This is a genomic window from Rhizobium azibense, from assembly GCF_004342325.1.
Taxonomy (GTDB): domain Bacteria; phylum Pseudomonadota; class Alphaproteobacteria; order Rhizobiales; family Rhizobiaceae; genus Rhizobium; species Rhizobium etli_B.
In genome coordinates, this window is the sequence record NZ_SMBJ01000004.1 from 1 (window position 1) to 112104 (window position 112104).

Genomic DNA, 112104 nt, shown 5'->3' on the forward strand with positions numbered 1-112104 from the left:
GATCGTGCTGTCTGGGAAGGTGTCGGCATAAAAGCGGGCGGCTTCCTCAGCATCCTTGTTGTACCATAGACAAATAGTGTTCTTAGACATCGCGCGTTCTCCTGATCGTTGTCCCTCAGATCGAGAGCCCGACCTGATGATACGATGACGCACCAGCCGCCCCCGATCCGACATCATGATCAAAGTCGCTGCTCTTTTTTAACGCCTCTCGTCTTGCGGGCCAAATGCCGCCTTGCGCCAAGAGCATGTGTAGGCGGGCAGTCTTCAAAAGGGGCGAGCTCTCATTACTATCTCGGGGTAGCCGAGATGAAGGGCGTTGACGGTGTTTCATGCTGTTTGGACGTGTCGCTTACACGCAGTGGCAATCTGCATCATGATCATGACGGAAAGGTTCGGCTTGATCGATCGGATCCTTCGGACGTGTCGCCTTTACGAATTTGGCGAACCGATCCACCAGAAGGGGCTTGCGAGCTGGCCCCTCACTCGGCCCCTGACCTATGGGCTGAAAGAAGCAGGCTTCGTTGTGTGCAGGGCAATCAGGTTGACGCCGCTCTCCCCAGTCATGGGTAATAACACGGACAAGCACGATGCCCGAGGCATGGCTCATATCCTGCGATCGGGTTGCTACAGTCAGGTCCGGGCGCATGTTTGAACAGTCGATCTGAGACCCAAGGCCCTTCGAAGAGTGGGCGACCTCCAAATCGCTTCAGGTAGTAATCGAACCATGGGCCATCGAGCGACACTGGATGGGCCGCAAATATCGGCTCTCCCCCAAAGGAGGCTACCCACGCGCAAAAGGCCGAGATCGCGAGCGCTGGGGGCTGGGAGCTTTCAGTTGCGGCGGCCCAAGCCTCCGGATGATCGCGCCAAAATGCCATAGTGAAAGGATCGCGCTTCGCGCCATCCAAGCCATCCATTACGGCCTCAAACTCATCAAGGATTTCACCAGCTTCGGAAACGGCGACCGAACCGAAAGACAGCATGAATGCGTGCCGGCCCGTCAATTTCACAATCAGTGACAATGTACAGGTAGGACATGCGTCTCTCGGTGGCTGATGATGCGGTCAGGTTAGCGCATTACCTGTCCCGTGCATATCAATCTGGCCCGGAGGCGGCCATACCAGTCAGGTCAAAGCAGCCCTGGAGAACGGTCAACCTCACAGGCTGACGAAAGCATCCCGAACAGCCAGCTCAGGCCGGCGTCCATCATCGCTGCGCGCGGCGCCACCGCGCTCAGCTTGAAACGCGGCAGTGGCAAAGGAGCGTTGACTGTCGTTAGGCCAAAGCGTGAGGCGAAAATTGTCGCGAAGCGGCGGGGGATTGCGACCAGCATGTCGCTCTCGCCGGCGATGGCGAGCGCGAACATGAAGTTCGGCACCGTGAGGACGGTCCGCCTTCTGTGCCCGTGCTGTTCGAGCACCGTGTCGACGAAGCCGTGTGGATCGCCGCTCAACGAAACCACTATATGGCGCATTTCGACATAGCGGTCGAGCTTCGCGTCCTGCGCGAAGGGATGACCCGCGCGCATGGCAATGACGAAATCCTCTTCGTAGAGGGTAAGGCAATGAAAGCGCGCCGGAATTTCATCGGCGGGGATGACCGCGATATCCATGCCGCGGGACTCCAGATGGGCAAAGGCGTTGCGCCAGGCCCGCGCCGGTGAGCTCTCGCCCTCCTCCGGCAGCAACTGGCGTATGCTGATTTCGATGTGCGGCGCCGATCTTTTCAATCCGGCAAGGAGCGGAGACAGGAAGACGGCGGAAACACCGTCCGGCGCGCCGAGGGTAAAACGGCGGCTCGACGTTGCCGGCTCAAATGGCTCGGCCGTCGTAATCACACTTCGAACCCTGGCAAGTATCTCGGCAATCGGCGCTGCCAGCTCCATTGCGCGGGCCGTCGCCACCACGCCTTTAGGCGTCTTGACGAAAAGCGGATCGTTGAGCATTCGCCGTAGCCGTCCAAGCCCGTGGCTGACCGCTGATGGCGAAATGTTCAACCGGGCGGCAGCGCGGCCGACATGCCTCTCCTCGATGACCGCTTCGAAAAGCACGAGGAGATTGAGGTCCGCGCGCGATAGATCAATTTCATTCAGCATGTTGCTGAAATCATATCATTGGATTCAGCGGCGGCAAACTGGCATCTCCGAAGCACAGAGGCGCCATCGGCGCTTTTCAGAATTCAGATTCGGAAAGGAAATGTCATGTCACCTTCACGACGGTCCCTTCTCACTGCCGGAGCTGGTTCCCTTACCGCACGTGTACGTGACAGCCAGGCGGATGCGGCTGTAGCCGCTCTCGCCCGGATATCGGAGAAGGCCAATGCCGCGTTGATGCGCGGCGATGTCGCCACCTACCGGGCGCTTGTACCGCGTACGCGGGACTTCACGCTGATGTCGCCGTTCGGCGGCACGCCATCGCGGGAGGCTGACATCACCGAAAAAACCTGGGATGACATGAGCCGGTTCTTCCGGAATGGGACGCTGAAACAGGAGATCGTTCAAACCTATGTCGGCACCGACATGATCGTGCTGGCCGTCATCGAGCGCGCTCATGTCGAAGTCGGCGGTCTGCCCGCACAGGATTGGGCGCTGCGCGTGACCCTCGTCTATCGGCGGGCAGGCAGGCAGTGGTTGCTTGCCCATCGCCATGCCGATCCGCTTGGCCATGCCGTTACCTTGCAGCAATCGGCGGCGCTTGCGCGCGGCGTGTAGGGATGCGGCTCCGGAGTGGCCTGGCCGCAACGCATCCCGATGACCGCTCTGCGCCTCTCATCCTCCAAGGAAAACCTACGCCGAGATCTGACGGCGGTCATTGGGTATCGCACGGATTTTTCCTGTTCGCTATCCGTCAGGATCGGATCACCACATTGGAGGCAGCTTCGGACGATTGCGGTCTAGCGCCTCGGCAGCTTCGCGCCTCAAGACGGTCGTCAAGGCACCGGGTTTGTCGTTCTGAAAGCTGCCGGTCGGCTACGAAAGCGACAATGCCGCACGTTCCGGCGGCCAGCGTCTTTCCCGCAATAATCGAGTGCTTCCCATCCCATTCACAATACTTTCAGGGCCTCAGGGGAGTTGAGCGAGGATATCGTCGACGACACTCGGGACGGTAGCGGCCGTGTCGATATTGATGCCTACGGGAAGATATTCCCGAGTGTGATGGTAGCGGATTACCAGCGCCCGCTCGGGCGGCTCGTAGCCCGGCTCATTCGGCCGCCCATCTAATCGTCGGTTCAACGTCTCAACGTCGATGTCGAGCACGAAAACCTTATCGAACAGGTCGAGGAATTTGTGGAAATTGCGCGAACCGCCACAAAAGAACGTGGCAGGATGGGTGGTGTCGGCAGCAATAGCTCGGACCTTGTCGACAGGCCAGATCCAGTGCGCGTATCCCCAAGCGATGCGGTCTGCGCCTTCGGGTGGTCCTGCGAGCGCCTGGCCTGTCTCGGGGTCGCCGACATAGGCCAAAACGCGGTCACCATGGACGACATGGTAGCCCCGCCGCTCCAGTTCGGTAGCGACAGACGTTTTTCCAGTGCCGGAACCGCCTTCGATCAGATAGTTCTTGATGCCCATGGGCCCCTTTTATCACAGCCTTCAATCCGGTGAGAAGACACTCTACCTGGGTGTGCTCAGCCAACGAGCTCACCTGATCAAGGTTAGCATTCGGTACATTTCGATTAAGGGTGAATGTCTGGCGGGAACGCGCCCTACAAGCATTGTTCGAGATTCGACCCCGGGTCTCGAAGTGGCCATTGGCTGCAATGGTATCGAAGACTGGGGAAGCAGCTTTGCCCCGAACGCAGGCTGCGAAGCGGCTTCGATTGATCAGCCATCATTATGTGGTTTCGTGGATATTTGTGGCCATCTGCAAGGCGTCCCGCATGGCTTCACGTCCGATAACCTAGAAGAAACGCCGGCGCTGGATGATTTGAGTGCTGCCGTTACGTCCTCTGACCAGCGGTATCTCGACTACCTTCGCACGGAGGCCGCGGCCCTCACCTTCACCGATAGCGACAAGGGCTATATGACCCGCGAGGAAATGTTGACCCATGTTGTCTTGAGGCCGATCTGTCGCAAATGTTAGGAAATGTGCGATAGCTCGGCTGGAATTCGCCAACCTCATTTGGATTGTCTCGAGGCTTTCACGGCCGATAAATCCTTCTGCTTTCGACCGCGCATGCTGGGCCTTGCCGGAATAGTGCTGCCATACTCCCCCCACCACGCCGCCAAGGCCTCCATGGTCGGGCCGAGGCCACGCGCCTTTTCCGTCATCTCGTATTCGACACGAGGCGGGACTTCCGCGAACACCGTGCGCAGGAGAAGTCCGTCCGCTTCCAGCTCCCGAAGCTGCGCCGATAGCATGTGCTGTGTAATTCCAGGAATCGCCTTGCGGAGTTCCCCGAAACGATGAATCCGCTGGTGGAGCAGCCACATAATCTCCAGCTTCCACTTCCCCGAGAGCATCGCGAAGGCGCGGCGCATCTCGTCCTGCATGCTGAAGTCGTGTCCCTCGTTGGTATGCTTTTTCATACTGACTGTCTCTAATTCATCCTACTTGCGCCATTTCATCTTAACGTTCAAGTTCCCTACAAGCTGCTCCAAGCGGACGCAACGCGCCTTCCGGAAGCACAGTATCAACGCTCGATTTCGCCGGCACCTCCGGCGAGAGGGATGTCCTATGTCTATGACCTACACTTATTGGATCAGCACCGTGCTTCTGTCAGCGCTGTACCTGTCCTCAGCAGCCCTTTACCTGACCAGAAGGGAATTCGTGGCGAAGGCCCAGGCCGATCTGGGCTATCACGTCGCGCACCTTGTCCCATTCATGATCATCGTGAAGATACTTGGGCCGCTTGCGATCCTGACCCGCGTCGGTGTGCCGTTGAGCGATCTCGCCTATGCAGGCATTTTCTACCACTTGATCCTCTCTGGCTTGGCCCATCTCGGCGTGCGTAGCATCAAGGGTGCCATGCCCGCTGCCATCGGCCTCATCTTGGTGGCCACATCCTTCGCGACACAGAACTACGCTCGCGATCTCCCGTCGTCGTACGCGCTTCAAGCTACGGCGCACCAATAAACCTGAAGAATGGAGACTGTCATGAAACGATTGGAAGGCAAAGTTGCGGTTGTCACCGGGGCCGGCCGCGGGATCGGCCGTGCGACTGCCAAGCTCTTTGCCGCCGAAGGCGCCAAAGTGGCCGTGCTGTCGCTCACGCCTGCGAATATCGAAGCTGTCGTGGCGGACATAGAAGCCGCGGGTGGGACCGCGCTGGGTATTGCCACCGATGTCAGTGATGCCGAGGCGATCAAGGCCGCCATCGAGACGGTTGTCGTGACCTGGGGCGGCATCGATATTCTGGTGAACAACGCCTTCGACCCCTCCGCAGTGCAATCATCCGTTCTCGACTTGTCGGTCGAGCAACTCCAGCGCAATTTCGATACAGGCCCGATCGCTTTCTTACGCACGATGCAGGCCGCGTATCCTCATCTCAAAGCCAGCGGCGAGGGTCGCGTCATCAACCTCGGCTCCATGGCTGGCGTTACCGGCTTGGTGCCATACGCGCCCTACAACATGGCGAAGGAGGCCGTCCGTGCCCTAACGCGCGTCGCAGCGCGTGAGTGGGGTGCCGACAAGATCACGGTCAACAACGTTCTGCCAGTTGCTGACACCTGGGGCGCGGCTGCCGCCAACATTCCGGCGCCGGCCAACGCGCTTGCTAGATACGGCTCGCCGCAAGACGACATTGCTCCCGTGGTGTTGTTCCTTGCGAGCAAGGATGCGCAGTTCATCACGGGGTACAGTCTTACCCCTGACGGCGGAATGATCATCGACGCGGGACGCTGAGAAAGCGGAAAAGCTTGGCGCTCTTGCGTGAGGAGCAGTCTCTTCAAAGTCGGCGGGGCCTCCAGAACCCCGCCAGCTTCTCCTCTCAAAACACGGGCACGGCTCACAATCTAAGCGGCAGCTTCGCGCCACAACGGTCACGGCTTGATCGCGCAACCTGCTCACTCACTCCGCCTTGATGCCTTCTTCGCAACTTCGGCACTAGGAATCAGATTGCGAAGTGCGGCGGCGGTTAGAGCCCGTTGTGGAGCCGTAGGCCCGATTTGATCAAGGTCGGAATTGAGAGGCTCGGCCGCAGCTTGCCAGATGCGTGCAACGGGCTGGCGGGGTTGCTCTGAGTTTTTCGAGTTCTGAATGCGGTTTTCCTCGCGCATTTAGAAATCCCGTTTCTAGGCTCATGCAAATATTAGCTCCTAACCCTCGGTCAGTTCGCGAGTTATCGTCATCCGTGAACGTCAACGATATCGACGCCAATATTGGCGCATCGGTGGATCGTATGGCCTCGTGCACGAGCAACGCCGGCAGCAACGATGCGGAAGTGCGGAAGCCCGCCGTCCATTCGGGGCCTTTGACAGCCTGCTCAACTGGGAAGAACACGCATGACTAAATTGATGGTTTCTGTAGCCGGCTATTCTCTGGTCCTTCTGTCAACAACAGTCTCCGCCGCTGCAGAGGGAGACGCAGCCCTGGGGCAGAAAGCGTTTCAGCGCTGTTCCGCCTGTCATTCGACCACCGACCTGAAGAAGGTGGGACCTGGCCTCGGCGGCATAGTTGGGCGTACCGCAGGCACTGTGGAGGGCGTTCGCTATTCGGCGGCCATGAAGGCATCTGGACTGGTGTGGGACGAGGGGACATTGGATCGATTCCTCGCAGCGCCTCGCGATGTCGTGCCGAAGACCACGATGACTGTGAGCGTGCCCAAGCCTGAGGATCGGCAGAATATCATCGCCTACCTGAAGTCCCTGTCCCAGTAGGGGCGAACGGCCGGCCAGGCATGGCATTGGTTGACCGGAATCTCGCCGTGCGGGTGACGCGCCCCGATGGTGATTGTCCGTACGTTCGCCTCGCATTCAGAAGCCGCATTTCTAACCACATGCAGTTTGCGCAATCTAATCCGCTGCCGCGGGCCGGGGTATCTTCGCCCCGAGGACCGTACATTTGACCAGGACACCATGTTCATCTCTGAGGCTCGCTTCGGCAATTGCTGCCCACGCTTTCCTTGGTGACGACTGGTTCCACCGACCACGAGACAAGCCTCCGGCGGAGTAGAGCCGTAGAAACCACAGGAGCATCGACCAGCCATGATTACACTCAATATCAACGGCAGCCAGCACGAGGTCGATGCCGACCCGGAGATGCCCATCCTTTGGGTCCTTCGCGACACGCTCGGCATGACCGGCACCAAATTCGGTTGCGGCGCAGCGCTCTGCGGCGCATGCACGGTGCATCTCGACGGTGAGGCGGTCCGCTCCTGCAGCACACCCCTTTCCGCGGCCGAGGGGGCGAATATCACCACCATCGAAAAGGTGTCCGACGGCACGGACCGCGTTGGTGCCGCCGTCCACGCGGCTTGGGTGAAGAACGACGTGGCCCAATGCGGCTACTGTCAGAGCGGTCAGATCATGAGCGCCACGGCGTTCCTCTCGTCCCTGCCAAAGGGCAAGCAGCCGACGGCTGACGAGATCGACGCTGCAATGGAAGGCAATATCTGCCGTTGCGGAACTTACGTCCGTATCCGCGCAGCCATAGCCGAAGCTGCCAGCACTCTCGTCTAAAGGAGACGCTCCGTATGTTGCCGAACCCGAACATGGACTACAGCCAACTGCCGCATGCCCTGCAGCACCTGCTGGAAAGAGGACGCGCCACGATTGTCCCGGCGTTGCCGCGCCGGAGCTTCCTCAAGATGACCGGAGCCCTCGGTTTGGCCGTCGGCGTTTTCCCCCATCTGGCGGCCGCGCAGTCCACAGACCCCGCTGAAGCCGGTTTGAAGCCTACCGAGCAACCCTCTGCATTCGTTCAGATCGCACCGAATGGCGAAGTGACGGTCACGATCAATCGATTGGAGTTCGGCCAGGGCGTGCAGACAGCGTTGCCGATGATACTGGCCGAAGAGCTCGATGCCGACTGGAGCTTGGTGCGCAGCCAGCTCGGCACCAATGACGCCGCCTACGTCGATCCGCTCTTCGGCATGCATCTCACCGGCGGCTCGAACACGATCAAGAACAGCTTTACGCAGTATCGCGAACTCGGTGCCCGCGTCCGCGCCATGCTCCTTGCTGCTGCCGCGGCCCGCTGGAACGTGGAGGCTGCCACACTGCGGACCGAGACGGGCTCGGTGCTCGCCTCCGATGGCCGCAAGCTCGGTTACGGAGAGCTCGCCGAGGCAGCCATGTCCCTGCCGGTGCCCCAAAAGATTGCTCTCAAAGATCCAAAGGATTTCCGCATTATCGGCAAGCCAACTCAGCGTCTCGACGCGAAAGCCAAGAGCAGCGGCCAGCAAAGTTTTGGCATCGATTTCAAGCTGCCGGGACAATTGACGGCGGTTGTCGCTCGCCCACCGGTGTTCGGCGCGAAGATCGCCTCCCTGGATGACAGTGCAGCACGTTCGATAAAGGGCGTGAGAGCTGTCTTGCGTATTCCGTTGGACCGTGGTGCAGAGGGCGTGACCGTTATCGCCGACGGATACTGGCAGGCCAGCCAGGGTCGTGATGCACTGAAGGTAGAATGGGACACATCGGTCGTTGAGAAGGTCGATAGCGAAAAGCAGCTTGCCCAGTTTCGCGAAATGGCCACCAAACCCGGCCCCCTCCATTTCGACGCGGATATGGCACCGCTGGAGACAGCACCGCTCACCTTGGATGCCGAGTTCGTATTCCCGTACCTCGCTCATGCGGCAATGGAGCCGCTGAACTGTACGGTGCGGCTTTCCGACAATCGTGCCGAAATATGGATGGGAAGCCAAAGTGCCGGGCTCGATGCAGGTGTTGCCGCGAACGTGCTCGACCTCAAGCCGGATCAGGTCGTGGTAAACGTGCTGACATCCGGTGGGGGCTTTGGCCGACGCTTCTCGAGCAGCAGCGACACGGCGATGGAAGCCTGTCAGATAGCCAAGGCCGCCAGAGCGGCAGGGATCGACGCACCGGTGCGCATGCTCTGGAGCCGCGAGGACGATATGAAGGGTGGCTACTATCGCCCAACGCACCTTCATCGTGCGCGCATCGGATTTGACAAGCAGGGCAACGTGCTCGCCTGGGATCATACCATCGTCGGCCAGTCCATATTGACGGGAACGGTGTTCGAGCAATTCCAGGTGAAGAACGGCATCGATGCCGCCACGACCGAGGGGATGCGCAACCCTTACCCTCTTCCCATGCGTCTGACCGTACATCATCCCGTTGCCAACGTGCCCGTTCTCTGGTGGCGCAGCGTTGGCTCCACCCATACGGCTTTCGTGATGGAGACCTTGCTTGACGATATAGCGCGAGCCACCGACCAGGACCCGGTCGCTTACCGCATGAACATGTTTGGCGAGGAGCACGTTCGTCATCGCGATGCGCTTCAGCTCGCCGTGGACAAAAGCGGCTACGGAACCAAGACCTTGGCGGAAGGCAGGGCCCGGGGCGTGGCCGTGCATGAATCCTTTTCGTCCGTGGTGGCCTACGTGGTGGAAGCCTCCGTCGTCGATGGACAGCCGAAGCTGCATCGGGTTACCGCCGGAGTTCACTGCAATCTGGCTATCAACCCCCGGTCAGTGGAAGCACAGGTGCAGGGGGCGGCCATCATGGGCCTTTCAGCCTGCCTTGCGGGCTCTGAAATCACGCTCAAGGATGGTGTTGTGGAGCAAAGCAACTTCAGCGAATACACGGTGGCAAGGATCACTGACGTGCCGGAGTTCGACGTCCACATTGTACCAAGCGCCGAAGCCCCGACAGGCATGGGCGAACCGGGCCTGCCGCCTTTGGCCCCGGCATTCGCCAATGCCATCTCGCGCCTGACAGGCAAGCCGGTGCGGCAGATGCCTTTTAGTCTTGCCTAGACCAACACATGATGAGCTGATCTGGTCCCCCGCGCCGCAAAGCGAACAGCGCGCGCACGGGACCAGACGCATCGCACCACGCCTGCCTTAGGCTTTAAAACGAAGCGCTTCGACGAACAGAGCAAACGCTGCCGTATGCTGACGTCTGCTCGGATAGTAGAGGTGATAGCCAGGGAACGGCGGGCACCATTCTTCCAGGACTCGAATCAGTCGGCCGTCTGCGATATGTTTCGAGACCTGATCTTCGAAAGTGTAGGCAAGCGCGAGCCCGTCCAAGGCGGCGGCTTCCAGCATGAGACCATCATTCAGAATGAGTGGTCCATTCATTCTGACTTGGAGTTCTTCTCCGTCGCGATCGAACTCCCAAGCGTACAATCCGCCTCCGGTCATCTGTCGGTAGCTGACACCCCGGTGTTCCCCGAGTTCGCGCGGCGTTTGCGGGATGTTATGATTGGCGAAGTAGGATGGCGACCCGACGACGGCCATGCGCAGGTCCGGACCGATCCTGACGGCCACCATGTCTTTCTGGACCTGCTCGCCAACGCGGATGCCCGCGTCGAACCGGTCAGCCACAATATCGGTGAGGCCCTCATCGAGGATGATTTCCATTTCGATATCCGGATATTCCGCCAGGAACTTGGTGACGACGGGCCAGAGCACGCTTGTGGCGGCATATCGAAACGTCGTGACGCGGATCCTACCCGCCGGCTTATCCCGAAGTGCGGTGACGGCTGCGATCTCGCTTTCGATGTGATCGAACGCTGGACGGAGGTTTCGCAGCATGCGTTGCCCGGCATCCGTCAGCGATAGACTTCGGGTGGTGCGGGAGATCAGCCGCACCCCCAGCTTCTGCTCCAGCATTCTGACCGAGTAGCTGACAGCGGATTGGGAAAGCCCGAGCTTGGCAGCGGCGCGCGTGAAACTGCCAGCCTCGGCAACGGCAATAAAGGCTGCAAGTTCGCTGAAATCACCATGACGCATTTATCAATTCCATTTCTGACTTCATGCAGATTGTAGCGCCTAATCAATGTTTGTCATCAACTCCACGGGGCTCATGGCATCTTGATCCAGAAATTCTTCTCGCCTCCAATCAACGTGACGACGCATGGGGCGTCACGTTCGAAAACCGGATACGGTTCCGCTCGCCGTGGTCCGCGAAGTAAACCGGGTGATCGCAGCGCATGCGGAGCGACCGTTCCTTTTCTGGGCTATCGGGTTTCGACCGCCTGCATGCTTGAGGTGTCTGAAGATGCGGCCCAAGGCATTGATCCCAGCGCCAGGGTTGCTCCAGCTATGGCCGCCCCCACCACAAAACCGCCTCCGATGTTTGGCAGGACGATCGTGCGGCCGCAGACTCTCGGTAGGGAACCTTCCGGCGAAATAGGCATCAAATGAATCCCGAAAGGAGCAAACCGATGCCAGCTTTACAGAATGTTTCTCTTCCTGCCGTCGCCGAAGAGGAAGCACGCCTCGTTCGCCGTGCGGCCGGCGGCGAGGTGGAAGCCATCCGGCAGATCATCAGGGCCAACAACCAGCGCCTCTACCGGCTCGTGCGCGCGGTGGTGCGCAGTAATTCGGATGCCGAAGATGTGTTGCAGGAGGCTTATCTGCGCGCGTTCGCCAGCCTCGACACTTTTCAAGGAGATTCCTTGCTGTCGACCTGGCTGTCACGCATTGCGCTCAATTCAGCCTTGATGAGGCTTCGGGCACAGAAGCGGTTGAAACGCGCCGCCAGCGAGATCGGGCGATCGGAAGCGGAGATCGTCCAGTTTCCGCTTGCCTCTCCGGCCGCCGATCCGGAGCGCGTCACTGCACAGTGACAGCTTCTTCACCTCGTCGAGGAGGCGACCGATGCGCTTCCTGAAACCTTTCGCCTTGTCTTCGTCGCCCGCGCCATCGAGGGCCTGAGCGTCGAGGAGACAGCCGCGCTGCTGGAGATACCCGCGGCAACGGTGAAGACGCGGCTCCACCGCGCTCGCAAGCTCATCCGCACCCAACTCGAGGCAAAAATCGGACCCGTGCTCATCGACGCCTTCCCCTTTGCCGGCGCGCGCTGCGACCGGTTGACGGGCGCCGTTGTCGCGAGACTTGGATTACCACAATAACGGGAACCTCCGCGGCGGGCCGGCATCTAATGCTGCGTCAACCGTAACAGGCGCCGGCCAACCGCGGCGCCAAGGAGACTCCGATGAAAACCCTGATTGCCGCGCTCGGCGCAGCCTGCCTCGCCCTCACCGCCCCTCTTGCGACAGCGGCCGACAAGCCGACTGATCCGCAGATCGCCCATATCGCCTACAGTGCCGGCGTCATCGACGTGAAAGCCGCCAAGCTCGCCCTCTCGAAGACGACGAATCCGGACGTTAAATCCTTCGCCGAGTCGATGCAGAAGGACCACGAGACCGTCAACGAGATGGCACTGGCACTCGTTAAGAAGCTGAACGTGACACCGGAGGATAACGCCACCAGCCAGACGCTTGCCAAAGTGGCTGAGGGGAAGCGCGCCGAACTCAGCAAGCTCGATGGCGGCGCCTTCGACAGGGCCTATATCGAGAGCGAAGTTGCCTACCATAAGCAGGTCAATGGCGCGCTCGAAACCCTGCTCATCCCCTCGACACAGAATGCTGAACTGAAAAGTCTGCTGGAAACCGGACTGAAACTTTTCCAGGGCCATCAGCAGCATGCCGAGCATGTCGCCGCAGGCCTGAAATGACGGCTGGCCTTCTCAACCGCCGGCAGCTTCTCGTGACGGGCGCCGCGGTGCTCACGGGCAGCGCGCTTGCCCGCGCCCACAACGGCACGGTCCATGTCGTGATCGAGAAACTTGCCTTCCTGCCCGCCGACATCGAGGTCAATGCCGGCGAGATCATCGAATGGATCAATAAGGATCCCTTCGCCCACACTGCTACCGTCGAGGGCGGCTGGGAGGTCCTTATCCCGCCCGGTAAAGTGGCAAGCCATCTCGTCGCTGCAAGTGACACTGTCGACTACTACTGCCGATTTCATCCGAATATGAAGGGGCGAATAAAAATCGTACAATGAATCGAGGCCGTTGGGGCCGATAGCTATCCTGCGGTCTGATGCCACCAGCGGCGGACCACTCAGGACCGCCCCTCAAATTGGTCAATGAGGTCGCCCCGATCGCGGTGAAACGCCTAAAGCAGCATGAAACATTCTTTCTCCAGCCAATCGAACCAGCGACACGCGGATTTTCAAACTACCACTGTGCATGCCGAGCGGCTTACCCCCCGCTGGAGCAGAGCCTTCCAATGGTCTTTTGGGAGGGCACGCGTTGATGCGTCTGGTCAGGCGCGGTCTCCGTGCGGGCTATGGCCAAATTAGACAAGCGGATTATGACGTCAAGCGTTGGAAGTTGATAGGGATTGGGGCGCTTGCCGTCATCGGAATCGGCTCAATGGCGATGGGCTGACCATTGCGGATGCTATGGAAGGATCGAGGCGATCATTTGGGGCGCTAGGAATGGCGCTCCGCGCAGCCGTGCAACGGTTTTTGCACATTACAGGAGGCTGCGTCGCGCGATCCGGGCGAGGCTGGTGCTATCAAGAGGCATTGAAGACTTGATCCGACTGCCGTTCAGTGCAGCGCTAGGGGACCGTTAAGATCAACCAAAAGAAGTATGAAGGAAACCTAGAAGCAACCAAGAGTGAACTAAAGGGGATAGTTTATTAGTCTCTGCTAACTGACATAATGTCACAAAATGGCGAATCAGCTAGAATGCGGCTTTAATGTCGGCTGAAGCTCAAGATAGGCGCGGCGATGAGATACGAAATTGAACGGGAAAACAACGGAACCTACCGTATCATAGATCATCGAAGAAGCGATCAGGTCGCGGTCTGGGAGGACGCAGTTCAAGTTCGCTTATCGATTGGCCTTGCAAGTGCCATGGCTGGATATATGAACGCGAAGGACCGGCACGACACGGCTTACGGTCCCAAATCCTGAACGCGCTTCGGCTCCCATAGGCAAGCTCTCACTGACATAGTGTCAAAAATGACGCGGCGATTGGCTGGCGATTGCCCGCTAGATGTTCCGTCGGCGTCATTCTGGCGCGTTCATTAGGTGCAGCTGACCATCTATCTTAGCGCCATGGGAGGGAAGGCCAAGGGGTTAAGGAATGACAGACATAGCCGACACTCAAAGGGCAAGCGCTGGCGTAACGCTCCGGGCGGATTGGATCGGCGTCCTATCCATTCTATTCGTCGTGGCATTCATCGGCCTAGCGATCGCTGGATATGGCAAGAGCGAGCCGGGTGACGGTAACGCGCTCCTATCGGTCGCACCGAAGGCGCACATAATGGCTCCCTAATATGGATTGGGAATTGCCAATTGAGAGGCTGATAGGGCTGGCTTGGCTTACCCTATGTGGCACTTGCATATTCATAGCGGCAAAGAAGCACGCTCAAGGCCATACGCTTGAGATGTGGGGAATGATCTTTGTCGCGCTCGTCATGGCTATTATGTTCGCCGAAGTGATCGGTCGGAATTAGCACACCGGTCAGCGATACACACTTTTTGCGCCGTGACGTCTGCCCGTTGCGGTGGGTGTTAGGGTTTAGTACTGCTCATCCATGTATAAGAATTTTGTCGCCATATCGCTAGGGTAATGCGGAGGAGCATGCTTGGGAAGGCAAAGCGGAAGACGACTTCCGGGCGAAGGAACGGAGGCCGACCCCGGCGATTTCGCCAACAAACCCAATGAGCGGCAGGCAGGGACAGCGATCCTCCGCCCGCTATGACTGTGAATAGGACCTAAAGCACCAAGGAGAGAGCGTTTTTTAAGGCCGAGAATGATAAGGGCCTTCGCCTCATCCAGAGACATTCCTGCATACGGTGCAGTTGTCTTGTTTTGCCGAAAATGTTGCGCTTGGTTTCTGATTCTTTCGGCTTGGCTTCTCTGAATACCGTATTTTGCCAAGCCGGAGACCTTGCCCAGCGCTTCATATGCTTTGTAGAGGTCATGCCAATTATCGAGCTTTGCCCTGTGTCCCACGCCAACATCGATGACTGGCATGGAACTAAAATGCTCAATCGCGTCGATCACCGATCGCGGAGCTGTTGATGCTTTTGCCAAAGCCGCCTGAACAGCAGAAGGAGATTCCTGGTCGGGATAAGTCTCTATGAACGGCAGTCGCTTACCGCGATGCATCATGAAATCTCGCCCTCGTCATTGCGCTCCTGGACGAATTCACCAATTGTGAGTGGCTCAATGCCTTGAAAGTGCATGTCCATGAAGGCGCTCAGCAGACGTACGAACGGGATAGCAATTTGGAGCACCTGACCTGCATCAATGCACCCGTCGAATTCTTTTGAATGCAGGATATACTTTTGTTCACCGTTGCAGTTGACGGTTTCGATGTAGGGGTCATGGGGCGGATAAAGGACTTGGCACCACGCGCTTGCGGCGAAACCCTGGAGCTCAATTGCAAAAGTCGACACGAATCTCTCCTGACCGAATAACTCTGCCCTTCCGACCATAGCGGCAGGTCACCGAAAAGGCATATAGGAGCGCAGGAACGCAAGGGGGCGGGTGAAACTTGAGAGGCAGCGTGATCACGGGACCCGCGCCCCCCTCACGCGCGGAATTTTTTTGCCCAGGAAAAACAGCGGCTCTAACGCTTATCTGCGCCGTCCCTCGTCGGCCAATCATGATCAAGGATTTTCTCGTTTGCCATGTCCTGCAATACCTTTGGGTAGATGGACAGAGTGGCAATGGCCCAGATGGTCAGAGAAAATCCGGCGTTAAGGCCGAACCCGTACAGACCGCCCGTAACGACGCCACTGCTCGCAGCTGACAGGAGCAAAGCCTTTGTTGAACCCTTCATCTCAAACCCCCTCCATTGAGAATTCGAATGATAAAGACGGCCCCCCTTGAAGTCGAATAGCGATATCGGATTACAACTTTCCAGCGGGGGAAGCGGCCGAGAGGAAAATGCGCTGTAGCCTGGGCCTCTGGCCGAAAAGCGATTATTTTTCCACTGTGATGAGAAAATCAACACGATCAAAAGGCCGACCGGCGCGTGAGCCCTCCACAATGGCGCGGCGCTTCGTCGAAGCGATGGCCCGCTCTGGCGTATCCGGCACACAAGCCAATAGCCTTGGTCACCGAGGACGCGGTGAGCGCGGCGCAACTCATCGGCGGCATTCATCTGCCGCTCGGCGATCGGACCGCGGGCCTTGCCTCCGTCGACATGCTCCCGGCCGTAATCAATGGCGGAGGCGCCTTTCCCTCCCATGGCTTCCCACAACGCGCGGAACTTGCTGGCGGCGGCGACTTGCGCGGCATCGATCTTATTGCGGGAGGCGAGCATGGTGATCGCGCTTTCCCGGATGTTCACGACCGCCGGGATGTGCTTCGGGTTGGTCGCATCACCGGCATGGGCGCGGCTAAAGAAGGGATTGTCAACGGTGACGGCTCGCAGGGTGCGGTGCGGATCGGCTCGGGCTTTCTTTTGGAGGGCGCGGGCATGTCGCGGAGAATGCCAGAAAGCCTATTGCCGGAAAAGAGAGGTAACGGTTGGGTTTAGGTGAGTTTATATGTCGCGCGCATGTCGCATGCATGTCGCGTGGAGCTGCCGGGAGCGTATGACAATCGTTGAAAATAAAGGGAAATTTATTGCAACATATGCAACATGAAATCAGCGACCAAGGGGAACAGGGAGGCCGATAAAGCACTGTTTTCTTTAGATTATTAATGGTGCCCAGAGCCGGAATCGAACCAGCGACACGCGGATTTTCAATCCGCTGCTCTACCAACTGAGCTATCTGGGCATCCATGCTTCGCAGAACATTCTTCTGTGCAAGAAGTGCAGGGCCTTGGTTCGCCCCGGAAGCGAGCGGGGTTATAGCATCTTGTCCGGCCATGGCAAGCATCAAATGGCAGTTTTTTGCCAGCCGGGGATATTTTGCGGATTCACAAGCAAATTGAAGGGGTTCGCTGTGGATCTCGCACTACTCTTCGTCGTCGTAGTCCGCCTTCTTCTCGTCTTCGGCAACCGGAATGGCATAGGCGCCGTTCAGCCAGCGGGAGAGGTCGGCCTCGCGACAGCGGTTCGAACAGAAAGGGTAGTGGTCGCGGTGGGAGGGCTTGCCGCATTCCGGACAAGGGCGCGTCTTGCGCAGCGGTGCGACCTTGGCGTTGCTTTTCTCTTCGGGCATGGTGATCCTCCTCCGGGCTCAGCCCTCAGGCCACCGGCTATGCACGTCGAAGCCTTCGCCGGTCAGCAGCAGGATTGTTTCATAAAGCGGCAGGCCGACGACATTGGTGTAGGAGCCCACCATCTTCTGCACGAAGCTGCCGGCCAGCCCCTGGATGCCATAGGCACCCGCCTTGCCGCGCCACTGGCCAGAAGCGAGATAGTTCTCGATCTCGAAACCGGAAAGGCGTTTGAACCGCACCTTCGTCTCGGAAATCTTCTGGCGGATCTTGCGGTCGGGCGTTACCAGGCAGACGCCGGTATAGACCCAGTGGCTGCGGCCGGAAAGCAGATGCAGCGAGGCGGAAGCCTCGTCGGCGAATTCGGCCTTGCCGAGAATGCGGCGGCCGACGGCAACGACAGTGTCGGCAGCAAGGATATAGCTGCCCTTCCAGGCCATGTCGCCCTTGATCGCGGCTAATGCCGCTTCGGCCTTTTCCGTCGACAGGCGCCGGGCGAGCGAACGCGGATGCTCTGATTTTCTCGGCGTCTCGTCGATATCCATCGGCATCAGGCGCGAGGGCTCGATGCCTGCCTGGTTGAGCAGGTCCACACGGCGCGGCGAGCCGGAAGCCAGAATGAGCTTGTATGTGAGCGCCATGGACCCTCGACCGGAAACGGAAGCCCTTGAGGCTTCCGGGCCAAACCTATTTGAAACGATAGGTGATGCGGCCCTTCGTGAGATCGTAAGGCGTCATTTCCACAAGGACCTTGTCGCCGGCGAGAACGCGGATGCGGTTCTTGCGCATGCGGCCTGCCGTGTGGGCGATGATTTCGTGCTCGTTTTCGAGCTTCACGCGAAAGGTCGCGTTCGGCAGAAGTTCGGTCACAATACCCGGGAATTCGAGGACTTCTTCTTTAGGCATATAAAGGTTTTCTTCCTGTCGGTTGAGATGGCGGCGTGGGCCGCCCCAAAATTTTCGCGGAAACTACACAATCAGGGGTCATTTGTGAACCTTGTTGATCGGGCTTTCTTCCTTTTGTTTCATGCCGATTGCGCCGCAATGCCATTTCTCCTGACGAGCCGGGTTTCGATGAGCATCTCAAGGTGATCACGCACCTCACGGTAGGCGTCCAGAATCTGCTCGCGGGTACCGGTTGTAACCGTCGGATCCATGGTCGGCCAATAGATTACGTCGACGGCGCTCGACCGCGTCAGTTCCAGTGCGGCGTGATGGGCCTGCGGAGAGAGCGTGATGATGAGATCGAAATAATCATCCTCGAGTTCGTCAAGCGTCTGTGGCTGGCGACGCCCGAGCGACAGGCCGATTTCATCAAGCACGACGTCGACAAAGGGATCGCGCTCGCCGGCGCGAACGCCTGCCGAACGTATATAGGTATTCCTGGGCAGGATGCTACGGGCGATCGCTTCGGCTATCGGCGAGCGGATGGCGTTAAGTCCGCACATGAAGAGAATCGCACCAGGCGCCTTTCCTTCTGCCGTGGTCGGGGCCGGCGCCATCGCCGTCATCCGCGCCAGTAGAGCACGCAGACGAGCGTGAAGATGCGGCGAGCCGTGTCGAAATCGACCTCTATCTTGCCGGCAAGCCTGTCCTTCAATGTCTGCGACCCCTCGTTGTGGATGCCGCGCCGGCCCATGTCGATCGCCTCGATGCGGCTCGGCGAGGCAGAACGGATCGCCTCGTAATAGCTTTCGCAGATCATGAAATAGTCCTTCACGAGGCGGCGGAAGGGGGTCAGCGACAGGATATGGGTCGCAACATCAAGTCCCTCTTCTGTAGCGATCGCAAAGACGAGCTTGGAATCGACCAGAGAAATCTTCAGCCGGTAGGGCCCGCCGCTGTGGCCGACTGGCTCGAAGCTGTTTTCTTCGATGAGATCGAAGATCGCGACGGCGCGCTCGTGCTCGACATCGGGCGTCGAACGGCCGATCGTATCGTCAAGGACGATATCTGAGAGCCGGAAGTCGCCCTTCGCCATGCCTCACCTTTCGAGATTGAGACGGATCGCCACCGATCGCGCATGGGCGTCGAGGCCCTCGCAGACCGCGAGTGCGATCGCTGCCGGACCGAGATCGCGAAGTTGCTGTGGACCGAGCCGGAGGATCGATGTGCGCTTGACGAAGTCGAGGACGGAAAGGCCGGAGGAGAAGCGGGCAGAGCGCGCAGTCGGCAGCACATGGTTCGAGCCACCGACATAATCGCCGATCACTTCCGGCGTATGGGCGCCGATGAAGATCGCGCCGGCATTGCGGATCCCGTCGAGCAGTGCGTCCGGATCGGCAACCACAAGCTCCAGATGCTCTGCGGCGATGCGGTTAGCAAGCGGTATCGCATCCTTCAGGTCCTTCACCAGGATGACAGCACCGAAATCCCGCCAGCTGCGGGCGGCGGTTTCCGCACGGTTCAAAGTCTTCAGCTGCCGCTCGACCGCGACTTCGACGGCCTTGCCGAGTTCGGCGTCATCGGTGACCAGGATCGCCTGGGCGCTTGCATCATGTTCGGCCTGGGCCAGAAGGTCGGCGGCGATCCAGTCGGGGTTGTTATCCCTGTCTGCGATCACCAGCACTTCAGACGGGCCGGCGATCATATCGATGCCGACCGTGCCGAAGACCTGGCGTTTGGCGGCGGCAACATAGGCATTGCCCGGGCCGGTGATCTTTGCGACCGGTGCGATCGTCTCCGTGCCGTAAGCAAGCGCAGCAATAGCCTGCGCACCGCTGATACGGTAGATCTCTGAAACACCGGCAAGCTTGGCTGCAGCAAGTACGGCCGGATTGACCGCACCGCCCGTTGCCGGCACTGCAATGACGATGCGCTCGACGCCTGCGACCTTTGCCGGCACCGCATTCATCAGCACCGAGCTCGGATAGCTTGCCGTGCCGCCCGGCACGTAGAGGCCGACCGCCTCGATCGCCGTCCAGCGCGAGCCGAGCCCGACGCCCATGGCGTCCTCGTAGATATCGTCCTTTGGCAGCTGGCGGCGATGGTGGGATTCGATGCGGACGGCTGCAACCTTCAGCGCGCCGAGTACTTCGGAAGGCACTGCCTTTACCGCGGCATCGATTTCCGCTTCGCTCACGCGCATCGGCACGTCGGCAAAATCGATGCCGTCGAACTTCTTGCAATATTCGGCAAGCGCCGCGTCGCCGCGGGCGCGCACGTCGTCGATGATCGCCCGCACGGCCGCGTTCACGTCTTCCGAAGCTTCACGCTTGGTTGTCAAAAACGCGGCAAAGCGCTGCTCGAAATCGTCCGATGCCTGATCCAGCCATATCGCCAACGCAGATGTTCCTTCTCAATTCGACACGGGGAAGTCTTTACGCACCCGGGTGACGGGGCTTGGAGGCGGTTTCCCATGCCCCACCAATATCGGCAAGCTGCACTTCAATGCATTCGACGTCGAGGACGATCTCGGCCGCCCCGGCAAGCGTCAGCTCGATCGTGCCATCCGGGCCCTCGCCCTTCTGTTCGAAACCGACCGACAGCAGGGACAGTACATCGTCCCGCCGCTTGCGGTCGATCCCGGTGGAGCGGACTGCCAGGACGCGCTTGAAGATCAGCGCTGCCCGGTGGCGCTCGAAACCCTTGCGCTTGTTCAGGGCATCTTCCCAGACAAAGCGGTTGGCGGCTATCGAAAACTGCCCGTCCCGTGGCGACCAGGCCATGTCCCCGACCTTGAAGACGCTGTCCTGCATATGTGCGGAGACCACGGCAAGGTCTTCACTATCGAGCGCAAGAAGCTTCAAATCGGTCATGCAGGCAAAACCCCCGGCTGTCGCTCACCGCCGGAATGGCGATGCGTTTGACAAGGGAAATAGGATGCCGCGGCTAAATGCGCAACCGGAATAAAGGGCGCAAAGCCGCCCTTCCCTACTCGCTGACGCGCTCGACGATCGCACCACAGCGGGTGAGCTTTTCTTCCAGCCTCTCGAAGCCGCGATCGAGGTGATAGACGCGCGACACCACGGTCTCGCCTTCGGCGGCAAGACCGGCGATCACCAGCGAAACGGAAGCACGCAGGTCCGTTGCCATCACCGGAGCGCCCTTCAGCCGCGGCACGCCCTCAATCTTCGCCGTCTGGCCGGAAAGCGAGATTTTCGCGCCGAGGCGGGCAAGCTCCTGCACATGCATGAAGCGGTTTTCGAAGATGGTTTCCGTCACATGCGAAATGCCGGAGGAGCGCGTCATCAGCGCCATGAACTGCGCCTGCAGGTCCGTCGGAAAGCCGGGGAACGGATCGGTCACGACATCGACCGGCCTGATGCCGGCACCATTGCGCCTGACGCGCACGCCGTTGTTGGTCGGCGAGATTTCCGCCCCGGCACGGCGAAGCGTCTCGAATGCGGTTTCGAGCAGAGCTGCATCGGTGTTTTCCAGAACCACGTCGCCACCGGTCATCGCGACGGCCATGGCATAGGTGCCAGTCTCGATACGATCCGGCAGGACACGGTGGCGCGCGCCCGAAAGCGACTGCACGCCTTCGATGGTGATCGTCGAGGTGCCGTGGCCGGAAATCTTCGCGCCCATGGCGTTCAGGCAGTTGGCGAGGTCAGCGACTTCCGGTTCGCGGGCGGCATTGCCGATGACCGTGGTGCCGCGCGCGAGCGTTGCCGCCATCATCATTACATGGGTCGCACCGACGGAAACTTTCGGGAAAGTGTAGCGCGTGCCGATCAGACCTCCGTTCGGTGCCGTCGCGTTGATGTAGCCGCCGTCGATTTCAAGGTTTGCCCCGAGCGCTGCAAGTCCTTCGAGAAACAGATCCACCGGACGGGTGCCGATGGCGCAGCCGCCCGGCAAAGAAACGCGGCAATGGCCTTCGCGCGCCAGCAGCGGTCCGATGACCCAGAAGGAAGCGCGCATCTTGGAGACCAGCTCATAGGGCGCGGTCGTATCGACGATGGTGCGGCAGGTGAAATGGATCGTGCGTGCGTAGGAGTCTTCCTGGCGCTCGCGGCGGCCGTTGACGGCAACGTCGACACCATGATTGCCGAGGATGCGCATCAAAAGCTCGACATCTGCAAGATGAGGGACGTTTTCAAGCGTCAAGGTGTCGCTGGTCAAAAGCGAGGCGATCATCAGCGGCAAGGCAGCATTCTTGGCGCCGGAAATCGGAATGATGCCATTGAGCTCATTACCGCCGACAATTCTGATACGATCCATATGGGTTTACGGGCTGTGCCCGCCTTTCTGAAAGTTCTGCCTTTAAAAGGGATGGGGGTCTTTAGACGAATTCAGGGCATGCTTCAATTCGCCGTGAACCGAACATTACGATTCGTCCATTTTTGCGGCAGGAAGCCCACTTGTCTCGTCCGCCTGGCCGGAGCGGCGCGCCCGTGTCTGCTGCTTGCGGCGCGCGAGATTTTCGCGAAGCTTTTCGGCAGCGCGTTCGCGGCGCAGTTTCGCTTGCTCTTCGATCACCGCCTTGCGGCCCTTTGCAGCATTTTCCAACTTGTCGTCCATGCTTGACATTTAGCGGATTCCGCGCCGCGCAAAAAGGGCCCTGGCCTTAATACATGCGAAGTTGGAATTTGCGGCTTGCGCTTGTCGAGAAGCTGTGGCAATAGGCCCCCCGTTCACGCATTGCAGCCGTCCGGCTCATGCGTCCTGGTCCTGCTGCCGTAGCTCAGTGGTAGAGCACACCCTTGGTAAGGGTGAGGTCGGTGGTTCAATCCCACTCGGCAGCACCAGATTTCCCCAAAGAAATAAGGCTTTTCGGAATAGGGGTGATAGGAGCAAGGTCGGGACCTTCGCCTTTCTTGTTGCTTATGGATCTCGAGATACCCAATTTAGGGATAGGCAATGGGAAGCCGAGGCTGAAGCCGCTCGTCGCGCTGCAACGAACTCTACCCACATCGCCCGATCATGCAGATCGGCGACACGTTCATGGAACACCTCTATCGGATGGTCAGATCGCAAAGGTGGAGGCGATGACGCCTGAGGGCTGCTTTTCTTGAACAGAGGCTGGTGGGCGGCTTGCTCCCCTGTCAAATCGGCCCCTCCTTTGAATCCAGACGGTCCCTCTCGCTGTTGACCACGGATGTACTAGCAGCGGTGACGACGAGAGGTCGGGTTGCCCGGCCTTTTGTTTGTTAGCCGGTCGATCTCGGCGACCAGCCGCCCTACTCCCTTTGAACAGATTTGATTTCCGCGTGTATTCTGCCACTCTGCAGCTCTGGAGAGTGTTCTGACCACGGGGGAACCATGAATCTTTCTAAGGGCGCGAAATTAGTTTGCTTCTTTGCCTCTTTGACGCTGCTTTCGGTCAACGAAGCATTCGCGCGTGGCCGTCTTCACATAAGGGTCCCTGATTGGATGGAGCCTTACATGGCCATGTTTCTGGTTTTCACGTTTTTCGGCTGGCTGGGACTGCTGGTGACAAAGCCGCGCGGAGTGCCTGTCAATCAGCTTTCTCGGATCAAAACTTCTCCCCTCGTAAACTTCCTTCGCGTATTCACTTTGACCATGTTTATGATGTTCATGGTTATGCTGTTTGCAGGCATGGTACTTGAATAAGTACAATTGAACGCAGATGACCCCAGACGCGCGCTAGGCGTTGGCCGGCACCCCCCGCGAACACCGGAAAACAGCCGGATGGAGCGAGCGAGCATGTGGGCCGGAATATGGGCCATTCGAACCGCTTCGGCGTAACCGTCGAGCAGGGGGCCTGCGCGAACAACCCCTTGCGAGCGGCCGGCCTCATAAACCCCTCGTCGAATAGAGCTCTGAAGGCGGCGTCGGCGCTGGGGATCAAACTCAGTTGGCGTCGTTTGCTATTCCCCTGCGATAGAGTGACGCCTGGCCATTGGCCCTGCTCAACTCCTTGTGATCGAACCATCTCCTGCGGACTGCGGTTCTTTCAACAGAAAATGGAGGATGCTCTCATGTTTATTCGCTTCATCGCGAGTTCGATCGTCGTGGTGGCGGTCGCGACCAGTGCTTTCGCACAAACAACCGGCAGCCAGGGAGGGTCCGGCGGCGGCACGACCATTGCCCCCAATCTGAACAGTACCGGCGCAGGCACGACCCGCACGGATCCCGGCATCACCAACAGCACCGTCAATCCCGGTACCGTCGATCTAAACAGGAGCGGCAGCACGATCAACCCAAGCGGCATCAATCCTGCGATCCCGTCATCGCCTGCTTGCACGAATGCCACTGGGCAGCAGGATGACGCGGCAAGCGGAACCTCCGGGCTCGGCTGCCCGCCGCTTCCTCGATAGGATCGTGAGACGCCAATCTGGCTTCATGCGCGCCATTGGAAAAGTGGCCGCCTTACAAGCTTGACCTGCCCGGCGGCATCGTTTTTGCCAGAAATCCAATCCTCCGTCGCGTCTGACGCGAGCAAACCCGATTGCCGACGACAAATATCCCGCTAATATACCCATGTGCACGGTCCCAGCGAGGGGAACGCAAGGGGCTGGATGCGCGTTTTGGCGTAAACATCGGAGGAATACGCCTATGGCGACAGAAAGATGGGGCAATCCGGTCAAGGTCGGTTTCGAAAACGCCGACGCGCGAACCGTGAACGGCCCGTTTGACGCACTGAAATGCCTCACCGATCTTTGGCCCGCAAATCGCGGGCTTCGTTACCTCAAGGCCCGCAGCGCGTGCCGCGCGGCGCTCGATGGACGCAAGACCGCCGAAGAGGCGCGCTGCGAGTTTCTTGCGGCGGCGGAAGAAGCCAAGCTGAAGCTGCACTGACGGGTGCGCCACGGCTGACTGTAATTGGAATGATTGTCCTGTGCCGTTCAGAGACGGCGGTTCAGTTCGTTTAACTGTTGAAGCAAGACAGGCGGGAAAATTCGTTTCAAGGCGTTGCTCGCCGATGCTGAGGACCCATAAAAACCCCACAGCCGTCATGATGATGGTCAGAGGCTCGTTCGCTCGGTCATGCGCAGGCGAGCCACGTCCGGGCAAATCTTCCTGATCTTGCTCCTCAGCAACTGCTGTCGCTTTCTATCTCGAGATAGCCAACGCCGATAATAGTGCCGTCCGGCGTACGGATGAAGGATGGCAGATATTGCGCCTCGACCGGCTCACAGGCAGGCGCGCGGCTATATTCATTGAGGGCAATCTGGTCCTGCGGCAACGCCGAATAATAATCGATATCCGTTTCGAGTGATGCGGATGCAGGTGTGGCAAACGCGGCGGATGCAACAAGAAGGGCGGCAGCGCCCAGATGGAATGTCGTCCTCATAACAGTCTCCGGCGTTGAATTCAGACGACCAAAACACGCGAGATGCAGTTTTTGTTCCCGTTTTTTCTTGTTCGTTCTCGCGAGAATCTTCTGTAACTTTTCTTTCACTCGAAGAAGTTTAATTGAATTGTACCAAACCGCGTGAGCTTAAGTAGAAATTGTCATGAGAATACTGATGCTTGTCATTATCGCAGCGATGGTCGCCTCCATTCTCAGTATCCTGGTCGTCAAACCTTTCAACCAGGGCGGGGGAAAAGACGACACGGTACCAGAGACGATCCAACGGCCAGAACCAAAATGACCACGCGCCACCGCAGCAGTGGCTTCACCCCCCAAGACCGTCTTCCGTTGCATGCCGGCACGCCCAGTTCAGGGGGAATCATAGATTGTCTTTCAACCCCCTTGGCGTGCGGCAGAGGTTGCCCATCCGGATCGACGGCCGGGGGCGTCCGATGAAAGTGATTGTTTCGGCAGTTCTCGCGGCCTTTCTGCTCTCCGCTTGTTCGTCCTCGCTGAGCCCACGCCCATTGCCGGCATCTTGACCTATGGCGGGCGGCCGTGAACCAAACCGACGAAATCACCCCGTCGGCAGCCCTTTGCAACAGCTTCTCCAATTCAAGCGGCAACCGGGTGCGGGAAACCGACATTCGCCAGCCGGATCGGAGCTTGAGACTCATCAGCAACGAAGCGGTGTCTGCCCTTCATTAAAGCTTGCGCTTGACAGGAATCATTATCGAGAACATTCAAGGAACGCCTAATCTGCCCGCGCCGTGTTGCGCGCGGGCCAAACGGATGGCTAGATGTATCTCGAAAAGCTCAATCCACAGCAGCGCATGGCGGTCGAACACGGCACGCTTGCCGCCGGCAGCCATGTTGCAGGTCCGCTTCTGGTGATCGCCGGCGCGGGTTCGGGCAAGACCAATACGCTCGCGCACCGCGTCGCGCATCTCATCGTCAAGGGCGCCGATCCGCGCCGCATCCTGCTGATGACCTTCTCCCGTCGGGCGGCCTCCGAGATGGCACGCCGCGTCGAGCGGATTTGCGCGGAAGTCATTGGCAGCAGTTCCGGCATCATGGCCGATGCACTGGCCTGGAGCGGTACCTTCCATGGGATCGGCGCGCGGCTGCTTCGCGATTATGCCGAGCAGATCGGAGTTGACCCCGCCTTCACCATCCATGACCGGGAAGACAGCGCCGACCTGATGAACATCATTCGTCACGAGCTCGGCTTCTCGAAAATGGAGAGCCGCTTCCCGACCAAGGGCACCTGCCTTGCGATCTATTCCCGGGCCGTGAATTCGGAGACGGAACTGCCTCTGGTCCTGCGTGACGCCTTCCCCTGGTGTGCTGCTTGGGAAAAGCAGCTCCGCGAACTCTTTGCCGCCTATGTCGAGGCAAAGCAGGCCCAGAACCTCCTCGATTATGACGACCTGCTCCTCTACTGGGCGCAGATGGTTGCCGAACCGCTGATCGCCGAGGATATCGGCGGCCGCTTCGATCACGTGCTCGTCGACGAATATCAGGATACGAACCGCCTGCAGGCCTCCATCCTGCTTGCTTTGAAGCCTGAGGGGCATGGGCTGACCGTTGTCGGGGACGATGCGCAGTCGATCTATTCCTTCCGCGCCGCCACAGTCCGCAACATCCTCGACTTCCCGGCCTCGTTCTCCCCGCCGGCCAACATCGTCACGCTCGATCGCAACTATCGTTCGACGCAACCCATTCTCGCCGCGGCAAATGCCGTTATTGATCTTGCCTCGGAACGCTTCACCAAGAACCTATGGACGGAGCGGCAATCGGGCGAGCGCCCGCGCCTCGTTACCGTGCGCGACGAGGCCGACCAGGCCCGGTATGTTGCCGAAAAGGTGCTGGAGAACCGCGAAGAGGGCACGCGGCTGAAGAACCAGGCGGTGCTGTTCCGCGCCTCGCACCACAGCGGCGCGCTGGAAGTCGAGCTTACCCGCCGCAACATTCCCTTCGTGAAATTCGGCGGCCTGAAATTTCTCGACAGCGCACATGTCAAGGACATGCTGGCGGCGCTGCGCTTTGCTCTCAATCCGCGCGACCGTGTCGCCGGCTTCCGGCTGATGCAGATCCTGCCGGGCGTCGGGCCTTCGACTGCCCAGCGGGCACTCGACCAGATGGCGGAGGATCCAAGCCCCCTGCAGGCGCTCGCCGCCATGCCTGCCCCGCCGCGCGCCGGCCAGGATTGGACCTTTTTCGTCTCGGTCATGCAGGAGCTGAAATCCGGTAAAGCCGGCTGGCCCGCCGAAATCGGCCTTGTCCGGGAATGGTATCAGCCGCACCTCGAGCGGCTGCACGAGGATGCCGCAACGCGTCAGGCCGATCTCCTGCAGCTCGAGCAAATCGCCGGCGGCTATCCGTCGCGCGAACGCTTCCTGACCGAACTGACGCTCGACCCGCCGGATGCGACCAGCGACCAGGCGGGCGTGCCGTTGCTCGATGAGGACTATCTGATCCTTTCGACGATCCATTCGGCCAAGGGTCAGGAGTGGACCCAGGTCTTCATGCTGAACGTTGTCGACGGCTGCATCCCGTCGGATCTCGGCGTTGGCACCAGCGCGGAAATAGAGGAGGAGCGGCGCCTGCTTTATGTCGCGATGACGCGAGCCAGGGACGGTCTCGATCTCGTCGTTCCGCAGCGCTTCTTCACGCACGGGCAAAATATGCAGGGCGACCGGCACGTTTATGCCTCGCGCACCCGCTTCATCCCGGCGACGCTGCTGCAATTTTTCGAGGTCTGCGGCTGGCCGCAGGTCAAGAGCGAGAGCGTCGCTGCGCAACAGGCGCGCCAAGTCCGCATCGATGTCGGCGCCCGCATGCGCGGTATGTGGCGCTAGAGGGCAAGAGGGCGATCGGCCGGTTTAAAGAATGGCGCGAGCACGTCTGCGTCCACCTCCTCGATGGTCGAAGGCGACCATTTGGGATTTCGATCCTTGTCGATCACCGCCGCGCGCACGCCCTCGTAAAAGTCCGCGGATTTCAATATCTGCATACAGGTCCCAAGCTCACGCTCCAGGCAGGCGGCGAGACTGACGCTCTGCCTTCCTTCCCTCAGCAGACGCAGAGTCAACTTCAGGCTCGTCGGCGAGCGCGTGTGCAGCGTCTTGCGTGTCTTGGCGGCGAATTCGCTTTCGTCAGCGGCGAGCGCTTCCAGTACCTCTTCGACGCGATCGAAACAGAAGGCATGGTCGATCAACGGCCGAACGGCCCGCAGGCGGCTTTTGGTCGCCTTGCCGGAAAGATGCTTCAGCAGAGCATCGCAGGCAACCGGCGAGGACCCGACAGGAAGCCGCGCCAACGCGTCGATGACATCCGGGAGCCGCGACGACGGGATCTCGAAATCAGCAAGGCCGGTATAGATGGCATCCGCCGCATTCAGCTCCTGGCCGGTCAATCCTGCCCATGTTCCCGTCTCGCCGGGCATGCGCGGCAGCAGCCAGGTCGCTCCCACATCCGGGAAATAGCCGATGCCGGTTTCCGGCATCGCAAGCCTCGTCCGCTCCGTCACGATGCGGTGCCGCCCGTGCGCGGACAGGCCCACGCCGCCGCCCATGGTGATGCCATCCATCAGGGCGACATAGGGTTTAGCGTAGCTTGCGATGCGGTGGTTGAGTGTGAATTCCTCGCGCCAGAACGTCTCTGCAAGATCGGAACCCTCACGCCCGCTTTCGTGGAGTACACGAATATCGCCGCCAGCGCAGAAGCCGCGCTCGCCCTCGCCCGTCACCACCACGCTTGCAACGCCGTCATCATCCGCGAATTCGTCGAGTGCCGCATCGATCATCCGCACCATGCCGAGCGTCAGGCTGTTCAGCGCCTTTGGCCGATTGAGGCGGATGATCCCCGCAGTACCGCGCCGCTCGATAATGACTTCCCGTTCGTGATCGTGCTGCATGTCCGCCGTCCACCCTCGATTGACCTCCCATCAATAAACAGAGGGAGCGCTTCGTTCCAGTGGGCCTTTCGGCGAAAAACAGGCGTAGTTGCGTTCAGAAGGAAGCCGCGGCAAGGGCGCGGTGCACTCCCTGCAGCTCCCCGACACTCCGGTTGATCAGCGCCAGCTCCCAGTCCAGTGCGCTGCGTACGATCGTCTCCAGGGAATCGTATTTCGGCGTCCAGTCCAGCACGCGATGGGCCAACGTGGCGTCGGCCACGACACTTGCGGCATCGCCGGGGCGGCGTGGCGCCATATGAATCCTGAACGCGTGGCCGTGCAGGCGCACCACCATGTTCAGCACGTCGAGCACCGTATAACCAGAGCCATAGCCGCAATTGGCGACCAACGATCCCTTGCCCTTGCGCAGATGCTGCAGTGCCTTGAGGTGAGCCTCGACAAGATCAGTGACATGGATGTAGTCGCGCACGCCGGTGCCGTCATGCGTCGGATAGTCGATGCCGTAGACATGCACGCTGTCGCGCTTGCCGAGGGCTGCCTCGCAGGCGACCTTGATGAGGTGCGTCGCGCCGCTCGTGGATTGTCCGGCGCGGCCGTGCGGATCGGCACCAGCAACATTGAAGTAGCGCAGCGCCACATAGTCGAAATCATAGGCGGCAGCAGCGTCGCGCAGCATGAATTCCGTCATCAGCTTCGACTGGCCGTAAGGATTTTCCGGGTTGAGCGGCGCTGTTTCCCTGACCGGGTCGGAAGTCTTCTGGGGACCGTAGACTGCCGCCGTCGACGAAAAGACGAAATGGCGCACACCGGCAGCGATCGCCGCGCTCAGCAGTGCACGCGTCTTGCCGGAATTGTTGTCGTAATAGAAAAGCGGATCGGCAACCGAAGCCGGAACGACAGCGGATCCTGCAAAATGGATGATCGCCTCGATATCGTTCTCGATGAAGATCGTCTTCAGCACCTCGGCATCGGCGATATCCCCAAGATAGAAGCGCGCAGCAGGCGCGACCGCCCAGCGAAAGCCGGTGGAAAGACGATCGAGCACGACGACGTTCTCGCCTGCATCGAGCAGTGCCCAGACCATGTGGCTGCCGATGTAGCCGGCCCCGCCTGTCACCAAAATTGCCATGCCCTGTTCCCTGTTTAATCGACAGAGGCATCTGACACGGCTTTTCCTTTCAGATTTTGTTATCAGGCGCCCGATCGGACGCCTTTGAACCGGTAAGTTTGCTGATGTGGTTAGAGGCTGATTTCGGCCTTTGCTACAATTTTAGCAAATGGCCGTTTGCCTTGAAGATGGCCGGGCTGCGACGGCCACGCCTTGCGCGTCAAAGCTTCAGAATGTAATCGCACAGCTTGTCGGCTGCTGCCTTGACCTGTTGCGGATCGCGCAGGAAACAGGCTCGCAGGAAAAGCTCGCCGCCTGCACCGAAGGCGGTTCCAGGCGCCAGGCCGACGCCCGTCTTGTCGACGATATCCAGCGCTGCTTTGCGGCTGTCGGTGACGCCGTCGATCTTCAGAAAGGCGTAAAGTGCACCGTCCGGCTTCAACGTCTCGACGCGGTTTGTGGCAATCAGCGCATCGCAGAGGATGTCGCGCGCAAGAGCCGCCTTTGCGATATTGGCCTCGACGAACCCATCGCCCTCGTTGAGGGCTGCCACCGCACCCTTCTGCATGAATTGCGCAACGCCCGAGGTCGAATATTGGATCAGGTTCTCGAGCACCTGCCCGGTTTCCGGCGGCGACACGATCCAGCCGACACGCCAGCCGGTCATTGCCCAGTTCTTCGAGAAGGAATTGACGAACATGACCTTGTCGCCCGGTGCCATGATGTCAAGGAAAGAAGGCGCACGGGTGCCGGCGTAGAAATAGCGGGCATAAATTTCATCTGCCATGATCCATAGATCACGCTTGCGGGCAAGTTCAAGGATATCGGCGAGATCCTTCTCCGTCGCGGTCCACCCTGTCGGATTGGATGGCGTATTGATGAACAGCGCTCTCGTCTTCGGAGTGATTGCTGCTTCGATACGGTTGAGATCGACCGCCCACTTGCCGCCCTCAAACTGAAGCTCAACCCCGACCGAGCGGGCACCGGCGATTTCCAGCGCAGCGGCGATGTTCGGCCAGGCGGGCGTCAGATAGACCAGTTCGTCGCCCGGCGACGTCAATGCCTGCACCGCAATCTGGATCGCCTGCATGCCTGAGCCGGTAACATAGAAATGCTCTGCCGACAGGCCGATGCCGAAATGCCGGCCGTAATAATCCGATAGCGCCTGACGAAGCTCCGGAATGCCGCGCTGCCAGGTATAGAAGGTCTCTCCTGCTGCCAGCGCGTCCATGGCCGCCCGGCTAATGAAACCCGGTGTCGGAAGATCACCCTCACCGACCCACAGCGGCAGCAGGCCGTCGCGGCCGCGTGCATAATTGACGACTTCGACGATCCCGCTTTCTGGCGCCGAAACGGCGCGCGGGCTGAGGCTGTTCATGATCGACATGCAGATCTCCGGTTTTGGCTTTCTTAAAACAAAATCCGGCGCAAATCCCATGAGAATGCGTGATGCCATATCGATTTTCGTTATGAATCAACCTCGCATGATGCGGGGCTGCGAACGCCTCGATCAGACCGCCGGACGCTTGGCCAGCAGATCGCGGATTTCTGTGAGGAGCGCGACATCGGCTGGCGGCGGCGCCTCTTCCGCTGCCTTTTGCTCGTTGCGCTCGACCTGCCTGCGCAGCAAGTTCACGCCCTTGATCATCAGGAAGATGATCCAGGCAAGGATCAGGAAATTGATGATCACGGTGATGAAATTGCCATAGGCGAAGACAGCACCCTGCGCGCGGGCTGCGGCAAGCGTCGGCGCGTTGACCGCAGACGAAAGACCGACAAAATAGTTGGAAAAATCAAAACCGCCGAAAAGGGCACCGACGATCGGCATGATGATATCGTCGACAAGCGACTTGACGATGCCGCCGAAAGCACCGCCGATGATGACACCGACGGCAAGGTCCATGACGTTGCCTCGGGCGATAAAGGCCTTGAACTCATTGAGCATCCGATCTGTCTCCCTCTGATGCGCTCTCACGGACAGTCCGTTGTTTTCATTAGCTACATCTCTTGATTGATTATTCAATTGCAAAATTCAAACAACCAAATCCTTCCTGCGCCTTGGACTTAATGCCTAGATCATCGCAATTTCCAAGACAGGCGATTTCCCTTAGTCTTGAGGTCTTTTCGGAGAGCCGGCGCATAGCGCACCGGTGGAGGTTCAATGCTTCAGGGCTGGGTCATCATCGCGTTTGCCTTCGGCTATCTGCTGCTGCTGTTTGCGGTCGCAAGCTATGGCGACCGTAGAAGCCAGAGGCTGGGCATACCGGACGGCGGCTGGCCGATCGTCTATGCGCTGAGCCTTGCTATCTACTGCACCTCCTGGACCTATTTCGGCGGCGTCGGACTCGCCTCGCAGCGCGGCCTCGAATTTGCCGGAATCTATATCGGCCCCATCCTCGTCTTCACGCTTGGAATGCCGGTGCTGCGGCGGATCATCGAACTTGCCAAGGCCGAAAAGCTTACCTCCGTCGCGGATTTCCTCGCCGCCCGCTATGGAAAGAATCCGACGGTCGCAACGATCGTGGCTCTGATCTCGCTGGTTGGTACAATTCCCTATATCGCACTGCAGCTGAAGGCGATCAGCAGCACCGTGACCGCGATGGTCAATCCCTCGGACTATGGCATCGGCAGCGGCAACCTCTACTTCCTCGACCTGCCGCTGATCGCAACCCTGGTACTTGCCTGCTTCGCCGTCATGTTCGGCACGCGGCATACCGATGCGACCGAGCACCAGGACGGCCTGATCCTCGCCGTTTCGATGGAATCGCTGGTCAAGCTCGTAGCCTTCCTGACCGCCGGCATCTGCGTCATCTGGTTTCTGTTCGATGGGCCTGCCGACCTTTGGCGCAAAAGCGTGGACAACCCGCTGGTCAACGCAACCCTCGACTACCGGACGCCGATCAGCCGCTGGATTACGCTGATACTGCTGTCGGCCATTGCAATCATCATGCTTCCGCGCCAGTTTCACGTCACCGTCGTCGAAAACCGCTCGGCAAAACAGCTGCGGCTCGCCGGCTATCTCTTTCCGCTCTATCTCATCGCCATCAACCTCTTCGTGCTACCAGTTGCAATCGGCGGCCTGCTGACCTTCGGCGGCGCTGGCAATGCCGACTTTTACGTGCTGTCCCTGCCGCTTGCAGGACAGATGCAGATCGTATCGCTGATCACCTTCATCGGCGGCTTTTCGGCGGCGACCGCAATGGTCATCGTCGATTCCGTTGCGCTTTCGATCATGGTGTCGAACGACATCATTATGCCGATCTTCCTACGCCGGAAGCTTGCCGGGCGCGCCGGCCAGCGCGATGATTTCGCCAAAAGCCTGCTCAACATCCGCCGCAGCGCGATCTTCGCCGTCCTGCTGCTTGGCTATGCCTATTACCGCTCGACCGACAGCACGGCCGGCCTTGCCTCGATCGGCCTTTTGTCCTTCGCCGCGATCGCACAGATCGCACCCGCCTTCTTCGGCGGTCTTGTCTGGCGGCGGGCGAATGCACGCGGCGCCATTCTCGGTCTTACGTCGGGTTTCGTCGTCTGGTTCTACCTGCTCTTTCTGCCCTCGCTCGGCGGACCGGATTATTCCTATGTCGCAACCGCCTTCCTCAGCTTCATCTTTCCGGGCACGGCGCTTTTTGCAGCAGCGGATGCCGATCCTCTCGTCAACGCCACAGCGATGAGCCTTCTTATCAATACGGGCTTTTTCATCGTCGGCTCGATGACACGCAACGCCCGTCCGCTGGAGCGCATCCAGGCAGGCATCTTCGTGAAGGGGCAGTCGCGCTCGCAATTTGCGACCCGCGGATGGAAGACCCGCATCAGCGTCGGCGACCTGAAAACGGCAATCTCGCGCTATCTCGGTGAAGAACGCATGCAGAGATCGCTTGCGACATACGAGCAGAGTTCCGGCCGCAAGCTGGAGGACGACCAGCCGGCCGACATGGCGCTCATCCACTTTACCGAACAACTGCTCGGCAGCGCCATCGGATCCTCCTCCGCGCGGTTGGTGCTTTCGCTGATCCTGCAGAAGACCGAGGACGCTTCTGCCGACACGGCATGGCTCCTCGACCAGGCAAGCGAGGCGCTGCAATATAACCAGGACATGCTGCAAACGGCGCTTTCGCAGATGGACCAGGGCATTGCCGTCTTCGACAGCTCCAACCAGCTGACGATCTGGAACCGGCGCTTCCGCCAGCTTCTCGACCTGCCGGAGGATGTCGGCCGTGTGGGCTTTCCGCTGTCGGAGATCGTGGCGATCTTGAGCCAGCGCGGTGACGTTCCGGCCGGCGAACGCGGCCAGACGGTGCGGCATTTCCTGACACTCGACAAGCCCTTCTCGCTCGTTCTCGGCGGCGGCGAACGGATCATCGAAGTGCGGTCCAACGCCATGCCGGACAAGGGGATCGTGGCAACCTTTACCGATATTACCCAGCGTGTTGCGGCCGACCGGGCGCTGAAGCAGGCAAACGAGACGCTGGAGCAGCGCGTTGCCGAGCGAACAGCGGAGCTGACGCGCGTGAACCACGAACTCGGCGAGGCGCGCGCGGCCGCCGATGAAGCGAACATCGGCAAGACCCGCTTCTTTGCCGCCGCCGGCCACGATATCCTGCAGCCGCTGAATGCGGCGCGGCTTTACTCCTCCGCTCTCGTCGAGCGTATCGCACAGTCCGAAAACGGGCCGATCGTGCGCAATATCGATTCCGCACTGGAATCGGTCGAAACCATTCTGGGGGCCGTTCTCGACATCTCCCGGCTTGATACGGGTGCGATGCGGCCGCGCCTGACATCCGTGCCGCTGGCCGGCCTGCTGGAGCGGATCGAGACGGATTTTGCGCCGATTGCCAGGGCCAAGAAGCTGAAGCTTGTCGTGATGCCGACATCGCTGCGGGTCCGCTCCGACCCCAACCTGCTGCGCCGCCTCGTGCAGAACCTTGTGTCCAACGCCATCAAATATACGCTGACCGGAAAAGTGCTGGTCGGCGCAAGGCGGCGGGGAAACCAGGTGGTGATCCAGGTGATGGATTCGGGCATCGGCATCCCGCCCTCCAAGTTCCGCACCGTCTTTAAGGAATTCGCGCGGCTCGACGAAGGCGCGAAAACGGCCTCCGGCCTCGGCCTCGGCCTTTCGATCGTCGACCGCATCGCGCGCGTCCTCAACCATCCGGTCGAGCTGCATTCGACGCACGGCAAGGGCACGGATTTCCGCATCGTCATGCCGCTCGATGTTTCCAAGGCCGGCGCTGCTTCCCCCTCCGCAGCGCCGACCGATCGTTTGCCGCAGCCGCTCAAGGGGTTGAGGATCCTTTGCATCGACAACGAGCCAAAGATCCTCGAAGGCATGCGGCTTTTGATTTCCGGCTGGGGTTGCGAGGTCGAGACCAGCCACTCATTGGCCGCGGCCTCGGGTTTCGACACGGGTCAGCCCGCGCCCGATCTCATCATCGCGGACTATCATCTTGGCGACGGGACCGGAATTTCCGCGATCTTGAATTTGCGGGAGCGCTTCGGGACCGATCTCCCGGCGTTGCTGGTGACCGCCGACCGGACACCCGAGGTCAGGGTAGAGGCGGAACGCCACGGCATCGCCATCCAGCACAAGCCGGTGCGCCCGGCCGCCCTTCGCGCCTTCATCACGCAGATTTCGGGGCTGAAGCGCGCCGCGGCGGAGTGAAATCCATCGCGCTTGCGCAAACAAAAAAAGGCCGGGCTAACCCGACCTTCCTGCCATCTCGACGAAACGTGCCAGTACATCCGTGGTCACGTTCCGGAGATGATATTCTCAAAGCCTGCGAGGCTCAGGCCGCCTGGAGGCGGTCTGCCGACATCTTGCCCGAGCGCTTGTCGGAAACGAGCTCGTAGGAAAGCTTCTGACCTTCCTGGAGGTCACGCATTCCGGCGCGCTCGACAGCGGAGATGTGGACGAAAACGTCGGCTGCGCCGTCATCCGGCTGAATGAAGCCGAAGCCCTTGGTTGCGTTGAACCACTTAACGGTACCTGTGTTCATGACGATATCCTTTAAAATCGTACGTAGAAGATAACGCACCGGCCAAAGCCGACGCGCGATGAAGACCGATTTTGGAGGAAGTTCGCCAGGAACGGCACCAATGGCCGAAACAAAGTCCATCTAGCAAGATCGATTTGGGGCTTCTACGTGAAAATTGTCGCCAGCGCAAGGCGGAACGAAGGCTTTCGCAATTTTTCATTCCTCAGGCACAAATCCTCCGGTATCGATGCTCATCGCCCGTCCGGCAAGCAGGCTTCCTCGTCCTTGGCATCGCGCCGACGGCTTTTGACGTGCGCAGGACCGCGCAAGCGCCTCGCATTCTATACTGTGGCTGCGCATTTGCAGTGCCTGCGGCGCTCGTCGGGCCATCCCTTTCCTTGAGATCGAAGCCTCGTTCCGCTGCACGGCTCGAATTAAGTACCAGGCACGATGCAGAACTGGTTGCCTTCCGGGTCCTTCATCACCGTATAGCCTGGTTCCCTTCGCTGCAGGCTGCCGCCAAGCGCAGTAATGCGTTCGACGGCGGCTTGAACATCATCGACGGCAATATCCAGATGGACCCGGTTGTTGTCGTAATTGCGCAGAAGGACGCGCTGGAAACAGAGCGACGGGCCGGGACCGTCCACCATCACCGTCGGATCCGTTTCCGGCGTGAACCCAAGCTTGGCCAGCCGGCCGATTTCGGCCTCGTCATAGCCACGGACCTGATAGCCGTCGAGAATTGCCGCCCAAAAGGCAGCAAGGCGCGAGGGGGTTTCAGCTTCGACGACGATTTCGGCTATCGTTGCCATGGAAGTCTCCCGGGCAGTTGCCCATCGCTTGTCAGGCGGATCACGCCGCCCTCTCCTTCGCATACGGATCAAAACGCCCATAAAACGTCTCGCCCTTGGCAGCCATATCCTTCAGCAGCGACGTCGGCCTGAAATGAACGCCGTAAGTGGAGGCTAACGTTTCGCACAATTCGACGAACTTCTTTGCGCCCATGCCGTCGATGTAGCTGAGAGCGCCGCCGGTATAGGGCGCGAAGCCGAAGCCGAGGATCGAGCCGACGTCGGCTTCGCGGGGGTCGGTGACGATGCCTTCTTCGACCGTGCGGGCGGCTTCGAGCGCGATCGTGACCAGGAAGCGCTGCTTGAGGGTGTTGACGTCCACGTCCTCTGCCTTCTTCTGCGGGTAGAAGGATTTGAGTTCGGGCCAAAGCGACTTCTTGGCGGGCTTCGGAGGATAGTCGTAGAAGCCCTTGGAGTTCTTGCGGCCGAGGCGGCCTTCCTTTTCCACCATGCGGGAGACGAGCTCCATGTGGCGGGGGTCGATCGCCTTTTCGCCCATGTCTGCGACCGTCGCCTTGAGGATCTTCAGCGACAGGTCGATTGCGACCTCGTCATTCAACGCCAGGGGGCCGACCGGCATGCCGGCCATCTTGGCGGCGTTTTCGATCATCGCCGGCGGCACGCCTTCGATGAGCATGTCATAGCTTTCGGCCATGTAGCGCAGCACGCAGCGATTGACGAAGAAGCCGCGGGTATCGTTGACGACGATCGGCGTCTTCTTGATGGCGGCGACATAATCGAGCGCCACGGCGAGCGCCTTGTCGCCTGTTTCCTTGCCGAGGATGACTTCGGTCAGCATCATCTTTTCGACCGGCGAGAAGAAGTGGACGCCGATGAAATTTTCCGCTCGTTTGGAATTTTTCGCCAGGCCGGTAATCGGCAGGGTCGAGGTGTTGGAGGCGAAGATCGCCCCATCGGAGAGCACTTCCTCGACGGCTTCGATGACGTCTTTCTTGACCTCGCGATCTTCGAAGACCGCTTCGATGACGAGATCAGCGCCCTTCAAATCGGCGTAATCGGCAGACGGGGTGATGCGGGAGAGGATGGCGGAACCCTCGTCCTGCGTAAGTCGTCCCTTACCAATGGAATCCTTCACCAGGCCTTCGCCGGTTGCCTTGCCCTTGTTTGCCGCGTCGATATCGCGGTCGATCAGGATGACGTCGATGCCGGCGGCCGCCGTGACATAGGCGATCGAGGCGCCCATGAAGCCGGCGCCGACGACGCCGACTTTCTTCAGCTCGGCCTTGGGCACGCCTGCCGGGCGGCGAGCCCCCTTTGCGAGCTCCTGCATGGAGATGAAGAGCGAGCGGATCATCGAGAAGGCTTCGGTGGTCTGCAGCACCTGCGTAAAATAGCGCTGCTCGATCTTCAGTGCCGTGTCAAACGGCACCTGCAGCCCTTCATAAACGCATTTGAGAATTGCAAGCGCGCCCGGATAATTGCCGGCGGTTTCGCGGCGCAGGATCGCGGGAGCAGCCGGCCAGAGTTGTGCGGAAGCAGGGGTCCAGATGCCGCCGCCGGGAGCCTTGAAGCCTTTTTCATCCCAGGGAGCGACGGGCTTCAGGCCGTCTTTGATCATCTGCTTGGCAGCCGGGATGAGCTGGTCCGGCTCGACCACCTGATGCACGAGATTCATCGCCTTGGCGCGGGAGGCAGACAGCGACTGGCCGGTCGTCATCATCTGCAGGGCGGATTGGGCATCGGCCAGGCGCGCGACACGCTGCGTGCCGCCGGCCCCCGGGAAGATGCCGACTTTGACCTCGGGCAGCGCAATCTTCACCGACTTGGCATTGGAGACGACGCGGCCATGGCAGGCAAGCGACATTTCGAAGGCGCCGCCCATGCAGGTGCCGTTGATCGCCGAGACCCAGGGCTTGCCGCAGGTTTCGAGCTTGCGGAAGAGGCCGGTCATGCGGCCGACGAGATCGAAGAGTCTCTGTGCGGCACTTTCCGGGTTTGCTGCCTTCTCCTGTTGGTAGAGGGTGAACATCGACTTGATCATCGACAGGTCCGCCCCCCCGGAGAAGGTGGACTTGCCGGAGGTGATGACGACGCCCTTGACGGCGGTATCGGCAACCGTGGCGTCGACGATGGCGTTCAGCTCGTCCATCACCTCTTCGGTGAAGACGTTCATGGACTTGCCGGGCATATCCCAGGTGACGAGCGCAATGCCGTCGGCGTCGGTTCTGACGGTGAAGTTCTTGTAGGTGTTCATGGCGGGACTCCTCTCCCTTGCAATCTCTTTAAGCAGTGCGACCTTTTGGGGGTCCTTCTCCTCCGTCACAGTCGGAATTGACCGACCGTCCAGCCCTCAGGCGATAGATCCTCGGGTCAAGCCCGAGGGCGACGGACGTAAGCGAGCGGGCAGCCCCGAAGCCCTTCGGCGACTACACTCTCTCGATCACCGTCGCCGTTCCCATGCCGGCGCCGATGCAAAGTGTGACGAGCGCGGTATTGAGATCGCGGCGTTCGAGCTCGTCCAAAGCGGTGCCGAGGATCATCGCGCCGGTGGCGCCGAGAGGGTGGCCCATGGCGATGGCGCCGCCGTTGACGTTGATCCGGTCGTGCGAGATGTCGAAAGCCTGCATGTAGCGAAGCACGACGGCGGCGAAGGCTTCGTTGAGTTCGAAGAGATCGATGTCGGAAAGCTGCATGCCGGTGCGCTTCAGCAGCTTTTGCGTGACGTCGACGGGGCCGGTCAGCATCAGCGCCGGGTCGGAGCCGATATTGGCGAAGGCCCTGATGCGGCCCCGCGGTTTGAGGCCCATCGATTCACCACCGGCCCTGGAGCCCAGCAGCACGGCAGCGGCGCCATCGACGATGCCCGAGGAATTGCCGGCGTGATGGACGTAGTTGATGCGCTCGACCTCCGGATGGGCCTGGATCCCGACAGCCTCGAAGCCGCCCATTTCGCCGGGCATCTGGAAGGACGGGTTGAGTGAGGCCAGCGCCTGCATGTCAGTGCCGGGGCGCATGTGCTCGTCATGGGCAAGGATCGTCAGGCCGTTCTGGTCCTTCACCGGAATGACGGAGTTCTTGAAGTAGCCCTTTTCCCAGGCATTGGCGGCTCGCTTTTGGCTTTCGACGGCATAGGCGTCGACGTCGTCGCGCGAGAAGCCGTATTTGGTGGCGATGAGATCGGCCGAGACGCCCTGCGGCATGAAATAGGCGGGGAAATTGACCGACGGGTCCATGAACCAGGCGCCACCGGACATGCCGAGGCCGACGCGCGACATGCTTTCGACGCCGCCCGAAATCACGATGTCATCGGCCCCTTGCGAAATCTTGCCGGCCGCAAGGTTTACCGCATCGAGGCCGGAGGCACAGAAGCGGGAGATCTGGATGCCCGGGGCGCGCGTCGAATAGCCTGCCTCGAAGGCTGCGGCCTTGGGAATGACGGCGCCGGCATCCATCACCGGATCGACGCAGCCCATGATGATGTCGTCGACCGTCTTCGTATCGAGCCCGTTGCGGTCGCGGATCGCCTCGAGCGTCTTGGCGGCGAGACGGACGGAGGGCACTTCGTGCAGCGAACCATCCTTCTTGCCGCGGCCGCGCGGCGTGCGGACGTGATCGTAAATGAAAACCTCGGTCATTGTCTCATCTCCCTATCGGCCATGTGGCCGTTGAATTCCGTGTCTGCCTTCCCCCAGCGGGGAGAAATGCCGAACAAAACAGGGCGACGAGGTCTCCGGCAAGGCCGGAGCCAGAAGAAAGCCACGCCTGCAGCGCGCCCCCTCGTCGGCCCTTCGGGCTCCCTTCTCCCGGCAGGGAGAAAGGCAACTCAATCAAAACGCCTCGGCGGGCAAGGTCATCATCGTCTCGGCGCCTGTCTCGATGCGGGCCCTGCGCAGTGCGGTTTCCGGCATGATGCGCTCCATGAAGAAGCGGGCGGTCACAAGCTTGTTCCTGAGATAGCTTTCGCGCGGCGTATCGCCGCCCGCAAGACCATCTTCTGCGGCTTTCGCCATCTTCGCCCACATATAGCCGAGAACGACGAGGCCGAAGAGATGCATGTAATCCGTCGATCCGGCGCCGGCATTGTCGGGCTTTGCCATTGCATGCTGCATGAACCACATGGTCGCCGCCTGCACGTCGTTCAAGCCCTTCTTCAGGTTCTTGGTGAAGAAGGTCATCTTCTCGTCGTTGCGGTTCTCCTCGCAGAAATCGCCGATCTCCTTGAAGAGCGCCATGACGGCGCGGCCGCCATTGAGACCCAGCTTGCGGCCGACAAGATCGAGCGCCTGGATGCCGTTGGCGCCTTCGTAGATCATCGCGATGCGGGCGTCGCGCACGTACTGGCTCATGCCATGCTCTTCGATATAACCGTGACCGCCGAAGATCTGCTGGGCCATGACGGCGTGGTCGAAGCCCTTGTCGGTCATCACGCCCTTGAGGATCGGGGTGACGAGGCCGAGGATGTCATCCGCGGTCTGGCGCTCGGCATCGCTCGCCGAGCGGTGGGCGATGTCGGATTTCAGCGCTGTCCAGAGGAGGAACGCCCGGCCGGCCTCGTTGAAGGCGCGGATGGTCATCAGCGTGCGGCGGATATCCGGATGGACGATGATCGGATCGGCCTTCTTGTCCGGAGCCTTCGGACCGGAGAGCGAACGGCCCTGGATGCGTTCGCGGGCGTAGTTGACGGCGTTCTGATAGGCAATTTCCGAGATCGAGAGTCCCTGCAGTCCGACGCCGAGGCGCGCCTCGTTCATCATCACGAACATGGCGTTCAGGCCGCGGTTTTCCGCGCCGATCAGGAAGCCGGTCGCCTCATCATAGTTCATGACGCAGGTGGCATTGCCGTGAATGCCCATCTTGTGCTCGATGGCGCCGCAGGAGACGGCGTTGCGCTCACCCGGCGTGCCGTCGGCTTTGACCAGGAACTTCGGCACGATGAAGAGCGAGATGCCCTTGGTGCCTTCCGGCGCACCCTCGATGCGGGCAAGCACCAGATGGACGATATTGTCGGTCATGTCGTGCTCGCCGGCGGAAATGAAGATCTTCTGGCCGGAGATCCTGTAGCTGCCGTCACGCTGCGGCACTGCTTTGGTACGGAGCAGGCCGAGGTCGGTGCCGCAATGCGGTTCGGTAAGGTTCATGGTGCCCGACCATTCGCCGGCAACCATCTTTGGCAGATAGGTCTGCTTCTGCTCGTCCGACCCGTGAACGAGGATCGCGGCAATGGCGCCCTGCGTCAGCCCGGGATACATCATCAGCGACATGTTCGCCGCAGAGGTATATTCGCCGACTGCGGCATGCAGCGTATAGGGAAGGCCCTGGCCACCGAATTCCTCGGGCACGGCAAGACCGGTCCAGCCGCCTTCGCAATAGGTCCTGTAAGCTTCCTTGAAGCCCTTCGGCGTCGTGACCGAGCCGTCGTCGGCCCGCCTGCAGCCTTGCTGATCGCCTGTATAATTCAGCGGGAAGAGCACTTCCTCCGCCACCTTTGCCGCCTCGCCCAGAATGGCCTCGATCATATCCGGCGTCGCATCGGCAAAACCAGGCAGATTGTTGTAGCGCTCGATGCCCAGCACGTCGTTCAGCACGAAGAGCGTGTCGTTAACCGGAGCCTTGTAGACTGGCATTGTTCGAATTCCTCCAATTCGGCAACCGGACGGACCGGCATCTGAGAGTCTCATACAAAATATTGACGTTTGCGTAAACGTCAAATCCTTCATCCGGGCAAAATTTAGGAAAGATCTCCACGCTGTCGGATGACTTCCCCCTAAAACGTCCTTGGGCTGCCAACGATTGTCAGCAAATAGAAGAGGACACTATCCAATGGCCAAGGTCAGCACGAATATCTGGTTCGAAAAGGACGCAAGTGAAGCCGTCCAATTCTACGTCTCGATGGTGCCCAGTTCTTCCATCCGGCGCACGACCGTGGTTCCAGCCGACACGCCGAGCGGGCCGGAAGGCAGCTGCAAGGTGATCGAGTTCAGGCTTGGCGACCAGGAGTTTACCGCGCTGGAGGCCGGGCCGCTCGATCCGCTCAATCATTCCTTTTCGATCATCGTCGCATGCGAGACGCAGGCAGAGATCGACCGGCTCTGGGATGGCTTCCTGCAGAATGGCGGCGTGGAGGAGGCATGCGGCTGGCTTAAGGACCGCTGGGGGGTTTCCTGGCAGGTCGTGCCGCGCCTGCTCGGCGAGATGATGGCCGACCCGGACCGCGCCAAGGCGCGACGCATGACCGAAGCCATGCTGCAGATGGTCAAGCTCGATATCGCCAAGCTTGAAGCGGCATTCCGCAGCTAGCGCGATGCCAGATGGTTCAGGCGGCGCCGTCGTTCCGCCTGCCAATCTATCGCGCGAATTTCTTCGCGCCTGCAACGCAGGCCACCACGGCCAGCGTGACGGCAAACATGCCCAGGCTCACCTTCTCATGAAGCAGCACGGCTGCGAGCGCCAGACTGAAGAAGGGCTGCAGCAATTGCAGCTGGCCGACGGCTGCGATACCGCCGAGCGCAAGGCCGCGATACCAGAATATGAAGCCGATCAGCATGCTGAAGAGAGAGACATAGGCAAGACCGATCCATGACGTGCTTGCCGCATCCGGGAAGGACGGCGGCATGACGACGAGGGACAGAACGAGCATGACCGGCAGCGAAAGAACCAGCGCCCAGGAAATAACCTGCCAGCCGCCCAGCTTGCGTGACAGCCGGCCCCCTTCGGCATATCCCAGCCCGCACACGATGATCGCTGCGAGCATCAAGAGGTCGCCGACAAGGGATGCGGCATCCTCGCGCATCAGTGCAAAACTGGCGACGATCGCGCTGCCGAGGCAGGAAAACAGCCAGAAGACCGGACGTGGACGCTCGCCGCCGCGCAGCACGCCAAAGACGGCGGTCGCCAGCGGCAGAAGGCCGATGAAAACTGTCGAATGAGCCGACGTGATCTGCTTCAGTGCAAATGCGGTGAGCAGCGGAAAGCCAATGACCACGCCCAGCGACACCACAAGCAGCGAGAGTAGATCGGCGCGGCCAGGGCGCTTCTGGCGAAAGGCGAGCAGCAAGCACAAGGCAAGCAATCCAGCGATCGCGGCGCGGGCGACGGTCAGGAACAGCGGATCGAAATTTGCGACCGCAACGCGCGTCGCCGGAAGCGATCCGCTGAAGATCAGCACCCCCAGAAAACCGTTGATCCAGCCGCCGGTCCTGTCCATCGCCCATACTCCTGCGTTTTCATCGCTATCGGCCGCACGGGCTGGAACCGCCAGTGACAGTGCTATACAATAAGCACAAACTGTTATGGATACGGATGCAGTACAGATGGATCAACGGTCGGCGGAGCGCGAGCGCGGCGGCAAGCGCATAGAAGGCGTCATGGCGGAAATCCGCAGCCGGATCGCATCTCGCGGGCTCGTGCAGGGGTCCCGCCTGCCCTCTGTGCGCGCCTTCGCGAAGACGATGCAGGTTTCGCCTTCGACTGTCGTGGAGGCCTATGAAAGGCTGGCCGCCGAAGGCCTGATCCGTTCGCGGCCAGGTTCCGGCTTCTACGTTTCGAGCCCGCTTGCGCCGCTTACGCTTTCTAAGATCGGGCCGAAGCTGGAGCGGGCGATCGATCCATTGTGGGTCTACCGGCAGTCGCTGGAAGACGCGCCCGAACTGCTGAAGCCCGGATGCGGCTGGCTGCCGGCAAGCTGGATGCCGCAGGCCGCAATACGCAAGGCGCTTCGTTCAATCTCGCGCGGCGAAGGGCGAGTGCTTGCAGATTATGGAACGCCGCTTGGGCTGCCGCAGCTAAGGCAACTGCTCTCGCGCCGCATGAGCGAGCGCGGCATCGCAGCAGCTCCGGACCACATCATCCTGACTGAATCTGGCACGCAGGCAATCGACCTCCTGTGCCGCTTTCTGATCGAGCCAGGTGATCGCGTGTTGGTGGACGACCCGTGCTACTTCAATTTTCATGCACTGTTGCGCGCTCACCGGGCGAACGCCATCGGCGTTGCGATGACGCCCGGCGGCCCGGATATCGAGGCATTCGAGCGGGCGATCGATGAGCACCGGCCGCGGCTCTACATCACCAACTCGTCAATCCATAACCCGACAGGCGCCACGTGCTCGCCTGTTGTGGCACACCGCCTATTGAAACTTGCCGAGCGCGCCGGCCTGACAATCATCGAAGACGATATCTTCGCCGATCTCGAGCATGAACCGGCTCCTCGCCTCGCCGCATTCGACGGGCTGGAGCGTGTGGTCCATATCGGCAGCTTTTCCAAGACGCTTTCTGCCTCTGTCCGTTGCGGCTTCATAGCCGCGAGAGCGGACTGGATCGAGCCGCTCGCCGACCTCAAGATGGCGACCAGCATCGGCGGCGGGCGGCTGTCGTCCGAACTGATCCTGCTGCTTTTGAAGGATGGCAGCTACCGCAAACATCTGGACGCACTGCGCGTTCGCCTCTCAGGAGCAATGGACGAGACGGCAGCCCGGCTTGCGCCGCTCGGCATCACGCCATGGATAAGGCCGCAGGCGGGCATGTTTGTCTGGTGCAAGTTGCCGGACGGCATAGACGCTGCCGATATCGCGCAGGCCTGCCTTGGCGACAACGTCGTCTTAGCGCCGGGCAATGCCTTCAGTCTGTCGCAGACAGCACGCGGCTTCCTTCGCTTCAATGTCGCCCAGTCGGATGATCCGAGGATATTCCTCTCGCTGGAAAGGGCGTTGAAGAAGGCGGTGCGCAGCCTGGCCTCTTGAGTGGCAGCCGCTGACTGAAAGCAGCGTTTGCTTCTGCGGGCGAACACGCTACATTTCGCTGGCAATCGAAGAGAGCCCTGGGAGGAGCGATTTCATGAGACGAATGTGGCCTGAGGAGTTCAATTCCATCCTGGACGGCGCAGAGGAAGTGACGCTGGCGCTGCCGGCGGTCGTCCATGAGGACGGATCGCGGAGCGAGGCAATCAGCAGGCGGGCTCTGAAAGTTTGCATTCCGATGGAAGATTACGAGCGCATCTGGCCATTGGCGGAGGCCCGCTACCGGCTCGGCGGAAAATTCGCCGGCAAGGCGATCACGCTGATCACCACCAATCCGCATTACCATGCCTGGCACCCGGCTGACGGCGGCAGTATCGAGAACACCTCCGATAGCGGCAGGCTCTACAAGACGAATTACATCGTCGCGCATTTCCTGCTCGATGATGTGCGCGAGACGGCGGCGGCCTGACGCCGCCTGCCCTTACGCTTCGTCCAGTGCCAGCGCCAGATCGGCGATCAGATCGTCCGGATGCTCGATGCCGATCGACAGCCGGATGGTCGATTCCAGGACGCCGATGCGCTGGCGCACATCTGCCGGGACGCCGGAATGGGTCATCGCAGCCGGATGGCTGGCAAGCGATTCCGTGCCGCCGAGGCTGACAGCAAGCTTGAAGATCTTCAGCGCGTTCAGGAACTTGAAGGAAGCCGGCTGGCCGCCCTTGATGTCAAAGGAGAAGGTGGAGCCGGCGCCCGTGCACTGTGCGGCAAAGGTGCGGCCGACCGGCGATTGCGGATCGTGGTAGGGAAGATAGTGAATATTCTCGACCTTCGGATGGTCGCGGAGGAAATCGGCGACGGCGCGCGCGTTGCTGTTGGCCCGCTCCATGCGGATCTGCAGCGTTTCCAACGAGCGCCCGAGCATCCAGCAGGAATGCGGGTCGAGCTGCGTGCCGATCGAGCCGCGAAGCGCCTTCACCTGTTTGATCACCGCTTTGGGGCCGAGGACGGCGCCGGCAATGAGGTCCGAATGGCCGCCGACATATTTGGTCAGCGAATAGAGCGAGATATCAGCACCATGTTCGATCGGGCGCTGGAAGACCGGGCCGAGCAGCGTGTTGTCGCAGACGACGATCGGCGTGTGGTCCTGCGTTTTTCCAATCGCATCGGCGATGCGACGGATCATGGCGACATCGACGAGGCTGTTGGTGGGATTGGCGGGCGTTTCGACGAGGATGACCGAGACCCGGCCTTTCGACATAGCGTCTTCTGCCGCCGCCCTTACCGAAGCCTCGCTGACGCCATCGGCAAAGCCGACGGCAGAAACGCCAAGATTGAGGAACGTCTTGGCCAGCAGCGTCTCGGTGCCGCCATAGAGCGGCTGCGAATGAAGGATCGCATCGCCGGGCCGGACAAAGGCAAGCAGCGTGGTTGCGATCGCCGCCATGCCGGAGGAGAAGACCGCACCGCTTTCCGCCCGCTCATAGACGGCGAGCCTGTCTTCGACGATCTCGCTGTTCGGGTGGTTGAAGCGCGAATAGACGAGGCCGGCACCCTTGCCTGCCGGTGGCTCGCGGCGGCCCGACACGTAGTCGAAGAAATCGCGGCCATCCTCGGCGGTGTTGAAGACGAAGGTCGAGGTCAGGAAGACCGGCGGCTTGACCGCGCCTTCGGAAAGCTCCGGATCGTACCCGTAGTTCAGCATCAGCGTTTCCGGATGCAGCGCGTGATTGCCGATATGGGTTCTCGAAGGGTGCGGCGCGGTCATTGACGGTCTCCTCAGGCCGATGGATTGGGACAAACAGCAAATTAGATCAAATTCGGAGGCACGTTCTTGCTATTTGGCGCAGGAGGAGGTCTTTGGAAGCAACTTCCTGCGGAGCAATCTGAAATATGGCGCAGAAAATTGCTGATGAGACCGACCGGCGAATCCTGAAGGAACTGACGGCCGATGCGCGCATCACCAACAACGAGCTTGCCGAGCGCGTGGGGCTTTCTGCTTCGGCATGCCTTCGAAGGCTGCGGCGGCTGGAGGAGACGGGCGTCATAAAGGGCTACACGACGCTGGTCGATCCGATCGCACAAGGCTGGACGATGACGGCAATCGCCTGCGTAAGGCTCAGCCGCCAGCACGAGGACGAGATCCAGATGTTCGAGACTGCCGTACGCAGTTGGGACGAAGTGCTCGAGTGCCATCTCGTCACCGGTTCGCGCGACTATGTCCTGAAGGTGATGAGCGCTGGGCTGGATCAATACGAGCGCTTCATCAAGGAGAAGATCGCGCGGTTGAAATGCGTCGATACGATCGAGACCAGCTTTGTGATGAACACCATCAAGGAGCGGCGCATCTAGCTCAAAATCTGTGCCGATTTACCGAAACATTAAAAAATTCTCACTGAAGTTAACGGCTTGTTTACCACGTCTCGTGAAAGGTGCGGGGTAAGCAGTGGTGATCCGCATTCCTTTTTCAAGTCTCGCGTTTACTTGGAGTGCCGCTACGCCGTTCAAGTTGAGAAAAGTCTAATAAGCTCTTCTCCGGTGAACGGTCTCTCAAGCCAATGGCCTGGCCCTGACGGGGGTCCCGAGCAGACGAAGCGAGCAGGAAGATGAACGGATCGCGATCCAATATCCCCCGGCATTCCGACAGAGCATCGCTCGATGCGCTGAACCGCACGATCGAGGGGCTTGAGGCACGCATCGAAGGCCTGATGGGCAAGTCGAGCCGCGAACCGAGGCCGCAGCCAGCTGCAGCGGAGCGCGAGAGCTTTGGCAGACCTTACGAACCGGCTTATACGAGACCGGAAGCCCGGCCTGATCCGCTCGCAGAAATCCGCGAGCGCCAGCGCACGCTCGACGCCGGTCGTGAACGCGCAGCCGCCGAACGTGCCGCCTACCGCGAGCCGGCATCTGCCCCGCGCATGCCGGCACCGCAGGCCGCGCCTGCTTATGGTGCCTCGCCCGACACGATGACCGAGATTGCCCAGGCGCTCGTCAACCTGCGCCAGGACCTGAAGCGCGATATTTCAGACGGCGTGGCGCGCGAGATGGATGCGTTGCGAACGGAGTTGCGCGAGATCAAGACGAGCGCGCAGGACCCGCATTTCGCCGACGACATCCGCCAAGACATGGGCCGGCTCGCCCAGAGCATAAACCAGCTCTCCAGCCGTTCTGCCGGTCCGGAGGCTGCGGACCTGCGAAGCGAATTCGAAGAGCTGCGCTCACTGATGGACGGGCTTGCCCGCGAAGATTCCATCCGCCACATGGAACGCCGCTGGGACGGCTTCGAAACCCAGCTGCATGCGCTGGACACGGCGGGCCTGCAGGAAGAGCTGGTGTCGCTTGCCTACCGGCTCGACGATATCAAGCGCCATATCGGCGGCATGGGCGAGAGCCCGGCGGTGCGCGCGCTCGAAGACAAGCTGATTGCGATCGCCACCGCGATGGAACAGTTCGGCAGCATGATCCGGCCGCATGACCGCGCAATGGCCGAGCAGTTTGCCGCAATGGATATGCGCCTTGACGAGATCAGCCGTGCAATCGCGGCAAGCGGGCGCAGCGCGGCAAGCGGCGACCCGGCGCTGATGCATCGCCTCGAAGGTCGGCTGAATGCGCTGGCCGAGCAGATCGATATGGTGGGCCGCAGTGCGGAGAGCCGCGCACTGCCCGCCGAAGGCCTTGCCGACCGGCTGGAAATGCTGACGCGACGCGTCGAGGAACTCGCCAATACCAAAGCGACGGCACGCCTCGACGAGCGGCTCGAGCAGCTTTCCTTCATGCTCGAGCGTGCTCAAAAGACGGTTCCGCAGGCCGATCTGAACGGCACGCTTGCCGATATCTCCCGCAAGATCGACGCGCTGGAAAGCGGCGCAGTCAATGACGTGCTGGCGGAACGGCTGGACTATCTTGCGCGCCGCATCGACCAGATGGACGTGCAGCCTGCGCATGGCGCGGCTACCGATGACGTTGCATTTCGGCGCATCGAGGGGCGCCTCAGCGATATCGCGGCACGCCTCGAGGAAAGCACTGCGGCGGCGCCGACGGATGCGCGTGCCCTGAAGAACCTCGAAGACCAGATTGCCGGTCTTTCTGCGCTGATGAACTCGCCGCGCGCCGGCGGTGACGCCATTCCGGTCGAGCTCGACCGCCGCATGGGCGCCATCGAAGACTACATGGCAACCAGCGACGAATACATCATCGAGGCCGCCCGCCAGGCGGCCGAAGCCGTCGTCGAGGCCTATTCCCGCAACGGCGGTCTCCAGGCCGGCGCAGTTCCGGCCGCCGACATGTCGGCGCTTAACGCGCTCGCCGAAGATCTGCGGCATCTGGAAGAGCTCAGCCGCAGCAGCGATGAACGCACGCACAAGACGTTCCAGGCACTGCACGAGACGCTGGTGCAGATCGCCGACCGGCTGGACGACATGGAAAGCCGCAACCGGCCGGCGGCAAGGATGCCCGCCGCAGATGCCGATTTCGAGATCGATCCCTACGCACTGGTCCCTGCTGGTGGCGAGGAAAGCGAGACACAGGCCGTCTTCGGTCAAAAGGGCGGCTCGCCGCTTTTGCGAACGGCGGAGACGATCAGCGAGCCTGTCGTGCCTGCGCCTTTTCCGCCCACAGCCGATACGAGCGCGAGCGCGATCGAAGCAGCAACCAATCCCGCCGGAGCCGCCACGCCCCCAAAGGGCAGCCTGCTTTCAGCACTCGGCAAGCGGCTGATTCCGGGCAAGAAGACCGAAAAGGCGAAGGCTGTCGAGCGCACCGTCATCGATCCCGCGCCGTCGATCGATCCGGTCGACCTGATGCCTGGCGAGGAAGCATCGAACGAGCCGCTGGAGCCGGGCTCGGGCGCGCCGGATGTGAAGAAGATCCTGGAGCGGGTACGCGCCAGCCAGGCGGCGGCGCGCAACAATCCAAAGCCGGCAACCGAAAACGAACGCGCCGACTATATCGCCGCCGCCCGCCGCGCAGCCCAGGCCGCCGCCATGGAAGCCGATCCAAGGGCCCAGCCGGTCAAGGCCGAGAAGAAATTCAAGGCACCAAAGCCTGCCGGCGGCGCCAGCGCCTTCAGCCGCTTCCGTCGTCCACTTCTGCTTGCTGCCGGCGCCGTGCTGCTCGCCATCATGGCCTTCCCTCTTGCCCGGACGCTGACGAGCGGCGAACAGGCCCCGCGGGACGAAGTCTCGCTGCTTTCGGACGCCGCGCAGAACCCCGTTGCAGCCAATAACTCGGCCATGCCGGAACAGAGCTTGGAAGCGACCGCAGCCGTCACGCCGATGGAATCTGCAGACCCCGAGGCCGCAGCATCGCCCTCCGCAGACACGGCACAGACCGAGCCGGACGCCATGCAGACCGCACCGGCCGGTCACCTGACCGACGCCGTCCCGCTTGACGGCGAAGGTGCTTCGACGCTGACGCCAGGCGCGCCGGCACAGGATGCCGCAACGTTCTCGCCCAAGGACGTTCCAGTTTCGACGAATGCCTCGCCCGCGCCGTCTTCCATATCCGTGCCGGACACGATCCAGCCGCAGGCGCTGGCACAGGCCGCCCGCAACGGCGACCCGCTCGCCCTCTTCGAGATCGGCGCACGCTATACCGAAGGCCGCAACGGACTGGCGGCCGACCAGGCTCAGGCAGCAAGCTGGTATCAGCTTGCCGCCGACAAAGGCTTTGCTCCGGCGCAATACCGTCTCGGCAGCATGTACGAGAAGGGGACCGGCGTCGCACGCGATATCGGCAGGGCCAAGGCCTTCTACGAGCAGGCTGCCAATCAGGGCAATGCCAGCGCCATGCACAATCTGGCCGTGCTCTACGCCTCCGGTGCGCTGGGCGAGCAGGATTACACGGCAGCCGCAAACTGGTTCACCAGGGCGGCCGACCTCGGCATCACCGACAGCCAGTTCAACCTGGCGATCCTTTGGGCCCGCGGCAACGGAGTAGCGCAGGACCTCGGCGAAAGCTACAAGTGGTTCGCAATCGCTGCAAAGGGCGGCGACAAGGACGCCGGTGCCAAGCGCGACGAAGTGGCAAAGGCGATGAAGCCCGCCGACCTTGAAAAGGCGCGGGCTGCAACGGAAGCCTGGAAGCCGCAACCGCTTGACAACAAGGCCAACGGCATCGAAATCCCGGACGGCTGGGCGAGCAACGGCACGAAGACCTCGACAATCGATATGAAGAAGGCGATCCGCAACATTCAGGCGATCCTCAACAACAACGGCTTCGACGCCGGGCCGGCGGACGGCGAGATGGGCGCAAAGACGACCGCCGCGATCAAGAGCTTCCAGAAGTCGGTCGGCCAGGACCCGAGCGGCAGGATCAACGACGACACGGTAAAGGCGCTCCTGGAGCGCAACGCCAAGAACACGACAAAGGCTTGACGGAAGGACAACGAAAGCGTCGAACTGACCTGGGCCGATTGCTGCTTTTTTCCCTCAACTCACATCGATTGCAAGCAATCGCCAGCAAGCGAGATCGCTTGAGATCGGGTTGGTCGCTCGGACTTCGCTTGTTTTTTCAAGAGTTCGCCCGGAATGTTCTGGCACCGACGATGACCGTCCCCTGTGCCTCCAAGAGGGGGCGCAGCAGTCGAGGTCGAAGACGGTGTTCCTTGACCGACTGTTGAGATCATCTGCGCCTTTGGGCTTCCAGACGTCGTCCAGACGAACCCGCCGGCGAGCATGCATTGCGGCAGGCCGAAACGACAGCCACCTGGCGGTCACAGGACTGCGTTCCAAGATAGGCGAAAAACCCCTGCTCTTGCGGCACTTGCCCATACCGCAATTTTGAAGGATCCGTTCTGTTCGCCGCAAAAGGGTCGCTTTGCTTGTGGAATTTCCCGGCGTGATTTGATCACCGATGGGGGATTCGTGAATATACGGCGGGCGGACGTGCCCTATTTCAGCCAATGGGAAACGCCCGAGATGACGCTGCCAGTCGTGGCAAATGGCTCTGCTGCGCTCCTGCGCGATCCGCTGTGGCGGCATTCCGGTGCCCAGACGATCGAGGAATATGCCCGCTGGGCCGTCAATGTCTGCGGTATGGCCTGCCTCAAGATGATCCTTGCCACGCGCGGCGAGCTTTATCCGACGCTCGATCTTGCCCGCGGCTGTGCGGCCTATGGCGGCTATGTCGTCAATGACGCCGATGCCTCGATCAAGGGGCTGATCTATGCGCCTTTCGTCAAGTTCGTCACCGAACGGTTCGGGCTGGGCGCGCAGACAATGACGAATGTCGATACGGCCGCCATTCCCGAACTTCTTTCCAAGTGGCAGTTTTTCATTGCCTCGGTGCATCACGCAATCCGCTGGCCAGAGCGTGAGCCGCCGTCGAAGGGCGGCCACCTGGTGCTGGTGACGGCGGCCTCACCCGAAACCATCCGCTTCCACAATCCATCAGGACACAATCTGGAAAGCCAGGCGCATGTGACGCTGCCGCTTTCAGTCTTCGATCGCTTCTTCGCCAACCGAGGCATCGCCGTCGGCTTCTAGGTCCTTTCACCAAGTCATTCCGGAGACATTACATGACCGATGCATCAACCAGACTGCGCATTGCCGTGCTCTTCGGCGGACGATCGACCGAGCACGATGTATCGGTGCTTTCGGCTACCAATGTGATGCGTGCGCTGGAGCCTCAAAAATACGACGCCGTTCCGGTGTTCGTCACCCGCCAAGGACAATGGCTGTTGAGCAGCTTCGAGGATGGAACGCTTGCGAAACCGGATACCGGAGCCGAGGTCTGCCTCCTACCGGGCGGACGCGGACGCTTGTTTGCAATTCCCGCTGGCGGACCGGCTTACGAACTGCCAACGATCGATATTCTCTTTCCGGTCCTTCACGGCCTGCATGGCGAGGACGGCTCCGTGCAGGGCCTTGCGGAGGTTGCCCGAGTGCCGCTTGCCGGCTGCGGCATTCTCGGATCTGCGACCGCACTCGACAAGGATATCGCAAAGCAGCTCCTGAAGGCAGCCGGGGTGCCGGTGGCGCGCTCGGTGACTTTTCACGAGGGCGCACAGCCTTCCTTTCTTGCGCTGGAAGACGAACTCGGCCTGCCGCTCTTCATCAAGCCGGCGCGGCAGGGCTCGTCGGTCGGCGTCAGAAAGGTCCATGCCAGCCAGGAATTCGACGGTGCGCTTGCGGAAGGCTTCCGGCACGACCGCAAGCTGCTGGCGGAGGAATTCGTTCGTGGGCGCGAGATCGAATTCAGCGTGCTCGAGGACAAGGCAGGCAAGCTCTTCGTTTCACGGCCCGGCGAGATCGTTCCGGCCGAGAGCCATGGCTTCTACAGCTACAATGCAAAATATATCGACGAGAACGGTGCGGCGCTGAAAATACCGGCAGAATTGCCGCCGAACATCGAGGCCGGCATGCGGGATATGGCCGCAAGGGCTTTCAGGGCCGTCGGCTGCGACAGCATGGCGCGCGTCGACTTTTTCCTGACACCGGACATGCAATTCCTGGTCAACGAGATCAATACCATCCCCGGCTTCACCGATATCAGCATGTATTCCAAGGCAATGGCGGCAAGCGGCGTGAGTTATGCCGAAGTCATCGACCGGCTCGTGGCGCACGGGCTGGCACGGGCCGGGCAGTGACGATGAGATAGCCTCAGGCGCCCCTTCTCGACTTTACTTGCAAGCTGTTCGGTAACCGTGCCCCAGCAATCGTCGAGGCCAAATTCGACGGGCATGCTGCTCTTCGGCGCTGTCCTTGTGCTGACGTGGGCCGCGTTGGTGCCCTCGCGCCGGCCAGGAGCCCCTCATGGCCGCTGATATCACGCCTTGATTTGGTCATTTCGATCGTTTCTTGCCCGACGCAGCGGTGGCGAATTGTCGAGCCTGTCGCGTAAGGCCTGCCAAAGTGCGCTGCCCAAGAGCCACGCTTCGTCGACTGCTCGCCCGCCGTCGTCACAAAATCTGAAAAAAGCCCAATTAATCGGAACTTATCGCTCGCGTAATGGGCGGATCGCATGTCGTTTATCGAAAGCCTCTGGCAACGATTTCGCCGTATGATGCGCCATTCGAACGGGACGCAAAGACACCTGCCCGGCGGGGGCAGTATAATTCGGGGTCGGCTGTGACAATCTATCTGCCCATCGCAGAATTGTCGGTGAACATCTTCATCATCCTCGGCATGGGTGCGGCCGTCGGCTTCCTCTCCGGCATGTTCGGCGTCGGCGGCGGCTTTCTGATCACGCCGCTGCTCATCTTCTATAACATCCCGCCCGTGGTAGCCGTCGCCACCGGCGCAAACCAGGTGGTCGCTTCCTCGATCTCCGGCGCGATCACGCATTTCAGGCGCGGGACGCTGGACGTGAAGCTCGGGACCGTCCTGCTAGTCGGCGGCCTTACGGGCGCGACGATCGGCATCTGGATCTTCTCGCTGTTGAGGCGGGTCGGTCAGCTCGATCTCATCATCTCGCTGATGTACGTCATCTTTCTCGGCACTGTCGGCGGTCTGATGCTGCTCGAAAGCATCAACGCCATGCGCCGCGCGGCCAAGAACGTGCCGCCGACACCGCGCAGGCCCGGACATCACCACTGGGTCCACCGCCTGCCGCTGAAGGTGCGGTTCAAGAAATCGAAGATCTTCCTCAGCGTCATCCCGATCGTCGCGCTCGGCTTTGGGATCGGCATCCTGACCTCCATCATGGGCGTCGGCGGCGGCTTCATCATGGTGCCGGCGATGATCTACCTGCTGCGCATCCCCACCAATGTCGTCGTCGGAACATCACTGTTCCAGATCATCTTCGTCACCGCCTACACAACCGTGGTGCAGGCTGCGACCAACTATTCCGTCGATATCGTGCTTGCCTTCATCTTGATGGTGGCCGGCGTCGTCGGCGCGCAATACGGCGTGCGCGTCGGCCAGAAACTGCGCGGCGAACAATTGCGGGCGCTGCTCGGGCTGCTCGTTCTCGCCGTCGGCATCCGCCTGGCGGTGGCGCTGGTCGTGACGCCCGCGGACATCTATTCCGTCGTGATGGGACCGTACTGATGAAGCGGATTCGCCTTTGTCTTTTCGCTCTCTTCTGCCTCTTGCCGGAAATTGCCGCAGCGCAGATGCTGCTGCCGGGCCAGAATTCCGAAGAAGGGCGCGAGGGGCTGGAGATCGGCACGTCCAGCAGCGAAATCGCCATCACCTCCGATTTCCGCGGCGCCGACCTGACGATCTTCGGAGCGCTGACCAATACCGACAACCTTTTGCTTGCCGTCGGCCAGTACGACGTCGTCGTTGTTTTGGAGGGCCCGCGCGAAGATGCGACGGTGCGCAAGAAGGAACGCGTCTTCGGCATCTGGATCAATACCGACTCCATGACCTTCGAAGGCGTACCGCATTCCTATTCGATGTCGAGCTCACGCTCGATCGACGACGTGGTGACACCGCTCAACCTCACCGATCAGGGGATCGGCATCGACCATATCCCGCTGACGCCCGTCGGCTTCGTCGGAGACGGCAGCAGCCTCGGCGAGTTCCGCACCGCCTTCCGGCGGTTGCAGCAGACCGGCGGGCTCTACGAGCGCGACCCGACCGGCGTACGCTTCGTCAGTTCCAATCTTTTCAAGGCAAGCCTTCGCCTGCCGGCCAACATTCCGAACGGCGTGCACACGGTGCGTGCCTATCTCTTCAAGAGCGGGGTGTTCGTGACGCAAAAATCGGTGCCGCTGCGCGTCATCAAGACCGGCATCGAGCAGATGCTTACCGATGCGGCTCATGAACAGCCCATTCCCTACGGCATTTTCGCCGTGTTCCTGGCGATCGTGACCGGCTGGGGCGCAAGCATCGTCTTCCGCAAGGATTGATCAGGCGGACTTTTTCTTTTTTGCAACGACCTCAAGATAGGCCTCGGTGAGGCGGTCGAGCACCGAGGGCGTTCCCGGCGGCAGATCTTTGCCCAGGTGTTTTGCCCGCAATTCATCCATGAAGTCTTCCCAAAGCCGCAGGCCGCCATTTTCCAGCAACTCGGCGCGAATGGAGAGCTCTTCGGACACCGGCAGATGTCTGCGGCCCCAGGCGCCCATATGGGCAAAGAGCGGCACGAGGTCGATCGCCATCTCGGTAAGACTGTAGATGGCTTTCTGCTTGTGCGTGGGATCGTCGTTTCTGGTCAGCAAGCCCTTGTCCACGAGGCGGCGCAGGCGGTCGGCAAGGATGTTGGAAGCGATGCCTTCCTGCGAATTCTGCAGCAGTTCGCGGAAGTGACGGCGATTGCCGAACATGATGTCGCGGATGACGATCAGGCTCCATCGGTCACCGAGGATTTCCAGCGTCAGGTTGATCGGGCAGCCGGAGCGGTGAAGCTCGTCCATTTTCTGTTCTCCAAAAATCTGCTTGCATTTTGCCATCGGTTTATCTAGCTTTCAACCGGTTGCTTATTGAAACCAGTTCTGTCGTGACATGGAGGAAACCGACATGAGAAGGCTTGTTATGTGGAATCTGATGACACTCGACGGCTACTTCGAAGGCATAAAGCCGTGGGACATCGACTTCCATAATCTGGTCTGGGGGCCGGAACTGCAGAAATACTCCGAACAATTGGGCGAGGAAGGCGACCTGCTCGTCTTCGGCCGGAAGACCTACGAGGGCATGGCCGCCTATTGGCCGACGGCGAAAGAGGACGACAAGACCAAGCAATACATGAACAACATCGCAAAGATCGCCGTGTCTCGGACGATGAAAGAGCCGGGCTGGAACAATGCCCGCATCGTCAGCGATCCCGTTAGCGAGCTTCAAAAGCTCAAGACGCAGGATGGCAAGACCATCTTCATCTTCGGCAGCGCCGAACTCTGCGACGCGATGCTGAAGGCCGCACTCGTCGACGAGATCCGCATCTGCCTGGTGCCGGTGGTTCTCGGCGCGGGCAATCCGCACTTCAAGACGGCGACGGCGCAGCTACCGCTGAAGCTGCTGGAAGCCAAACCGTTGAAGACCGGCGCGGTAATCTTGCGTTATGAACCGGCCGGGTCAGCGTGATGGCGACATTCGCGACAGTTTGATGCAGATCAAGGTGTTAGGCTGGTTCCTCCGGCAATATGCGAGCGTTGAAGGAGGAGCCAGCCATGTACAAACACATTCTCATCCCGACCGAAGGTTCGCAGCTTTCCACCGATGCGCTCGAAAAGGCGCTTGCCTTTGCAAAGGAGATCGGCGCCAGGGCAACGGCCCTGACCGTCATTGAACCGTTCCATATCTTTTCCACGAATATCGATCAGCTGGAATCCACGCGCGAAGAATATGACCGGCACAGCCATCAAGCGGCAGACCGGATCCTGGCGGATGCCGCTGCGCGGGCCAGAACGCGCGGCATCGATTGCGATACGGCCCAGGTGACCAGCCACGAACCCGCCAAGGCAATCATCGACACGGCAGCGCAGCGCGGCTGCGACCTGATCGCCATGGCATCGCACGGACGCGAAGGCTTCACCGCAATCATGGTCGGAAGCGTGACGATGAAGGTGCTCGCCCATTCCAAGACCCCGGTTCTGGTTTACCGCTGATTTGACCAGAGCTTGCGGCAGCCGGGCAAGCAGGAGTGCGTTGTACATGAAGTCGCCTTTGACTAAAAACCGAGTATTAAGATTTACGAGTTAGTAATCTCTCGAAAACGAGAGGTTCTGTTTTGCGTACCCGTACTCTTCTCGCCCTGGTGCTGCTGGCGCTCGTTGCCGGCTGCGCCACGGCGCCCCGTCAAACCAGGAACATCTGCGCCGTCTTCGAACAGCGCAACGGCTTCTTCAGCAACTGGCAGCACGAGGCCGAGCGCGCCGAAAAGAAGTACGGCGTGCCGGTGCCGATCCTGATGGCGACGATGTATGTGGAATCCGGTTTCCAGCCGAACGCCCGCCCGCCACGCACGAAGCTTTTCGGCTTCATTCCCTGGACTCGTCCGTCGACTGCCTACGGCTATTCGCAAGCGCTCGACGGCACCTGGGACCACTATCAGTCGGCAACCGGCAATTGGGCTGCGCGCCGCACCAATTTCGCCGATGCGATCGATTTCATCGGCTGGTACCACTACAGCAACAGCCAGGCGACCGGCATCCAGCTCAACGACGCCTACAGCCTCTACATCGCCTACTATTCAGGGCCGAAAGGGTACAAGCGCGGCGACTGGCGCTCGAATGCGCAGTTGCAGAAGACGGCACGCAGGTTCGCCAACATGGCATCGACCTATCAGCAGCAGTTGCAAGGGTGTAATTGAGCTCCGATTTCCATGGCGCGGCGGCATGCTCGACTTTCGAGGCTTTGCCTGCGGGCTTTGCACCTCAGGACGAGGAGCGCATTGGCCCAAGGAACGTCAGGGCCTGTTAGCTGGTTTGCAGCCAGGCTCCCTCACGGGATTAAAGATCCGTGTCCTCGAAATAGTGGCTCCAAACGACAGGGCCGGCCCCGGCTTCATGAAAGCACTTCGTGGCAGATTTCAAGGGAGCAGAGCAGCGGAATTTCTTCCCAATCCCGATCATCTCCTCTTCGAAAATGACAGGTCCGGGCTCGGCAATGCGGCGCCTGTGGTCGTCCTTCACTCCTCCTGAAACGCTTCGTCTCTGCGCCTGCGAACGGCGGGCAGGACGACCAGTACGAGCAGTATCGCAGCGATACCGAGAAGGACGGCGCTCAGCGGTCGCGTCAGAAAAACACTCGGATCACCTTTGGACAAGAGCAGTGTGCGGCGCAGGAATTCCTCCATCATCGGCCCCAGGATGAACGCAAGGAGCATCGGGGCGGGTTCCGCATCGAGCTTTCGCAGGAGGAAGCCGACCCGTTGCGTTCTTTATTCCCCTTCGATGATTCCATCCCTTTGCGCGGAGCCGGCCAATGCCAGCTTGCAAGGACCGTGACGCTGCGGCCGTCAAAGGTTTAAATTTGCAGACGACGGGCCGCCCGCAAGCGCCTCGAAGGGGTCGCTCGACTTCAGCTACGCAAGTTCCCGTACCTCACCGAATAAATCCGATCCCGTCCCAGAAGATGAGCGACAAGCGACGGCCTGTCGAACAGGCCCGTCATCGCCTTGTGGCCGAGATCCAGTCCGCCGGTCATGACGCCGAAGGCTGGCATGAGGAGGCGGGCACCGTCGGTGGCGAAGCAGGGGCGGCGGACGGCTTTTTCGCGGCGGCGGACCGTGGCCGAAGGGTGCAGGTGACCGGCGATTTCACCGCTCTGCAGTCCACCTTTCGGCTCGTGACGAAAGGTCAGGCCTGCATAGTGCATTTCATCGACCGAAGAGCCGGGCAGATCGATGGTGCCGTCAGGGTCGTGGTTGCCGTTGATCCAGATCCATTCGCGCCCTCGGGCCATGTTCTCGATCAGGGAGCGGAAGGCATCCGGTAGATGCCGCGAGCCGACGCGGTCGTGGAAATTGTCGCCGAGGGAGACGACGAGTTTCGGATTGTAGCGGGCGATGACGGCGCAGAGCACGGTCAGCGTCGCCAGCGTGTCATAGGGCGGCAGCAGCATGCCGCGGCGGGCAAAGGCGGCGCTCTTTTCGAGATGCAGGTCGGAAACAATCAGGATGGCGGCATCCGGCAGGTAGAGCGCGCCGAGCGGATCGCAGACGGCTGCAACGCCATGAACACTGGTTTCGACGCCCGGCATCGGGACCAATCCGTTCAATTCACGCGCAAGCGCCAGCCGGTTCATCAATTTTGTCCGTCCTGCAAATTTCAAGCCATAGCTTCGGCGATCAGATCCTCGGCCGCTTCGGCGAGCACGGCATCGTGGGCCTCGCCGTGAACTGGCTCCTTGCCGATCTCCAGCATCACCGGCACTGCGAGCGGGGAAATATGATCCAGCGCGCGATGCGTAATGTGCCCCTTGATTCGTCTCAGCATATCGCCAAGCCGGGAAATATCCAAAAGCCCGCTCGCTGCATCCTGCCGCGTCGCCTGTAGCAAGATATGGTCCGGCTCGTGGCTGCGCAGCACGTCGTAGATCAGGTCGGCCGACACCGTGACCTGCCGCCCGGTCTTTTCCTTGCCAGGGTGACGGCGCTCGATCAAGCCTGCAATCACGGCACAATTGCGGAAGGTGCGCTTCAGCAGAAACGATTCCTCGAGCCAGGCTTCGAGATCGTCACCCAGCATATCCTCGTCGAAGAGATCGGAAAGGCCGAGACGGCCGTCGCGGATCATCAGGCCCATGTCTTCAAGTCCCCAGATACCGAGCGAATAGTCTGTCGCAACGAAGCCAAGCGGCTTGGCCCCGGCCCGCTCCAGGCGCCGGGTGAGCAGCATGCCGAGCGTCTGATGCGCCAGGCGGCCCTCGAATGGATAGGCAACCATGTAGGCGCGGCTGCCGCGCAAGAAAGTCTCGATCAACAGTTCGTCGCGCTTCGGGAGCATCGACTTGTCCTTCTGCAACGACAGCCAGTCGCGGACCTGATCCGGCAGATGGTGCCAACGCTCAGGATCGGCGAGCATCGATCGCACCTGATCGGCAAGATAGGTCGAGAGCGGAAACTTGCCGCCGGCATAGGATGGGATTTTCGGGTCAAAGGAGAAAGCCTGGGAGACAAGCGCCTCGTTTTCGCGGATGCCTTCGAAACGGAGCACCTTGCCGGAGAAGATGAAGGTGTCACCCGCAGAAAGCTGTTCGAGGAAATATTCTTCGACCTTGCCGAGGGTGCCGCCGCCGCGGCCAATCTTGCCTGTCTGGCCGCGCTTCACCATCCGGACGTTCAGCATCGGGCTTTCGACGATGGTGCCCAGATTCAAGCGATACTGCTGGGCAACCTGCGGATTGGAAACACGCCAGAGGCCCTCCTTCGTCTTGCGGATGCGCGCATATCGTTCGTAGGTGCGCAGCGCATAGCCGCCGGTCGCGACGAAATCGACGATCTGCTCGAAGGTTTCCCAGGAGAGATCGGCATAGGGCGAGGCGCTCCTTACCTCATCGTAGAGTTCCAGCATATCGAAGGGTTCGGCGCAGGCCATGCCGAGCACGTGCTGGGCAAGCGCATCGAGTGCGCCGCGGCCGACGGGCGGGGTGTCCTGCGCCCCGATATAATTCGCATCGAGCGCTGCCTGGCATTCCATGACCTCGAAACGGTTGGCGGGAACGAGGATCGCCTTGGAGGGCTCGTCCATGCGGTGATTGGCACGGCCGATGCGCTGAGCAAGTCGCGAGGCACCCTTCGGCGCACCGACATGGATGACGAGGTCGACATCACCCCAGTCGATTCCCAGATCGAGCGTCGAGGTGGCGACGACAGCGCGCAGCCTGTTGGCCGCCATCGCTGCCTCCACCTTGCGGCGCTGGGCGACATCGAGCGAGCCGTGATGCAAAGCGATCGGCAGGTTTTCCTCGTTGACCGTCCAGAGTTCCTGGAAGAGCATTTCGGCCTGCGATCGCGTGTTGACGAAAAGCAGCGTCGTTTGATGCTCGGTCAGTTGCCTGTAGATGTCGGCAATCGCGTACCTGGCGGAATGGCCGGCCCAGGGGATGTGCTCATCCGTGGAAAGGATCGAGATGTCCGGTTTGGCTCCGCCTTCGACCGTCACGAGACCAGCGTGCCGTTGCCTGCCCTCCTCCTGCGCAACCAGCCATTTCTGCAGCTCGATCGGTTCGGCAACCGTGGCGGAGAGGCCGATGGTGCTGAGGCGTGGTGCAAGGCGGCGCAGCCGGGCAAGGCCCAGGGACAGCATGTGGCCCCGCTTCGACGTGACCAGGGAATGGAGCTCGTCGAAGACGACATATTTCAGGTCCTTGAAGAAACGTTGAGATTCCTTGCTGGCAAGCAAAAGCGCTACCTGCTCCGGCGTCGTCAGCAGGATGTCGGGTGGGTTGAGCTTCTGACGCTGTCGCTTGGCGTTCGGCGTATCGCCGGTGCGGTTCTCGACGACAACAGGCAGGCCCATCTCCCCCACCGGCTTCATGAGGTTGCGCTCTATATCGACGGCAAGTGCCTTCAGCGGCGAAACATAGAGCGTGTGGATGCCTTTGAAGGCACCGCCTTGCTCCCGCTTGCCGCGGCGGGTGAGATCAGTCAGCGCCGGCAGGAAACCGGCGAGCGTCTTGCCGGCGCCGGTCGGCGCGATCAGCAGCGTGCTGTGGCCTGCTTCGGCGCGGGCCAGCAATTCCAGCTGATGAGCGCGCGGGCGCCAACCCTTTTCCGCAAACCAGCGGATGAAGGGGGCGGGCAAGGCGGCGCGGGCTTCGGAATCGGTCTGGTCCACGGGACAAAACTAGTAAAATCGACGCGAAATAGAAGAGCGGCCGCGCTTCACATGGCGATATAGCGGTCCTTGCGATGGTTGATGGCGAGCGTGAGGTTGAGCACCAGGGCGCCGAGCACCGAGCAGGCGATGATGAAGGGGCTGGCGACGAAGAAGGAGAGCGCCAGGACGAGGCCATCGAAACCAAGCTGAACGAAGCCTGCGCGCCAGCCGAATCGATCCTGGATATAAAGCGCCAGGATGCCGATGCCGCCAAGCGTTGCGCGGTGGCGGAAAAGCGCCAGCATGCCCGCGCCGATGACAAGGCCGCCGAAGAGAGCGCCGGCGACAGGATCGACATGCGAGAGCCCGATGAATCGCGGCGCGATGTCCGAAAGCACGGATGTAAGAACGATCGCTACAAAAGTCTTGACTGTAAAGGCGGGACCGAGGCGGCGGAAGGCGAGATAATAGAACGGCAGGTTCACCGCAAAAAAGCAGAGGCCGAAGCTCCAGCCTGTCGCATAGTGCAGCAAGAATGCCATGCCCGCCGTGCCGCCTGCCAGAAGGCCGGCGCTGGAGAGAAGCGAGACGCCGAGCACAGCAAGCATGCTGCCCGCCACAAGTCCCTGTGCGTCATCGAAAAGCGAGTGTCTGTCCGACGAAGAGTTCACAAGTCCGGCGAGAGCGGCTTTTTCTGCCATCGTTTTCCCCTTGGTGTTTTCGGTTGTTCTATCCAGCCGTTCAGGCTTGGCAAGCGGGATTTCGACTGGCTGTTGACATATCGGATAATCATGGATATATATTATCCACGAATAGAGAGGACCAGGCATGAAATTGGGTGACGGCGTCGAACAGGCGATCCACAGCGTCGCGATGCTTTCCGGACTTTCGCAAGGCGGCGTGCTGTCGGCGGCTGCGCTCGCGGAGTTTCATGGTGTCTCGACGAGTTACCTGCTGAAGCACCTGCAGGCGTTGTCCGGCGCGGGCATTCTCGACACGGTACCGGGGCCGAAGGGCGGATACAGGCTTGCGAAAATGCCAAAGGACATTTCCCTGCTCGATATCGTGCTTGCCGTCGAAGGACCCGCACCAGCTTTCCGCTGTGCAGAAATCCGCCAGCGCGGGCCAAACCCGCTGCCGCAGCGCTATTTCACCAAGCCCTGCCAGATCAGCGCTGCTATGCAGAAGGCCGAGCGCGCCTACCGAACCGAACTTGCAAGGATCAGTATCGCCGACGTCCTGAGCGAGTTGTCGGCCGCAGATGATGGCGGCATCGCCGCACGCGGCTGCGCATTTCTTGAGACCCACGAGCGCAAAACGGCTCGCTGAGCCCTAACCTTAAAGGAGAAACCCATCATGCAGGCACGTTTCAACTTCGCAAAAGCCTCGCCGGAAGCCTACAAGGCGGTTGCCGCCCTGGAAGAATATGTCCAGGGCGCAGGCCTCGAACGCCGCTTCATCCACCTCATCAAGCTGCGCGCCTCCCAGATCAACGGCTGTGCCTACTGCGTCGACATGCACGTCAAGGAAGCCCGCCATGACGGTCTTGGCGAACAGTGGATCAACCTGATCTGCGCCTGGAAGGAATCACCCATCTATGACGCGAAGGAACGCGCCCTGCTCGGCTGGGTCGATGCTGTCACCAAGATCGCGGAGACCGGCGCTCCGGATGCGGACTTCGAAGCCCTCAAAGCGCATTTCAGCGAGGAGGAAATCACCAAGATCACGGTGGCAATCGGCACGATCAATGTCTGGAACCGGCTGGCCGTCGGCTTCCGCAGCCAGCATCCGATCGATCGGCCGGCGAAGGCTGCGTGAGAAATTCTGCTGCATAAAGCCTGAGGCACACCGCTTGAAGCGACCGACCCGATGCGAATCGGGTCGGAATACTGTCGATTATTTGCTTCGGGCACCTGATCCATCGAAGTTATTGATAATCTCACGGATGACTTGGGCGATCTTTTCCGCTGAAGAGCCTTTGGCATACTCCTCGTTCATGCGGCGTCTGACAAGTTCTTCCAACTCTGACATATCTTCACCTCATCTATCCGGCGCACGGCGAGTGTCGCTCTCGGCCCCAAAGGAGACAAGTTACGATTTGTTTATGATCGAACCGCAGCTTGCGGAACTACAGCGCGATATAACGATCCGCGCGGTGGTTGATGGTCAGGAAGAGATTGAGGACGATCGCGCCGAGAACGGAAAACATGACCACCGGCGGCGTGGTGACGAAAAAGGCGGCGGCAAGAACGCACATGTCCACGCATAGCTGCACGAGACCGGCGCGGATGGCGAAACGCTCCTGCATGTAGATGCCGAGAATGCCGACGCCGCCCAGACTGGCGCGGTGGCGGTAAAGCGCGAGCAGGCCGAAGCCGAGCAGCAGGCCGCCAAGCAGCGCTGCCCAGGCCGGATGGATACTGGAAATCTCAAAAAAACGCGACTGCACATCGGCAAGCACCGACGTGAGGCCGATGGCGACAAAGGTCTTTGTCGTGAAGGCGATGCCGAGCCGCTTCCAGGAGAGATAGAAAAACGGCAGGTTGAGCAGGAAGAAGGCAAGGCCGAAATTCACGCCGAAAGCATAGTGCAGCAGAAAGGCAATGCCGGCCGTGCTACCGGTGAGAAGCCCGGCGCTGGCGAGCACATAAAGGCCGAGTGCAGACACGAGGCTGCCGGAGAATATGCCCTGCACATCTTCGAGCAGCGTATGACGCGTCGCGCTGGTGTTCCAGAAACCGAGGGCACCGATGCGTTGAGCCATGGCGGCAATCTCCAAGAGCAAAAAAGTTCAGAGCGCCGGACAAATCCCCGCGCAACGGATCGCGTATGGTGAAGAGCTGAGGCGTTCCTGCTTGTTCTTCCGCCGCGCCGGTCAGCTATGAGGGGAATTATCGTGCTTTTCGCAGTTGCGAGCAAGCGAAATATGTAAGTAATGCTGACCTATTTTCACATCGCAAGATTCATGCGCTAAAGGCTATCGCCGTGCAATGAAAAGAATGCCGGCGACCGGTTTTGCGCCATCCATTCGAATTGTGGTTTTGACGGTTTCGACGATCTCGAAACCGCAACGGCGACAAAGGCTGCGAACATAGGCTTCCGTGTGGGCATAGCGCAGCGACGGCGCGAGGTGAAAACCGTCTCCCTCGCCCGCGTCTTCGACCGAGAAGGCGAAATCCGCCCCCGAACTGGCGAGGCGATCGACGATCGCGAAGGTGCTTTCGAGATCGCCGAGATACATAAGCACATCGGCAGCAGTCACCAGATCGGCACGGTGGTCCGCGCCATCGGCAAAGACGCCTGAGCCTTCGGGAGCAAGAGAAAGGTCGGCTCGGGCCAAGTGATCGTAGATTGTCTTCTCCCCGGCCTTGGCGAGCATCTTCTGCGAGAGGTCGTAGCCTTCAAGCCGCCCGGCATAAGCGCGAATTTCCGGACCAAGCAGGCCGGTGCCGCAGCCGAGATCGACGGCCAGCGAATATTTGCGGCCGGTGGCGGCGACAAGTGCTGCGAGTTTCTGCGGGACGGAGTAGTCCAGCCTTTCGACGAGCGAGGTTTCGAAACGGGCGGCATAATCATCAAACAGCCGCTCGACATAGCGGCTCGCAGGCCGGTCCGGTGTATTAGAACCATCGAGCAGGGCAAGCTTGAGGCTTGCGCCGAAAATGTCCTCCGGATCGAGCGTAAGGGTTTTCAGAAAGGCTTCGATCGCCGATTCCACTTTGCCGGCCCTTTCCCGATAGGTGGCGAGGCGATACCAGCCGGCAGCCCAGCCGGGCGTCAGTTCCAGCGCCTGCTCCATCAGTTCGGCGGCCGCATCCGGCTCGCCGCCCTCGTCAAGCATCTTCGCATAGTCGGCGCGGCGGTCGGCGATGACGTCGCCGGAGGAAAGCTGGCTCTGCTGCATGATCTGGCCCGTTGAATGCCTGTGCATTTGGCGGCGGCCACAAAAAAACTCAAGTCCTATTTCAGAGGCGGAACGGCCAGTTCCGGAAAAGGCTTGCGGGCGACGCGCCGCAACCGTATTTCAGGGCAAACAGGAGATGGCGCATGTCCGATCAGGTAAACAAATTTCTGGGCGACTCGCTCGGCCGCACATTGGTGAAGCTCTTGGTCGTTTCGCTGATTGTCGGTTTCGTAATGACCGTTTTCGGATGGGCGCCGCTGGACCTCGTCTATAGCATCCGCGATTTCATCCGCGAGATCTGGTACCGGGGCTTTTCGGCTCTCGGCCGCATCGGCGATTATCTGCTGCTTGGTGCAACGGTCGTCATCCCGATCTTCATTATCATCCGACTTTTCAACTTCCGCCGGTAAACATGACATCCATCGATCTTTCCAGGCGCAATCTGCTGCGCATTTCAGGCCTTGTCCTTCTGACGGGCGTCGCAAGCTGCACGACCGCACCCAGAATGTCCTCCACGCCTTCGGACGGGGATGACGAGACGGCGGCGGCGCTGCCGCTCGTCAACCAGCTTCGTGCCAAAAACGGCCTGACGGCGCTTCGCGTCGATCCGGCTGCAAGCGCTGCGGCGATCTACCAGGCCAAGCGAATGGCAAGCGCCGGCAAGATGACGCACCTGATGGGCATGGCCGACAGTTTCGGCGCGCGTGTGACGAAAAGCGGCGTGCAGCTTCCAGCGGCCGAAAACATCGCCGCCGGTCAACAGAGCGTCGAGGCCGCGGTAACGGCCTGGATCAACTCGCAGCACCACCTCGAAAACATGCTGGGACGCTATAACGGGCTCGGCGTGGCCGTTGCGCACAATACGTCTTCCCGGAACATACCTTACTGGGCCATGGTTCTTTCCAGCTGAGGCCATTCTGCCTTTCACGAGCGAGGCAGAAATGGATACCGGAACACCGCGAAACCGGCTGGCATTCGACGTGACGCACCGGCGGTGCTGTCGATCGCTGTGCCATTTTCCATTTGCCAATCCTATTGCGCCCCCTGTGCGGGCGGCACCCATCTCATTGAGGCGGCTGGACGGTTCAGTAGGTAATCTGTCCGTCCACAATCTGTTCTCCGCCCGAGGAAACCTCCCGCTTCAAGACCTCGCGCGCCACCGCGACTGGAGCCGCAACGACTACGCGCACTGCCGAACCGGCGAAATTGGCCGCAGTCATTCCGATCTGTTTCGTAACGCTCGCAAGTGCATGGTCTCACTTTGCTGCTGGTAGACCGCCTCGTCGGCCCCAGCGACAAAGTGGAGGCGCTGACCGAGAGCGTCCTGCAAGGCATGCTCGACGGATTGGCGAATAGTATCCCCGCGATACCAGCGGGCGTGTGGGTGGGACCTCGGTCTGGCGAATAAAAGGTCCCAAGGCTCGCTCTCGGCGACCTGCTGACATTTTGGCGAGGATTGTATTGGGGCTGATGTTTTGCTGGCAACCTTGCGGGTGATCTCCGCACTCAAACAGCATTGCCAAGGAATGGGGTGCAGCGCTCGTAGAACAACGTCCTCCCGAGGCTGGGATATCCGACCGACCTTAGCCTAAAGCCGCTGTCAACACATCCCCGACCTGGATATACGACAACTTGGCCTTCGCAACCTTCGCCCTCAGAGCCGCCAGCTCTTCAGCAAGCAGTTCCGCGGCGATCTTCTGGACGGCTGCCTTCAATCGATCCTCGACGTCGAAAACGTCCAGCATGTAACTGGTTATTGCGTCCTTCATCAGTTCTTCGATGGCAGTATCATTCTCCTCCGGCGTGTCAGTCATACTGCGCTTCCTTTGGTTGCGGGCATTCCCCTTCAGTTGGCACCTTTGAGGCTAGTTCCAGGCATTATCTCGGTCCATAATACTTGAGGAAGACTTTCTGAATTCTAGGGATGCTCATTTCCTCCTTTGGTTTAGCCCACCCCACCAGATTGTCGGAGTTATCGAGCTTAACCTTCCTCAGCTGGGGGGTTACAGATGTGCGGCAAGCCGCTGAGAGCACTCCGACCGGATGGTGGGTAAGTCCCCATCATTTGCGCCTTTGAGCAAGGCCCTGTGGCGCTGATGATCGAAAGCTTCCGAACCGGCTTGCTCTCGAACATCATGCTTGGAAAAAGGCCCCTGGTGATCGATTGCGCGCGGGATGTTCAGGGGGTGGCGTCAGATCGGATGCGTTCCAATCCCTGGAGTCCCCCGGATTGAAGCGGAGTTGCAGCGCGCTTTGCCCAGCAGAGGTCTTTGCGACCTCATGAACCGCTTTTTCCCTCGTTACTAAGAGCCAGCGCAGTACGGATGCAATCAAGCAAAACCTGTTCGTCAAACGGCTTTGTCAGACAGCCGATAATGTCCGCGCCCAACGCAGAGGCACGCACGTTCTTTTCCGGAAAGGCGGTGATCAGAACAGTCGGAACGCTCTTGCCCATCGCGACGAGCCGTCGGTGCAGATCGAGCCCGCTCATTCCGGGCATATTGATGTCCGTCACCAGACAGGCCGTGCGGCGGATATGGGGGAATCTCAAGAAATTATCCGCGGATGAGAAGGTCTCGGCATCAAATCCCATCGACCGCATGAGCCCCTTGATAGCCTCGCGAATCGACTCGTCGTCGTCGACGATCGCAATCAGAGGTCTCCTGGTTGGCACTGCCGCCTCCCAACTTTGCCGATTGGTCTCGGGCGAATGAGCGTTGTGGCGCGCTTGACTGGATGGATTCAGTATTTAACCGCGACAAAGGCGTCGCAAGCTATACGATCGTATAGATGCCTAAGACTTACCGCAACGAGAGGGGCCCGTGCCCCTGAGTGCCCGGAGCATGAAGATGAGACACCGATGTCGTTTTGAGATCCACGCGCCTTTCGAAAGCCACACCGGGCGCGCGTCGGGCCGGTCGGTGTTGCACAAGAGGTGGTGGGAGAAGGTCTCGACTGTGCCGCGCGGAAGGGTGGTGAAATGGCCGGACAGTGGCGCGGCCACCAGGAGCTTTGGCTGCGGCTTGGGCCGATGCGCCGCCTGGTCGAATTCAAGCGCGACGTCTCATCTCCATGTCGGGTCCACCCCGCACAGTCTCGCTAGTGCTTGAAGTTTGCTTGTCTTCCGCCGCACCTGATACTTGCGACCCGTTCCCTTGTGACGGCAGATCCCGGCCATGTGGCGCATCGGCACGCCATGGCGGACCACAGGACGCCCAAGCGGCTTTCGTGGACAGCCCGCATTTAGCCTTGTTGCCAAGGTAATTAGCGCGCATTCTGGTGTGCCAAAAACTCCGTTCCGGCACCGGCTGAGGAGAGAGGAGGAGTGTTCTTATTGCGTCACTGGCGCTCTGCTGGTTGGACTATGCCCGCTGCTGCTGCAGGGGGTGCAGGTCCTGCATGTCCCAAAGCTTTGGTTGACCTTGGGGGGCGCTGAACGATGAGCGAGGCCACTATCATTGTCATCGATGATGACCCGGAGATCCGCGAAGCGCTTGGCAGCCTGCTGCGTTCCGTCGGTTTTGACGTGAAACTCCTCGCTTCGGTGGGTGACTTCCTGATCTCTGGACGACCCGACGGACCGACCTGCCTCGTGCTCGATGTCCGGCTTCCGGGACAAAGCGGTCTTGATTTTCAGCTCGAGCTGTCGCGAGAAAAGATTCAGCTGCCGATCGTCTTCATCACCGGGCACGGCGACATTCCCATGTCCGTCCGGGCGATGAAAGGGGGCGCCGTCGAGTTCCTGACGAAACCGTTCCGCGACCAGGATTTGCTCGACGCCATTCACGTCGGCCTGGCGCGCGACCGTGCTTGGATTGAGAATGAAAAGGCATTGGCAACGGTGCGCGCGCGTTTCGATAGCCTGACCCCGCGGGAGCGCGAGGTGATGGCTTTGGTGGTGGCCGGACGGCTCAATAAGCAGATAGCCGGAGATCTAGGCGTGAGTGAAATTACCGTGAAGGTTCACCGCAGCCAGGTCATGCAGAAGATGGGTACCAGGTCCCTGCCCGAACTCGCGCGTATGGCTGACAAGCTGATGATCGCACCGGGAAAACCGCAGACGAACTCGTAGTTCTTGCCGCGCGTATAGGTCACCCCCTCCTCATTGGTAATCGATCCTTCCTGGTGGCCAATAGCCCGGGCCGGAGCTCTCTTTTATGGTACGGGTTCCTTTCAGCCTCCCAGGCCGTATCGCCCCCGATCGGCCCGCCTGGAGCCTCCCACCCCCGGGAGGCTTCTTTTTGGCCCTCGCATGGCAGGTCGCGCGCTTGAGAGCGACCGATATGGATTTGCTTATAGGATTGCGCCACGGCATGTGGGGCTTGCCGGGCTTCACGGTCACCAGTGATCTCTTCCAAGTTCAGGTTGTTGAAGACAAACCTGAAGGAACAGATGGCAGGCGAGTGGTCAACAATGGCGATGTCGGGGGAGAATGCCGTGCGAATTCGGGGACCAACCCTCGTCAAAGGTACGGGCGGCCGGATGGTATTTGAGCGCACCGACGTGGCCCGCATGAGCGCAGAGAGGTGCCGGAGCGCCATCGCGGGCGCAGCTTCAGCCAAACCGGAGTCGCCACAACGGCACTAATCTTTTTGTTTTTACGCAATTTGGGACCGAAAGGCGATCCGCACTCTTTCCTGGATTTCTCTAGGCGGTCGGAGCCTGCGTGCTGACGACAAACGCGATCTCCGTCTGCGGCGTCTCGATCATACGAGACGCCGCATGGGATGGCAGCCAAGCTTAAGGCGTCTCCAGCGAGAAGGAATCCCGCGCCATGATCCGTTGGAGGCTTCTTCGATGCATAGAAAGCGCGCGCGCAGTACGCGATACGTTCGCCCCGCACATGGCGTAAATTCTCTTAATATGCTCGATGCGAACGGCCTCGGGCCGCGAAATCGTCTCGGGTATCGGCGCAGATTCGAGATTTCGTCCAAGCAGCACGGCCAGCACGATATCGACCTCCATCGGTTTCGGCAAAACGTCACTGGCTCCTTCTCTGACGACACGGACCGCCGTGGCGATGTTGCAGTAGATACTTTGGACCACGACGCGTGTAGTGCCGAGATTTGCCAACGCTTCGACGATCTCAAAACCATTGCCGTCAGCGTACTTGAGTTCAATCAGTGCGAAATCGGGCACGTCGCTTTCAAGCTGGGCCTTGGCTTCTGCAACGCTCGTGGCCAGCCGAACCGCCAACCCCTCAGAAAGGAGCCGCGCAACAAGAGGGGAAAAAACGTCGATTTCCGGATCCGCTACCAAGACACTGGCTCTCCTGGTGTTGGATGCCGAGGAGGCTTGGGGGACAACGCATGGGGATACCATCATGACCGCTCCTAGTTTCAGGATCGCTTCGAGTCTAGGACAAGTCGGCTGGAGACGACATTATACGCTTGGATAGCTTTCAGTAGCCGATGGTTGTTGACAGTGCCTGCTCCAGCCGGCTGACGCGTCTGGAGCGACGGTGGCATTGCCGATCCATGAGCATGTCGCTCGCTGAGGAGAAGCTCACGGATGGGTTCGATGCCGGCGCTCTCCTCCGAAGCTCTGCGGGTCCACGATCCGCCCGACCGTCCAGCCGCCGCTGGGCAGCCTTTCGTCATCAGAGGCAGACCATCCATCGAAGGGGCGGGTGATGGCCGCTCGGCCGATCCGCTGGACGAACAGATGTGGTAAAAAGGTAGGGAATTGGTTACGGTTGATCAAATGTGCTCGCTTTGGCCCTGTGATCGGACGGATCTCCGATACGGGAGTGGCAGTGCCAAATGAGACAGGCGAGGTGACGAAGTCGGCAAAGCACATCCTCTTTCTTCGGCGTTGGTGGAGATTGCAGTTTGGAGGTTCTTTGGGAGGATGGTGATCGCGTGTTCCACCGGGAACGACGCCGGGGCGTCGACGGCAAGTGGAACCCGGTACTGGTCGTGCTTCCGGCCCTCGAGCACCCGACACGTTCAAGCCTCGAACGCCTCGACCATGAATATGGATTGAAGGACGAGCTCGATAGCGCATGGGCGGTGCGACCGCTTGAGTTGGTGCGCGAAGGCGGCCGGACGATGCTGGTACTTGAAGATCCGGGCGGCGAGCCGCTCGCCCGGCGGCTCGGAACGGCAATGGAAACGGGGCTTTTCCTGCGCCTCGCGATTAGCATCGCCGCTGCGCTCGGCAAGGCCCACCAGCGCGGCCTCGTCCACAAGGACATCAAACCGGCCAATATCCTGGTAACGGAAGAAGGCGCCGAGGTGCGGCTCACCGGCTTCGGCATCGCCTCGCGCCTCTGCCGCGAACGGCAGGCGCCCGAGCCACCCGAAGTGGTCGCCGGAACGCTTGCCTATATGGCCCCCGAGCAGACCGGGCGCATGAACCGCTCGATCGACTCGCGCAGCGACCTTTATGCGCTCGGCGTGACCCTCTACGAAATGCTGACGGGGAGCCTGCCCTTCGCTGCTTCCGACCCGATGGAATGGGTGCATTGCCACATTGCACGGCAGCCGATGCCGCCCAACCAGCGAACGGCGGATGTTTCACCGGCAGTCTCGGCCATCGTCATGAAGCTGCTCGCCAAGACGGCCGAGGAACGATACCAGACGGCAGGCGGCGTCGAGCACGACCTTGGCCGCTGTCTCAGCCAATGGAAAATGCTGGGCCGGATTGATGCGTTCGCGCTCGGCGAACGTGACATCCCCGACCGCCTGCTGATTCGCGAGAAGCTCTACGGGCGGGAGCGCGAGGTCGAGACCTTGCTCAATTCCTTCGACCGCGTGGTGTTGAGCGGGGCGCCGGAGTTGGTGCTCGTCTCTGGCTATTCCGGTATAGGCAAGTCGGCGGTGGTCAATGAACTCCACAAAGTACTGGTGCCTCCGCGGGGTCTGTTCGCGGCCGGCAAATTCGACCAGTACAAGCACGACATCCCTTATGCGACCCTGGCGCAGGGATTTCAGGGCCTGCTCAAGGGACTCCTCGCCAAGAGCGAGGCCGATTTGGCGCCGTGGCGCGAGGCGCTGAGCGAGACGCTGGGGCCGAACGGACAACTGATGGTCGATCTCGTCCCCGAACTGAAGCTCATCATCGGCGACCAGCCGCCGGTCGCTGAACTTCCGCCACAGGACGCGCAACGGCGATTCCAGCTGATATTCCGACGGTTCATCAGCGTCTTTGCCCGGCCCGAACATCCGCTAGCGCTGTTCCTCGACGATCTCCAATGGCTCGACGCGGCGACGCTCGACCTGCTGGAGGATCTACTGACCCGGCCGGATCTGCGACAGCTCATCCTGATCGGTGCCTATCGCGACAACGAGGTCACCGCTTCCCATCCTTTGATGCGGAAGCTTGAGGCGATCAAGGCCGCCGGCGGCAAGGTCGCGGAAATCAGGCTTGCGCCGCTTAGTCAAGACCATCTCCGGCAGCTGATTGCGGATGCGCTCCACTGTCAGCCCGGGCGCGCGGCCCCGCTCGCACAAATGATGCACGACAAGACCGGCGGCAATCCGTTCTTCGTCCGTCAGTTCCTGTTTTCGCTCGCCGAAGAGGGAATGCTTACTTTCGATCATGACGCGGCATGCTGGTCCTGGCATCTCGAGCGCATTAACGCCATGGGATACACCGACAACGTCGTGCACCTCATGGTCGGCAAGCTCGCGCGCCTGCCGCCCGAAACGCGAAAGGCACTGCAGCAGTTCGCCTGTCTCGGAAACATCGCAGATACCACGATGCTTTCACTCGTCCTCGAGACGCCGGAGGAGCAAGTCCACGAGGCCTTGTGGCCTGCCGTCGCTCATGAACTGCTCGAGCGTCTGGCAGGCGCCTACCGGTTCGTCCACGATCGCGTTCAGGAAGCTGCCTATTCGCTGATCCCGCAGGAGCGACGTGGCGAGTTGCACCTTCGCATAGGGAGACTGCTTGCGGCGAACACTGCGCCGGAGCTGATCGACGATTATGTTTTCGAGATTGTCAGCCAACTCAATCGCGGAGCCGCACTGATCACCTCAGCTGAGGAGCGCGAGCAACTGGCAAGGTTCAATCTGCTGGCCGGCAAGCGCGCCAAGGCCTCGACGGCATACGCCTCGGCGCTCAACTATTTTGTCGCCGGCGCGACACTGCTGCCGGAAGACGCCTGGGAGCGCCAGCACCAACTGGCGTTCGCGCTTGAGCTGAACCGAGCCGAATGCGAGTTCCTCATGGGCGCGCTGGCGGACGCGCAGGAGAGGTTGGCACAGCTTTCCAACTGTGCTGCATGCTCCGACGACCAGGCTGCTGTCGCCTGCCTGCGCATCGATCTCTATGCTGCGCTCGGTCAGACCAGCCGCTCTGCAGCCGTCGGTCTCGACTACCTGAGGCAGCATCTCGGCGTCGACTGGTCGCCGCATCCGGCCGACGAGGAGGTGCAACGAGAATACGGCCGGATCTGGTCGCAGCTCGGAAGCCGCGCGATCGAGGAGCTCGTTGATCTGCCTTTGATGAGCGACCCAGCATCCTCCGCGGCGCTGGATATCCTCACCCGGCTCGTTGGGGCGGTATGGCATACTGATGCGAATCTTGCATGCATGGCGATCTGCCTGGCCGTTAATCTGAGCCTCGAGCGAGGCAACAGCGACGGCTCCTGCTACCATTATGTGTCGCTTGGCTATATTGCCGGGCCCCGCTTCGGCGACTATGCGGCCGGTTATCGATTTGGTCGGCTCGGTTGCCAACTGGTCGAAGAGCGCGAACTGAAGCGCTTCCAAGCCAGGACTTATAAAGACTTCGGAGCCCACGTCGTACCGTGGACGAAACATGTCCGAACCGGACGCGACATCTTGCGGCGAGCACTTGAAATTGCCAACCAGAGCGGCGACCTCACGTTTGCCGGATATAGCTATGCCAGTTTGAATTCGAACCTGCTGGCGGCGGGCGATCCACTTATGGAAGTGCAACGCCAAGCGGAGATTGGCCTCACATTTGCGCAGAAGGTGCGGTTCCAATTCGTCATAGACCTCGCCAGCGCGCAACTCGGCCTTGTCCGGACGCTGCGCGGGTTGACCGGGAAATTCGGCTCCTTCGACGACGATGGATTTGACGAACTTGAGATCGAGCGCCGATTTTCCGAGGATCCGAACTTGATTCTTGCGGAAACTTGTTACTTTGTCAGAAAACTCCAGGCGCGGTTCTTTGCGGGCGACTATGAGGCGGCCGTCGATGCATCATTGCGGGCGCAGAGGCTGCCATGGACATCGGTGTCGCATTTCGAAGAAACGCCGGAACATCATTTCTACGGCGCTTTGGCCCGCGCCGCATGCTGCGACTCTGCTCTGCCTGACCAGCGGGCACTGCATACGGAGGCTCTGGTCGCCCACCACCGACAGCTTCAGATCTATGCGAAGAATTGCCCGGAGAACTTCGAGAACCGAGCCGCTCTGGTCGGCGCCGAGATAGCACGCCTTGAGGGCCGCGAAATCGACGCCGTGCGTCTTTACGAAGAAGCGATCCGCTCGGCGCGCGCCAACGGCTTCATTCATCATGAAGCCATTGCATATGAACTCGCCGCCCGCTTTTATTCGCAGGGCGGGTTCGAGGACTTCACTCGCCTCTATCTCCGCAACGCGCGCGCCTGCTATCTGCGCTGGGGCGCCGACGGCAAGGTGCGGCAACTCGACCAACTTTACCCTGACCTGAGAGGGGAAGAACGCACTCCTGCTCCAACCGCCACCATTGGTGCACCGGTCGAGCAACTCGATCTCGCAACCGTTATCAAGATCTCGCAAGCTGTGTCGGGCGAGATCGTCCTTCAAAAGCTGATCGACACGGTCTTGCGCACCGCCGTTGAGCAGGCGGGGGCCGAGCGCGGCCTGTTGATCCTGCAGCGTGGCGGTGAGTCACGGATTGCGGCGCAGGCCACGACCGCCGGCGACGCGGTCGTGGTGCAGCTGCGTGACGAGATCGCGACCGCGATTATGCTGCCGGAATCGCTGCTTCATTATGTCTTGCGCACAAACGAAAGTGTGGTTCTCGGCGATGCCACAGCTGAGAACCCATTTTCTGCGGACCCCTACATCTGTCAGCGTCGTGCTCGTTCCATTCTCTGCGTGCCGTTGCTCAACCAGGGCCAACCAACCGGCGTCCTCTATCTTGAGAACAATCTCGCCCCTCGGGTATTCGCTCCAGCCCGAATCGCGGTGCTGAAGCTGCTCGCCTCTCAGGCAGCGATCTCACTCGAGAATACCCGGTTGTACCGCGATCTCGCTGAACGAGAAGCCAAGATCCGTCGCCTCGTCAAGGCCAACATCATCGGGATCGTCATCTGGGATGTCGAAGGTCGCATTCTTGAGGCCAACGACGCATTCCTCCGCATGGTGGGATACGACCGAGAGGATCTTGCCTCGGGTCGACTATGCTGGACGGACCTGACGCCGCCCGAATGGAGCGACCGCGACGCACGGACCTCCGCAGAGCTGAAGCTGATCGGGGCGGTCCAACCGTTCGAGAAGGAGTACTTTCGGAAAGATGGCAGCCGTCTGCCCGTGCTGATCGGCGGTGCACTGTTAGAAGAAAGCACGAATGAAGGTGTCTCTTTCGTCCTCGATTTGACGGAGCGCCGGCAGGCGGAAGAGGCGTTACGCGAGAGCGAGGAAGCCTTGCGCGAGGCGCAGGGGCAACTGGCCCACGCAAACCGCGTCGCCACCATGGGGCAGCTCACAGCCTCCATCGCCCATGAAGTCAATCAGCCGCTCGCCGCCTCGCTTACCAACGCCCAGGCGGCCTTGCGCTGGCTCGGTACCTATCCGCCGAATCTGGAGGAGGTGGCTCAGGCGCTCGGCCGGATCGTCGAGAACGCCAATCGGGCCGGCGATGTCATTGGCCGAATCCGCGCCTTGGTCAAGAAGGAACCCCCTCGCAAGGGGCAGTTCGACCTCAACGAAGCCATTCGTCACGTGATTGCCTTGACCGGCACTGAAGTGCTCCGGCAAGGCGTCACGCTGCAGACCGAATTCGCCACGAGCCTCCCGTCCGTGGAAGGGGATCGCGTTCAGCTGCAACAGGTGATCCTAAACCTGATCATGAACGCCATTGAGGCGATGAGTGGCATTCATGAGGAAGAGCGCGAGTTGCTGATCAGCACCGAGACAGACGCCTCAGGAGGCGTGGTCGTCGGGGTGCACGACTCGGGTCCAGGCCTCGACCCGCAAAGCATGGACCGCCTTTTTGAGGCCTTCTACACGACCAAATCCACCGGTATGGGTATGGGCCTGGCGATCTGCCGTTCGATCATCGAGGCTCACGGGGGCCGGCTATGGGCGACCGCGAATAAACCTCGTGGGGCAGTGTTTCTGTTCACTCTGCCTCTCGAACGAGACGAACCCGCTGGCGCAAAGCATGCCGACCAAATGGCAATGTTGGGAAACCAATAGGGCGAATGGCAGCTGAAGCTCTCGCACCTCATGGGCCTTGTTGAGGTGGACGGCTCCAAACGGCATCGATGTGCCAGAATGAGTTCGTTGAAATCTCAATCGAGGCAGACCGTCCGTGGAACAGATTATCCGAATTGGTATGGACAAGCTTGACGAGGACACTTTATGCAGCGTCGCCTGTTTCCATCGTCGCAGCCGCGGCCCAGGACATACACGGGCCCCGACCGGGAAAAGTTCGCCAGTGAACCGAAGCGAAATGGCGTGGTTGACGCCGTTGTGGCAGGAATATCGCGGACGGCACGTCATGACACCTGGTGGAACCAGTTGAGCCACTCCAAGCACTTAGGAAATCGCTGACTACTGCAACAGGATCTAAAGCCGCATACAGGAAGTTGAAGCGAAGGTTCCGCCTGACCGCCTCGATGGACGTCATCATCGGCGCGACTGGCCGACATCGCGCAACCGCTGATGTCATCTGCGGGCTATCTTGCGGCACTTGCGGTCTTCGTGCCGCTCGTCAGAATCACGGGCTATGTCTGTCGATGAACGCTTCCAGCTCTTCCGGCGCTTCTGCCAGGCCATGCCGGTGAAGCGGCGGGCCGATCAGACGCTCCGGGTCGCCCAGTGATCAACGCGCGTGTCTCGCAGTTGGCGGATCGACTTGACCTGCTCACGGTCGAGGAGCTTTGAAAGGCCGCGCACGATCTCGCCCGGAAGACCTGGACCCTCATAGACCATCCCGGAATAAAGCTGCACCAGATCGGCCCCTGCCCTGATTTTTTCCAGCGCCGTCTCCGCCGAGGAAACGCCGCCGACGCCGATGATCGGGAGCGCTGCGCCGACGCGCTTGCGCATTTTCGCAAGAACCGCGGTCGACTTGTCGAAAAGCGGCTTGCCGGAAAGACCGCCCGCTTCCTTCGCCTGCCGCTGATCCTTCAGACCGTGGCGGGCGAGCGTCGTGTTCGAGACGATCAGGCCCTCCAGCCCATGGGAGAGCGCTTCGGCGGCGATATCGTCCATGCCCTCCTCGGTGAGATCGGGCGCAATCTTGAGGAAGACCGGGATTTTTCGACCCGATCTCGCGGCCTCTTCATCACGGGCGGCAAGCACGGCAGAAAGAAGAGCGGCCAGGCTCTCACGTGCCTGCAGGTCACGCAGGCCCGGCGTATTCGGCGAGGAGATGTTGGCGGTGAAATAGCGCGCCACCGAATAAAAACGGCGGATGCCTGTTACATAGTCGGCGATGCGGTCTTCGCTGTCCTTGTTGGCGCCGATGTTGACGCCGATGATGCCCTTGCCGCGGATCGCCGACAGACGCCGGAATGCGGCGTCATGGCCCTCGTTATTGAAGCCGAGGCGGTTGATGACCGCTTCGTCGTCCACCAGGCGGAAGATGCGCGGGCGCGGATTGCCTGATTGCGGCTTGGGCGTCACCGTGCCGACCTCGGTGAAGCCGAACCCGAGCTTCAAGAGGGCCTCCGGCACTTCGGCATTCTTGTCGTAACCGGCCGCCATGCCGAGCGGATTTTCGAAGGTGAGGCCGGCAACCGTCTGCACCAGCCGCGGATCGGGCGAAATGCGGCAGGCGGGAACCAGGCCGGATCTCAGCGCGGCGATCGACATGCCGTGCGCGGTTTCGGGATCGAAGAGGAAAAGTCCCCTGCGGGCAGCGTGCCTGAACGCGCCGATCATGGCAGGAGTTCCGGGAAGATATGCACTCCGGCATCGTCGAGCGGCAGCGGCTTTTCCCAGATGACTGCCGAAAGCGGCAGTTCGGCGTAAAGATGCGGAAAAAGGTCGCCGTCTCTGGAAGGTTCGAAGATCAGCTTGTCGCTAAGCTTGCCGCTGTCGATGGCGACCAGCAGCAGGCCAGGCTGGCCTGAAAAAAACAGCGCCGCGGTCCGCCGCACCTGTCTTTCCGTCGACAGATGAATGAAATTGTCCTTGAGATCGATGCCTTCGCCGCGAAAAACGCCGCTTTGCCTGGCTTCCTGCCAGAGAGCCGCGGTCACGATCTTGTAAACGACGGGTGTCACGCTCATGATGGCCTCATGCAATGGCTGATGCTGTTGGTGAGAGCGCTTTGCCGGAAACGAACGGCGATGTCCACGGCTCCCCCAAGAAAAACAGGAAAGCCGCAACACAAATCCGGAGGATCATATCATGAAGACGATCGCAATCGGGATTGCTGCAATTCTTCTGCCGATGACGGCGCTTGCGGCCGAGCCGGACCCGGGCCGCTACCAGCTCGAGCGAAGCGGCGACCATTTCGTCCGCCTTGACAAGCACACAGGCGCAATGGCGCTTTGCGAGGAAAAGGACGGCTCGCTTGTCTGCCGCATGGCGGCCGACGAACGCGCAGCCTATGACGACGAACTCGACCGGCTTTCCGACCGCGTAACTGCGCTCGAAAACAAGAGCATCGTCAACAAGGCACTGCCCACCGATGCCGAGATCGACCGCTCGATCAGCATCATGGAGCGAATGATGAAAAGCTTCATGGGCATGGTGAAGCAATTCCAGGAGGAAGAAAAGTCCGCACCTCTTCCGCAGAAGACATGATTTGATGTAGTAATATAAGCGGAAGGCATGTGCGGCGCGAAGCTTCGCATACGAGGGGATGGAATCGAACTCTTGGGAGGGAGTTTTCGATGCAGGAACAAACGATCATCATTGCGGACGACCATCCGCTTTTCCGGGATGCGCTGCGCCAGGCCGTGACCGGCATGGAGGGGCAGCACGCCATCGTCGAAGCCGGCGATTTTACCGCCGCGCGTGCTGCCGCAACCGATCATCCGGATGCCGATATCATGCTGCTCGATCTTGCCATGCCGGGCGTCAGCGGCTTTTCCGGGCTGATGGCACTGCGTGCCGAATTCGCAAGCCTGCCGATCGTCATCATTTCCGCAACCGACGACGCGACGACGATTCGCCGCGCGCTGGAACTGGGCGCCTCCGGCTTCATTTCCAAATCGTCCGGCATCGAAGATATCCGCAGCAGCATCCAGACGGTGCTTGCCGGCGATATTGCGACGCCGGAGAATTATCGCGACGGCCATGAACAGGATCCGGACGTGGCCGATCTCATTCACCGCCTGCACACGCTGACGCCGCAGCAAAGCCGCGTGCTCACCATGCTCGGCGAAGGCCTGCTCAACAAACAGATCGCCTACGAGCTCGGCGTTTCCGAAGCGACGATCAAGGCGCATGTCTCGGCCATCCTCTTGAAGCTCAACGTCGACAGCCGCACGCAGGCCGTCATCCAGCTCGGCAAGATCAACATGGCGATGGTCGCCTGACTCCAAGGCAGGATTTTATTCCTCTTTCTTCTTTACTATGATAAAGCTTGGCGTTAGTCTTCCTGCCGATTGGAGAGCAGCACCGGGCGCAGGATCAGGCAAGATGCTGTCACACGAGCAGATTTGGGCAGCGATCGACAGGCTTGCCGAACGGCATGACCTGACGCCCTCTGGGCTTGCGCGTCGGGCTGGTCTCGACCCCACCTCCTTCAACAAATCCAAGCGGCTTTCTGCCGATGGCCGCCTGCGCTGGCCCTCGACGGAATCGATTGCCAAGGTACTCGATGCGACAGGCGCCACCGTGGAGCAGTTCATGGGCTTCATGCGGCCGGCCAACAGCTCGTCCGGGCTGCCGGATGGCGAATCCGAGCCGCGGGCAAGCTCCATTCCCCTGCTCGGCTTCGCTCAGGCCGGTGCGGGGGGCTTTTTCGACGACGGCGGTTTCCCGGCAGGCCAGGGATGGGATGTGGTGGAATTTCCGGCGGCCCCCTCGCACAAAGCTGGCGTCTATGCGCTCGAAGTGCAGGGCGACAGCATGATGCCGCTTTACCGCGACGGCGACGTGCTGATCGTCGAGCCGGGTGCGCAGGTGCGTCGCAACGATCGTGTCGTCGTCAAGACGCGCGAGGGCGAGGTGATGGCGAAAGTGCTGCTGCGCCAGAGCCCGCGCTCCATCGAACTCATGTCGCTCAATCCCGAACATCCGAACCGGACGATCGAGCTTTCCGATGTGGATTGGATCGCACGTATTATCTGGGCCAGCCAATAGGAAAATCTTCCATGCGGCCTGCAGCACTTCTGACAGCTGTTGCGGGAATAACAATCGTCGCCGGGATGCTGGCGGTGGGCAGCAGGCGATCTGCCGGGCCGGACGCCACGCAAGGCGCGAGCGAAGAACCCGTCACAACTGCGAAATCCGGGGAGACTCCAGGGCCGCCGCCTGCCCGATCCGATCCAAAGATCACGATGACTGCGCGGCCGGTTGACCAGGCAAGCCGATCTTATCCAGCACAGGCCGACGGCAAGCCGCTGGAACGGGTTGTAACGCCCAAGCCCGAAAGGCCGAAGCCGGAGCCGCAAAAAGCTGCGATCTTGCCGAGGCCGATTGCCGAGAGTGCGGGTATTCTCGGCTTCGGAAACAGGAAGCTGCGTCTTGCCGGTATCGTTCCGACACAGGCCGACAAGGTCTGCAAGGAACCGGACGGGAACGAATGGCCTTGCGGCATGCTGGCGAAGACGAATTTCCGGCTCTTCTTGCGGCTGCGCTCGGTCACCTGCGATCTGGAGGATGCCAACTGGACCGGCATCACGACCGCCTCCTGCAAGATCGGTGTGCAGGACCTTTCCGAATGGCTGGTGGAAAACGGCTGGGCGGATGCGGCCGACGGATCGGCGCTGGCCGAAGCCGGTGCGCAGGCCAAAGCGGAGAAGAAAGGCGTCTATGGCGAGGATCCGCGCAAGGGCGCGCCGCTGGCGCTGCCGCCCGCACCACAGCTGGACAATCCTCTCGATCCGAACTAGCGATCCCTTGTAATGGCGCACGGCAATTCCTAAACTCCTGCCGAAGCAGAGGGAATAACCGAATGAACAAGCCGCTTTCCGCCCATGACGCGCTGATCTACGTGATGGTGATGGCATCCGCTGTCGACAGCACGATGAATGACCGGGAAATGGAGCGCATCGGCCAGCTGATCGGCTTTCTGCCGGTCTTCAATGATTTCGACGACGACAAGCTGATATCCATTGCCCGCGACTGCGCCTCGCTGCTGGCCGGACCAGAGGGCCTCGATGTCGTTTTGGAAACGGTGAAGGACACGCTGCCTTCGCGGCTCTACGACACCGCCTACGCACTTGCCGTCGAAGTCGCCTCCGCCGACCTTTCGGTCAAGGCCGAGGAGCTTCGGTTGCTCAGCATGCTCCGCGACAGGCTGGAACTCGACAAGCTTACCTGCGCTGCCATCGAACGCAGCGCGATCGCCCGCTTCCGCAACGGTTAGTAGAGCCCGTTAGGGAAATAACGAAGGTAGATTTCCTGCAGACGGCCGTTTCTGGAAAGCGCTGCAAGCGCGTGGTCCAGCGCTGCGGTCAATACGCTGTCGTTCTGGCGAAGCATGATCGTCATGCCTTCGCCCAAAAACTGCTCCGACAGATAAGGGCCGTCGAAGAGCGGACAGCACCTTGCTGAGGCCCTGGAGGAAACCCAGAAGGACAATTGCAGGGCATCGGCAAAGGCGGCATCCACCTTGCCATCCTTCAGAGCAGAAAGCAGCGCTTCCTTGTTGTCGAAAGGCACGGCTTTTATCGCCGGGAAAAAGGCGGCGAGCATGGCCTCATGGACCGTCGCCTTGACGACGCCGACCGGACGCTTAACGAGAGATGCGGCAGTATTCCCGTCGATATTTGCCTTCGCATTGCGCACAAAGCGGGCCGGCAGCATGAGGTAAGGGCGGGTGAAGGTAAACTGCTTTCGCAAGTCCGCAGTCACGGCCAGTCCGGCGATGACGGCATCGCCCTGGGAGGCTGCAAGCGCGTCCTTGAGATCGGCGAAGGGCAGTGCCTGGATCTCGCATTTCGCAGCAACTTCCAATTCATCGCAGATCTCGCGGGCGAGATCGATGTTGAAACCCGCCAGTTTACCGTTCTGATCGGTGAAGTTGAAAGGCGGGAAGTCGACGGAGGTGAGAAAGCGGAGGCGGACGAGCGACGAAAGGTCCGGCTTGGCAAGTCTTTCGCGGGCATCAAAAAGCAGCGGCAGCGACGACGGCGTCTGCTGCGCAAAGCCAGGCGCCGCAGATGATGCAGCTAGAATCAGAATTACGGTCAGAATAGCCATAACTCTTGTAGAGGCGAGGAAATATTGTCTCATGTCCGGCTCATGGGGTCGGGGCATCGTCGCTCGGTGATCGTGTATCAGAGTCATGCGTTTCGGGGAATATGCGCCGGGCGCACCGTCTCGACGACGGCAAACGGCTGGATCAATGTGCGGCAGATCGCTCCGCTCGGCCTTGAGGAGCGGGATGGATGTACCGTCCGATAACGGCTCATGCCGAGGGCCCCTTATCCTGCCTGCCCAATCCTGTCGGCCCCCCTCTTCGATCCCTTGTAAAGGGATGGGCTCTTCATTCTGACCAGGCAAAGCGTAGATGGACCGCGGCAAACAGGCGACCCTGCTTCGATGGACCAGGCGCCGCTCGGCCGGCATAGGGCAAGCCGCCCGCAGCTCCGCACGAACCTTCTCTTCCTGGACAACGCGCTCACACTCCGGGCAAGAATCCAGCACAGGAAATCGCACGTAGCGTCCAAGCAATGGGCGCCTCGAATTTACTGGGGACCTGCTTCCAACATTAGGCCCCCGTTAAGCAATATCGACTCTTATGCCGCAAACGACGACGGCTTTTTTCAGCCGGCTGCATGACGCAGGCGTCGAGCCTCATCAAATCATTTCGAACATGCCGCAGCTCCATGCCGAGTTTCGAACCATTGATTTTCCAGAATGCCGGGCAAGCAGAAGGCCCAAGAAAGCGGGTAATTTTCGATGCGAACATTGCTGAAGAACCTGAAAATCCGAACCAAGATCGTGTCCATCCTCATGGTCCTGGGCGTGATTGCCATGGGCGGCCTGATTTACGTCATCACCGAATTCCGTCATGCGGATGAGAGATATAGTGCGTTTATCGACCATGAAGCATTGGCGGCCATGCAAGGTGCGCGCGCCAGCGCGTCTGTCGTCGCCGCAGTGCTGCAGACCACGAGGCTCTCGAGCCTGAAGGCGGGCACGCCCGCTTTTCATACCGCGCTTTCTACACCGAACAAGCTGCCGCAGGCGCGTGACCTTCTTAACCAGGCGGCAGCTCTGGTGCCCAGCCGCAAGCCGGCGATCGACGATATTCTCAACGCAATCGCCGAAATAGAAACGATTTCAAGCAGGGTCGCCGAAATGAGCAAGGCCGGCGACAGTGCCGCAGCCCAGATTGCCGCCGCTCAGCTGAATGCCAAGCTCACCGCACTGACCCCGAAGATGACGGCGAATAACGATGCCTTGATGTCAATGCTCAACGATGGCGGAGACGCCGTTTCGGCAAGCGTCAATGAGCGCATCAATCTCTGCCTTGCCATCATCGCGGCGGCCGTTATAGGCGCAATCGCGCTCGGGATCGTGATCGCACAGGCCGGCATCACGTCGCCGATGGCAAAGCTTCGTGAGCGAATGACGCGCCTTGCCGAAGGCGAGACCGACAGCAATGTCCCGGGCCTCGAGCGCCGCGACGAAGTGGGCCAGATGGCCGAAGCGCTCGAAGTTTTCCGCAACAGCGCGATCGAGCGCATCCAGCTCGAAAACCAGGCGGAAGTCGATCGCAACCTGACTGATGGCGAACGTCGCGAACGCGAAGCCCAGAAAGCCCGCGAAGCGGCGGAATTTTCCGGCGCGGCCGAGGCGCTCGGGGACGGGCTGCGCCGTCTGGCATCGGGCGATCTCGCCTCCCACATCGATGTTCCGTTCGCAGAACATCTCGATGGATTGCGCCGCGACTTCAACCATTCGGTCGAAAAGCTGAACGAGGCAATGCGCACCGTCGGCTCCAATGCGCGGGCGATCGGCGCGGGGGCGAACGAAATCCGTTCATCAGCCGACGAACTTTCCAGGCGCACGGAGCAGCAGGCCGCCTCCGTGGAGGAAACCGCCGCCGCGCTGGAAGAGATCACAACGACTGTAAAGGACGCCGCCCGCCGCGCGCAGGAAGCAAGCGAGCTCGTTGCCCGCACCCGCGCAGGCGCCGAGAAGTCCGGCGAAGTCGTCCGCAATGCCGTCAAGGCGATGCAGCAGATCGAACAGTCCTCGGCCGAGATCAGCAATATCATCGGCGTGATCGACGACATCGCCTTCCAGACGAACCTTCTCGCGCTCAATGCCGGCGTCGAGGCAGCTCGTGCAGGTGAAGCGGGCAAGGGCTTTGCGGTCGTTGCCCAGGAAGTGCGCGAACTGGCGCAGCGTTCGGCGAATGCGGCAAGGGAGATCAAGTCGCTGATCACCAATTCCGGCACACATGTCCAGACCGGCGTTGCCCTGGTCAGCGAAACTGGCAAGGCGCTCGACGCCATCGTTCATGAGGTGCAGGAGATCAACCAGCACGTCCATGCGATCGCGGAGGCTTCCCGTGAACAATCGACAGGCCTGCAGGAAATCAATACGGCCGTGAACACCATGGACCAGGGCACGCAGCAGAATGCCGCCATGGTCGAAGAGAGCACGGCAGCAAGCCACAGCCTGGCAACGGAGGCCGCCGCACTGAACGAACTGCTCGGCCAGTTCAAGCTGGGCGGAACGGACAGCTTCATCGCAGCGGCACGTTCGACGCCGCAAGCACCAGCACGGCCTGTGGCGACCCGCCCGGCGCCGGTTTCAAAACCCCCAATCCGCGTGGCGACAGTGAGCACGCGGCCCGCCGCTTCGCCTGCCCGCGCGCTTGGCAGCAAGCTTGCCGGCGCATTCGGCATGAACAGCGCTTCGCAAAACAAGGAGGCCGACTGGACAGAATTTTGAGTGGCACCACCAGCACGGCTCCGGCACGGGCACTCCTCCGTCCGAGCGCGGCGCAAAGCGCGTGACGCCGCCGATACAGGGCGTTGAACCCGTCCGATCGAAACGGGATCGTGAACGCAAACCAGGAGCGTGCCTGCAGCGCGCTTCCCCTTTATAGAAGGCTGGGAAAGGCGGCGGGGTATTGGTGTCAAGCTCAACCCATCCAACTCCAGTCTTCGTTCGCTGCAGCCGCTTTCACGGCATCTCTATGGTCCAGCGTGTCGACAGGCAGCGTTATCCCAGAAAGAGGGCGAACCGACACGGCAACCGATGCGAATTCCAGAGATCTTTCCGGCAGCCTTCCATCTGCTGGCCCGTGCCGCTCTTATTCGCTCATTCGTGGCCCGCTTTCTGCGCGACTTGTTCTGCCCTAAGAACCGGAAAGCGTTTTGCGAAGCTGGCATGCGCTTCTACGCCCTATGCCGGTCTTCGAGACACATGATTACATGGCGCTGCGGGGAAGCGGCAGGTGTCATTCGATCTGTTGCCGATGTATCCGGGCTGGACAAAAAGACAGCTGGAGCGGGTGAAGGGAATCGAACCCTCGTATTCAGCTTGGGAAGCTGCTGCTCTACCATTGAGCTACACCCGCGATGACAGAAGCCTTCCAACAGAAGGATGGCGGTGTCAAGGCTCTCAGATGCGGAAGTGCTTCGACAGTTTCAGTCCCTGGGCCTGGTAGTTCGATCCAAGACCGGAGCCATAGAGGCTTTCGGGCTTCTCCAGCATGTGCTCGTAAACCAGGCGGCCGACGATCTGGCCGTCTTCCAGAATGAAGGGCACTTCATGGCTGCGGACTTCGAGAACGGCGCGACTGCCCATGCCGCCGGCAGGCGCGTGGCCGAAACCTGGATCGAAGAAGCCGGCGTAATGCACGCGGAACTCGCCGACGAGCGGATCAAAGGGTGTCATCTCGGCTGCGTAGTGCGGCGGAACATGTACGGCTTCACGCGAAACGAGGATATAGAACTCATCCGGATCGAGGATCAGTTCGTTGCGGCCGCGGCTGTAAAGCGGCTCCCAGAAATCGAAGATATCGTGCTCAGCCTTCTTATCGACATCGACGACGGCCGTGTGATGCTTGCCGCGGTAGCCGATCAGGCCATCCTTGTCGCCCGCCAGATCGATCGACAGCGCAATGCCGCCGCCGGAAACGTTCGGCTTGGAGCTTGCAACCAGCGTTTCTGCATCATGCAGCGCCTGCAGTTCCGGCTCGCCCAGAATTGAATGCCCGACGCGGAAGCGGATCTGCGAGAGGCGCGAGCCGCGGCGCACGACGACCGGGAACGTGCGCGGGCTGATTTCCAGGTAGAGCGGGCCAGAATAACCGGCAGGAATCTTGTCAAATTCCTGCGCGTAGTCGGTAATGACACGGGTGAAGATGTCGAGGCGGCCGGTCGAGCTCTTGGGGTTGGCCGAGGCGGACATTTCAGCGGGAAGATCGAGCCGCTCCATGAGGGGCACAATATAGACGCAGCCCGTTTCGAGCACGGCACCTTCGGAAAGGTCGATGACGTGCAGGCTCAGCCGGTCGAGCTTGTCGGCAACGAGATGCGAGGGGCCCGGCATGAAACTTGCCCGGACGCGGAACGCCCTGGCGCCCAGGCGCAGGTCCAGGCTTGCCGGCTGAATCTGATCGCGGTCCAGTTCCCGCTCACTCGTGAGGCGGCCCAATTCAAACAGCGCCGCAATTGCGCGATCGGCCAAGATTCCAGTTTCGCGAGCCATCATGCTCCATCCATAATTTGCCCCAGACAAAACCAAACTCAAGGAATTGACGCAAGAAGCTAACAGCAGTATTGCAGCTTTATCCCGTGGTGATTTGGCCGGTCGGCTTGCAGCCACGTTAAAGAAGTGGCTAAAAAGACCGGGTATGAAACCGGTCTGCATTTGCGGCCGGTTTTTTTGTTGTTTGAAGGTGGTGATGGCATGAGCAAGACTTGGCGCCCGGCAACCCAACTCGTTCACGAAGGGACGTTGCGCTCGCAATATGGCGAGACTTCGGAAGCGATCTTCCTGACGCAAGGTTTCGTCTATGAGACTTCTGAAGCTGCGGAAGCGCGCTTCAAGGGTGAGACAGACGGCTTTATCTATGCCCGATACGGAAGCCCTACCAACGATATGTTCGAAAAGCGCATGTGCGCTCTTGAAGGCGCCGAAGACGCCCGCGCCACCGCTTCCGGCATGGCTGCCGTCACCGCGGCGATTCTCTGCCAGTTGAAGGCTGGCGACCATATCGTTGCCGCCCGCGCGCTCTTCGGCTCCTGCCGGTGGGTGGTCGAAACGCTTGCACCCAAATACGGCATCGAATGTACGCTCATCGACGGCCGCTATCTCGAAAACTGGGAGAAAGCAATCCGCCCGGCCACAAAGGTCTTCTTCCTTGAAAGCCCGACGAATCCGACGCTGGAAGTAGTCGACATCGCAGGCGTCGCCAGGCTCGCCGACCAGATCGGCGCCAAGGTAGTCGTCGACAACGTCTTCGCAACGCCGCTCTTCCAGAAGCCCCTGGAACTTGGCGCCCATATCGTCGTCTATTCCGCGACCAAGCATATCGACGGCCAGGGCCGCTGCCTCGGCGGCGTCGTCCTTTCAGACAAGGAATGGATCGACGAAAACCTGCACGACTATTTCCGCCATACCGGTCCGGCCATGTCGCCGTTCAATGCCTGGACGCTTCTGAAAGGCATCGAAACCCTACCGCTTCGCGTCAAGCAGCAAACGGCTAGTGCCGCCAGGATCGCGGACTTCCTTGCCGAACAGAAGCAGGTGGCCAAGGTGATCTATCCGGGCCGCAAGGATCATCCGCAAGCCGATATCATCGCCAGGCAGATGTCCGGCGGATCGACGCTCGTCGCCTTCGAGCTGAAGGGCGGGAAGGAAGCAGCCTTCGCGCTGCAGAATGCGCTCGATATCATCAAAATCTCGAACAATCTCGGCGATTCAAAGAGCCTGATCACGCATCCGGCCACCACGACGCACAAGAACCTGAGCGATGACGCCCGCGCCGAACTCGGCATTTCCCCCGGCACCGTTCGCCTTTCGCTCGGCATCGAAGATGTCGAGGACCTGATCGATGATTTCGCTCAGGCTCTTTCAAACGTTAAGTCCTGACTGCAATAGCGACGGCCGGACCTTGCCGGTCCGGCCACATGCTCCACCTAAGAAATGTCGCAGGAGTTCCGCATTAATACGGGAATTAACTTCGAAAATTAGGATTAATGCTCGAAACGACGTGCAATCATCGCGGTTTGAAGGATGATGCGTGTGCCGTTTCTTGACGGATCGAGCGCTGTATAAGATACGGGTAACATATCCTGGCTATGGTGTAAGGCATGTACCGCGCCCTCACACGAGATATCGAAGTTGTCGTCGAGCCATTTTATCTGGAGGAGCAATCCGATCCGGATGATGATCGCTATGTCTGGGGCTATCGGATCGTGATCAGCAATAATTCGGACCTGACGGTGCGGCTCATCAATCGCTACTGGAACATCACCGATCAGAACGGCCTGGTGGACGAGGTGACCGGTCCTGGCGTCGTCGGCGAGCAGCCCCGGCTGGAACCTGGCGACACCTACGAATACTCCTCCGGATGTCCGCTCGATACGCCTTCTGGCCTCATGTTCGGGCACTACCAGATGGAAACGGAGGACGGCGAGCTTTTCGATGTCGAAATACCCGCCTTCTCGCTGGACTCTCCCGGGCTGCTCAGGGTGCTGAATTGATCATTCAGCAGCCGATGCGACTTCCACGACCTCAAACCGGTAGGTCGTGGAACAGAATTCGCAGGTAACGGCAATCTCGCCATTCTCCTGGCTGGCGTCGATCTCGTCGTCCGAAAAGCCCTTCAGCACATTTTTGATCTTCTCACGCGAGCAGCTGCAGCGGTCGAATACTGCCCGGGTACTGAAAACACGCACGCCACGCTCGTGGAAGAGACGGAAGAGCAGGCGTTCGATGCCGACCTGCGGATCCGTCAGTTCGTCCGCATCGATGGTGTCGACCAACGTTCGCGCTTCGGTCCAGGCGTCGTCTTCCTTGTGTGCCAGCGCAGCGTTATCACCGTCGCCGCCGTGGAGGTCAGGCTGGCGCATGCGCTCCGGCGCTTCCGGCAAAAACTGCGCAACGAGTCCGCCGGCGCGCCAGCGGTGGCGCGCCTTCCCCGCCTCGTCGCGGTCAAACAATTCGGCGGCAGCCAGGCGCACGCGCGTCGGGATTTGCTCCGACTGACGGAAATATGTGCCGGCAATATCCTCGAGCGAGGTGCCGTCGAGTGCGACGATGCCCTGGTAGGGCTGGCTGAACTTGCCCTGGTCGATGGTGAAAGCCAGCACGCCCTTGCCAAGAAGCTGTTCCGGCTCGGTTTGGTCGGCGGCGACTGCCTTGTCGAGCAGGGCCTGATCGAAGCGCGCATAGGCACGCACGTTCTCCGGCGTCGCGAAATCCGCGACGAGGAGGTCGACAGGGCCATCGCCCTTGGTCTGCACCGTGAACTTGCCTTCGAACTTGAGCGACGTTCCAAGAAGCACCGTCAGCACGATAACTTCGGCCAGCAGCCGGGCAACGGGTGCCGGATAGTGATGACGCTCGAGGATTGCATCCAGCATGGGACCGAGCTGGACAGCGCGGCCGCGCACATCGAGGCCCTCTACCTGGAACGGGACAACGTGATCATCACCGGCGAAATCGAATTCGCCGAGAGCACTTGCGGTTTCTGCCATGGTCTTACTCCTAGTAGTCCGAGCGGCAGACCAGAAGTCTCTCCACTCGCGCGGCCACGAGGCCATCAGGCCAAAGGTGGCGCCCAGTATGGTTCAGATCACTCCCAGGCACCATGCAAGAATCGATTTTTGAGCGTGAAGACGGTTTTCCGCCTCGTCAAAAACCACGGATTGCCGGCCGTCGATCACTTCATCCGTCACTTCCTCGCCACGATGGGCGGGCAGGCAATGCATGAACAATGCGTCCTTGCCGGCCTTTGCCATCAAAGCCGCGTTGACTTGATAGGGCTGGAAAACGTTGTGACCGCGGGCCCGATGTTCCTGATTCATGGAGACCCAGGTATCGGTTACCACGCAATCGGCACCCTCGACCGCACGGTCGGCATCATGGCCAAGCATGATTTGGGCGCCCTCGTTGCGGGCCCAGTTCAGATAGTGATCCTTCGGCTCGGAACCAAGAGGCACGGCCATGTTCATGCGATAGCCGAAACGGGCAGCACCTTCGACCAGCGAATGCAGCACGTTGTTGCCATCGCCGGTCCAGGCAAACGTCTTGCCTTTGACGGGACCGCGATGCTCCTCGAAGGTCATGATATCGGCCATGATCTGGCAGGGATGCGTGTCGTCCGTCAGCGCGTTGATGACCGGCACCGTCGCGCGTTCGGCAAGTTCCAGCATGCGGTGATGCTCCGTGGTGCGGATCATGATCGCGTCAACGTAACGCGAGAGCACCTTTGCGGTATCGCCGATCGCCTCTGCGCGGCCGAGCTGCATCTCCGTGCCGGAGAGAAAAAGCGTCTCGCCGCCAAGCTGGCGCATGCCGACGTCGAAGGAGACGCGCGTGCGCGTCGAGGGCTTCTCGAAAATCATTGCCAGCATCTTGCCTGCGAGCGGCTTATCGCCCTTACCGGCCTTGAAGGCCTGTTTGCGTACGATCGCATCATCCATGATGGATCTGAGATCGGATGCAGATACCGCAGAGAGATCGAGAAAGTGTTTGGGGGAAGCCATGTCGTTCTTACCTGTATGCCCCTTGAGAGGCGTCTATGCGTTCAAGCCGTCTTCTTGGTCTTTGCGGCGCGAATGCTTTCGGCAGCGCGCTCCACGCGGGCAAGCCCCTCGCGCGCTTCCTCCGCCGTGACGACCAGAGGCGGAAGGAGACGGATTACATTTTCGCCGGCCGGAATGGCCAGAAGATGAGCAGCACGAATGGCCTGCAGCAGATCGGAAGACGGGACGGCTGCCTTGATGCCGAGCATCAGGCCTTCGCCGCGTACATCCTCGATTACGTCCGGATAGCGGTCCTTCAGCGAGGCAAGGCCCTGGCGGAAAACAAGCGCCACGTCGCGCACATGTTGCAGGAAACCCTCCGCCAGGATGACATCGAGCACTGCGCTGCCGACCGCCATGGCAAGCGGATTGCCGCCATAGGTGGAACCATGCGTGCCAGCCTTCATTCCGGAAGCGGCATCCGCGGTCGCAAGGCAGGCGCCGAGCGGGAAGCCGCCGCCGATGCCCTTCGCCACCGCCATGATATCCGGCGTCACGCCGGACCATTCGTGGGCAAAGAGCTTGCCCGTGCGGCCGACGCCGGACTGAACCTCGTCAAGAATCAACAACAGGCCCTTCTCGTCGCAGATCTGGCGGAGCGCCTTCATGAATTCGTGCGTCGCCGGGCGAATGCCGCCCTCCCCCTGCACAGGCTCTATGAGAATGCCTGCCGTTTCATCCGTGATCGCGGCGCGCACCGCCTCTATATCGCCGAACGGAACCTGATCGAAACCCGGTGCCTTGGGGCCGAAGCCCTCGAGATACTTCTCCTGGCCGCCGGCAGCGATCGTCGCCAGCGTACGGCCATGGAAAGCGCCTTCGAAGGTGATGATGTGGAAGCGTTCCGGATGGCCCTTGGAATACTGATAGCGGCGCGCGGTCTTGATCGCGCATTCCAGCGCCTCGGCCCCGGAATTGGTGAAAAATACTTTATCGGCAAATGTGACGTCGGTCAGCCGCTTGGCAAGCGCCTCCTGGCCTGGAATTTCATAAATGTTCGACAGGTGCCAAACTTTGTCGGCCTGCGCCTTCAACGCTTCGACGACATGCGGATTGCCGTGGCCGACGGACGTTACGGCAACGCCGGCGCCAAAATCCAGATAACGCTCGCCACCCTCGGTGATCAGCCACACGCCCTCACCTCGCTCGAACCGCAAAGGGGCGCGAGAATAGGTGTCATAAAGCGGCGCGGCTTGAGCCATGACGCGGTCTCCTGTTGTCGTTTGGGCAACCGGACTCCGGCTAAATACCAGGTCCGAAGAATTAAAAATGCCGCCTTTCGGCGGCGAGGGTCACTATTTACGTTTCGCGCCGCAATGTCAACAAAACTGCGGATTTCCGCGCGTACGGCAGGCAGGCCGCCGCCAGGCAAGCTATTTATCAACAGCTAATGTTGCAGAAATGACTCGCTCGGGAAGCAAGTTGGGGAAAACTTGAAATTCGATTCATCCGGATTCCCGCGACTCTTGTCACGGAGTCAGCCTCACACTAGGTTAAAACTCAATTACTAGACTGCATGCGGCGGAACTAGTCACCACAATTGGTCAGGCGTTTCCTGCTTCGGACGTGTCCGGAGCAACGGTGAGGGATTCTGCCTTCACAACGGCGCTAAACGGCGGAGACAGGGCATGAACTGGACAGACGAGCGAGTCGAAAAACTCAAGAAGCTTTGGTCCGAAGGGTTGAGCGCGAGCCAGATCGCGGCGCAACTCGGGGGAGTGAGCAGGAACGCAGTCATTGGCAAGGTCCACAGGCTTAGCCTTCCAGGCCGCGCCAAGGCTGGCGGCGCGACCACTACGGCACGCGCGCCGAAGCGCAACACTTCGGCTGTCCGCGCACCCAATTATGCATCGCGGATCGCGACCCGCACCGTCACGCGCCAGCAGGGCGCGACGATGCTCAAGGAAGAGGTCGAAATCGATCTCATGGAGGAGATGGACTATCGTCCGGCCGCAAACGTCGTCGTGCCGATCTCCCGCCGTCTCGGCCTGACGGAACTCACGGAGCGTACCTGCAAGTGGCCGGTTGGCGACCCGCTGAAGGACGACTTCCACTTCTGCGGCTGCGACAGCCCGGACTCTTCCCCATATTGCAGCTATCACCAGCGCATGGCCTACCAGCCGGTCAACGAACGCCGCCGGACCGCAGCCCGCGCAAGCTGAGCCGGATAAGTATCAAACGGAAACGGGTCCCAGCGGGCCCGTTTTTTTCGTCTGGCAATTGCCACTCCGACTTCAAGTCACGACCAATACTCAGGCTTGACGTTGTCAGAAACGCACGGTGAAGTCTGTTCCCTTGCCGATTTCGGAGCTGACGATCAGCCGTGCGCGGTGGCGCGTCAGGATATGCTTGACGATCGCCAGACCGAGACCGGTGCCTTTCTTTGAGCGGCTATCCTCGATATTGACCCGATAAAAGCGCTCCGTGAGGCGCGGCACGTGCTCTGCGGGAATGCCCGGGCCCTTATCCGCGATGCTGACTTCAACCGCCTCGCCGGATGTATTTTTGACGCGAACATCGACGACCTTGCCCTCCTGGCCGTACTTGCATGCATTCTCAATCAGATTCTCAAATACCTGGACCAGTTCGTCACGGTCTCCGAGAACCTCCGCCTTGCCTTCCGGCAGGTGCAGATTGATCTCGACACCAACCTCCGTGGCAAGCGGCACAAGCGCGTCCCTGACATGGCCGAGCAGCGGCACGAGATCGACCTTTTCGTCCGGTGCGATGTGCGACTTGAGCTCAAGACGGGAAAGCGAGAGAAGATCGTCGACAAGACGGCTCATGCGGGTCGTCTGGTCGAACATGATGCCGAGGAAGCGCTCCTGCGCCTTCGGATCATTCTTTGCCGGACCCTGGATGGTCTCGATGAAGCCGCGGAGCGATGCAAGCGGTGTCCGCAGCTCATGGCTGGCATTGGCGACAAAATCCGACCGCATGCGATCGATACGCCGCACCTCGGAGATATCGCGGAACGAAAGCAGGAAGAAGTGCTCGCCATTCCCGGTACCGCCGAGATCGATTGGCGCGCTGCGAACAATGTAGACGCGCTCCGACGGCAGGCGCTCGGAATGCTCGATTTGGTTGGGAGTATTGGTGGCGATCGTCTCTCCCAGCATGTCCAGAATGCCCGGCGAGCGCAGGCGTGCAGAAATATGCGCCCCGATCGCCACTTCTCCAAAGGCCTTTTCCGCGGCCCGGTTCTGGTAGAGAACGGAGGCATCGCCTGACAGCAGCATCACGGGTATATCGAGGCCAGCCAGCGTTGCGGAGACGGCGGGCAGCAGACTTGCGGGCGCTTCCGGTTCGGCTTCCGGCTCTTTCGCAAGCTTTGCCTGCACGGCCGGCATGCTGTTTAAGAGCACAATGGCGATCATGAAGACAAGAAGCGCCAGCACCGCCCACTTGTTCATGCCGGCCGCTAGCGCAACGAGACCGATGACGATCGCCGCGAGAAGGACCGTTCGCTGCTGCCGGATGCGGGCCACGAGCCCCGTTGTCCATGGCGTTTCGTCTTCCAAGTGTTCCTCGCCCCGTCGAGTCGTTCTTATGTTCAAACTCTGCCTGATAGCGATGATTCATGACAGAATTTTTCCGCCGCTGTCGTCTGCCGCCAAAATCGGCAACCGAACACACAGGAACTTTGGCTACCGCGACGGATTTGATTTTAAACCAAAAATATGATCGCCTGCAAAGAAAGCACAGGCGGAGGAGGAAACATGGCCGAAGCTGTCGAAAGCCGCGCGGTTGAACTGGACATCAGGGGCAAGAAGCGCGTCTTCGATGTCGATGATCCGGCACTTCCAGACTGGATCGATGAAGGGGCGCTGGAATCGGGGGATTTCCCTTACAAGAAAAAGCTGAAAGAGGAGGAGTATCTCGAAGAGCTGGAAAAGCTGCAGATCGAACTGGTCAAAGTGCAGTTCTGGCTGCAGGCAACCGGCAAGCGGGTGATGGCACTTTTTGAAGGCCGCGATGCAGCCGGCAAGGGCGGCGCCATCTCGGCCTCGTCCGCACACATGAACCCGCGCCTTGCCCGCGTCGTCGCACTCGCCAAGCCCAATGACCGCGAACTCGGCCAGTGGTATTTCCAGCGCTATATCGCGCAGTTTCCGACGGCCGGCGAGTTCGTCCTCTTTGACCGCTCCTGGTACAACCGCGCAGGTGTCGAGCCGGTCATGGGGTTTTGCACGCCCAAGCAGTATGAGGATTTTCTCAAGCAGGCGCCGCAGCTGGAAAATATCATTGCCCACGAAGGCATTCACTTCTTCAAGTTCTATCTGGATATCGGCCGCGAGATGCAACTCAAGCGCTTCCACGACCGCAGGCATGATCCGCTGAAGGTTTGGAAGCTGTCCTCGATGGATATCGCGGCGCTCGCCAAATGGGACGACTACAGCGACAAGCGCGAGCGGATGCTCAAGGAGACTCATACGGAATTTGCACCGTGGACGGTGATCCGCGCAAACGACAAGCGTCGCGCGCGGCTCAATCTCGTCCGTCACATGCTGAAGAAAATCGATTACGACAATAAGGACGACAAGGCGATCGGCGATCTCGACGACAAGATCATCGGCACCGGGCCCGGCTTTTTGAAATAGAAATCACTGCCCCGGAAGGATGCGAACGGCGTAGAGGTTGATGCCTCGCGCCTTGCCGTCGACGTCGCTGTTGATCATCAGCCTGCCATCGCCACTTGGCGCGATCGACCTGTCAAAGGTAACCTGGAGCAGAGCGTCGGACTTTTCGCGGGTGACGCTGAACCGATGGCGGGCGCAATTTCCAAGCGACTGGAAATTGCATTCGACCATAACCTGCGTCGGCTCGTCGCTCGTCGATTGCAAGGTGATCGCGATCGTCGAGGATTTCCCGGCGAGCTCTCGAAGTACGTCTTTCGGGACGCTGATGCCGATATTGCCATCGGCGCCGTTGCTTTCAGAGATCAAGCGAACAGCTGGGCCATCGTTTTCGGCGATGCTTTCAGTCCGTGCCCGCGGGCCGCTTTCGATCTTGGCAGCGTCCGAAGGCTCGAATATCTCGATCCATTCCGCAGAAAAGCGGTTCTGCGGGTCGATCGTTATCGGTTGATCGACATGCGGCGCCGTGTTCGCAGCACCTTCGTCCGCACCGTCGAAGTCTTCCGGCTCGGTACGGGCAGGCGGATTGGCCACGCTGGTGTCACGTTCGGCCGCCGTCAGGAAGAGGCCGGACTTATAAGCCCACCAGGCCCCCATGCCGACAAAGGCGATCAGCACGCACCAAACAAGCAGCCGCGAGAAGAGCTTTCGCGGCTTGCGGCGTTTTGCAGCCCCCTCCGGCCGGAAATCCATACGGGCGGAGGGGCGGCTTGCGGCGGCAAGGCCTTCGACGGTCTGAGGTGCAGTGCCGAGGTGACCGGACGTGGCGGCATGGACGTCATCAAGGCTCGACTCGTCGTGGGCAGGCCTTGCCGAATACCCTCGAGTTTCACCGCCGACCTGAGGCGCGTCGTCTTCAAAGCGGTCGTCGTCGTGCCTGACGGGCGGCGGGATTTCGGCGACGGGCGGGACGGGCACTTCTGGTGGCCCCTGGCGCGGATGAAGGCGCTCGCGTTCTTCGGCCTCGATCATGTGAATGGTCGTTTCGAGCCGATGACGATGATGCGCAATCGCTTCCCGGTCAGTGATATCCTGCTTGCGAAGACCGGCCTCCAATGCCTGGCGGGCCGATTGATAGATCCTTGCACGGACTTCCGGATTATCGCGATCGGAGTTGTTAAGCGCCGTTCTGATTGCCGTTTCTAATCCGCTCACATCCGATCCTTCATGCTGGCATCCGGCACCACCGAAAACTTTACAAATGCCTAACGAAACTCGGTAGCGTCAATGGCTGAAAACCGCAAGTCTTGCGGCTGGCAGCATTTGGCATCGCAGGCAATAAATATGTCCCCTGCCCCGCCCTTGCCGCACTCGTCTGGAAAGCCGATCTCTCCGGAATCGACGATCGGGGCGCAAGCAGCCTCTTTTCCTTGCTTGCCAGGTCTGCTATCAGATTGACGTTTTCGTAAACGTCAATCTGATAGTGAACGCGATGTCCCTTCCCAAAATCCTCACGGAAAATCTGAGATTGCCGGTCCTTGCTTCACCGCTCTTTATCATCTCCCACCCTGCCCTGACATTGGCGCAATGCAAGGCGGGCGTGATCGGCGCCTTTCCGGCACTGAATGCCCGGCCGGAAAGTCAGCTCGGCGAGTGGCTGGCAATGGTCACTGAAGACATCGCAGCCTATAACGCCGCCAATCCAGGCAGGCCGGCAGCACCCTTTGCCGTAAACCAGATCGTCCACATGTCGAACAAGCGGCTCGAACACGACCTGCGCCTCTGCGTCAAGTACAAGGTGCCGATCGTGATCTCTTCGCTCGGTGCCGTGCCCGAAGTGAATGCGGCCGTGCACTCCTATGGCGGCATCGTGCTCCACGACGTCATCAACAACCGCCACGCAAATTCGGCGATCAGGAAGGGTGCAGACGGACTGATCGCGGTTGCGGCAGGCGCTGGCGGGCATGCCGGCACGCTGTCGCCCTTCGCTCTGGTGCAGGAAATCCGTGAATGGTTTGATGGGCCACTGCTTTTGGCAGGCGCCATCGCCACCGGCGGCGCAATCCTCGCGGCACAGGCGATGGGTGCCGACATGGCCTATATCGGAACGCCGTTCATCGCGACCGAGGAAGCGCGTGCTACCGACGCCTACAAGCAGGCAATCGTCGCGGGCGCTGCAAACGACATCGTTTATTCCAACTATTTCACCGGTGTGCATGGCAACTACCTGAAGCCGTCGATCCAGGCCGTCGGCCTCGATCCGGACAACTTGCCGGTGGCGGACCCATCGAAGATGGATTTCGAGCAGGCCGTCGGCGGCGCCAAGGCCTGGAAGGATGTCTGGGGCAGCGGTCAGGGGATCAGCGCCATCAAGGCTGTCCAGCCGGTCGCCAAGCTCGTTGACAGGCTGGAAAGCGAATACCGGGCAGCACGCGCACGCCTCGCGCTCTGACCCGCGCCACCTTCAAAAGAGGAGCGTCTTTTTTGTCAAAGGCACGACAGGGCGCTTGAAATCTTCAAACAATGCCTGTATCAGCGCCATGCAAAACGGGGGCCGCACGGTTCGGCTGCCAAGTTGCCGCTTTAGCTCAGTCGGTAGAGCACATCATTCGTAATGATGGGGTCACGTGTTCGAGTCACGTAAGCGGCACCATTCATCTTATTTTGTCCTTATCCAGACTAACCATTCATCAAAACACGCACCTTCGTTGATATGCGGGACCTCCGAAAAGTCTGGTCGCAATCCAGTGGGGCATGCCTGCCAGCAGCACAGTCCATGCTTGCAGGCAAGCTCCAGCAGCCGGTCTCCGTCCGCCTCGAACTCCTCCGACAGCCGAATGACGCCTTCTCGATCGGTGACCATGCCTTCGAGCAGATGGCGGCGCGAAGAAAGATCCAGTTGCCGCAGATCATGCCCGTCGAAATAGAGCAAGTCGAACGCCATCAAGAGCGCTTCGCCGGAGATCTGCTCGCCGCCCCGGCCGCCGAGCGATTGCTGCAGCAGCCCGAGGTCGGATCGGCCACGATCATCGACCACGATTGCCTCGCCGTCGGGGATCGCCGTCGCCGTGGCGAGCTGATTCTCACTATTCCTTGAGCTGCGACCGATGGGGGAACTCTGGTCCCTGAGTGGTCGTTCGAGGGAGGCTGTTAACTGAGCGCCCCCGGGGAACTTGCCATGGCAGACAAGAAAGGAACCGAGCGGCGAGACCAGATCGAGCAAATCGATCGGCGGCGGCGGAAACAGAGCGGACGCGCGCTTTTGATCGCCGTTTTTGCCGCGATAATGATTATCATAGGTTTCGTGCTCATGATTTATCTCTCCGACACGGTCGAACGTCTTGGAGGTGCCTTGACTCTGCCACTGATGAGAACATAATAAGAACAAACGGCGTCGGCCGCCATCACGATAATTGGAAACCGGAGAACGGATATGCTTCTACATCCGAACGATGAGCTGCGGCCTCTTGCCAACGCGGCTGTTATTGACACTGACGACGATGATCATGGCACATACTGGACGCCGGCTGTGCCAATGACACAACGTGAAGCTCATTCGAACTTGATTTCTCAACTGCCACCTCGGCTGGGCTTCCATCGCATCCGCCTCATGACTGCCTGCGCCTACGACGTGGCTACAGGTAGTCCTGTAGGCTATTTTGAGATCGCTCTCGACCCGGACAACGCGCGGGCTTGCGGGGTATTCAGGACGATATTCGAAGGCGAAGATATCACCAGCAAACCGGTGTGGTTCCCCTGCGAAAACGATGCCGAGCCTGCTATTGAGAAGGTTTTTCAGATGACCCAGGCAGACGGCTGGGTTCTCTGATGCTGCCCGCCAAGAAGGAAGACATCGACTATGAGGTCGAAGCTGCCCTCGCATTTCATGACGACGATGCCAAGGCGACGATAGCAACATTGCTGGCCGATAATCATCACCTGAGGCTGCAGCTGGCATTGGCGGAAAGAGCCTTGAGCCGCGGCTTGGTCCGCGGCTGGCGCCCGAGTTTCGACCGGGATTAGAGCATGCCCGAAATGAACTACATGCGGAAGCTCTCCCGTTGGACACTACTGGACGCGGCAGATGCCGGTCAGCTCCTGGTGATTACCTGCCAGTACTGCAACGCCACGCGTTGTTACACGCCGCGCGATATCCTGCAGTTGCGCAACAATATGAGTCTCGACCGGTTGGTGAGCAAGTTCCGCTGTGAGCGCTGCAATCGCCGCGATTACATGCACCTGCACGTGCATCATCCCAATAGCCAGGATTTCGGCAAGCTCGTCGTCCGACGGCTGGTCAAGGTCAAGACAGTCAAAGTTCCCGTTTGGGAAGACGCCACGCTTTAGGAGACCCGGTGGCATCAAGACGAGACAATCCACTAGCCCGCTGGCGCCTCAACTACGAGCTGCCCTTTCACGTGATCCTCTGGTGATCAACCGACCGGGAAACAGAATGGAAGTTCCCGACGATCAAAGAGCGCGGCGAGGTCCTGTCGTCATCTCTGCAAATCGATCGCAGGTGCCAACAATATCGCGCATTTTTCGTCGGCGACACCTACCTTGTCTTTTGCCTCCCGACCCGCGAAGCTGCCTGAATCTCGAAGAGGCTGGAACGGCCAGTTCATCGACACTGACGAAGTTTCGAAACGCGGCTACTGGGAGCCGTTGGAGGGCAATGTGTGCAATCTCTACCGGATGCTGAGCAACCAGGAGGCAATCCGCTCGATCACCAGAGCAATGATCGACAGCACCGGCAATTTGGAGCCGATCGTCGAAATGTGGCCCGACAGAATGGCGCCGATCGTCCGCAACACACCAGCCGGCCGTGAGCTGGCAAATGTGCGATGGGGTCTTCCGAGCTCGTCACAGGCGCTGTTTCAGGAGGCCACCAAGCGAGCGGACTCTCTGCGCAAGAAAGGCAGGGACGTCGATTTCCAGGAACTCCTGAAAATGGAGCCCGACGGCGGAACAACCAATGTCCGCAACGTCGAAAGCAGGCATTGGAAGCGCTGGCAGGGCGTTGAGTTTCGTTGCGTCGTTCCCTTTACGGCTTTCGCCGAACCGGACCCGGCCAGCAAACTCGAAGGCGGCAGAACTCCAAATGCGTGGTTTGCGGCCAATCCGGATTGCCCGCTGATGTTCTTCGCTGGATTCTGGGTGCCGCAATGGCAAAGCGTTCGCAAGATCAAGGAAGGCTTGGTCACGGCCGATCTCTACGGCTTCCTGACGACCGAGCCGAACGCCATTATGGCGCCGATCCACGAAAAGGCCATGCCGGTCGTCCTGTCGAACGAGGATGAAATCGAAATCTGGTTGACGGCTCCATGGGAAGAGGCACGTGCGCTGCAGCGTCCGCTCCCGAATGACAAGCTCGTGCAATTGCCCGTCGAGCTGGCCGTCGCATGATGCAGGCCAACGACGAACACTTCGGCCACCGCTGTCATAATGAACGCTCTGCGGCTCCTTGATGACGCAACCCCGGCGTGTATCCACAGTTGACCACGTCGACGGCGGTCTCCGCATTTCGCTTAAGCCAAAGCTCGGCGCATTCGATCTGCAGCGGCATGTATGGCAAGCATCGCACATCGATGGCTTTTGTCATCGCGAGAGCTTTCGGGGCCGTCCGGTGTATGGGGAATGAGGCGAAACTTCCGGCTAAGCAGAGGCAAGGGTGAGGAGCGTCGCAAATACCATGACGACACCATAGGGTACCTTTCGGCTCGCCCGGATTTCCTCGATTCGCATGAAAAAGGCGAGATGCTTGAAGGGTAGCGGGATGGGCAGCCGCAGCATCAGCAAGGTCGCGACGCCGAAGACGAGGAGGAAGATCGAAAACGGCAGCATGCCGTGCCAGCCGATGAAAAGGCCGATCGGCAGGAAGAGCTTGGCGTCTCCGGCGCCGAACATCCCGAAAGCCCAGAGCACGACACCGAGCACAAACATCAGCAGGCCGGCACCGACGTCGCCGCCGATTCCAGTTAAGGCAAACAGCGTCGCGCCGATATCCTCGGAGCTCACCATCACGGCCACAGCGCGCAACGCATAAAGGGCAATGAGCGCAAGGACCAGCGTATTGGGGATCTTCCACGTTTGGAAATCGGTCCACCCGGCGTAAAGAAAAAGCAATACTGCAAGCCATGTAGTAAAGCTGACTATTGGTATCATGCTACCTAACCCTATTGGTAAGGATAGCCTACTAAGATCCAGTTTTGAATCCGCTGTAGGCGGCGATGGAACGGTCTTTACGAGGAAATATGCCGGGACCCGTCTTAACCATAAACAATACATGTCATTTTGTTTACATATCTCTAATTGACTAAATTAGAATTAACAGATTATTAATAGATCTAGTCGGAGGGGTGGTCTCGACGGCAAGAGGCAGTGCCGGGGGAATGACGGCGTGCCAAGTATTTTGGAGGTAATTCTCGATGAAAGCACTTGTAAATCGCGTACGCGCTTTCGCGCGGGAAGAAGACGGCGTCGCACTGACTGAATATCTTATTTTGCTTGGTTTGCTGGTCGGCGGAGTTGTTGCATCGGTTGTCCTGATCGGTGAGGAGCTCAACACGGCATGGGGATCGTGGGCGACTTGGTTCCAAGGTCAAGACCTCGATGCACCGGCCCCGGCTGCGGGCGGCTGAAGCTTGATACACCTCAGCTGCTTCCTGAGCAGCTTTTTGGAGCTGAAGAGAGGTGTTTTGTTAACGCCTCTCTACTAAATTAGTAACCGCAGATGGATGTATTCCGTCCAGTGTAGCGAGTAGCGGCGATGCGTTCTTCAACGATTTTCAGTCTCGTTATTGCTTTCGTGCTCGCAGGAGCAGCGGTTTTCGGGATGCGCGAGTATCTCGCCGATCAGCAGGCCAGGCTCCTGGCAATGGGCCGCACCAAAACGCAGGAAAAGTCATTAATTGTCGCCGCCAAGCCGATGCGCTTCGGCGATCGAGTGCGTGCCGAAAATCTCAAGGCCATTCCGTGGCCCTCAAACGAAACACCCACAGGCTCTTTCGCGAGCATCGAGGCGGTCGTCGGCGACGATGCCCAGCCGCGCTATGCCATGGGGGCCATCGATCCGGGCGAGCCGGTGCTTTCCTCGAAGATCACCGGTGCAGGCGAGCGCGCCACGCTGTCGGCGGCGCTCGACCAGGGCATGAAGGCCGTTTCCATCCGCGTCAACGATGTGCTCGGCGTCGCCGGCTTTGTGCGGCCGTCCGACCGCGTCGACGTTCTCCTGACGCGATTGGTTCGCGGCCAGGCCGGCAACGACCAGACCTTTGTCGACGTGCTGCTGCAGGGGGTAAAGGTGCTCGCCGTGGACCAGACCGCAGACGAGCGCAAGGACGAGCCTTCCGTCGTCAAAACCGTCACCTTCGAGGTGACGACCGACGAGGCGCAACGTCTCACGCTCGGCGCCACAATCGGAACGCTGTCTCTGGCACTTCGCAACATCGCCTCGTCCTCCGTCGAAGAAACCCGGCAGATCACCATCGCCGATCTCGGCGGTGGGCCGACTGCGACCGAACTCGGCAAGGATCTGACGAAGACGCCAGAGCGCGAAAAACAAGTTCAGATTGTCGAAACCAAGGTCGAACCGGTATTGCCGATTGAGCCAAAGTGGGCAACTGTGGGCGTCTGGAACACGACGAAGCGCGAGGAGCACAGAGTCGGCCTGATCCAGTGACATACATGCGGAGGCCCGCAACGTGCGCGCTGCGGCCGAATGGGGGGTGAAGGCAGGCATGTCAAGGTGTGGCAAGAAGGGAATAGCAGGATCCAGAAGCCTTGCGGCGCTAGTCGCAGTGTTTTCGGCCTGTGTGTGCTGGGGGCCGGACTTTGCCGGCCGCGCCGAGGCACAGGAAAAGTTCGTGACGCTGGGCGGGTCGGTGCAGCAGATCACGCTGCCTCCAAACGAGACGCTGACCCTCAATACCGGCCAGACGTTCGGCGATCTCGTCATCGGCAGCGCCGATATGATCGACGTGGTGCCGCTGTCAGACCGGTCGCTATTCATCCGCGCCAAGCAGATCGGCGCCACCAATATCTCGGTCTATGATGACAGCAAGAAACTCCTCGGCGTCATCGACGTCCGCGTCGCCAGCGATTTCAGCGAGGCGGCGCTTGCAATCCGCTCCGCCGCGCCCTCGGCCCGGGTCCGTGTTTTCAACTCCAACGATCGCATCCGCGTAACCGGCACCGTGCGTGATGCCGTGGAACTGCAGCGGGTGATTGAAATTGCCCAGTCCTATTCCGAGCGACCGGTGCTGAACCAGCTGAGAGTCAGCGACAGCCAGCAGGTGATGCTGGAGGTGCGTGTCATCGAAGCCTCGCGCCAGACCGGCCGCGACCTGGGGATTGGTTGGTCCGGGCAGGGAAATAACGGCATCGGCAAGGCAACGACCAGTCAGGGCATCGGAGTGGACGACGGCAACCTCGTCCGCACCCTGCTCGACCCCAAGGGCGCGGCCACAGGCATGCAGCCCTTCGGCCAACTAATCGCCAAGGTGCTGGAAATCTCGGGTGGCCAAATTGACGTGGTGATCAACGCGCTCGAGCAGAAAGGTGTGGTGCGCCGACTGGCGCAGCCGAACCTGATCGCCATGAGCGGCTCGACCGCCAGCTTCCATGCAGGCGGCGAAGTGCCGATCCTGACGACGACGACCAACGGCGCGACCGTCGCCACCGAGACCGACTATCGCCCGTTCGGCGTGCGGCTGACTTTCAAGCCGGTTGTTCTCGATGACGGTCTCATCAACCTGCAGATCGAGCCGGAAGTCTCCGAGCTCGATACATCGATCAACGTCAACGGCAATCCAGGCTTCATCTCGCGCGCTGCCAGCACCACGGTGGCGCTCCGCGACGGGCAGAGCTTTGCAATGGCGGGGCTCTTGCAGTCGATCAATGCCAAGGACATCCAACAATTACCGGGCCTTGGGCAGATCCCAATTCTCGGCGCGCTGTTCCGCTCGACGAGTTTCCAGAAAAAGGAATCCGATCTCGTCATCGTCGTCACACCGCATATCGTGCGGCCGGCCTCGCCAGGCGAGGACCTCTACAGTCCGCTCGACCAGACACGTTCGTCGAACGACGCGGAGCTGTTTGCGCTTGGAATACTGGAAGTGGACAAAGACATGTTGCGGCGCTTTCGCAACGGCGAAGGTGTGAAGGGCCCCTATGGCCATCGTCTCGATCTGGATCAGGGAGGCCAACTTGCTGTTGCAAAAAGATAGGCGCGTGCTTCTCGTCCTTATCGTCGTCAGCCTCGTTTCCGGCTGCGCCGACTACATGAACCATCGCGACTCGATCACCTTCGGGCTCGGGAACGCCGTGGAAGCCAACAAGGCCATCCATACGCAGGACCCCTTCCCGCCGCAAGCGCAGCGAACCCGTATCGCCAGCGACGGCAAGGTGATCCGCAGAGTGGTCAACGAGTACCAGACCGGGGGGTCTGTTAACATGCAGCCGGCGCCGGCCATGGCCACGGCCAATGGGGCGGCCGTCGGCAACTAACTATCGAACGGCATGAACGGCGGCAGCGCCGGGGGAAAAAACACACACGACAGGGACGTCACGGCGATCGCGCCGCGATGGGGGTATGCCAATGCTTAGCAGGGTTATCCGACGGTTCTGGAATGATCATCATGGCTACGTCATCGCCTTGACGCTCATCGCCATGCCGCTGCTTCTGGGCTTTTCGCTGCTGGTCATCGATGTGGGCCGCAGCAGCAATCTGCATACCGACCTGCAGAGCGCCGTCGATGCCATGGCGCTCGCCGGAGCCCGAGAACTCGATGGCCGCGACGATGCGATCGACCGGGCGGATGCGGCAATTGAGAAAATTGCCAACAGTGCAGCTTTTTCCGGTGGCGGAAACGGCATGTCGCTCGGCTCGTACATAACGGTGAGCTATGATCCCGGAAACGATGCCGGCAGCACCGTTATTGTCAAATATCTCAAGAGCATACCGGCTCAGGATGACGACGACATCGACCTTGATACGATGGAGGCGGAGAATTCCAACGAAGCCTCCTACGCTTGGGTGGTCGCCAAAGAACAGGCGATGCAGACGATCTTCCCGATACCAGTCGGCTTCACGCGTGACACAGTGAACGTCTCGGCGGATGCCGTGGCGGTCTACCGGGTGAGCGCCTGCGATGTGACGCCGATGTTTATCTGCAATCCCTTCGAGCCCGTTGGGAACACGAGCGAGACTGCAAGCGAAGATGCGGCTGAGGCCTTGCACACCAACTTTGCGGCCGGGAACCTCTATGGCGTGCAGATCGAGCTTCACAGCACTTCGGCGTCCAACCCCGGTCCCGGAAACTTCGGGTTCTTGCGAACCCCCTTGGGCAACGGGGCGGCCGTGCTGGCGGAGGCTCTTGCCACCGGCAATCCCGGTACCTGCTATACGCGAGACAGCCTGGATACCGAGACCGGTGCAAAGGCGGGGCCGATCGAAGACGGCGTGAATACGCGCTTCGGGTTTTACGGTTCAATCGGCAGTAAGACCGATCCGCGTTACCGGCCGGCGCAGAACGTGCGTTCCGCTCAAACGGCATCCGAAAAGGGCAAGGACGCCTGCAAAGCCTACGATCCTGTGAAGGTCGGAGACATTGTCGGCGATCCCGCCAAGGCTTTGCCGCTAGGTTACGGAGCGGCCATGACCTCCCTGTCCGGCGGCAAGATCAGCAGCGGCAACAACTGGCAGTATACGACATACTGGAACGTTGCGCAGGGAACGGCCGCTCCCTCAGTCAGTACGATCCTAAGCACCTCCTCCAGTTACCCGCAGCAGGCAGCCGGTACACCATCCCAACCTTCCGCCTACGACGTCTACCGCTACGAACTGGCCAACCCCGCACTGATCAGCCATGCCTCGGCAAACGGCGAGACGGGGACGCCTGCGACCGGCGGCCAGTGCTACGGCGGGCCTGACCTGGCGGACTATACGGCGGCCGAATATGGCGATCGTCGCGAGATCTTCTCTGCCATCGTAAATTGCGGCTACGAGCAGTCCGTTGGCCACCTGAACGGCCATAAGGCCACGCGGGCGGTCGCCTTTGCGCGGATGTTCCTGACAAAGCCCGCGATCAAAGACGCCAGTGAGCGGTACCTTTCCCTGGAAATGATCGACATAACCGGCAAGGGCGGACGCGGTACGCTCGACGAGTTTTTGCGCGAAGAAGCGGAGCTGGTCCGATGATGATGGCGATGCGCAATCTCGTGCGGCAAGGCTTTGGTCTCGGGTTCTGGTCTAGGCAGGAAGGAGCGGTCCTGGCCGAAGCACTGGTGGCAGTGCCCTTTGTGACGCTGTTTGCAGCCGGAATTCTCGAGTTCGGCAACATTTTCTGGGAGCGGATGCAGATCGACGCGGGCCTGCGCGATGCCGGGCGTTATCTGTCGCGCTGTCGGCCGGCGTCGGGAACCTATGAACCGACTTGCAATCAGGCGACGGCGAAGACGATCGCCTTTTATGGAACGCAAACTCCTGCAGCGGACGCCAAACCGCGCGTGCAAGGCTGGAAGGACCCTGCCGACATCACCATTGCACCGCCCGATGCCGACGGGAACATTACCATTTCTACCGCCCACCTCTATCAGACTTCGCCTCTGTTTGGCTGGCTCGGACTCGATGCCATCACCATCAGCTCCTTCCACGAAGAGAGGTATATCGGATGGTGACCTCCCGGACGTTCGCCGGCTTCTGGCAGGATACCCGTGGCGTCAGCCTCACCGAAGGGCTGCTCACCTTTCCGATCGTTATGCTGGTGTTTGCAGCCTTCGTCGAGTTTGGCTATGCCATGGCGCAGTGGAACCAGACGGTCAAGGCATTGCAATTTGGCGCCCGCCTGGCTGCAGTATCAGATCCGCTGACGACGGATTTCGACGCCGTTTTCCCGGTCGAAGCGGCCGATCCACTCGACAACGGCAAAGCCGCGCCGAACGATGCCGCGGTTGCCTCAACCTGCGGACCGGCTCTTGCGAACTGCACGGCGGCATTGAACCGGATCGTCTTAGGGAGCGACGGGCTCTGCAGCGCGCCGGCTGATCCCCACCCAGGCATTTGCGACCTCAACTGGCGGATAGAACCTAAGAATCTGATGGTGACCTATCAGCGCTCGGGACTGGGCTACTGGGGCCGGCCGGACGGACCGGTGCTCACGATGCGGCTCGAGGTGCGCGACGTCACCTTCGATCTGCCGATCCTCGGGGCACTGCTCGGAATCAACGACATCGCCCTTCCAGCCCATCCGGTGACGATCACCACGGAAGACCTCAAGACTTGTTCAACCTGCTGACTCCTTAAATCTTGCGTAGGAAAGCGAAATGACAGCTCACATCAACATTGCCGCATCCACCAGGATATTGGTCCTTTCCGACGATGCTGCGGCCGCAAGCCTCATGCTCGACGTGTTCGGTGCGCTGTCGCGTTACGATGTACGCCATGTGGCATTAAAGGCGATTGGCGAAAAAGGCCGGTTCGATTCGACCCAGTTCGACCTGATCGTTCTCGACGTCGACAACGGCGAATCACTGCATCGTCCGGAATTGTTTGCGTTCCGAACCAGCCATCGGGACATTCCGCTCGTTGTCGTTTCCGAAGATCTTCCGGACGACATGCTGCGGCTGCTCTTTCGCCTGAACGGCAATGACTGGTTGAAGAAGCCCCTCGAGCGCCGCGCACTGATCGACATGATCTCGACTCATGCTCCCGGCACCGGGGCAAGCGACAGCCGGGTCCATGCCGTGGTTTCTGCCGTCGGCGGTGCAGGCGCCAGCGTGATCGCTTCGTCGCTGGCCCATGTGCTTGCCCAGCCGACCAAGAATTCCTCACCACGGGTCAATCTGTTCGACATGGACTTTTCTTCGGGGTCACTCGGCTATTATCTTAACCTTGTCAACGATTACGACCTGAAGCCGGTCATCGCCAATCCTTCCCGGGTCGATCTGGAATTCATCGATCTGGTCCGCAAGCGTCATTCGGGCGGCTTTTCGCTGCTGTCCTTCAAGCAGCCGTCCGTCCTTCTGTCGCCGAGGGGCTCCGAACTGGTGCTGCGGATGCTGGACGTCGCCGCCTTCGAAAGCGATCACACCGTCATCGACATTCCCTACTACGATACGCCGTGGAAGTACGATGTCCTCAGTTCGGTCAATAGCGTCTGCATCGTGACCGAAATGACGATACCTGCGCTTTCGCAAGCCAAGGACCTGTTCGCCAATCTGGTGCGGCTGCGTGGCAATTCAGATCAGATATTCATCGTCATCAACAAATACCGCACCAAGCTTTTCGGCCTCGGGGTGCGCCGGCAGCAGACGGATAAGATATTCAAGCAGATCCCCACTCACGTCATCGCGGATGATTGGGACACGTTGAGCGAGGCGGTCAACCGAGGGGTGCTGCCGGTGGAAGTGAATTCACGAGCGCGCTTCTGCAGCGCGGTCGGCAAGCTCGGAGCACTGGTGCGATGAAGGCGATCGACCGCCGGCGCACAAGTGCCTGCGCCGCCATTCTTGGCCTTGCGGTTTTCGCGATAGCCGTCGCGGATGCCGCGGCAGGCGGGCTCGTGCCGCGAACCCTCGGACCGAGGACAGGCGCCATGGTGACCATCAAACAGAGTTACGCGGCAGGGACCATCGTCATTGTCAGCGGTAACCAGACGCTCGACCTCGTCATCTCCGGAAATCGAGCGATCCGCTATAAGATCGGCGTCGGGCGCGACGGATTTCGCTGGAGCGGCGTCGTGAAGGTCGGGCGCAAATCAGAGTGGCCCGACTGGCGGCCACCAGCCGAGATGAAGGCGCGCTCGCCACAACTTCCCGATCTTGTACCTCCAGGGCCGTTCAATCCCCTGGGTGCTCGCGGGATCTATCTCTACAAGGGAAACACCGACACGCTTTACCGAATTCATGGAACGAACGAGCAGTCGACCGTCGGCGGATTCGCGTCGTCTGGCTGCTTCCGCATGAGCAACGCCGATGTCATCGATCTTTATGAACGGGTGAAGGTCGGTTCCACGGTCATTGTAAAATAGTCGAGGGCGAAAGCATGACGAACGGAATCATCGGGCGTTTCTATAAGCCGAGGGAACCGGAAAGCCGGGAGCATCCGGAGGCGATCGAACTGTCTCTGGCCGGCGCGGTTCCCCTTGTCCCGGCCCGGCAACAGGCGGCCAGCGAAGCGCCGGTGCATGTCGAAGAAGCCTCGCTCGGGCCCGACATGGTGTCGGAGCGTGTCAATCTGCATCGCTATCTGCTCGATCGTATCAACCTGGGCATTCTCGATACGCTCGACAACGAGGAGATCGCAACTGAGATCAGGCCGCTGGTCAAGGAATATATCCGACGCAACAACTTTCCGCTCAATGCCAAGGAAATCAACGATCTGATCCGCGATATCACGGATGAGATGCTCGGGCTGGGACCGATCGAGCCGCTACTGACCGACGACACGATTGCCGACATTCTCATCAATGGTCACGACAGCGTCTATGTGGAGCGGGGCGGCAAGCTCGAAAGCACCGCCGTGCGTTTCAAGGACGAGGACCATCTGTTGCGGGTGATCAACAAGATCGTCTCGGCGGTCGGCCGCCGCGTCGACGAATCGACGCCGATGGTCGATGCCCGCCTCAAGGATGGCTCGCGTGTGAA

At 60.3% G+C, this 112104-nt stretch carries 110 protein-coding genes, 4 tRNA genes, 4 pseudogenes and 1 riboswitch (1 of these 119 only partly in view); of the genes and pseudogenes, 65 read left to right on the forward strand and 53 right to left on the reverse strand.

Features of this window, described 5'->3' with window-relative positions:
* Together EV130_RS10350 and EV130_RS10355 are read right to left on the reverse strand one after the other, a co-directional pair.
* On the reverse strand, positions 1–90 hold a 90-nt coding region (locus EV130_RS10350; protein ID WP_207900878.1), incomplete at its 3' end, for a VOC family protein.
* 1039 nt (positions 91–1129) lie between these two features.
* Positions 1130–2095: a LysR family transcriptional regulator gene (locus tag EV130_RS10355; protein ID WP_074060160.1), complete on the reverse strand. Its 966-nt coding sequence runs from the start codon at positions 2093–2095 to the stop codon at positions 1130–1132.
* Between the two features lie 105 nt (positions 2096–2200).
* Here EV130_RS10355 and EV130_RS10360 point away from each other — a divergent pair, with 105 nt between their 5' ends.
* A complete protein-coding gene (locus tag EV130_RS10360) occupies positions 2201–2710 on the forward strand; it encodes a YybH family protein (RefSeq protein WP_074060159.1) in 510 nt (169 codons plus the stop codon).
* A 351-nt stretch (positions 2711–3061) separates the two neighbouring features.
* Here EV130_RS10360 and EV130_RS10365 read toward each other — a convergent pair whose 3' ends face one another.
* On the reverse strand, positions 3062–3571 hold the full coding sequence (locus EV130_RS10365; protein ID WP_132660222.1) for a DEAD/DEAH box helicase family protein: 510 nt from the start codon (positions 3569–3571) through the stop codon (positions 3062–3064).
* Between EV130_RS10365 and EV130_RS33285 the strand changes: the two genes are divergently transcribed.
* Complete coding sequence (locus EV130_RS33285) at positions 3564–4082, forward strand: hypothetical protein (protein ID WP_245520048.1); 519 nt, start codon at positions 3564–3566, stop codon at positions 4080–4082. The two genes, EV130_RS10365 and EV130_RS33285, sit on opposite strands and share 8 nt — an antisense overlap.
* A gap of 35 nt (positions 4083–4117) precedes the next feature.
* On the opposite strand, the gene EV130_RS10375 is transcribed toward EV130_RS33285, so the two are convergent.
* The gene (locus tag EV130_RS10375) at positions 4118–4528 is read right to left on the reverse strand and encodes a winged helix-turn-helix transcriptional regulator (RefSeq protein WP_132554086.1); all 411 of its coding nucleotides are present in this window, start codon (positions 4526–4528) and stop codon (positions 4118–4120) included.
* Positions 4529–4676: 148 nt separating this feature from the next.
* Between EV130_RS10375 and EV130_RS10380 the strand changes: the two genes are divergently transcribed.
* The 5 genes from EV130_RS10380 (at position 4677) to EV130_RS10400 (ending at position 9879) form a co-directional block, all read left to right on the forward strand.
* Positions 4677–5075, forward strand: coding sequence for a DoxX family protein (locus tag EV130_RS10380; RefSeq protein WP_074060156.1), 399 nt, complete (start codon positions 4677–4679; stop codon positions 5073–5075).
* 21 nt (positions 5076–5096) lie between these two features.
* Positions 5097–5843 (forward strand): SDR family NAD(P)-dependent oxidoreductase, encoded by a 747-nt coding sequence (locus tag EV130_RS10385; RefSeq protein ID WP_132554084.1) that lies wholly within the window; start codon positions 5097–5099, stop codon positions 5841–5843.
* Between the two features lie 599 nt (positions 5844–6442).
* On the forward strand, positions 6443–6817 hold the full coding sequence (locus tag EV130_RS10390) for a c-type cytochrome (protein WP_074060154.1): 375 nt from the start codon (positions 6443–6445) through the stop codon (positions 6815–6817).
* 327 nt (positions 6818–7144) lie between these two features.
* Complete coding sequence (locus tag EV130_RS10395; RefSeq protein WP_132554082.1) at positions 7145–7618, forward strand: (2Fe-2S)-binding protein; 474 nt, start codon at positions 7145–7147, stop codon at positions 7616–7618.
* A 14-nt stretch (positions 7619–7632) separates the two neighbouring features.
* The gene (locus EV130_RS10400; RefSeq protein WP_132660224.1) at positions 7633–9879 is read left to right on the forward strand and encodes a xanthine dehydrogenase family protein molybdopterin-binding subunit; all 2247 of its coding nucleotides are present in this window, start codon (positions 7633–7635) and stop codon (positions 9877–9879) included.
* A gap of 87 nt (positions 9880–9966) precedes the next feature.
* Here EV130_RS10400 and EV130_RS10405 read toward each other — a convergent pair whose 3' ends face one another.
* Positions 9967–10860: a LysR family transcriptional regulator gene (locus EV130_RS10405; protein ID WP_132660226.1), complete on the reverse strand. Its 894-nt coding sequence runs from the start codon at positions 10858–10860 to the stop codon at positions 9967–9969.
* Between the two features lie 434 nt (positions 10861–11294).
* On the opposite strand from EV130_RS10405, the pseudogene EV130_RS10415 reads away from it, so the two are divergent.
* The 5 genes and pseudogenes from EV130_RS10415 (at position 11295) to EV130_RS10435 (ending at position 14203) form a co-directional block, all read left to right on the forward strand.
* Positions 11295–11984 (forward strand): annotated as a pseudogene (locus tag EV130_RS10415) (RNA polymerase sigma factor).
* 83 nt (positions 11985–12067) lie between these two features.
* Positions 12068–12589 (forward strand): DUF4142 domain-containing protein, encoded by a 522-nt coding sequence (locus EV130_RS10420; RefSeq protein ID WP_132554076.1) that lies wholly within the window; start codon positions 12068–12070, stop codon positions 12587–12589.
* On the forward strand, positions 12586–12918 hold the full coding sequence (locus tag EV130_RS10425; RefSeq protein WP_081377021.1) for a cupredoxin domain-containing protein: 333 nt from the start codon (positions 12586–12588) through the stop codon (positions 12916–12918). Before EV130_RS10420 ends, EV130_RS10425 begins: the two co-directional genes overlap by 4 nt.
* Before the next feature lie 253 nt (positions 12919–13171).
* Positions 13172–13306 carry a DUF1515 family protein gene (locus tag EV130_RS33290; RefSeq protein ID WP_245520055.1) on the forward strand — a complete coding sequence of 45 codons (135 nt, stop codon included), beginning with the start codon at positions 13172–13174 and terminating at the stop codon, positions 13304–13306.
* A 705-nt stretch (positions 13307–14011) separates the two neighbouring features.
* Complete coding sequence (locus EV130_RS10435; RefSeq protein ID WP_074060147.1) at positions 14012–14203, forward strand: hypothetical protein; 192 nt, start codon at positions 14012–14014, stop codon at positions 14201–14203.
* A gap of 246 nt (positions 14204–14449) precedes the next feature.
* Here the strand turns inward: EV130_RS10435 and EV130_RS10440 are convergent, their stop codons facing one another.
* The 13 genes from EV130_RS10440 to EV130_RS10500 form a co-directional block, all read right to left on the reverse strand.
* Positions 14450–15046, reverse strand: coding sequence for a hypothetical protein (locus EV130_RS10440; RefSeq protein ID WP_132660228.1), 597 nt, complete (start codon positions 15044–15046; stop codon positions 14450–14452).
* A complete protein-coding gene (locus tag EV130_RS10445; RefSeq protein WP_132660230.1) occupies positions 15043–15333 on the reverse strand; it encodes a hypothetical protein in 291 nt (96 codons plus the stop codon). The genes EV130_RS10440 and EV130_RS10445 overlap by 4 nt, the downstream gene beginning before the upstream one ends.
* Before the next feature lie 173 nt (positions 15334–15506).
* Positions 15507–16232, reverse strand: coding sequence for a hypothetical protein (locus tag EV130_RS34210; protein ID WP_207900875.1), 726 nt, complete (start codon positions 16230–16232; stop codon positions 15507–15509).
* Between the two features lie 357 nt (positions 16233–16589).
* Positions 16590–16665 (reverse strand) — tRNA-Phe (locus tag EV130_RS10455).
* 180 nt (positions 16666–16845) lie between these two features.
* Positions 16846–17052: a DNA gyrase inhibitor YacG gene (gene yacG / locus EV130_RS10460; RefSeq protein WP_074060142.1), complete on the reverse strand. Its 207-nt coding sequence runs from the start codon at positions 17050–17052 to the stop codon at positions 16846–16848.
* 18 nt (positions 17053–17070) lie between these two features.
* Complete coding sequence (locus tag EV130_RS10465; RefSeq protein ID WP_132554074.1) at positions 17071–17691, reverse strand: Maf-like protein; 621 nt, start codon at positions 17689–17691, stop codon at positions 17071–17073.
* A gap of 46 nt (positions 17692–17737) precedes the next feature.
* Positions 17738–17956, reverse strand: a complete 219-nt coding sequence (gene infA, locus EV130_RS10470; RefSeq protein WP_003545338.1) for a translation initiation factor IF-1 — start codon at positions 17954–17956, stop codon at positions 17738–17740.
* Positions 17957–18075: 119 nt separating this feature from the next.
* Positions 18076–18561, reverse strand: coding sequence for an arsenate-mycothiol transferase ArsC (locus EV130_RS10475; RefSeq protein ID WP_420493364.1), 486 nt, complete (start codon positions 18559–18561; stop codon positions 18076–18078).
* A complete protein-coding gene (locus EV130_RS10480; RefSeq protein ID WP_074060139.1) occupies positions 18558–19031 on the reverse strand; it encodes a UPF0262 family protein in 474 nt (157 codons plus the stop codon). The genes EV130_RS10475 and EV130_RS10480 overlap by 4 nt, the downstream gene beginning before the upstream one ends.
* Positions 19032–19034: 3 nt before the next feature.
* Positions 19035–20333, reverse strand: coding sequence for a histidinol dehydrogenase (gene hisD / locus EV130_RS10485; protein WP_074060138.1), 1299 nt, complete (start codon positions 20331–20333; stop codon positions 19035–19037).
* A 37-nt stretch (positions 20334–20370) separates the two neighbouring features.
* On the reverse strand, positions 20371–20808 hold the full coding sequence (locus EV130_RS10490; protein WP_074060137.1) for a DUF2948 family protein: 438 nt from the start codon (positions 20806–20808) through the stop codon (positions 20371–20373).
* Between the two features lie 115 nt (positions 20809–20923).
* Positions 20924–22216 carry a UDP-N-acetylglucosamine 1-carboxyvinyltransferase gene (gene murA, locus EV130_RS10495; protein ID WP_074060136.1) on the reverse strand — a complete coding sequence of 431 codons (1293 nt, stop codon included), beginning with the start codon at positions 22214–22216 and terminating at the stop codon, positions 20924–20926.
* Between the two features lie 105 nt (positions 22217–22321).
* Positions 22322–22516 (reverse strand): hypothetical protein, encoded by a 195-nt coding sequence (locus EV130_RS10500; RefSeq protein WP_074060135.1) that lies wholly within the window; start codon positions 22514–22516, stop codon positions 22322–22324.
* 152 nt (positions 22517–22668) lie between these two features.
* Between EV130_RS10500 and EV130_RS10505 the strand changes: the two genes are divergently transcribed.
* From EV130_RS10505 to EV130_RS10520, 4 genes are all read left to right on the forward strand, one after another.
* A tRNA-Thr gene (locus tag EV130_RS10505) sits at positions 22669–22743 on the forward strand.
* A 514-nt stretch (positions 22744–23257) separates the two neighbouring features.
* Entirely contained in the window at positions 23258–23569 is a 312-nt protein-coding gene (locus EV130_RS10510; protein ID WP_074060134.1) for a hypothetical protein, read from the forward strand.
* A 368-nt stretch (positions 23570–23937) separates the two neighbouring features.
* The gene (locus EV130_RS10515) at positions 23938–24276 is read left to right on the forward strand and encodes a hypothetical protein (protein ID WP_074060133.1); all 339 of its coding nucleotides are present in this window, start codon (positions 23938–23940) and stop codon (positions 24274–24276) included.
* 238 nt (positions 24277–24514) lie between these two features.
* The gene (locus EV130_RS10520; protein WP_074060132.1) at positions 24515–24757 is read left to right on the forward strand and encodes a DUF982 domain-containing protein; all 243 of its coding nucleotides are present in this window, start codon (positions 24515–24517) and stop codon (positions 24755–24757) included.
* A gap of 235 nt (positions 24758–24992) precedes the next feature.
* Here the strand turns inward: EV130_RS10520 and EV130_RS10525 are convergent, their stop codons facing one another.
* Positions 24993–25253 carry a hypothetical protein gene (locus tag EV130_RS10525; RefSeq protein ID WP_132660232.1) on the reverse strand — a complete coding sequence of 87 codons (261 nt, stop codon included), beginning with the start codon at positions 25251–25253 and terminating at the stop codon, positions 24993–24995.
* Between the two features lie 175 nt (positions 25254–25428).
* Between EV130_RS10525 and EV130_RS33860 the strand changes: the two genes are divergently transcribed.
* Complete coding sequence (locus tag EV130_RS33860; RefSeq protein ID WP_281031921.1) at positions 25429–25554, forward strand: hypothetical protein; 126 nt, start codon at positions 25429–25431, stop codon at positions 25552–25554.
* Positions 25555–26053: 499 nt separating this feature from the next.
* Entirely contained in the window at positions 26054–28114 is a 2061-nt protein-coding gene (locus tag EV130_RS10535) for an ATP-dependent helicase (RefSeq protein WP_132660234.1), read from the forward strand.
* Here EV130_RS10535 and EV130_RS10540 read toward each other — a convergent pair.
* From EV130_RS10540 to mscL, 4 genes are all read right to left on the reverse strand, one after another.
* Entirely contained in the window at positions 28111–29172 is a 1062-nt protein-coding gene (locus EV130_RS10540) for an enoyl-CoA hydratase/isomerase family protein (protein ID WP_132660236.1), read from the reverse strand. The two genes, EV130_RS10535 and EV130_RS10540, sit on opposite strands and share 4 nt — an antisense overlap.
* A 94-nt stretch (positions 29173–29266) precedes the next feature.
* On the reverse strand, positions 29267–30301 hold the full coding sequence (gene galE / locus EV130_RS10545) for a UDP-glucose 4-epimerase GalE (protein ID WP_074060127.1): 1035 nt from the start codon (positions 30299–30301) through the stop codon (positions 29267–29269).
* 199 nt (positions 30302–30500) lie between these two features.
* Positions 30501–31667, reverse strand: a complete 1167-nt coding sequence (locus tag EV130_RS10550; protein WP_074063048.1) for a pyridoxal phosphate-dependent aminotransferase — start codon at positions 31665–31667, stop codon at positions 30501–30503.
* A 123-nt stretch (positions 31668–31790) separates the two neighbouring features.
* Positions 31791–32225: a large conductance mechanosensitive channel protein MscL gene (gene mscL / locus EV130_RS10555; protein ID WP_074060126.1), complete on the reverse strand. Its 435-nt coding sequence runs from the start codon at positions 32223–32225 to the stop codon at positions 31791–31793.
* A gap of 216 nt (positions 32226–32441) precedes the next feature.
* On the opposite strand from mscL, the gene EV130_RS10560 reads away from it, so the two are divergent.
* A complete protein-coding gene (locus tag EV130_RS10560; RefSeq protein WP_132660238.1) occupies positions 32442–35945 on the forward strand; it encodes a PAS domain-containing hybrid sensor histidine kinase/response regulator in 3504 nt (1167 codons plus the stop codon).
* Between the two features lie 124 nt (positions 35946–36069).
* Here EV130_RS10560 and EV130_RS10565 read toward each other — a convergent pair whose 3' ends face one another.
* The 5 genes from EV130_RS10565 to EV130_RS10585 all read right to left on the reverse strand — a co-directional run bounded on the left by EV130_RS10565 (position 36070) and on the right by EV130_RS10585 (position 42694).
* On the reverse strand, positions 36070–36279 hold the full coding sequence (locus EV130_RS10565; protein ID WP_022718262.1) for a cold-shock protein: 210 nt from the start codon (positions 36277–36279) through the stop codon (positions 36070–36072).
* Between the two features lie 413 nt (positions 36280–36692).
* Positions 36693–37070, reverse strand: a complete 378-nt coding sequence (locus tag EV130_RS10570) for a VOC family protein (RefSeq protein WP_074060124.1) — start codon at positions 37068–37070, stop codon at positions 36693–36695.
* Between the two features lie 40 nt (positions 37071–37110).
* Positions 37111–39324 carry a 3-hydroxyacyl-CoA dehydrogenase NAD-binding domain-containing protein gene (locus EV130_RS10575; RefSeq protein WP_132660240.1) on the reverse strand — a complete coding sequence of 738 codons (2214 nt, stop codon included), beginning with the start codon at positions 39322–39324 and terminating at the stop codon, positions 37111–37113.
* 172 nt (positions 39325–39496) lie between these two features.
* Positions 39497–40705, reverse strand: a complete 1209-nt coding sequence (locus EV130_RS10580; RefSeq protein WP_132554064.1) for an acetyl-CoA C-acetyltransferase — start codon at positions 40703–40705, stop codon at positions 39497–39499.
* A 192-nt stretch (positions 40706–40897) separates the two neighbouring features.
* Positions 40898–42694, reverse strand: a complete 1797-nt coding sequence (locus EV130_RS10585; protein WP_132660242.1) for an acyl-CoA dehydrogenase C-terminal domain-containing protein — start codon at positions 42692–42694, stop codon at positions 40898–40900.
* A 196-nt stretch (positions 42695–42890) separates the two neighbouring features.
* Between EV130_RS10585 and EV130_RS10590 the strand changes: the two genes are divergently transcribed.
* Positions 42891–43367, forward strand: a complete 477-nt coding sequence (locus EV130_RS10590; RefSeq protein ID WP_132554062.1) for a VOC family protein — start codon at positions 42891–42893, stop codon at positions 43365–43367.
* Between the two features lie 46 nt (positions 43368–43413).
* Here the strand turns inward: EV130_RS10590 and EV130_RS10595 are convergent, their stop codons facing one another.
* Positions 43414–44274 carry a DMT family transporter gene (locus EV130_RS10595; RefSeq protein ID WP_132660244.1) on the reverse strand — a complete coding sequence of 287 codons (861 nt, stop codon included), beginning with the start codon at positions 44272–44274 and terminating at the stop codon, positions 43414–43416.
* 106 nt (positions 44275–44380) lie between these two features.
* On the opposite strand from EV130_RS10595, the gene EV130_RS10600 reads away from it, so the two are divergent.
* Both EV130_RS10600 and EV130_RS10605 read left to right on the forward strand, forming a co-directional pair.
* Positions 44381–45805 carry an aminotransferase-like domain-containing protein gene (locus EV130_RS10600; RefSeq protein ID WP_132660246.1) on the forward strand — a complete coding sequence of 475 codons (1425 nt, stop codon included), beginning with the start codon at positions 44381–44383 and terminating at the stop codon, positions 45803–45805.
* 94 nt (positions 45806–45899) lie between these two features.
* Complete coding sequence (locus EV130_RS10605; RefSeq protein WP_074060117.1) at positions 45900–46271, forward strand: hypothetical protein; 372 nt, start codon at positions 45900–45902, stop codon at positions 46269–46271.
* Between the two features lie 12 nt (positions 46272–46283).
* Here EV130_RS10605 and EV130_RS10610 read toward each other — a convergent pair whose 3' ends face one another.
* Entirely contained in the window at positions 46284–47567 is a 1284-nt protein-coding gene (locus EV130_RS10610) for a cystathionine gamma-synthase family protein (protein ID WP_074060116.1), read from the reverse strand.
* Positions 47568–47692: 125 nt separating this feature from the next.
* On the opposite strand from EV130_RS10610, the gene EV130_RS10615 reads away from it, so the two are divergent.
* The 6 genes from EV130_RS10615 (at position 47693) to EV130_RS10640 (ending at position 56594) form a co-directional block, all read left to right on the forward strand.
* Positions 47693–48151 (forward strand): Lrp/AsnC family transcriptional regulator, encoded by a 459-nt coding sequence (locus tag EV130_RS10615; RefSeq protein WP_074060115.1) that lies wholly within the window; start codon positions 47693–47695, stop codon positions 48149–48151.
* Between the two features lie 254 nt (positions 48152–48405).
* Complete coding sequence (locus tag EV130_RS10620; protein ID WP_132660248.1) at positions 48406–52173, forward strand: peptidoglycan-binding protein; 3768 nt, start codon at positions 48406–48408, stop codon at positions 52171–52173.
* A gap of 495 nt (positions 52174–52668) precedes the next feature.
* Positions 52669–53283 carry a C39 family peptidase gene (locus EV130_RS10625; RefSeq protein ID WP_074063047.1) on the forward strand — a complete coding sequence of 205 codons (615 nt, stop codon included), beginning with the start codon at positions 52669–52671 and terminating at the stop codon, positions 53281–53283.
* Positions 53284–53315: 32 nt separating this feature from the next.
* Positions 53316–54386, forward strand: a complete 1071-nt coding sequence (locus EV130_RS10630) for a D-alanine--D-alanine ligase family protein (protein WP_074060113.1) — start codon at positions 53316–53318, stop codon at positions 54384–54386.
* Between the two features lie 481 nt (positions 54387–54867).
* A complete protein-coding gene (locus EV130_RS10635) occupies positions 54868–55788 on the forward strand; it encodes a sulfite exporter TauE/SafE family protein (protein WP_074063046.1) in 921 nt (306 codons plus the stop codon).
* Positions 55789–55796: 8 nt separating this feature from the next.
* Positions 55797–56594 (forward strand): TIGR02186 family protein, encoded by a 798-nt coding sequence (locus tag EV130_RS10640; protein WP_074063045.1) that lies wholly within the window; start codon positions 55797–55799, stop codon positions 56592–56594.
* On the opposite strand, the gene EV130_RS10645 is transcribed toward EV130_RS10640, so the two are convergent.
* Entirely contained in the window at positions 56595–57101 is a 507-nt protein-coding gene (locus EV130_RS10645) for a winged helix-turn-helix transcriptional regulator (RefSeq protein ID WP_132554052.1), read from the reverse strand.
* A gap of 103 nt (positions 57102–57204) precedes the next feature.
* Between EV130_RS10645 and EV130_RS10650 the strand changes: the two genes are divergently transcribed.
* The 3 genes from EV130_RS10650 (at position 57205) to EV130_RS10660 (ending at position 58993) form a co-directional block, all read left to right on the forward strand.
* A complete protein-coding gene (locus EV130_RS10650) occupies positions 57205–57765 on the forward strand; it encodes a dihydrofolate reductase family protein (protein ID WP_074063043.1) in 561 nt (186 codons plus the stop codon).
* A gap of 86 nt (positions 57766–57851) precedes the next feature.
* Positions 57852–58289, forward strand: coding sequence for a universal stress protein (locus tag EV130_RS10655; protein ID WP_074060112.1), 438 nt, complete (start codon positions 57852–57854; stop codon positions 58287–58289).
* Between the two features lie 122 nt (positions 58290–58411).
* Entirely contained in the window at positions 58412–58993 is a 582-nt protein-coding gene (locus EV130_RS10660; RefSeq protein ID WP_132660250.1) for a transglycosylase SLT domain-containing protein, read from the forward strand.
* Between the two features lie 318 nt (positions 58994–59311).
* Here EV130_RS10660 and EV130_RS10665 read toward each other — a convergent pair.
* The 4 genes and pseudogenes from EV130_RS10665 to EV130_RS10680 form a co-directional block, all read right to left on the reverse strand.
* Positions 59312–59551, reverse strand: a pseudogene (locus EV130_RS10665) (tripartite tricarboxylate transporter permease); the annotation flags it as partial.
* Between the two features lie 152 nt (positions 59552–59703).
* Complete coding sequence (gene pdeM / locus EV130_RS10670) at positions 59704–60429, reverse strand: ligase-associated DNA damage response endonuclease PdeM (protein WP_074060109.1); 726 nt, start codon at positions 60427–60429, stop codon at positions 59704–59706.
* A 23-nt stretch (positions 60430–60452) separates the two neighbouring features.
* Positions 60453–62963: a ligase-associated DNA damage response DEXH box helicase gene (locus tag EV130_RS10675; protein ID WP_074060108.1), complete on the reverse strand. Its 2511-nt coding sequence runs from the start codon at positions 62961–62963 to the stop codon at positions 60453–60455.
* Positions 62964–63010: 47 nt separating this feature from the next.
* Positions 63011–63646 (reverse strand): YitT family protein, encoded by a 636-nt coding sequence (locus tag EV130_RS10680; protein ID WP_074060107.1) that lies wholly within the window; start codon positions 63644–63646, stop codon positions 63011–63013.
* Positions 63647–63773: 127 nt separating this feature from the next.
* Here EV130_RS10680 and EV130_RS10685 point away from each other — a divergent pair, with 127 nt between their 5' ends.
* A complete protein-coding gene (locus tag EV130_RS10685; RefSeq protein WP_074060106.1) occupies positions 63774–64274 on the forward strand; it encodes an RrF2 family transcriptional regulator in 501 nt (166 codons plus the stop codon).
* 27 nt (positions 64275–64301) lie between these two features.
* The gene (locus EV130_RS10690) at positions 64302–64763 is read left to right on the forward strand and encodes a carboxymuconolactone decarboxylase family protein (protein WP_074060105.1); all 462 of its coding nucleotides are present in this window, start codon (positions 64302–64304) and stop codon (positions 64761–64763) included.
* Between the two features lie 310 nt (positions 64764–65073).
* Here EV130_RS10690 and EV130_RS10695 read toward each other — a convergent pair whose 3' ends face one another.
* Positions 65074–65709, reverse strand: a complete 636-nt coding sequence (locus EV130_RS10695) for a YitT family protein (RefSeq protein WP_074060104.1) — start codon at positions 65707–65709, stop codon at positions 65074–65076.
* A 213-nt stretch (positions 65710–65922) separates the two neighbouring features.
* Positions 65923–66849, reverse strand: a complete 927-nt coding sequence (locus EV130_RS10700; RefSeq protein ID WP_074063042.1) for a class I SAM-dependent DNA methyltransferase — start codon at positions 66847–66849, stop codon at positions 65923–65925.
* Positions 66850–66992: 143 nt separating this feature from the next.
* On the opposite strand from EV130_RS10700, the gene EV130_RS10705 reads away from it, so the two are divergent.
* Entirely contained in the window at positions 66993–67259 is a 267-nt protein-coding gene (locus tag EV130_RS10705; protein ID WP_022718289.1) for a DUF6460 domain-containing protein, read from the forward strand.
* Positions 67260–67261: 2 nt separating this feature from the next.
* Positions 67262–67759 (forward strand): CAP domain-containing protein, encoded by a 498-nt coding sequence (locus EV130_RS10710; protein WP_074060103.1) that lies wholly within the window; start codon positions 67262–67264, stop codon positions 67757–67759.
* A gap of 175 nt (positions 67760–67934) precedes the next feature.
* On the opposite strand, the gene EV130_RS10715 is transcribed toward EV130_RS10710, so the two are convergent.
* Positions 67935–68069, reverse strand: a complete 135-nt coding sequence (locus EV130_RS10715) for a hypothetical protein (RefSeq protein ID WP_420493363.1) — start codon at positions 68067–68069, stop codon at positions 67935–67937.
* A gap of 20 nt (positions 68070–68089) precedes the next feature.
* Here EV130_RS10715 and EV130_RS33300 point away from each other — a divergent pair.
* Positions 68090–68257: pseudogene (locus EV130_RS33300) on the forward strand (TetR/AcrR family transcriptional regulator); the annotation flags it as partial.
* Between the two features lie 175 nt (positions 68258–68432).
* Here the strand turns inward: EV130_RS33300 and EV130_RS10725 are convergent.
* Positions 68433–68663, reverse strand: a complete 231-nt coding sequence (locus EV130_RS10725; RefSeq protein ID WP_074060102.1) for a hypothetical protein — start codon at positions 68661–68663, stop codon at positions 68433–68435.
* 464 nt (positions 68664–69127) lie between these two features.
* Positions 69128–69523 carry a response regulator transcription factor gene (locus tag EV130_RS10730; protein WP_074060101.1) on the reverse strand — a complete coding sequence of 132 codons (396 nt, stop codon included), beginning with the start codon at positions 69521–69523 and terminating at the stop codon, positions 69128–69130.
* A 765-nt stretch (positions 69524–70288) separates the two neighbouring features.
* Between EV130_RS10730 and EV130_RS10735 the strand changes: the two genes are divergently transcribed.
* A complete protein-coding gene (locus EV130_RS10735; RefSeq protein WP_074060100.1) occupies positions 70289–70921 on the forward strand; it encodes a response regulator transcription factor in 633 nt (210 codons plus the stop codon).
* Positions 70922–71589: 668 nt separating this feature from the next.
* Here EV130_RS10735 and EV130_RS10740 read toward each other — a convergent pair.
* Entirely contained in the window at positions 71590–72108 is a 519-nt protein-coding gene (locus EV130_RS10740) for a response regulator transcription factor (protein WP_165918519.1), read from the reverse strand.
* 252 nt (positions 72109–72360) lie between these two features.
* Here EV130_RS10740 and EV130_RS32535 point away from each other — a divergent pair, with 252 nt between their 5' ends.
* Both EV130_RS32535 and EV130_RS10745 read left to right on the forward strand, forming a co-directional pair.
* Positions 72361–72522 (forward strand): hypothetical protein, encoded by a 162-nt coding sequence (locus tag EV130_RS32535; RefSeq protein WP_155774405.1) that lies wholly within the window; start codon positions 72361–72363, stop codon positions 72520–72522.
* A gap of 158 nt (positions 72523–72680) precedes the next feature.
* Entirely contained in the window at positions 72681–78227 is a 5547-nt protein-coding gene (locus EV130_RS10745; protein WP_132660252.1) for a trifunctional serine/threonine-protein kinase/ATP-binding protein/sensor histidine kinase, read from the forward strand.
* A gap of 603 nt (positions 78228–78830) precedes the next feature.
* Here the strand turns inward: EV130_RS10745 and EV130_RS10750 are convergent.
* Together EV130_RS10750 and EV130_RS10755 are read right to left on the reverse strand one after the other, a co-directional pair.
* The gene (locus EV130_RS10750; protein ID WP_074060096.1) at positions 78831–79919 is read right to left on the reverse strand and encodes a quinone-dependent dihydroorotate dehydrogenase; all 1089 of its coding nucleotides are present in this window, start codon (positions 79917–79919) and stop codon (positions 78831–78833) included.
* Complete coding sequence (locus EV130_RS10755; RefSeq protein WP_074063041.1) at positions 79916–80269, reverse strand: DUF952 domain-containing protein; 354 nt, start codon at positions 80267–80269, stop codon at positions 79916–79918. Before EV130_RS10755 ends, EV130_RS10750 begins: the two co-directional genes overlap by 4 nt.
* A gap of 121 nt (positions 80270–80390) precedes the next feature.
* Here EV130_RS10755 and EV130_RS10760 point away from each other — a divergent pair, with 121 nt between their 5' ends.
* The 5 genes from EV130_RS10760 to EV130_RS10780 all read left to right on the forward strand — a co-directional run bounded on the left by EV130_RS10760 (position 80391) and on the right by EV130_RS10780 (position 83523).
* A complete protein-coding gene (locus tag EV130_RS10760; RefSeq protein ID WP_074060095.1) occupies positions 80391–80789 on the forward strand; it encodes a hypothetical protein in 399 nt (132 codons plus the stop codon).
* An 89-nt stretch (positions 80790–80878) separates the two neighbouring features.
* On the forward strand, positions 80879–81526 hold the full coding sequence (locus tag EV130_RS10765) for a response regulator (RefSeq protein WP_074060094.1): 648 nt from the start codon (positions 80879–80881) through the stop codon (positions 81524–81526).
* 103 nt (positions 81527–81629) lie between these two features.
* The gene (locus tag EV130_RS10770; RefSeq protein ID WP_074060093.1) at positions 81630–82295 is read left to right on the forward strand and encodes a S24 family peptidase; all 666 of its coding nucleotides are present in this window, start codon (positions 81630–81632) and stop codon (positions 82293–82295) included.
* An 11-nt stretch (positions 82296–82306) separates the two neighbouring features.
* A complete protein-coding gene (locus EV130_RS10775) occupies positions 82307–83047 on the forward strand; it encodes a thermonuclease family protein (RefSeq protein ID WP_074060092.1) in 741 nt (246 codons plus the stop codon).
* A 62-nt stretch (positions 83048–83109) separates the two neighbouring features.
* A complete protein-coding gene (locus EV130_RS10780) occupies positions 83110–83523 on the forward strand; it encodes a tellurite resistance TerB family protein (RefSeq protein ID WP_074060091.1) in 414 nt (137 codons plus the stop codon).
* Here EV130_RS10780 and EV130_RS10785 read toward each other — a convergent pair.
* Positions 83520–84392: a transporter substrate-binding domain-containing protein gene (locus EV130_RS10785; RefSeq protein WP_132660254.1), complete on the reverse strand. Its 873-nt coding sequence runs from the start codon at positions 84390–84392 to the stop codon at positions 83520–83522. The genes EV130_RS10780 and EV130_RS10785 overlap by 4 nt on opposite strands.
* Before the next feature lie 678 nt (positions 84393–85070).
* Here EV130_RS10785 and EV130_RS10790 point away from each other — a divergent pair.
* The gene (locus EV130_RS10790) at positions 85071–87068 is read left to right on the forward strand and encodes a methyl-accepting chemotaxis protein (protein ID WP_074063040.1); all 1998 of its coding nucleotides are present in this window, start codon (positions 85071–85073) and stop codon (positions 87066–87068) included.
* 557 nt (positions 87069–87625) lie between these two features.
* Here the strand turns inward: EV130_RS10790 and EV130_RS10795 are convergent.
* A tRNA-Gly gene (locus EV130_RS10795) sits at positions 87626–87699 on the reverse strand.
* A gap of 44 nt (positions 87700–87743) precedes the next feature.
* Positions 87744–88838 (reverse strand): 2'-deoxycytidine 5'-triphosphate deaminase, encoded by a 1095-nt coding sequence (locus tag EV130_RS10800; protein WP_074060088.1) that lies wholly within the window; start codon positions 88836–88838, stop codon positions 87744–87746.
* A gap of 73 nt (positions 88839–88911) precedes the next feature.
* Positions 88912–88990: riboswitch (SAM riboswitch) on the forward strand.
* Between the two features lie 46 nt (positions 88991–89036).
* Here EV130_RS10800 and EV130_RS10805 point away from each other — a divergent pair.
* Together EV130_RS10805 and apaG are read left to right on the forward strand one after the other, a co-directional pair.
* Positions 89037–90221 carry an O-succinylhomoserine sulfhydrylase gene (locus EV130_RS10805; protein WP_074060087.1) on the forward strand — a complete coding sequence of 395 codons (1185 nt, stop codon included), beginning with the start codon at positions 89037–89039 and terminating at the stop codon, positions 90219–90221.
* A 221-nt stretch (positions 90222–90442) separates the two neighbouring features.
* A complete protein-coding gene (apaG, locus tag EV130_RS10810; protein WP_022713591.1) occupies positions 90443–90835 on the forward strand; it encodes a Co2+/Mg2+ efflux protein ApaG in 393 nt (130 codons plus the stop codon).
* Here apaG and EV130_RS10815 read toward each other — a convergent pair whose 3' ends face one another.
* The 3 genes from EV130_RS10815 to EV130_RS10825 form a co-directional block, all read right to left on the reverse strand.
* Positions 90836–91831 carry an Hsp33 family molecular chaperone gene (locus EV130_RS10815; RefSeq protein WP_132660258.1) on the reverse strand — a complete coding sequence of 332 codons (996 nt, stop codon included), beginning with the start codon at positions 91829–91831 and terminating at the stop codon, positions 90836–90838.
* A 93-nt stretch (positions 91832–91924) separates the two neighbouring features.
* Positions 91925–92842, reverse strand: a complete 918-nt coding sequence (gene argF, locus EV130_RS10820) for an ornithine carbamoyltransferase (protein ID WP_132660260.1) — start codon at positions 92840–92842, stop codon at positions 91925–91927.
* Positions 92843–92883: 41 nt separating this feature from the next.
* Entirely contained in the window at positions 92884–94083 is a 1200-nt protein-coding gene (locus EV130_RS10825) for an aspartate aminotransferase family protein (protein WP_132660262.1), read from the reverse strand.
* 426 nt (positions 94084–94509) lie between these two features.
* On the opposite strand from EV130_RS10825, the gene EV130_RS10830 reads away from it, so the two are divergent.
* Positions 94510–95043, forward strand: a complete 534-nt coding sequence (locus EV130_RS10830; protein WP_074060083.1) for a GcrA family cell cycle regulator — start codon at positions 94510–94512, stop codon at positions 95041–95043.
* 105 nt (positions 95044–95148) lie between these two features.
* Here EV130_RS10830 and phoR read toward each other — a convergent pair whose 3' ends face one another.
* Positions 95149–96369 carry a phosphate regulon sensor histidine kinase PhoR gene (phoR, locus tag EV130_RS10835; RefSeq protein ID WP_132660504.1) on the reverse strand — a complete coding sequence of 407 codons (1221 nt, stop codon included), beginning with the start codon at positions 96367–96369 and terminating at the stop codon, positions 95149–95151.
* Between the two features lie 231 nt (positions 96370–96600).
* Here phoR and ppk2 point away from each other — a divergent pair, with 231 nt between their 5' ends.
* Positions 96601–97482 carry a polyphosphate kinase 2 gene (gene ppk2 / locus EV130_RS10840; RefSeq protein WP_132660264.1) on the forward strand — a complete coding sequence of 294 codons (882 nt, stop codon included), beginning with the start codon at positions 96601–96603 and terminating at the stop codon, positions 97480–97482.
* 3 nt (positions 97483–97485) lie between these two features.
* Here ppk2 and EV130_RS10845 read toward each other — a convergent pair whose 3' ends face one another.
* The gene (locus EV130_RS10845) at positions 97486–98673 is read right to left on the reverse strand and encodes a regulator (protein ID WP_132660266.1); all 1188 of its coding nucleotides are present in this window, start codon (positions 98671–98673) and stop codon (positions 97486–97488) included.
* A 277-nt stretch (positions 98674–98950) separates the two neighbouring features.
* On the opposite strand from EV130_RS10845, the gene EV130_RS10850 reads away from it, so the two are divergent.
* Both EV130_RS10850 and EV130_RS10855 read left to right on the forward strand, forming a co-directional pair.
* Positions 98951–99910: an NAD(P)H-dependent flavin oxidoreductase gene (locus tag EV130_RS10850; RefSeq protein WP_132660268.1), complete on the forward strand. Its 960-nt coding sequence runs from the start codon at positions 98951–98953 to the stop codon at positions 99908–99910.
* A gap of 125 nt (positions 99911–100035) precedes the next feature.
* Positions 100036–100111, forward strand: a tRNA-Thr gene (locus EV130_RS10855).
* A gap of 117 nt (positions 100112–100228) precedes the next feature.
* On the opposite strand, the pseudogene EV130_RS33305 reads toward EV130_RS10855, so the two are convergent.
* Positions 100229–100534, reverse strand: a pseudogene (locus tag EV130_RS33305) (ATP-dependent DNA ligase); the annotation flags it as partial.
* 357 nt (positions 100535–100891) lie between these two features.
* Between EV130_RS33305 and EV130_RS10865 the strand changes: the two are divergent.
* The 4 genes from EV130_RS10865 to EV130_RS10880 all read left to right on the forward strand — a co-directional run bounded on the left by EV130_RS10865 (position 100892) and on the right by EV130_RS10880 (position 102864).
* On the forward strand, positions 100892–101287 hold the full coding sequence (locus EV130_RS10865) for a hypothetical protein (RefSeq protein ID WP_132660270.1): 396 nt from the start codon (positions 100892–100894) through the stop codon (positions 101285–101287).
* Positions 101287–101481, forward strand: a complete 195-nt coding sequence (locus tag EV130_RS10870; RefSeq protein ID WP_074060078.1) for a hypothetical protein — start codon at positions 101287–101289, stop codon at positions 101479–101481. The genes EV130_RS10865 and EV130_RS10870 overlap by 1 nt, the downstream gene beginning before the upstream one ends.
* Before the next feature lie 3 nt (positions 101482–101484).
* Positions 101485–101805 carry a hypothetical protein gene (locus EV130_RS10875; protein ID WP_132660272.1) on the forward strand — a complete coding sequence of 107 codons (321 nt, stop codon included), beginning with the start codon at positions 101485–101487 and terminating at the stop codon, positions 101803–101805.
* Positions 101806–102135: 330 nt separating this feature from the next.
* Positions 102136–102864 (forward strand): SOS response-associated peptidase family protein, encoded by a 729-nt coding sequence (locus tag EV130_RS10880; protein ID WP_245520056.1) that lies wholly within the window; start codon positions 102136–102138, stop codon positions 102862–102864.
* A 249-nt stretch (positions 102865–103113) separates the two neighbouring features.
* Here EV130_RS10880 and EV130_RS10885 read toward each other — a convergent pair whose 3' ends face one another.
* Positions 103114–103623: a prepilin peptidase gene (locus EV130_RS10885; protein WP_074060076.1), complete on the reverse strand. Its 510-nt coding sequence runs from the start codon at positions 103621–103623 to the stop codon at positions 103114–103116.
* 263 nt (positions 103624–103886) lie between these two features.
* Here EV130_RS10885 and EV130_RS10890 point away from each other — a divergent pair, with 263 nt between their 5' ends.
* From EV130_RS10890 to EV130_RS10935, 10 genes are all read left to right on the forward strand, one after another.
* Positions 103887–104099: a hypothetical protein gene (locus EV130_RS10890; RefSeq protein WP_074060075.1), complete on the forward strand. Its 213-nt coding sequence runs from the start codon at positions 103887–103889 to the stop codon at positions 104097–104099.
* A gap of 128 nt (positions 104100–104227) precedes the next feature.
* Entirely contained in the window at positions 104228–105139 is a 912-nt protein-coding gene (gene cpaB / locus EV130_RS10895; protein WP_074060074.1) for a Flp pilus assembly protein CpaB, read from the forward strand.
* Between the two features lie 58 nt (positions 105140–105197).
* Positions 105198–106685 (forward strand): type II and III secretion system protein family protein, encoded by a 1488-nt coding sequence (locus EV130_RS10900; protein WP_074063035.1) that lies wholly within the window; start codon positions 105198–105200, stop codon positions 106683–106685.
* A complete protein-coding gene (locus EV130_RS10905) occupies positions 106669–106965 on the forward strand; it encodes a hypothetical protein (protein WP_074063036.1) in 297 nt (98 codons plus the stop codon). Before EV130_RS10900 ends, EV130_RS10905 begins: the two co-directional genes overlap by 17 nt.
* 91 nt (positions 106966–107056) lie before the next feature.
* Entirely contained in the window at positions 107057–108658 is a 1602-nt protein-coding gene (locus EV130_RS10910; RefSeq protein ID WP_074060073.1) for a TadE/TadG family type IV pilus assembly protein, read from the forward strand.
* A complete protein-coding gene (locus EV130_RS10915) occupies positions 108658–109137 on the forward strand; it encodes a TadE/TadG family type IV pilus assembly protein (RefSeq protein ID WP_074063034.1) in 480 nt (159 codons plus the stop codon). Before EV130_RS10910 ends, EV130_RS10915 begins: the two co-directional genes overlap by 1 nt.
* On the forward strand, positions 109131–109754 hold the full coding sequence (locus EV130_RS10920; protein WP_074060072.1) for a TadE/TadG family type IV pilus assembly protein: 624 nt from the start codon (positions 109131–109133) through the stop codon (positions 109752–109754). Before EV130_RS10915 ends, EV130_RS10920 begins: the two co-directional genes overlap by 7 nt.
* A 28-nt stretch (positions 109755–109782) precedes the next feature.
* Positions 109783–110925 (forward strand): response regulator/pilus assembly protein, encoded by a 1143-nt coding sequence (locus EV130_RS10925; protein WP_074060071.1) that lies wholly within the window; start codon positions 109783–109785, stop codon positions 110923–110925.
* Positions 110922–111488 (forward strand): L,D-transpeptidase, encoded by a 567-nt coding sequence (locus tag EV130_RS10930; protein WP_074060070.1) that lies wholly within the window; start codon positions 110922–110924, stop codon positions 111486–111488. Before EV130_RS10925 ends, EV130_RS10930 begins: the two co-directional genes overlap by 4 nt.
* A 14-nt stretch (positions 111489–111502) precedes the next feature.
* A protein-coding gene (locus EV130_RS10935) for a TadA family conjugal transfer-associated ATPase (protein ID WP_074060069.1) crosses the window boundary here: on the forward strand, positions 111503–112104 show its 5' portion. Its footprint extends 853 nt past the window's final position; 602 of the gene's 1455 nt are visible here — the first part of the coding sequence; the start codon lies at positions 111503–111505; its stop codon lies beyond the right edge, outside the window.

What these genes read in the sequence shown, in the direction of transcription:
- EV130_RS10870 (WP_074060078.1), top strand. Translation starts at nt 101,287, where the DNA reads ATGCTGCCCGCCAAGAAGGAAGACATCGACTATGAGGTCGAAGCTGCC.
- EV130_RS10440 (WP_132660228.1), bottom strand. Translation starts at nt 15,046, where the DNA reads ATGATGCATCGCGGTAAGCGACTGCCGTTCATAGAGACTTATCCCGAC.
- EV130_RS10570 (WP_074060124.1), bottom strand. Translation starts at nt 37,070, where the DNA reads ATGGCAACGATAGCCGAAATCGTCGTCGAAGCTGAAACCCCCTCGCGC.
- EV130_RS10535 (WP_132660234.1), top strand. Translation starts at nt 26,054, where the DNA reads ATGTATCTCGAAAAGCTCAATCCACAGCAGCGCATGGCGGTCGAACAC.
- EV130_RS10465 (WP_132554074.1), bottom strand. Translation starts at nt 17,691, where the DNA reads ATGGCGCTCACATACAAGCTCATTCTGGCTTCCGGCTCGCCGCGCCGT.
- EV130_RS10620 (WP_132660248.1), top strand. Translation starts at nt 48,406, where the DNA reads ATGAACGGATCGCGATCCAATATCCCCCGGCATTCCGACAGAGCATCG.
- EV130_RS33860 (WP_281031921.1), top strand. Translation starts at nt 25,429, where the DNA reads ATGCTTGTCATTATCGCAGCGATGGTCGCCTCCATTCTCAGTATCCTG.
- EV130_RS10850 (WP_132660268.1), top strand. Translation starts at nt 98,951, where the DNA reads ATGTCCCTTCCCAAAATCCTCACGGAAAATCTGAGATTGCCGGTCCTT.
- EV130_RS10680 (WP_074060107.1), bottom strand. Translation starts at nt 63,646, where the DNA reads ATGGCAGAAAAAGCCGCTCTCGCCGGACTTGTGAACTCTTCGTCGGAC.
- EV130_RS10525 (WP_132660232.1), bottom strand. Translation starts at nt 25,253, where the DNA reads ATGAGGACGACATTCCATCTGGGCGCTGCCGCCCTTCTTGTTGCATCC.
- EV130_RS10480 (WP_074060139.1), bottom strand. Translation starts at nt 19,031, where the DNA reads ATGGCGAAGGGCGACTTCCGGCTCTCAGATATCGTCCTTGACGATACG.
- yacG (WP_074060142.1), bottom strand. Translation starts at nt 17,052, where the DNA reads ATGCCCGAAGAGAAAAGCAACGCCAAGGTCGCACCGCTGCGCAAGACG.
- EV130_RS32535 (WP_155774405.1), top strand. Translation starts at nt 72,361, where the DNA reads ATGGGTTCGATGCCGGCGCTCTCCTCCGAAGCTCTGCGGGTCCACGAT.
- EV130_RS10930 (WP_074060070.1), top strand. Translation starts at nt 110,922, where the DNA reads ATGAAGGCGATCGACCGCCGGCGCACAAGTGCCTGCGCCGCCATTCTT.
- EV130_RS10770 (WP_074060093.1), top strand. Translation starts at nt 81,630, where the DNA reads ATGCTGTCACACGAGCAGATTTGGGCAGCGATCGACAGGCTTGCCGAA.
- EV130_RS10520 (WP_074060132.1), top strand. Translation starts at nt 24,515, where the DNA reads ATGGCGACAGAAAGATGGGGCAATCCGGTCAAGGTCGGTTTCGAAAAC.
- EV130_RS10405 (WP_132660226.1), bottom strand. Translation starts at nt 10,860, where the DNA reads ATGCGTCATGGTGATTTCAGCGAACTTGCAGCCTTTATTGCCGTTGCC.
- EV130_RS10920 (WP_074060072.1), top strand. Translation starts at nt 109,131, where the DNA reads ATGGTGACCTCCCGGACGTTCGCCGGCTTCTGGCAGGATACCCGTGGC.
- EV130_RS10705 (WP_022718289.1), top strand. Translation starts at nt 66,993, where the DNA reads ATGTCCGATCAGGTAAACAAATTTCTGGGCGACTCGCTCGGCCGCACA.
- EV130_RS10355 (WP_074060160.1), bottom strand. Translation starts at nt 2,095, where the DNA reads ATGCTGAATGAAATTGATCTATCGCGCGCGGACCTCAATCTCCTCGTG.
- EV130_RS10510 (WP_074060134.1), top strand. Translation starts at nt 23,258, where the DNA reads ATGAATCTTTCTAAGGGCGCGAAATTAGTTTGCTTCTTTGCCTCTTTG.
- EV130_RS10775 (WP_074060092.1), top strand. Translation starts at nt 82,307, where the DNA reads ATGCGGCCTGCAGCACTTCTGACAGCTGTTGCGGGAATAACAATCGTC.
- EV130_RS10645 (WP_132554052.1), bottom strand. Translation starts at nt 57,101, where the DNA reads ATGGACGAGCTTCACCGCTCCGGCTGCCCGATCAACCTGACGCTGGAA.
- EV130_RS10655 (WP_074060112.1), top strand. Translation starts at nt 57,852, where the DNA reads ATGTACAAACACATTCTCATCCCGACCGAAGGTTCGCAGCTTTCCACC.
- EV130_RS10700 (WP_074063042.1), bottom strand. Translation starts at nt 66,849, where the DNA reads ATGCAGCAGAGCCAGCTTTCCTCCGGCGACGTCATCGCCGACCGCCGC.
- EV130_RS10385 (WP_132554084.1), top strand. Translation starts at nt 5,097, where the DNA reads ATGAAACGATTGGAAGGCAAAGTTGCGGTTGTCACCGGGGCCGGCCGC.
- EV130_RS10805 (WP_074060087.1), top strand. Translation starts at nt 89,037, where the DNA reads ATGAGCAAGACTTGGCGCCCGGCAACCCAACTCGTTCACGAAGGGACG.
- EV130_RS10760 (WP_074060095.1), top strand. Translation starts at nt 80,391, where the DNA reads ATGAAGACGATCGCAATCGGGATTGCTGCAATTCTTCTGCCGATGACG.
- mscL (WP_074060126.1), bottom strand. Translation starts at nt 32,225, where the DNA reads ATGCTCAATGAGTTCAAGGCCTTTATCGCCCGAGGCAACGTCATGGAC.
- EV130_RS10420 (WP_132554076.1), top strand. Translation starts at nt 12,068, where the DNA reads ATGAAAACCCTGATTGCCGCGCTCGGCGCAGCCTGCCTCGCCCTCACC.
- EV130_RS10550 (WP_074063048.1), bottom strand. Translation starts at nt 31,667, where the DNA reads ATGTCGATCATGAACAGCCTCAGCCCGCGCGCCGTTTCGGCGCCAGAA.
- EV130_RS10630 (WP_074060113.1), top strand. Translation starts at nt 53,316, where the DNA reads ATGACCGATGCATCAACCAGACTGCGCATTGCCGTGCTCTTCGGCGGA.
- EV130_RS10490 (WP_074060137.1), bottom strand. Translation starts at nt 20,808, where the DNA reads ATGACCGATTTGAAGCTTCTTGCGCTCGATAGTGAAGACCTTGCCGTG.
- EV130_RS10780 (WP_074060091.1), top strand. Translation starts at nt 83,110, where the DNA reads ATGAACAAGCCGCTTTCCGCCCATGACGCGCTGATCTACGTGATGGTG.
- EV130_RS10400 (WP_132660224.1), top strand. Translation starts at nt 7,633, where the DNA reads ATGTTGCCGAACCCGAACATGGACTACAGCCAACTGCCGCATGCCCTG.
- EV130_RS10540 (WP_132660236.1), bottom strand. Translation starts at nt 29,172, where the DNA reads ATGCAGCACGATCACGAACGGGAAGTCATTATCGAGCGGCGCGGTACT.
- EV130_RS10755 (WP_074063041.1), bottom strand. Translation starts at nt 80,269, where the DNA reads ATGAGCGTGACACCCGTCGTTTACAAGATCGTGACCGCGGCTCTCTGG.
- EV130_RS10360 (WP_074060159.1), top strand. Translation starts at nt 2,201, where the DNA reads ATGTCACCTTCACGACGGTCCCTTCTCACTGCCGGAGCTGGTTCCCTT.
- apaG (WP_022713591.1), top strand. Translation starts at nt 90,443, where the DNA reads ATGTACCGCGCCCTCACACGAGATATCGAAGTTGTCGTCGAGCCATTT.
- EV130_RS10580 (WP_132554064.1), bottom strand. Translation starts at nt 40,705, where the DNA reads ATGACCGAGGTTTTCATTTACGATCACGTCCGCACGCCGCGCGGCCGC.
- galE (WP_074060127.1), bottom strand. Translation starts at nt 30,301, where the DNA reads ATGGCAATTTTGGTGACAGGCGGGGCCGGCTACATCGGCAGCCACATG.
- EV130_RS10685 (WP_074060106.1), top strand. Translation starts at nt 63,774, where the DNA reads ATGAAATTGGGTGACGGCGTCGAACAGGCGATCCACAGCGTCGCGATG.
- EV130_RS10765 (WP_074060094.1), top strand. Translation starts at nt 80,879, where the DNA reads ATGCAGGAACAAACGATCATCATTGCGGACGACCATCCGCTTTTCCGG.
- EV130_RS10890 (WP_074060075.1), top strand. Translation starts at nt 103,887, where the DNA reads ATGAAAGCACTTGTAAATCGCGTACGCGCTTTCGCGCGGGAAGAAGAC.
- EV130_RS10710 (WP_074060103.1), top strand. Translation starts at nt 67,262, where the DNA reads ATGACATCCATCGATCTTTCCAGGCGCAATCTGCTGCGCATTTCAGGC.
- pdeM (WP_074060109.1), bottom strand. Translation starts at nt 60,429, where the DNA reads ATGAACCGGCTGGCGCTTGCGCGTGAATTGAACGGATTGGTCCCGATG.
- EV130_RS10365 (WP_132660222.1), bottom strand. Translation starts at nt 3,571, where the DNA reads ATGGGCATCAAGAACTATCTGATCGAAGGCGGTTCCGGCACTGGAAAA.
- EV130_RS10725 (WP_074060102.1), bottom strand. Translation starts at nt 68,663, where the DNA reads ATGACTGACACGCCGGAGGAGAATGATACTGCCATCGAAGAACTGATG.
- EV130_RS10610 (WP_074060116.1), bottom strand. Translation starts at nt 47,567, where the DNA reads ATGACCGCGCCGCACCCTTCGAGAACCCATATCGGCAATCACGCGCTG.
- EV130_RS10750 (WP_074060096.1), bottom strand. Translation starts at nt 79,919, where the DNA reads ATGATCGGCGCGTTCAGGCACGCTGCCCGCAGGGGACTTTTCCTCTTC.
- murA (WP_074060136.1), bottom strand. Translation starts at nt 22,216, where the DNA reads ATGGATCGTATCAGAATTGTCGGCGGTAATGAGCTCAATGGCATCATT.
- EV130_RS10605 (WP_074060117.1), top strand. Translation starts at nt 45,900, where the DNA reads ATGAGACGAATGTGGCCTGAGGAGTTCAATTCCATCCTGGACGGCGCA.
- EV130_RS10865 (WP_132660270.1), top strand. Translation starts at nt 100,892, where the DNA reads ATGCTTCTACATCCGAACGATGAGCTGCGGCCTCTTGCCAACGCGGCT.
- EV130_RS10395 (WP_132554082.1), top strand. Translation starts at nt 7,145, where the DNA reads ATGATTACACTCAATATCAACGGCAGCCAGCACGAGGTCGATGCCGAC.
- EV130_RS10615 (WP_074060115.1), top strand. Translation starts at nt 47,693, where the DNA reads ATGGCGCAGAAAATTGCTGATGAGACCGACCGGCGAATCCTGAAGGAA.
- EV130_RS10500 (WP_074060135.1), bottom strand. Translation starts at nt 22,516, where the DNA reads ATGGACGACAAGTTGGAAAATGCTGCAAAGGGCCGCAAGGCGGTGATC.
- EV130_RS10595 (WP_132660244.1), bottom strand. Translation starts at nt 44,274, where the DNA reads ATGGACAGGACCGGCGGCTGGATCAACGGTTTTCTGGGGGTGCTGATC.
- EV130_RS10600 (WP_132660246.1), top strand. Translation starts at nt 44,381, where the DNA reads ATGGATCAACGGTCGGCGGAGCGCGAGCGCGGCGGCAAGCGCATAGAA.
- EV130_RS10375 (WP_132554086.1), bottom strand. Translation starts at nt 4,528, where the DNA reads ATGAAAAAGCATACCAACGAGGGACACGACTTCAGCATGCAGGACGAG.
- EV130_RS10785 (WP_132660254.1), bottom strand. Translation starts at nt 84,392, where the DNA reads ATGAGACAATATTTCCTCGCCTCTACAAGAGTTATGGCTATTCTGACC.
- EV130_RS10830 (WP_074060083.1), top strand. Translation starts at nt 94,510, where the DNA reads ATGAACTGGACAGACGAGCGAGTCGAAAAACTCAAGAAGCTTTGGTCC.
- EV130_RS10800 (WP_074060088.1), bottom strand. Translation starts at nt 88,838, where the DNA reads ATGATGGCTCGCGAAACTGGAATCTTGGCCGATCGCGCAATTGCGGCG.
- EV130_RS10650 (WP_074063043.1), top strand. Translation starts at nt 57,205, where the DNA reads ATGAGAAGGCTTGTTATGTGGAATCTGATGACACTCGACGGCTACTTC.
- EV130_RS10435 (WP_074060147.1), top strand. Translation starts at nt 14,012, where the DNA reads ATGACAGACATAGCCGACACTCAAAGGGCAAGCGCTGGCGTAACGCTC.
- EV130_RS10515 (WP_074060133.1), top strand. Translation starts at nt 23,938, where the DNA reads ATGTTTATTCGCTTCATCGCGAGTTCGATCGTCGTGGTGGCGGTCGCG.
- EV130_RS10475 (WP_420493364.1), bottom strand. Translation starts at nt 18,561, where the DNA reads ATGACGGCGATGGCGCCGGCCCCGACCACGGCAGAAGGAAAGGCGCCT.
- infA (WP_003545338.1), bottom strand. Translation starts at nt 17,956, where the DNA reads ATGCCTAAAGAAGAAGTCCTCGAATTCCCGGGTATTGTGACCGAACTT.
- EV130_RS10590 (WP_132554062.1), top strand. Translation starts at nt 42,891, where the DNA reads ATGGCCAAGGTCAGCACGAATATCTGGTTCGAAAAGGACGCAAGTGAA.
- EV130_RS10715 (WP_420493363.1), bottom strand. Translation starts at nt 68,069, where the DNA reads ATGACTGCGGCCAATTTCGCCGGTTCGGCAGTGCGCGTAGTCGTTGCG.
- EV130_RS10875 (WP_132660272.1), top strand. Translation starts at nt 101,485, where the DNA reads ATGCCCGAAATGAACTACATGCGGAAGCTCTCCCGTTGGACACTACTG.
- EV130_RS10910 (WP_074060073.1), top strand. Translation starts at nt 107,057, where the DNA reads ATGCTTAGCAGGGTTATCCGACGGTTCTGGAATGATCATCATGGCTAC.
- EV130_RS10575 (WP_132660240.1), bottom strand. Translation starts at nt 39,324, where the DNA reads ATGAACACCTACAAGAACTTCACCGTCAGAACCGACGCCGACGGCATT.
- cpaB (WP_074060074.1), top strand. Translation starts at nt 104,228, where the DNA reads ATGCGTTCTTCAACGATTTTCAGTCTCGTTATTGCTTTCGTGCTCGCA.
- EV130_RS10560 (WP_132660238.1), top strand. Translation starts at nt 32,442, where the DNA reads ATGCTTCAGGGCTGGGTCATCATCGCGTTTGCCTTCGGCTATCTGCTG.
- EV130_RS10900 (WP_074063035.1), top strand. Translation starts at nt 105,198, where the DNA reads ATGTCAAGGTGTGGCAAGAAGGGAATAGCAGGATCCAGAAGCCTTGCG.
- ppk2 (WP_132660264.1), top strand. Translation starts at nt 96,601, where the DNA reads ATGGCCGAAGCTGTCGAAAGCCGCGCGGTTGAACTGGACATCAGGGGC.
- EV130_RS10695 (WP_074060104.1), bottom strand. Translation starts at nt 65,709, where the DNA reads ATGGCTCAACGCATCGGTGCCCTCGGTTTCTGGAACACCAGCGCGACG.
- EV130_RS10565 (WP_022718262.1), bottom strand. Translation starts at nt 36,279, where the DNA reads ATGAACACAGGTACCGTTAAGTGGTTCAACGCAACCAAGGGCTTCGGC.
- EV130_RS33285 (WP_245520048.1), top strand. Translation starts at nt 3,564, where the DNA reads ATGCCCATGGGCCCCTTTTATCACAGCCTTCAATCCGGTGAGAAGACA.
- EV130_RS10925 (WP_074060071.1), top strand. Translation starts at nt 109,783, where the DNA reads ATGACAGCTCACATCAACATTGCCGCATCCACCAGGATATTGGTCCTT.
- EV130_RS33290 (WP_245520055.1), top strand. Translation starts at nt 13,172, where the DNA reads ATGCGTCTGGTCAGGCGCGGTCTCCGTGCGGGCTATGGCCAAATTAGA.
- argF (WP_132660260.1), bottom strand. Translation starts at nt 92,842, where the DNA reads ATGGCTTCCCCCAAACACTTTCTCGATCTCTCTGCGGTATCTGCATCC.
- EV130_RS10915 (WP_074063034.1), top strand. Translation starts at nt 108,658, where the DNA reads ATGATGGCGATGCGCAATCTCGTGCGGCAAGGCTTTGGTCTCGGGTTC.
- EV130_RS10585 (WP_132660242.1), bottom strand. Translation starts at nt 42,694, where the DNA reads ATGCCAGTCTACAAGGCTCCGGTTAACGACACGCTCTTCGTGCTGAAC.
- EV130_RS10380 (WP_074060156.1), top strand. Translation starts at nt 4,677, where the DNA reads ATGTCTATGACCTACACTTATTGGATCAGCACCGTGCTTCTGTCAGCG.
- EV130_RS10825 (WP_132660262.1), bottom strand. Translation starts at nt 94,083, where the DNA reads ATGGCTCAAGCCGCGCCGCTTTATGACACCTATTCTCGCGCCCCTTTG.
- EV130_RS10690 (WP_074060105.1), top strand. Translation starts at nt 64,302, where the DNA reads ATGCAGGCACGTTTCAACTTCGCAAAAGCCTCGCCGGAAGCCTACAAG.
- EV130_RS10425 (WP_081377021.1), top strand. Translation starts at nt 12,586, where the DNA reads ATGACGGCTGGCCTTCTCAACCGCCGGCAGCTTCTCGTGACGGGCGCC.
- EV130_RS10735 (WP_074060100.1), top strand. Translation starts at nt 70,289, where the DNA reads ATGAGCGAGGCCACTATCATTGTCATCGATGATGACCCGGAGATCCGC.
- EV130_RS10885 (WP_074060076.1), bottom strand. Translation starts at nt 103,623, where the DNA reads ATGATACCAATAGTCAGCTTTACTACATGGCTTGCAGTATTGCTTTTT.
- EV130_RS10815 (WP_132660258.1), bottom strand. Translation starts at nt 91,831, where the DNA reads ATGGCAGAAACCGCAAGTGCTCTCGGCGAATTCGATTTCGCCGGTGAT.
- EV130_RS10390 (WP_074060154.1), top strand. Translation starts at nt 6,443, where the DNA reads ATGACTAAATTGATGGTTTCTGTAGCCGGCTATTCTCTGGTCCTTCTG.